The 115,343-nt window shown below is 55.1% G+C and carries 99 protein-coding genes, 5 pseudogenes and 1 riboswitch (2 of these 105 only partly in view); of the genes and pseudogenes, 76 read left to right on the top strand and 28 right to left on the bottom strand.

Annotated elements, in window-relative coordinates; translation table 11 throughout:
• The 12 genes and pseudogenes from ACFQDL_RS31115 to ACFQDL_RS31170 form a co-directional block, all read left to right on the top strand.
• Window positions 1-302 carry the 3' portion of a hypothetical protein gene (locus ACFQDL_RS31115; RefSeq protein WP_379913651.1) on the top strand. It extends 202 nt beyond the left edge of the window, so only the last 302 of its 504 coding nucleotides appear in the window; its start codon lies beyond the left edge, outside the window; the stop codon is at window positions 300-302.
• A gap of 154 nt (window positions 303-456) precedes the next feature.
• Complete coding sequence (gene sppA, locus ACFQDL_RS31120; RefSeq protein ID WP_379913653.1) at window positions 457-1,416, top strand: signal peptide peptidase SppA; 960 nt, start codon at window positions 457-459, stop codon at window positions 1,414-1,416.
• 14 nt (window positions 1,417-1,430) lie between these two features.
• Entirely contained in the window at window positions 1,431-2,303 is an 873-nt protein-coding gene (locus ACFQDL_RS31125; RefSeq protein ID WP_379913655.1) for a DsbA family protein, read from the top strand.
• Window positions 2,304-2,479: 176 nt separating this feature from the next.
• The gene (locus tag ACFQDL_RS31130; protein ID WP_379913657.1) at window positions 2,480-3,157 is read left to right on the top strand and encodes a hypothetical protein; all 678 of its coding nucleotides are present in this window, start codon (window positions 2,480-2,482) and stop codon (window positions 3,155-3,157) included.
• A 168-nt stretch (window positions 3,158-3,325) separates the two neighbouring features.
• Entirely contained in the window at window positions 3,326-3,640 is a 315-nt protein-coding gene (locus tag ACFQDL_RS31135) for an HU family DNA-binding protein (RefSeq protein ID WP_379914214.1), read from the top strand.
• Between the two features lie 242 nt (window positions 3,641-3,882).
• Window positions 3,883-4,239 (top strand): hypothetical protein, encoded by a 357-nt coding sequence (locus ACFQDL_RS31140; protein WP_379913659.1) that lies wholly within the window; start codon window positions 3,883-3,885, stop codon window positions 4,237-4,239.
• 85 nt (window positions 4,240-4,324) lie between these two features.
• Window positions 4,325-4,599: pseudogene (locus ACFQDL_RS31145) on the top strand (HU family DNA-binding protein).
• A gap of 1,358 nt (window positions 4,600-5,957) precedes the next feature.
• On the top strand, window positions 5,958-6,935 hold the full coding sequence (locus ACFQDL_RS31150) for a hypothetical protein (RefSeq protein WP_379913661.1): 978 nt from the start codon (window positions 5,958-5,960) through the stop codon (window positions 6,933-6,935).
• Window positions 6,936-6,976: 41 nt separating this feature from the next.
• Window positions 6,977-7,939 (top strand): endonuclease, encoded by a 963-nt coding sequence (locus ACFQDL_RS31155; RefSeq protein ID WP_379913663.1) that lies wholly within the window; start codon window positions 6,977-6,979, stop codon window positions 7,937-7,939.
• 164 nt (window positions 7,940-8,103) lie between these two features.
• Window positions 8,104-8,889 (top strand): ParA family protein, encoded by a 786-nt coding sequence (locus tag ACFQDL_RS31160; RefSeq protein WP_379913665.1) that lies wholly within the window; start codon window positions 8,104-8,106, stop codon window positions 8,887-8,889.
• Window positions 8,890-8,892: 3 nt separating this feature from the next.
• On the top strand, window positions 8,893-10,068 hold the full coding sequence (locus ACFQDL_RS31165; protein WP_379913667.1) for a ParB/RepB/Spo0J family partition protein: 1,176 nt from the start codon (window positions 8,893-8,895) through the stop codon (window positions 10,066-10,068).
• Window positions 10,069-10,119: 51 nt separating this feature from the next.
• Window positions 10,120-10,392 carry a helix-turn-helix domain-containing protein gene (locus ACFQDL_RS31170; protein WP_379914192.1) on the top strand — a complete coding sequence of 91 codons (273 nt, stop codon included), beginning with the start codon at window positions 10,120-10,122 and terminating at the stop codon, window positions 10,390-10,392.
• A gap of 80 nt (window positions 10,393-10,472) precedes the next feature.
• Here the strand turns inward: ACFQDL_RS31170 and ACFQDL_RS31175 are convergent, their stop codons facing one another.
• Window positions 10,473-11,147 carry a TRM11 family methyltransferase gene (locus ACFQDL_RS31175; protein WP_379913668.1) on the bottom strand — a complete coding sequence of 225 codons (675 nt, stop codon included), beginning with the start codon at window positions 11,145-11,147 and terminating at the stop codon, window positions 10,473-10,475.
• A gap of 735 nt (window positions 11,148-11,882) precedes the next feature.
• Between ACFQDL_RS31175 and ACFQDL_RS31180 the strand changes: the two genes are divergently transcribed.
• The 6 genes from ACFQDL_RS31180 to ACFQDL_RS31205 all read left to right on the top strand — a co-directional run bounded on the left by ACFQDL_RS31180 (window position 11,883) and on the right by ACFQDL_RS31205 (window position 15,154).
• Window positions 11,883-12,791 carry a ParB/RepB/Spo0J family partition protein gene (locus tag ACFQDL_RS31180; RefSeq protein ID WP_379913670.1) on the top strand — a complete coding sequence of 303 codons (909 nt, stop codon included), beginning with the start codon at window positions 11,883-11,885 and terminating at the stop codon, window positions 12,789-12,791.
• Entirely contained in the window at window positions 12,788-12,997 is a 210-nt protein-coding gene (locus ACFQDL_RS31185; protein ID WP_379913672.1) for a hypothetical protein, read from the top strand. The genes ACFQDL_RS31180 and ACFQDL_RS31185 overlap by 4 nt, the downstream gene beginning before the upstream one ends.
• 155 nt (window positions 12,998-13,152) lie before the next feature.
• Window positions 13,153-13,596: a hypothetical protein gene (locus ACFQDL_RS31190; protein WP_379913674.1), complete on the top strand. Its 444-nt coding sequence runs from the start codon at window positions 13,153-13,155 to the stop codon at window positions 13,594-13,596.
• On the top strand, window positions 13,589-13,957 hold the full coding sequence (locus ACFQDL_RS31195; protein ID WP_379913676.1) for a hypothetical protein: 369 nt from the start codon (window positions 13,589-13,591) through the stop codon (window positions 13,955-13,957). Before ACFQDL_RS31190 ends, ACFQDL_RS31195 begins: the two co-directional genes overlap by 8 nt.
• 104 nt (window positions 13,958-14,061) lie before the next feature.
• Window positions 14,062-14,469 carry an H-NS histone family protein gene (locus ACFQDL_RS31200; RefSeq protein ID WP_379913678.1) on the top strand — a complete coding sequence of 136 codons (408 nt, stop codon included), beginning with the start codon at window positions 14,062-14,064 and terminating at the stop codon, window positions 14,467-14,469.
• A 130-nt stretch (window positions 14,470-14,599) separates the two neighbouring features.
• Window positions 14,600-15,154, top strand: coding sequence for a hypothetical protein (locus ACFQDL_RS31205; protein WP_379913680.1), 555 nt, complete (start codon window positions 14,600-14,602; stop codon window positions 15,152-15,154).
• Window positions 15,155-15,246: 92 nt separating this feature from the next.
• On the opposite strand, the pseudogene ACFQDL_RS31210 reads toward ACFQDL_RS31205, so the two are convergent.
• Window positions 15,247-15,411: pseudogene (locus tag ACFQDL_RS31210) on the bottom strand (IS1595 family transposase); the annotation flags it as partial.
• Window positions 15,412-15,510: 99 nt separating this feature from the next.
• Between ACFQDL_RS31210 and ACFQDL_RS31215 the strand changes: the two are divergent.
• The 4 genes from ACFQDL_RS31215 to ACFQDL_RS33135 all read left to right on the top strand — a co-directional run bounded on the left by ACFQDL_RS31215 (window position 15,511) and on the right by ACFQDL_RS33135 (window position 17,159).
• Window positions 15,511-15,858: a hypothetical protein gene (locus tag ACFQDL_RS31215; RefSeq protein WP_379913682.1), complete on the top strand. Its 348-nt coding sequence runs from the start codon at window positions 15,511-15,513 to the stop codon at window positions 15,856-15,858.
• 173 nt (window positions 15,859-16,031) lie between these two features.
• A complete protein-coding gene (locus ACFQDL_RS31220) occupies window positions 16,032-16,265 on the top strand; it encodes a hypothetical protein (RefSeq protein WP_379913684.1) in 234 nt (77 codons plus the stop codon).
• Window positions 16,266-16,313: 48 nt separating this feature from the next.
• Complete coding sequence (locus ACFQDL_RS31225; protein ID WP_379913686.1) at window positions 16,314-16,940, top strand: tyrosine-type recombinase/integrase; 627 nt, start codon at window positions 16,314-16,316, stop codon at window positions 16,938-16,940.
• Window positions 16,941-16,946: 6 nt separating this feature from the next.
• Window positions 16,947-17,159, top strand: a complete 213-nt coding sequence (locus tag ACFQDL_RS33135; RefSeq protein WP_465264023.1) for a ribosome modulation factor — start codon at window positions 16,947-16,949, stop codon at window positions 17,157-17,159.
• A gap of 147 nt (window positions 17,160-17,306) precedes the next feature.
• Here ACFQDL_RS33135 and ACFQDL_RS31230 read toward each other — a convergent pair whose 3' ends face one another.
• On the bottom strand, window positions 17,307-18,179 hold the full coding sequence (locus tag ACFQDL_RS31230; protein WP_379913688.1) for a restriction endonuclease: 873 nt from the start codon (window positions 18,177-18,179) through the stop codon (window positions 17,307-17,309).
• A gap of 525 nt (window positions 18,180-18,704) precedes the next feature.
• Here ACFQDL_RS31230 and ACFQDL_RS31235 point away from each other — a divergent pair.
• From ACFQDL_RS31235 to ACFQDL_RS31245, 3 genes are read left to right on the top strand one after another with little or no spacing between them, the layout of a single operon-like run.
• Entirely contained in the window at window positions 18,705-19,955 is a 1,251-nt protein-coding gene (locus ACFQDL_RS31235) for a tyrosine-type recombinase/integrase (protein ID WP_379913690.1), read from the top strand.
• A complete protein-coding gene (locus ACFQDL_RS31240; RefSeq protein WP_379913692.1) occupies window positions 19,952-20,917 on the top strand; it encodes a tyrosine-type recombinase/integrase in 966 nt (321 codons plus the stop codon). Before ACFQDL_RS31235 ends, ACFQDL_RS31240 begins: the two co-directional genes overlap by 4 nt.
• Entirely contained in the window at window positions 20,910-21,746 is an 837-nt protein-coding gene (locus tag ACFQDL_RS31245; protein WP_379913693.1) for a tyrosine-type recombinase/integrase, read from the top strand. The genes ACFQDL_RS31240 and ACFQDL_RS31245 overlap by 8 nt, the downstream gene beginning before the upstream one ends.
• Before the next feature lie 60 nt (window positions 21,747-21,806).
• On the opposite strand, the gene ACFQDL_RS31250 is transcribed toward ACFQDL_RS31245, so the two are convergent.
• Complete coding sequence (locus ACFQDL_RS31250; RefSeq protein ID WP_379913695.1) at window positions 21,807-22,754, bottom strand: IS30 family transposase; 948 nt, start codon at window positions 22,752-22,754, stop codon at window positions 21,807-21,809.
• A 467-nt stretch (window positions 22,755-23,221) separates the two neighbouring features.
• Here ACFQDL_RS31250 and ACFQDL_RS31255 point away from each other — a divergent pair, with 467 nt between their 5' ends.
• From ACFQDL_RS31255 to ACFQDL_RS31270, 4 genes are read left to right on the top strand one after another with little or no spacing between them, the layout of a single operon-like run.
• Window positions 23,222-23,509: a hypothetical protein gene (locus tag ACFQDL_RS31255; protein ID WP_379913697.1), complete on the top strand. Its 288-nt coding sequence runs from the start codon at window positions 23,222-23,224 to the stop codon at window positions 23,507-23,509.
• Between the two features lie 35 nt (window positions 23,510-23,544).
• Complete coding sequence (locus tag ACFQDL_RS31260; RefSeq protein ID WP_379913699.1) at window positions 23,545-25,692, top strand: hypothetical protein; 2,148 nt, start codon at window positions 23,545-23,547, stop codon at window positions 25,690-25,692.
• On the top strand, window positions 25,656-28,670 hold the full coding sequence (locus tag ACFQDL_RS31265) for a hypothetical protein (protein WP_379913701.1): 3,015 nt from the start codon (window positions 25,656-25,658) through the stop codon (window positions 28,668-28,670). The genes ACFQDL_RS31260 and ACFQDL_RS31265 overlap by 37 nt, the downstream gene beginning before the upstream one ends.
• Window positions 28,667-32,410 (top strand): hypothetical protein, encoded by a 3,744-nt coding sequence (locus ACFQDL_RS31270; protein WP_379913703.1) that lies wholly within the window; start codon window positions 28,667-28,669, stop codon window positions 32,408-32,410. Before ACFQDL_RS31265 ends, ACFQDL_RS31270 begins: the two co-directional genes overlap by 4 nt.
• 1,002 nt (window positions 32,411-33,412) lie before the next feature.
• On the opposite strand, the gene ACFQDL_RS31275 is transcribed toward ACFQDL_RS31270, so the two are convergent.
• On the bottom strand, window positions 33,413-37,117 hold the full coding sequence (locus ACFQDL_RS31275) for an SIR2 family protein (protein WP_379913705.1): 3,705 nt from the start codon (window positions 37,115-37,117) through the stop codon (window positions 33,413-33,415).
• A gap of 788 nt (window positions 37,118-37,905) precedes the next feature.
• Between ACFQDL_RS31275 and ACFQDL_RS31280 the strand changes: the two genes are divergently transcribed.
• From ACFQDL_RS31280 to ACFQDL_RS31300, 5 genes are all read left to right on the top strand, one after another.
• The gene (locus ACFQDL_RS31280) at window positions 37,906-39,672 is read left to right on the top strand and encodes a hypothetical protein (RefSeq protein ID WP_379913707.1); all 1,767 of its coding nucleotides are present in this window, start codon (window positions 37,906-37,908) and stop codon (window positions 39,670-39,672) included.
• A gap of 97 nt (window positions 39,673-39,769) precedes the next feature.
• Window positions 39,770-40,408 carry a hypothetical protein gene (locus tag ACFQDL_RS31285; protein WP_379913709.1) on the top strand — a complete coding sequence of 213 codons (639 nt, stop codon included), beginning with the start codon at window positions 39,770-39,772 and terminating at the stop codon, window positions 40,406-40,408.
• A 105-nt stretch (window positions 40,409-40,513) separates the two neighbouring features.
• The gene (locus tag ACFQDL_RS31290; protein WP_379913711.1) at window positions 40,514-41,257 is read left to right on the top strand and encodes a hypothetical protein; all 744 of its coding nucleotides are present in this window, start codon (window positions 40,514-40,516) and stop codon (window positions 41,255-41,257) included.
• Window positions 41,258-41,353: 96 nt separating this feature from the next.
• Window positions 41,354-42,073: a hypothetical protein gene (locus ACFQDL_RS31295; RefSeq protein WP_379913713.1), complete on the top strand. Its 720-nt coding sequence runs from the start codon at window positions 41,354-41,356 to the stop codon at window positions 42,071-42,073.
• A gap of 902 nt (window positions 42,074-42,975) precedes the next feature.
• Window positions 42,976-44,775, top strand: coding sequence for an ATP-dependent nuclease (locus ACFQDL_RS31300; RefSeq protein WP_379913715.1), 1,800 nt, complete (start codon window positions 42,976-42,978; stop codon window positions 44,773-44,775).
• Window positions 44,776-44,958: 183 nt separating this feature from the next.
• On the opposite strand, the gene ACFQDL_RS31305 is transcribed toward ACFQDL_RS31300, so the two are convergent.
• The 8 genes from ACFQDL_RS31305 to ACFQDL_RS31340 all read right to left on the bottom strand — a co-directional run bounded on the left by ACFQDL_RS31305 (window position 44,959) and on the right by ACFQDL_RS31340 (window position 56,109).
• Window positions 44,959-48,063, bottom strand: coding sequence for a type III restriction-modification system endonuclease (locus tag ACFQDL_RS31305; protein WP_379913717.1), 3,105 nt, complete (start codon window positions 48,061-48,063; stop codon window positions 44,959-44,961).
• A gap of 116 nt (window positions 48,064-48,179) precedes the next feature.
• Window positions 48,180-49,685 carry an ATP-binding protein gene (locus ACFQDL_RS31310; protein ID WP_379914194.1) on the bottom strand — a complete coding sequence of 502 codons (1,506 nt, stop codon included), beginning with the start codon at window positions 49,683-49,685 and terminating at the stop codon, window positions 48,180-48,182.
• A complete protein-coding gene (locus ACFQDL_RS31315; protein WP_379913719.1) occupies window positions 49,667-49,837 on the bottom strand; it encodes a hypothetical protein in 171 nt (56 codons plus the stop codon). The genes ACFQDL_RS31310 and ACFQDL_RS31315 overlap by 19 nt, the downstream gene beginning before the upstream one ends.
• Window positions 49,838-49,846: 9 nt before the next feature.
• Window positions 49,847-50,842: a DNA methyltransferase gene (locus ACFQDL_RS31320; RefSeq protein ID WP_379913721.1), complete on the bottom strand. Its 996-nt coding sequence runs from the start codon at window positions 50,840-50,842 to the stop codon at window positions 49,847-49,849.
• The gene (locus ACFQDL_RS31325) at window positions 50,839-51,711 is read right to left on the bottom strand and encodes a site-specific DNA-methyltransferase (protein WP_379913723.1); all 873 of its coding nucleotides are present in this window, start codon (window positions 51,709-51,711) and stop codon (window positions 50,839-50,841) included. The genes ACFQDL_RS31320 and ACFQDL_RS31325 overlap by 4 nt, the downstream gene beginning before the upstream one ends.
• A gap of 16 nt (window positions 51,712-51,727) precedes the next feature.
• Window positions 51,728-52,507 (bottom strand): DUF4391 domain-containing protein, encoded by a 780-nt coding sequence (locus ACFQDL_RS31330; protein ID WP_379913725.1) that lies wholly within the window; start codon window positions 52,505-52,507, stop codon window positions 51,728-51,730.
• On the bottom strand, window positions 52,504-55,818 hold the full coding sequence (locus ACFQDL_RS31335) for a helicase-related protein (RefSeq protein ID WP_379913727.1): 3,315 nt from the start codon (window positions 55,816-55,818) through the stop codon (window positions 52,504-52,506). The genes ACFQDL_RS31330 and ACFQDL_RS31335 overlap by 4 nt, the downstream gene beginning before the upstream one ends.
• A gap of 93 nt (window positions 55,819-55,911) precedes the next feature.
• Window positions 55,912-56,109, bottom strand: coding sequence for a FitA-like ribbon-helix-helix domain-containing protein (locus tag ACFQDL_RS31340; protein WP_379913729.1), 198 nt, complete (start codon window positions 56,107-56,109; stop codon window positions 55,912-55,914).
• Between the two features lie 278 nt (window positions 56,110-56,387).
• Between ACFQDL_RS31340 and ACFQDL_RS31345 the strand changes: the two genes are divergently transcribed.
• The 3 genes from ACFQDL_RS31345 to ACFQDL_RS31355 are packed head-to-tail and all read left to right on the top strand — an operon-like array spanning window position 56,388 to window position 58,035.
• Window positions 56,388-57,338 (top strand): IS1595 family transposase, encoded by a 951-nt coding sequence (locus ACFQDL_RS31345; protein WP_379913731.1) that lies wholly within the window; start codon window positions 56,388-56,390, stop codon window positions 57,336-57,338.
• A 12-nt stretch (window positions 57,339-57,350) separates the two neighbouring features.
• Complete coding sequence (locus tag ACFQDL_RS31350; protein ID WP_379913733.1) at window positions 57,351-57,752, top strand: hypothetical protein; 402 nt, start codon at window positions 57,351-57,353, stop codon at window positions 57,750-57,752.
• 52 nt (window positions 57,753-57,804) lie between these two features.
• The gene (locus ACFQDL_RS31355; RefSeq protein ID WP_379913735.1) at window positions 57,805-58,035 is read left to right on the top strand and encodes a hypothetical protein; all 231 of its coding nucleotides are present in this window, start codon (window positions 57,805-57,807) and stop codon (window positions 58,033-58,035) included.
• Between the two features lie 30 nt (window positions 58,036-58,065).
• Here ACFQDL_RS31355 and ACFQDL_RS31360 read toward each other — a convergent pair whose 3' ends face one another.
• From ACFQDL_RS31360 to ACFQDL_RS31375, 4 genes are read right to left on the bottom strand one after another with little or no spacing between them, the layout of a single operon-like run.
• The gene (locus tag ACFQDL_RS31360; protein ID WP_379913737.1) at window positions 58,066-60,015 is read right to left on the bottom strand and encodes a hypothetical protein; all 1,950 of its coding nucleotides are present in this window, start codon (window positions 60,013-60,015) and stop codon (window positions 58,066-58,068) included.
• On the bottom strand, window positions 60,012-60,455 hold the full coding sequence (locus tag ACFQDL_RS31365; protein WP_379913738.1) for a hypothetical protein: 444 nt from the start codon (window positions 60,453-60,455) through the stop codon (window positions 60,012-60,014). The genes ACFQDL_RS31360 and ACFQDL_RS31365 overlap by 4 nt, the downstream gene beginning before the upstream one ends.
• A gap of 43 nt (window positions 60,456-60,498) precedes the next feature.
• A complete protein-coding gene (locus ACFQDL_RS31370) occupies window positions 60,499-61,308 on the bottom strand; it encodes a PKD domain-containing protein (protein WP_379913740.1) in 810 nt (269 codons plus the stop codon).
• Entirely contained in the window at window positions 61,287-63,092 is a 1,806-nt protein-coding gene (locus ACFQDL_RS31375; protein WP_379913742.1) for a TolB family protein, read from the bottom strand. The genes ACFQDL_RS31370 and ACFQDL_RS31375 overlap by 22 nt, the downstream gene beginning before the upstream one ends.
• A gap of 587 nt (window positions 63,093-63,679) precedes the next feature.
• Between ACFQDL_RS31375 and ACFQDL_RS31380 the strand changes: the two genes are divergently transcribed.
• The gene (locus tag ACFQDL_RS31380; protein WP_465264024.1) at window positions 63,680-64,159 is read left to right on the top strand and encodes a recombinase family protein; all 480 of its coding nucleotides are present in this window, start codon (window positions 63,680-63,682) and stop codon (window positions 64,157-64,159) included.
• 180 nt (window positions 64,160-64,339) lie between these two features.
• On the top strand, window positions 64,340-65,311 hold the full coding sequence (locus ACFQDL_RS31385) for a Vgb family protein (protein WP_379913744.1): 972 nt from the start codon (window positions 64,340-64,342) through the stop codon (window positions 65,309-65,311).
• Window positions 65,312-65,504: 193 nt separating this feature from the next.
• Here the strand turns inward: ACFQDL_RS31385 and ACFQDL_RS31390 are convergent, their stop codons facing one another.
• From ACFQDL_RS31390 to ACFQDL_RS31405, 4 genes are all read right to left on the bottom strand, one after another.
• Entirely contained in the window at window positions 65,505-66,389 is an 885-nt protein-coding gene (locus tag ACFQDL_RS31390; RefSeq protein WP_379913746.1) for a MurR/RpiR family transcriptional regulator, read from the bottom strand.
• An 18-nt stretch (window positions 66,390-66,407) separates the two neighbouring features.
• Window positions 66,408-66,719, bottom strand: coding sequence for a hypothetical protein (locus ACFQDL_RS31395; RefSeq protein WP_379913748.1), 312 nt, complete (start codon window positions 66,717-66,719; stop codon window positions 66,408-66,410).
• On the bottom strand, window positions 66,665-67,045 hold the full coding sequence (locus ACFQDL_RS31400) for a beta/alpha barrel domain-containing protein (protein WP_379913750.1): 381 nt from the start codon (window positions 67,043-67,045) through the stop codon (window positions 66,665-66,667). The genes ACFQDL_RS31395 and ACFQDL_RS31400 overlap by 55 nt, the downstream gene beginning before the upstream one ends.
• A gap of 62 nt (window positions 67,046-67,107) precedes the next feature.
• Window positions 67,108-67,494 (bottom strand): RidA family protein, encoded by a 387-nt coding sequence (locus ACFQDL_RS31405; protein WP_379913752.1) that lies wholly within the window; start codon window positions 67,492-67,494, stop codon window positions 67,108-67,110.
• A 170-nt stretch (window positions 67,495-67,664) separates the two neighbouring features.
• On the opposite strand from ACFQDL_RS31405, the gene ACFQDL_RS31410 reads away from it, so the two are divergent.
• The 7 genes and pseudogenes from ACFQDL_RS31410 to ACFQDL_RS31440 all read left to right on the top strand — a co-directional run bounded on the left by ACFQDL_RS31410 (window position 67,665) and on the right by ACFQDL_RS31440 (window position 74,650).
• Entirely contained in the window at window positions 67,665-68,198 is a 534-nt protein-coding gene (locus tag ACFQDL_RS31410; RefSeq protein ID WP_379913754.1) for a TRAP transporter small permease, read from the top strand.
• An 84-nt stretch (window positions 68,199-68,282) separates the two neighbouring features.
• The gene (locus ACFQDL_RS31415) at window positions 68,283-69,560 is read left to right on the top strand and encodes a TRAP transporter large permease (protein WP_379913756.1); all 1,278 of its coding nucleotides are present in this window, start codon (window positions 68,283-68,285) and stop codon (window positions 69,558-69,560) included.
• Window positions 69,561-69,615: 55 nt separating this feature from the next.
• Window positions 69,616-70,668: a TRAP transporter substrate-binding protein DctP gene (gene dctP, locus ACFQDL_RS31420; protein WP_379913758.1), complete on the top strand. Its 1,053-nt coding sequence runs from the start codon at window positions 69,616-69,618 to the stop codon at window positions 70,666-70,668.
• Between the two features lie 181 nt (window positions 70,669-70,849).
• Window positions 70,850-71,647: pseudogene (locus ACFQDL_RS31425) on the top strand (M81 family metallopeptidase); the annotation flags it as partial.
• 34 nt (window positions 71,648-71,681) lie between these two features.
• Window positions 71,682-72,311, top strand: coding sequence for an MlrC C-terminal domain-containing protein (locus ACFQDL_RS31430; RefSeq protein WP_379913760.1), 630 nt, complete (start codon window positions 71,682-71,684; stop codon window positions 72,309-72,311).
• Between the two features lie 184 nt (window positions 72,312-72,495).
• The gene (locus ACFQDL_RS31435; protein ID WP_379913762.1) at window positions 72,496-73,557 is read left to right on the top strand and encodes a D-TA family PLP-dependent enzyme; all 1,062 of its coding nucleotides are present in this window, start codon (window positions 72,496-72,498) and stop codon (window positions 73,555-73,557) included.
• Window positions 73,558-73,576: 19 nt separating this feature from the next.
• The gene (locus ACFQDL_RS31440) at window positions 73,577-74,650 is read left to right on the top strand and encodes a sugar kinase (protein WP_379913764.1); all 1,074 of its coding nucleotides are present in this window, start codon (window positions 73,577-73,579) and stop codon (window positions 74,648-74,650) included.
• A 346-nt stretch (window positions 74,651-74,996) separates the two neighbouring features.
• On the opposite strand, the gene ACFQDL_RS31445 is transcribed toward ACFQDL_RS31440, so the two are convergent.
• Both ACFQDL_RS31445 and ACFQDL_RS31450 read right to left on the bottom strand, forming a co-directional pair.
• Window positions 74,997-75,749 carry an RES family NAD+ phosphorylase gene (locus ACFQDL_RS31445; protein WP_379913766.1) on the bottom strand — a complete coding sequence of 251 codons (753 nt, stop codon included), beginning with the start codon at window positions 75,747-75,749 and terminating at the stop codon, window positions 74,997-74,999.
• Window positions 75,746-76,102 (bottom strand): antitoxin Xre/MbcA/ParS toxin-binding domain-containing protein, encoded by a 357-nt coding sequence (locus ACFQDL_RS31450; protein WP_379913768.1) that lies wholly within the window; start codon window positions 76,100-76,102, stop codon window positions 75,746-75,748. Before ACFQDL_RS31450 ends, ACFQDL_RS31445 begins: the two co-directional genes overlap by 4 nt.
• A 456-nt stretch (window positions 76,103-76,558) precedes the next feature.
• On the opposite strand from ACFQDL_RS31450, the gene ACFQDL_RS31455 reads away from it, so the two are divergent.
• Entirely contained in the window at window positions 76,559-76,846 is a 288-nt protein-coding gene (locus ACFQDL_RS31455; protein WP_379913770.1) for a hypothetical protein, read from the top strand.
• Between the two features lie 405 nt (window positions 76,847-77,251).
• Here the strand turns inward: ACFQDL_RS31455 and ACFQDL_RS31460 are convergent, their stop codons facing one another.
• The 3 genes from ACFQDL_RS31460 to ACFQDL_RS31470 all read right to left on the bottom strand — a co-directional run bounded on the left by ACFQDL_RS31460 (window position 77,252) and on the right by ACFQDL_RS31470 (window position 80,790).
• Window positions 77,252-77,542 carry a hypothetical protein gene (locus tag ACFQDL_RS31460; protein ID WP_379913772.1) on the bottom strand — a complete coding sequence of 97 codons (291 nt, stop codon included), beginning with the start codon at window positions 77,540-77,542 and terminating at the stop codon, window positions 77,252-77,254.
• A gap of 77 nt (window positions 77,543-77,619) precedes the next feature.
• Entirely contained in the window at window positions 77,620-79,830 is a 2,211-nt protein-coding gene (locus ACFQDL_RS31465; RefSeq protein WP_379913774.1) for a DNA topoisomerase III, read from the bottom strand.
• 297 nt (window positions 79,831-80,127) lie between these two features.
• Window positions 80,128-80,790 carry a hypothetical protein gene (locus tag ACFQDL_RS31470; protein ID WP_379913776.1) on the bottom strand — a complete coding sequence of 221 codons (663 nt, stop codon included), beginning with the start codon at window positions 80,788-80,790 and terminating at the stop codon, window positions 80,128-80,130.
• Window positions 80,791-80,954: 164 nt separating this feature from the next.
• On the opposite strand from ACFQDL_RS31470, the gene mobH reads away from it, so the two are divergent.
• The 23 genes and pseudogenes from mobH to ACFQDL_RS33140 all read left to right on the top strand — a co-directional run bounded on the left by mobH (window position 80,955) and on the right by ACFQDL_RS33140 (window position 105,600).
• Complete coding sequence (gene mobH / locus ACFQDL_RS31475; protein WP_379913778.1) at window positions 80,955-83,765, top strand: MobH family relaxase; 2,811 nt, start codon at window positions 80,955-80,957, stop codon at window positions 83,763-83,765.
• A gap of 127 nt (window positions 83,766-83,892) precedes the next feature.
• Window positions 83,893-85,785, top strand: a complete 1,893-nt coding sequence (gene traD, locus ACFQDL_RS31480; RefSeq protein WP_379913780.1) for a conjugative transfer system coupling protein TraD — start codon at window positions 83,893-83,895, stop codon at window positions 85,783-85,785.
• Between the two features lie 55 nt (window positions 85,786-85,840).
• The gene (locus tag ACFQDL_RS31485) at window positions 85,841-86,392 is read left to right on the top strand and encodes a hypothetical protein (protein ID WP_379913782.1); all 552 of its coding nucleotides are present in this window, start codon (window positions 85,841-85,843) and stop codon (window positions 86,390-86,392) included.
• On the top strand, window positions 86,349-86,978 hold the full coding sequence (locus ACFQDL_RS31490; protein WP_379913784.1) for an IncC plasmid conjugative DNA transfer DtrJ family protein: 630 nt from the start codon (window positions 86,349-86,351) through the stop codon (window positions 86,976-86,978). Before ACFQDL_RS31485 ends, ACFQDL_RS31490 begins: the two co-directional genes overlap by 44 nt.
• Window positions 86,979-87,420: 442 nt before the next feature.
• The gene (gene traL, locus ACFQDL_RS31495; RefSeq protein ID WP_379913786.1) at window positions 87,421-87,702 is read left to right on the top strand and encodes a type IV conjugative transfer system protein TraL; all 282 of its coding nucleotides are present in this window, start codon (window positions 87,421-87,423) and stop codon (window positions 87,700-87,702) included.
• The gene (locus tag ACFQDL_RS31500) at window positions 87,699-88,316 is read left to right on the top strand and encodes a TraE/TraK family type IV conjugative transfer system protein (protein ID WP_379913788.1); all 618 of its coding nucleotides are present in this window, start codon (window positions 87,699-87,701) and stop codon (window positions 88,314-88,316) included. The genes traL and ACFQDL_RS31500 overlap by 4 nt, the downstream gene beginning before the upstream one ends.
• A complete protein-coding gene (locus ACFQDL_RS31505; protein WP_379913790.1) occupies window positions 88,313-89,251 on the top strand; it encodes a TraK domain-containing protein in 939 nt (312 codons plus the stop codon). The genes ACFQDL_RS31500 and ACFQDL_RS31505 overlap by 4 nt, the downstream gene beginning before the upstream one ends.
• Entirely contained in the window at window positions 89,248-90,579 is a 1,332-nt protein-coding gene (locus ACFQDL_RS31510) for a TraB/VirB10 family protein (protein WP_379913792.1), read from the top strand. The genes ACFQDL_RS31505 and ACFQDL_RS31510 overlap by 4 nt, the downstream gene beginning before the upstream one ends.
• Window positions 90,580-90,590: 11 nt before the next feature.
• Entirely contained in the window at window positions 90,591-91,142 is a 552-nt protein-coding gene (gene traV / locus ACFQDL_RS31515; RefSeq protein ID WP_379913794.1) for a type IV conjugative transfer system lipoprotein TraV, read from the top strand.
• 23 nt (window positions 91,143-91,165) lie between these two features.
• Window positions 91,166-91,543, top strand: coding sequence for a TraA family conjugative transfer protein (gene traA, locus ACFQDL_RS31520; RefSeq protein ID WP_379913796.1), 378 nt, complete (start codon window positions 91,166-91,168; stop codon window positions 91,541-91,543).
• Between the two features lie 90 nt (window positions 91,544-91,633).
• Entirely contained in the window at window positions 91,634-91,861 is a 228-nt protein-coding gene (locus ACFQDL_RS31525) for a hypothetical protein (protein WP_379913798.1), read from the top strand.
• 192 nt (window positions 91,862-92,053) lie between these two features.
• Window positions 92,054-96,253, top strand: coding sequence for an Ig-like domain-containing protein (locus ACFQDL_RS31530; RefSeq protein WP_379913800.1), 4,200 nt, complete (start codon window positions 92,054-92,056; stop codon window positions 96,251-96,253).
• Window positions 96,250-97,680, top strand: a complete 1,431-nt coding sequence (locus ACFQDL_RS31535; protein WP_379913802.1) for a hypothetical protein — start codon at window positions 96,250-96,252, stop codon at window positions 97,678-97,680. The genes ACFQDL_RS31530 and ACFQDL_RS31535 overlap by 4 nt, the downstream gene beginning before the upstream one ends.
• A 67-nt stretch (window positions 97,681-97,747) precedes the next feature.
• Window positions 97,748-98,596 carry a hypothetical protein gene (locus ACFQDL_RS31540; protein ID WP_379913803.1) on the top strand — a complete coding sequence of 283 codons (849 nt, stop codon included), beginning with the start codon at window positions 97,748-97,750 and terminating at the stop codon, window positions 98,594-98,596.
• 91 nt (window positions 98,597-98,687) lie between these two features.
• Window positions 98,688-99,395, top strand: coding sequence for a DsbC family protein (locus tag ACFQDL_RS31545; protein ID WP_379913805.1), 708 nt, complete (start codon window positions 98,688-98,690; stop codon window positions 99,393-99,395).
• 3 nt (window positions 99,396-99,398) lie between these two features.
• A complete protein-coding gene (traC, locus tag ACFQDL_RS31550) occupies window positions 99,399-101,846 on the top strand; it encodes a type IV secretion system protein TraC (protein WP_379913807.1) in 2,448 nt (815 codons plus the stop codon).
• Between the two features lie 14 nt (window positions 101,847-101,860).
• Window positions 101,861-102,178, top strand: a complete 318-nt coding sequence (locus ACFQDL_RS31555; RefSeq protein ID WP_379913809.1) for a hypothetical protein — start codon at window positions 101,861-101,863, stop codon at window positions 102,176-102,178.
• Window positions 102,175-102,690, top strand: a complete 516-nt coding sequence (gene lepB, locus ACFQDL_RS31560; protein ID WP_379913811.1) for a signal peptidase I — start codon at window positions 102,175-102,177, stop codon at window positions 102,688-102,690. Before ACFQDL_RS31555 ends, lepB begins: the two co-directional genes overlap by 4 nt.
• Entirely contained in the window at window positions 102,653-103,378 is a 726-nt protein-coding gene (locus tag ACFQDL_RS31565) for a TrbC family F-type conjugative pilus assembly protein (protein WP_379913813.1), read from the top strand. Before lepB ends, ACFQDL_RS31565 begins: the two co-directional genes overlap by 38 nt.
• Window positions 103,351-103,911: a hypothetical protein gene (locus tag ACFQDL_RS31570; RefSeq protein WP_379913815.1), complete on the top strand. Its 561-nt coding sequence runs from the start codon at window positions 103,351-103,353 to the stop codon at window positions 103,909-103,911. Before ACFQDL_RS31565 ends, ACFQDL_RS31570 begins: the two co-directional genes overlap by 28 nt.
• The gene (locus tag ACFQDL_RS31575) at window positions 103,908-104,594 is read left to right on the top strand and encodes an EAL domain-containing protein (RefSeq protein ID WP_379913817.1); all 687 of its coding nucleotides are present in this window, start codon (window positions 103,908-103,910) and stop codon (window positions 104,592-104,594) included. Before ACFQDL_RS31570 ends, ACFQDL_RS31575 begins: the two co-directional genes overlap by 4 nt.
• A 2-nt stretch (window positions 104,595-104,596) precedes the next feature.
• Window positions 104,597-105,370, top strand: a pseudogene (locus tag ACFQDL_RS31580) (TraU family protein); the annotation flags it as partial.
• Between the two features lie 8 nt (window positions 105,371-105,378).
• The gene (locus tag ACFQDL_RS33140; RefSeq protein WP_465264025.1) at window positions 105,379-105,600 is read left to right on the top strand and encodes a TraU family protein; all 222 of its coding nucleotides are present in this window, start codon (window positions 105,379-105,381) and stop codon (window positions 105,598-105,600) included.
• Window positions 105,601-107,010: 1,410 nt separating this feature from the next.
• Here the strand turns inward: ACFQDL_RS33140 and ACFQDL_RS31585 are convergent.
• Both ACFQDL_RS31585 and ACFQDL_RS31590 read right to left on the bottom strand, forming a co-directional pair.
• Window positions 107,011-107,229 (bottom strand): toxin-antitoxin system HicB family antitoxin, encoded by a 219-nt coding sequence (locus tag ACFQDL_RS31585; protein ID WP_379913819.1) that lies wholly within the window; start codon window positions 107,227-107,229, stop codon window positions 107,011-107,013.
• A 180-nt stretch (window positions 107,230-107,409) separates the two neighbouring features.
• Entirely contained in the window at window positions 107,410-107,631 is a 222-nt protein-coding gene (locus ACFQDL_RS31590; RefSeq protein WP_379913821.1) for a toxin HicA, read from the bottom strand.
• A 397-nt stretch (window positions 107,632-108,028) separates the two neighbouring features.
• On the opposite strand from ACFQDL_RS31590, the gene ACFQDL_RS31595 reads away from it, so the two are divergent.
• The 6 genes and pseudogenes from ACFQDL_RS31595 to ACFQDL_RS31620 form a co-directional block, all read left to right on the top strand.
• Window positions 108,029-108,676 (top strand): IS1/IS1595 family N-terminal zinc-binding domain-containing protein, encoded by a 648-nt coding sequence (locus ACFQDL_RS31595; RefSeq protein WP_379913823.1) that lies wholly within the window; start codon window positions 108,029-108,031, stop codon window positions 108,674-108,676.
• Between the two features lie 38 nt (window positions 108,677-108,714).
• Window positions 108,715-108,822, top strand: a pseudogene (locus ACFQDL_RS33145) (IS1595 family transposase); the annotation flags it as partial.
• 155 nt (window positions 108,823-108,977) lie between these two features.
• The gene (locus tag ACFQDL_RS31605; RefSeq protein ID WP_379913827.1) at window positions 108,978-109,268 is read left to right on the top strand and encodes a hypothetical protein; all 291 of its coding nucleotides are present in this window, start codon (window positions 108,978-108,980) and stop codon (window positions 109,266-109,268) included.
• Between the two features lie 63 nt (window positions 109,269-109,331).
• Window positions 109,332-109,406: riboswitch (cyclic di-GMP riboswitch) on the top strand.
• A 391-nt stretch (window positions 109,407-109,797) separates the two neighbouring features.
• Window positions 109,798-111,273, top strand: coding sequence for a CHASE domain-containing protein (locus tag ACFQDL_RS31610; protein ID WP_379913829.1), 1,476 nt, complete (start codon window positions 109,798-109,800; stop codon window positions 111,271-111,273).
• The gene (locus ACFQDL_RS31615; RefSeq protein ID WP_379913831.1) at window positions 111,267-112,958 is read left to right on the top strand and encodes an ATP-binding protein; all 1,692 of its coding nucleotides are present in this window, start codon (window positions 111,267-111,269) and stop codon (window positions 112,956-112,958) included. Before ACFQDL_RS31610 ends, ACFQDL_RS31615 begins: the two co-directional genes overlap by 7 nt.
• Window positions 112,959-113,073: 115 nt before the next feature.
• On the top strand, window positions 113,074-115,343 hold the 5' portion of the coding sequence (locus ACFQDL_RS31620; protein ID WP_379913833.1) for a response regulator. It continues 811 nt past the right edge of the window; only the first 2,270 of its 3,081 coding nucleotides appear in the window; its start codon is at window positions 113,074-113,076; the stop codon falls past the right edge of the window.

The raw sequence follows: 115,343 nt of genomic DNA on the forward strand, positions 1-115,343 counted from the left end.
AGCTGCGTGGGAATTTGGCGTCTTACCTGTTCGAGTATGACGGTGCGTTCCGATATTCATCAACTCCGGATTACATGCGGTCACTGGGGCTCGAAAAGTGTGGTGACAACGCGCTCCCAGTACGGGTTATGGATGCTCTGCATCTGGAGCAGGTGCTTTATCAGGTAATTGCCAGGGCCAAGCACTTGCTTGGTGCGTTGGATTCCAAACTTGTCACATCAGAGCACACTACAGTCTTCAAGGATCAGTACGCGCCAGGGCGCTTTAAGTTGAGAGCCTCGGGAGGTGGCAAGGCTTACTGATCCATCAAAGGAATCACAGATGTTTACGGAGTCGATTATCAACGATTCCATCGGCAGATTAGAAAACTTCGTGTGCCCCCTTCCAAGATGACCAATGATGAGTGGCGCGAATGTATTCAGTCTGCTTCAAGAAATGTCATGAGGAATAAGTCTGATGTCTGAGCAAACGAACGGTATTCCTTGGGAAAGGGAGTTGTTGCGGGACTATATGTTCACTCTTCATAAGGAGCAAGTGAAGGACAGGCGTTACCGGATAGCCTTGAAGATTCTGAGGGCTGTGGCCCTGATCTTGATGATAGTGGCCGTATTGAGCCTTGGGGCTGGCTCGTCTGGTATGCCGTGGGATATTGGTGACGCGCAAGGGACTCATACCGCCTATATCAACATTCGCGGAGAGATCGCGGTTGGCACGGTAGCTGATGCAGACCACCTAATTCCGTCGATCCAGGCGGCGTTTGAGAATGACAATGCTAAGGCAGTGGTGCTCCGTATCGATAGTCCTGGCGGTAGCCCTGTCCAATCAGGGAGAGTGTATGAAGAGATCCGTGCTCAAAAAGCGCTTCACCCAGATAAGAAAGTGTACGCGGTGATCGGTGACATCGGCGCGTCAGGTGGATACTACATCGCGGCGGCTGCCGATGAGATATATGCGGATCAGGCCAGCCTTGTTGGGTCCATTGGCGTGATCTCTTCAGGGTTTGGATTCACTGGTTTGATGGAAAAACTGGGCATCGAGCGTCGAGCCATTACGGCAGGTGACAATAAGGCCCTGCTGGATCCGTTCTCTCCTCTCAACAAGCAAACCCGAGAGTTCTGGGAGTCTGTGTTGGCAAAGACCCATCAGCAATTCATCCAGCGTGTAAAAGAAGGCCGTGGCGACCGACTGAAAAATGATCCGCGTATTTTCTCCGGGCTTATCTGGAATGGCGAACAGGCTCTGGAAATAGGCTTGATCGACGGCCTGGGCAGCATGAACTCGCTGGCGCGGGATGTGATTGGGGAAACCAACCTGGTGGACTACAGCCCTTCCCGAGACTTGCTACAGAAGCTGACACAACGGGCCAAAGTTGCCGTATCCGCTTTTACCCAGGAAGCCTCGATCCGCGTGTACTGAAGGAACAACGTAGCATGAGAAAAAGACAGAAGAAGACCAAGGCGAATGGCCCGATGATCTTGATGGGGGCAGCGCTTATCGGTGTGCTGGGCATTGCTAGCGCCGGGATGTTCTACACGACCAAAGCCGTTTCTGCCCTTCAGGCCGAGGTAACTGAGCTCCGAGTCGAAGTTAGCGAGGCAGCGCAGAATCAAACGGCTCCGGAAGACTTCCAGTACGCAGTGGCGCGGAGCTTGGAAACACTCGCGCAGAAGAAACTGAAAGAGCAGATCGATGCCAAATATGAAGAGTATGCGGCTGCCGCCGAGCCGGTACCGGGAGGAAAGAGCATCTACGGCAATGTTAATGCCCGGTTTACCCTGGTGGAGTTCTCTGATCTGGAGTGTCCGTTCTGCAAACGGTTCCACGATACCCCGAAACAAATTGTTGATGCCAGCAAGGGGAATGTGAATTGGCAGTGGAAACACCTGCCCCTGTCATTTCACAACCCGGCGGCTAATCAGCAGGCATTGGCAGCAGAGTGTGTCCGAGAGCAACAGGGCAACCAAGGCTTTTGGGTGTTCCTTGCGGAAGTGTTCAAGCATACACGCGGCAACGGCCAAGGCGTTCCAGCGCTGGTAGAGATCATTGAAGGGGTTGGTGCTGACGTTTCCGAAGTCCGGGAGTGCATGGCCGAGGGGCGCTATAACGACAAGATTGAAGCTGATACTCAACAGGCGGTAAGCCATGGCATTAATGGTACACCTGCCACATTCGTTATAGACAACACGACGGGGAAGACCCAGCTCTTGACTGGAGCACAACCCGCCCAAGCCATTATGGCCGCGATCCGCAAGATGATGGCGGAGCAAGAAGCGCAAGCCGCAGCAGGGGCTACTGGGGAATGAAGGCCGTCGCAAAGCTGGCAAGCATGGGATGATTTCCCAGTTGGGTTTAAAGCATCAGGTGGATGCCTGGTATGCGGATGACGCAAAACTATAGCTTGCGCGTGATTGGAGTACTCCAGTTGTCGCACCAGAACAAATCAACTTCTCATATCCCACAACCGAGAGGAACTTATTGTATGGCTAAAAACATCGACTTTTTCTTTGGGGAATACTACAGCGAGGAAGGTGCCTCGATCCCCCTGCGCAAGATGGAAAACCTGAGCGATAAGGTGGAACCTGCATTCTTCACCCGCCAGTTGAATCGCTTTCTGGCTGAGCATGACGGCCATTTAAGGGTTTCGGATGGCACATCTCACCCTCCATTCTGGAAGTTCATCGACAGCATCCAGCCTTCATCAGTGGGCTACATCGAGATTTATGCTCGCACAGACATCAACAACAACGTGGATGCAACACTGGCCTGCGACATCGTATTGGACAATGGCATTGTGTCTGTGGTCCCGCATTGGTGCGCGTACAAGGACATCCGAGCGGATGAGATTGTCAAGACTCTTCTCGTCCCGCTTTATCTGAAGGGCCTGAATGTCCGCACCTACCTACGCTGGGATGACGGTAAAACCGAGACGTTGTCCAGCGGCATGGATTGGGGGTATGAGGAAGCGCTGAAGGCAGTATTCAAGCTCTCCAAGTACCCCTCAGCAGGCGTCCCGATGTTTGACGACGACCGAAGGCGGTTCCGCTACAACATCAGAGAGCTGAAGCTCGCCAACGAAGTAGGCAAAGAAAACCTGAGCGGCGAAGCGGCTTGGGAGAGTCTGCGTAAGCGTCGTGAAGCCTCGGCTGAAGCCGGATAATCCAATACCTCGAATAAGACTTTGTAGAGAAAGTAGCCGAACAAACTGATGTCAGCTTGGCGTGAGCCGATCGAGTCATCAAGGCAATGACCGACGCCGTGACCAAGGAGCTTGCAAGCGGTGGCAGCGTTGCGCTGACGGGCTTCGGCGTTTTCCAGGTACAGGACGGTGCTGCGTACAGACCGGAACCCGCAGGGCGGAGAAACCATCAAGATAGCTGCGGTCAAAAAACAGCTTCAAAGCGGGTTAGGGCCTGAAAGGCGCAGTGAGCGACAAGTAAATCTTTCACATGTGAAAGAAAAAGATCCTCTGCCTTCTCGCAGGCTTGTTGCTAAGGCGGAGGGAGAACATTACTACGTCCCCTTCCTTCTAACCATGCTCGGCTTGATCTGCGGCTTAGGGCAGGAGTGGAGATGGCGCGACAGCATCAAAACGACCACCCTCATAACATTAGTCATCATGATTGCCGGGGTCTATGCGTAAATATTATGGGGGCTTTGACGTGGTTACGCTAGTAACCTACACAATCACTGGAGCGCTGATTCTGGCTATGTGGTGGTGCATAGGGGGCCATAGATCGAACTCGCCCCTTTCAGTTGGTGGGACGACACCTGGCAAGGCTTGCCGCAACAAAGTGGTTCCAGCGTACCATGATATTCCTGCTCATAGCTGGCTCTACCGGGATCACAGTTTATGCCAATTGTTTGTAGCGTTGAGGAGACATCATGCAAATCAGCGACGATATTACAAAGCTGTTCGACAGCTTTGGAGATGCAGAGGTCGTCACCAGAGACATGCTTGTCAGTCAGGCAGACTTGATCCGGGATATCAGTGAAAAGTGCAAGGGCACCGGACTGTTTCGGGAAAGTAAGGAGCGATTCGAGGAATTCGTCGAGGCCATTGAAGTTGACGAGAATGTGGATGACCGGCTGACACATGCATGGACATGGCTTATGGACCGAATCGTTAAGGCCCCTACCCGCCTCCACATGGATGGAGCTCTCATATTGACTATGCCACTGGTGGAGCGTTACTTACCACCTCCGGAATCATCCCAGGAGCCCACAAACCATCGTGGTTGATAGGAAAGCAGATCGACATACTCGCTGCTTCGAGAGTTCCGCGAAGGCGGGGCAATGCAACGTTGAAACAAAGTAGGAAAATAGCATGAACAAAAGCGAACTGATCGTGAAGGTAGCTGAGGCGGCAGACATCAGCAAGGCGAAGGCCGAAGCCGCTATTAACGCCGTCGTTGCGACTATTACGGAAGAACTCAAGGCTGGTGACACGGTGGCTTTGACCGGATTCGGGACCTTCCAAGTCAAGGAGCGAAGCGCGCGCATGGGGCGAAACCCACAGACCGGCAAGACCATCAATATCGCCGCTGCGAAGCTCCTGGATTCAAGGCCGGAAAGGGGCTGAAGGACGCCGTGAACAGGTAGAAATCTTTCACATGTGAAAGAAGTGGCCGGGAGTCCCCGGCCTCAGTCATCTGCACCCGGACGATACAGAAAGAGAAGATCTTACCCAGCCTGCCGGAGGTGTGGCGACTCGATCCGGCAGCCGCATTCCCCATGAGTGTAGGAAGAACAGCGGTGTGGCGATGTCAGAGGAGGTCCACTGCTCGCGTGGTCCTCGCCAGCGCGGAAGTACCGTGGGGGCATAAAAATCTTTCACATGTGAAAGATTGCCTCCCCGCTCGTGCAGGGGTGGAACCCTAGATCGTTGTCTGGAAAGAGGCTAGATACGTCCTGTCCCGTAGGCGCGGCGGATTCGCGGCGGATTCTAAGAGCAATGTGGCATTGTTGGGGGACTGGAATTTTTCACATGTGAAAGAAATGGTCGGGAGTACCCGGTCGCAGTTATCTGCACCAGGACGATACAGGCAGAGAGGATCTTACCCGGCCTGCCGAAGATGTGACGACTGGATCTGGCAGCTGCATTCCCCACGAGTGTAGGGAGAACAGCAGATTGGCGATGTCAGAGGAGGTCCACTGCTCGCGTGGTCCTCGCCAGCGCGGAAGTACCGTGGGGGCACAAAAATCTTTCACATGTGAAAGATTGCCTCCCTGCTCGTGCAGGGGTGGAACCCTAGATCGTCATCTGGAAAGAGGCTAGATACGTCCTGTCCCGCAAGCGCGGCGGATGCCAAGAGAGCAGTGAGCTTGTTGAGGGCTGAAATCTTTCACATGTGGAAGATTGGTGCTCCCCGCAGGACGGAGGGGATCGATAGTTTCACGATGGTAGAGGGCCTCTACTCTCGTGTTCACCGCAAGCGCTGAGTACAGCTGAGGCGATAAAAATCTTTCACATGTGAAAGATTTCCTTCCCCTTTCATGCAGGGGTGAATTCTAGATCGTTATCTGGAAAGAGGCTAGATACGTCCTATCCCGCAAACGCGGCGGATGCCAAGAGAGCAGTGAGCTTGTTGGGGGCTGAAATCTTTCACATATGAAAGATTGGTGCTCCCCGCAGGACGGAGGGGATCGATAGTTTCGCGATGATATAGGGCCACCACTCTCGTATTCCCCGCAAACGCGGAATACACCTGAGGCGATAAGAATCTTTCACATGTGAAAGAAAACTGGCGGTTACTTTCTTTTATGGGGGCATAAAGTGATGCTTTAAGCTGAGGGGGAAGAGAAAGAAATGGCAAACACAACAGGGAGAGGCCAACTGATTGAGTCCATTAATATAAAGTCGGCAACTCGAAGCGGGATTTCATCCGAAACGTTGAAGTACGAACCGAAGGCTGTCAAAGAGACGGCCTGCCAAGCTCTTATGCTGGGGAGGGCCTGACGTGGAAGCAATTATCGAAGAATACGTTCAATCGGTACGAACATTGCGAAAAGAAACTGAGACCTGGGAAGCAGAAAAACGTCATTATCTGGGGCGGCTCGACACGATCACCCAGGAGCATGAAGCTCGGGGCTGGTGGGATAAGTTCAGGTCATCATGGTCGTACCGTGAACATGTGGACGAGTTGACAGACAGCATCATGGCCGCGAACCGGGCCATGGAGCTAGCAAGGCAGAAGCACGTCTCGAAGCAGCAGGAAGTTCTAACACGGTTGCTCGATGCGGCAATCGAGGCAAGCCCTCGAAAGAGGGAAATTGTGGAGTTTGAGCGAGTCTATCGAGCCGTCAAAGAGATTCACGAAGGCAACGAGAAGCTTGTTTGCCTGGGTAAGAGGGCTTTAAGGGAGATAGGCGAGGCTGATTCTGCCGTATCATCTGCTCAAGCAATGGAGGTGTTCGACCTCGCATCAGATAACAAGGGTATTTCGACCCTGTCTTCGATATCGAGTATCTCCGCAAGCAGTGAGATGGGAGACGCCAAAAGAGCAGTGGAGACCTTCGCCCGTGCAGTAAAGGCGCATAGGGATAGGGTGGAAGCACTGAGCCATGACACGAGCCCGGAAATAATCGACCTTGGGCTGGATATGCTCGATTTGAACGGGCGTTTTGATATTGGCAGCATTGTGTCTCTTATAAGCCTGTCTTCTGCAGACTCGGCCCTGGGTGAAGCGAAGGAACAGGTTCATCACTTACTTGGGCCAATACGGGACGCGACCAGAGCTACGGCGGAGAAATGTCAGAGAGATCTGGAGGCGTTACGAGCAGCCAAGCTGGAGGTGCTCCTAGTGGCTCAACAGGCTATTGAAGATGCTGGGGTGGCTGTGGCCGCAAACAAATTGCTGTGGAGAGTGGTGGAAAACCATGAGATGGCAATGTCTGCCTCAGATGATCGGATAGTGGTGCGTCAGCCTCTTCCTTGACTAGATAGAGTGGCAACTGGTGAGACCGTAACGGAGGACATATGAAGAAACTATGGAGCTTGCTGCTGGTGCTACTGCTTGTAGACCCGGCACTGGCGGACATCGACAGCTTCCGAGAAGCGAAAGTGCTGCTCAAGAAGGAAGTCTACTTCGACCAGACTAGGGCAGGTGAAGGCACGTTCTATTGTGGGTGTGATTGGCTATGGGTAGGTGAATCGGGGGGCAGGGTGGATTTGGCCTCCTGCGGATATGAAGTTCGCGCCCAAGAGAACCGTGCTGGCAGAACCGAGTGGGAACACGTTGTTCCTGCGTGGCTCATGGGGCACCAGAGACAGTGCTGGCAGCATGGTGGCAGGAAGAACTGCGCGGAGAATGATCCATTATTCCGGATAATGGAGGCCGACCCTCACAATCTCGTCGTAAGCATCGGGGAAGCGAACGCTGACCGCTCAAATTACCGATTCGGTATGCTACCAGAAGCGACGTCGGCCTACGGTAAATGTGACCTCAAGGTCGATTTCAAGAGCCGGGTTGTGGAGCCTCGGGATGAAGTAAAGGGGCAAGTCGCTCGCATCTATTTCTATATCCATGACCGGTACAACCTCCGGATGAGCCGTCAGCAGCAGCAGCTCATGATGGCCTGGGATCGACAGCACCCTGTGATGGACTGGGAACGGGAACGAGACACTCGCATCGCAAGGCTCGTCGGTCACCACAATCCTTTCGTAACTGGCGAAAAGGCGTGGACATTGGGCCACAAGAACAGTGCTATCGGGCTCCAGGTAGCAAGCTATACTGCCACGCCCGCCCGTGCTCAGGCTGCTAGTAGCGATGACTCGTCCAGAAATCTCGCTCTGATCAGAGGAAATAAGAGAAGCCGAGTGTATCACTTGCCGGAAGGATGCCCGAGCTATAGCAGGGTCAGTGAAAGGAATGTGGAGGAGTTCAGATCTGAGGACGAGGCGAGGGAAGCCGGTTATCGGAAGGCTGGCAATTGCCTATAAATCGATGGCTCTAACAGCACAAGGCGGCCAGGTGGCCGCTTTTTTGTATCAAAATTTGTTGTGTTAGAACTAAAAAACTATATTGTAGTATCATTATATGGGCGTTAGAATCTTTCACATGTGAAACAAGCGGGGCTTCCCGTGCGACATAGACGAGGGGATGTATGGCAAAAGTGATTAGCTTCGCCAACCAGAAAGGTGGCGTAGGCAAAAGCACTCTTTGTATCCAAACAGCCTTTTATCTTTCCCTTAAACGGAAGAAAAAAGTGCTTGTCGTGGATATGGATGGTCAGGGGAACACGTCAAGCCGGTTAGCCCCGAGGAAGACGCACGATGATGGTTCCTTCGAACCGATTCTAGCTGGCACCAAAACGGCGGAGCTGTTTGGGCACACGATGGACGGCATAGAAGTCATCAACTGTCCATCAGGCATGGATTTGATCCACACACCCAAAAACGACCCGGCGCTCTTCGAAATGGAGGCTGTTCCGCTGGATCAGGCGATGAATCCAGCCAGAAATCTGAAAGAGCTGGTTGAAGAGTACGATTACGTGCTGATCGACTGTCCGCCAAGCCTTGGGCGAAAGCTGGTGGCGGCGCTTGTGATGTCAACCCATGTGGTATGTCCCGTCAAGCTCTCTGGCTTTGCCGTGGATGGTGTGGAAGGTTTGCTCAATACCATCATCGGCATCCGGGAAGGCTACAACACGCAGCTGAACATCCTGGGGATCATCATTAATGACATGGATCGCTCAGTGAACCACGACCGTTCACTGAAAGAGCTGGAAAACTCAGTTCCAGAAATCTTGTTCAAGAACAAGATCATGCACCGCCCACCTCTTGACTCCGCAATTACTGAGGGTATTCCAGTGTGGAAGCTTCGTTACGGCCACGTGGCGGCCAAAGAGGTCGAAGCGGTGTTGAAAGAACTGTTGGCTAAAGTGGGGTAACGCATGGCTATTGGTAATTTGCAGGGTCTATCAGATCTGGCTAAAGCCGCTACTGGCAAGAAAGGTAAAGAGGTCCTCACCGTTAGCCTGGATGAAGTTGAATCCAAAGAGCAGGTTCGGAAGAGGTTCAGAAACATCGAGGAACTGGCCGATAGCATGAAGGCTGAAGGTCAGCAGAGCCCGATTATCGTATATCCAAGAAACCAACAGGGTAAGTACATTATCCAGAAAGGCGAACGTCGCTGGAGGGCTTTGCGTCTTGCTGGCATAGAGACCATCGACATTCTTGTGAATGACAAGATTCAGACCGACCTGGATGAAACTGCCGGTGAACTGATTGAAAACATTCAGCGGGATGCCTTGGCTCCATTGGAAGTCGCCAATGCCTTGAAGAAATTCGCAGATGAGGGCTGGAAGCAGTACGAGATAGCCCAGCGAATTGGCAAGAATCCCGTCTTTGTATCGACGCACCTTTCGTTGCTGAAGATGCCTGACTGTGTTCGGGAGCTGTATGACCAGGAGGTGTGCAGTGACACTGAAACGCTCAACAACCTACGCTTGCTGTTCGACCTCAATGAGGAAAGGTGCCGAGCTGTTTGCGCCGTTGCCTTGGATGAAGGCATCACCCGCAAGCAAAGCCGTGACCTTTTGAATGACGCCAGACGTATCATAGAGGAGATGGAAAACGCTGCTAAAGAATCAAGTGGCGCAGCTTTAGGTGGTGAAGATGGGGCTGGAGATGCAGCGGGAAATCCTGAGCTGGATGGTTTGGGAGAAGAGTGCGATCTTGAACCGGAAAGCAACCAGAGCCGTTCTGGCCAAAGCCCTGGTAACGATTCCGGTGGTAAGGTCGAAGAGACCGAAGCGGGCAGTGATAGCAAAGAAGATTCTAGCGAAGACACCAAGCGTCAGAAGGCTTCGAAGAAGAATTCCGAGCCGGGTCACCGAGACGCCTTGCCGCCCATTCAGGGAGACCGGGATTGGAAGTTTACTCAGCCTCATGAACTGATCGTTGTCGTTAATGTGGCAACAGATAAAGAAGTAAAGCGTGGTATCCTTTTACTGGACCGAGTATGCAAGGATCCGAAAGAAGTCTGGGTGAAAGTCGCTGAGGGCGACAAGGAGAGATCTGTCAAAGTCCTGACCTCAGACATAGAGCTCGTGAGCATGGAAGCATAACAACAGATTCATCCTCCGGTCCCTGGACGGGGCCGGTGTCTGAAGGTGAACATGAAGATATCCAACGACATGAAGCGGAAGTTTGATCTAATCAATGTGTTATCACGGTCAGAAAAGCCCAGCCTACATGATCTGCATCAGGCGACCAAAATCCCTGAGTCCACGATAAAGCGCCAACTGTCAGCTATCCGCTCAGAGTTTGGAATGAAGGTCTTGTTTATTCGGGACACTGGTGGTGAACGAGGAGCCACTGGCTATTACATCCTGACGGACTGGGGAATTATCGATAGAGACGCCTTTTTCAAACACTACATGATGCTCTAACTTCCACTCCTAGAGGGCTTGAGCCGCTTCAACGACAAACAGGGGTGCAAGGCACCCCTGACTCTCCCTCCTCGATGTAATCAAGATGCTTTCGCAACGGGCACGCTAGCTTTTTCTTCACCGGTAGCCATAGATTTTTGCGTCTGCTCAGCGTAGTAAGCGACTCCCGAAGGTTGCCGGGAAATAGTGTTGAGCGCCACGATGCTCATCAAGGCGGGCGAGACCTGGCGCGATTCAAAATAATGCATGAGCTGGAGCATACAGCCTTTGACCATTAATCGGTCGATGTCTTCAAGGTACAACTTCGCCTCAGCTATTCCCTCAGGGCCTCGGGATTCGAGCAGTCGTTCAAGCCATACGATGGTATTGATGCCGGTCCCGCAGCACGGCTCATAGAAGTGGAGACCGTCTTGTTGTGGCTCATCGAACGTCATCAGTGCCATCAGGCGAGCTACTTCAGGAGGGGTGGGATAAAACTGCGTACCCTGCTTATAGAAACCTGACTCACTCAGGACGTACCCCAGAATGTCGCTGGTGGGATCCGCATTCATCGCCGCAGAAAGCAAGTGGGATATCTCACAAGCAGTTTGGCCGAGTTCATTCGGCATCTCCTCTGAAGGAGGATATAACCCTGTTTGTTGGAACGCCCAATGATCAATGAATTGAGTAATGAATCGAGATACGCCCAACCGGTAGCGTGAAGTCTCGATTAGATCAAGGGCTTGCTTTGTAAGGTCTCGCGCATAGGGTGTCATGAATGGTTCCTTATCTGTCCCGTGAAAACAAAGAACCCCGCTTGGCGGGGTTCGGGATCTGTCTTAATAGGCAGCAGGGCGAAGCAGGGATGCTTTGATGAATCCGGGAGTATCAGGCATCTCCCGAGCTACGAATTGCTGGCGCTTTTGCAAAGGCCAAGTCATGAATTCGACAAGCGCGACACGCATTCTGATAAGATGCTGAGTACGCATACCATTTGTCTCCTTGATGTGTGGTATGTGGGGAGGGCCGCACCGTTCTTCGACCTTCGTTGCGGCCCTCTCTTTTTATATTACAGTATCATATTATAATATCAATATCGCTAATACTGATCCTATGATGTTTGTGCCGATACCGAAGATGAGGCTAGAACGTCTTTGTATGGACTTGGCCAAGGCATTACTGGTCTTGGTCTAAAAGCCATCCCCCATCTCCTGAGCCCTAAAATCTTTCACATGTGAAAGATCTGGCCCTGAGCCTCTCGTGTGTTTGAAGGAAGGCCATTCGCAATAATTAAGGTGTATTTGCCCAAAATGGGCGCCAGTGCCTGGCCAGTAAGTGAACGAAGTGAGGCAAAATACTTTGTGCTGACGGAGCAGAGTGCCAAATCTTTCACATGTGAAAGATTTGGCGCTGGTGGAGCTGATAGTTAATATGCCGCCCTATTTACAGTATCAAAATATGGTGCTATAAAATGCGACAGGAATGGACCAAACGTCAAAGGAGCGTCCGCGATGGCACAGGCAAACTCATTGAAATCTTTGAATCGAGAGTCGTCCGATGTCTCGAAGAGCGATCTTTTCTCAGTGGCACCACACTTGCTGCTGGAAGAAGAGGGCTTCAACACCCGTGGTGCGTTCTGCGAAGACTACTATGAGCGTCCCGACATCAAAGCGGGGATTCGTGCGCTGGCGGATGCATATCGGCGCGGTGACTATGTGCCTCCAATTATCGTCAAGGTGCGTGATGGCAAGGTGTATGTCCGTGAGGGCCATCGGCGCCGTAGGGCCATTCTCCTGGCGATCTCAGAGGGTGCAGAGATCCGCAAGATCCAGGTTCTGGAACACAAGGGTGACGAGGCTGAGCAAACGCTTCTGATCGCCACCAGTAACGATGGCTTGCCACTGACGCCGCTCGAAAAGGCCGTCATTTATGGGCGTCTTGCCAACTGGGGGTGGAGTGACCAGGAAGTCGCAGAGCGGGTTGGCCGCACTGCTGAGCACGTCCGTCAGGTACGGGCGCTGTTGGATCTACCGCTGGACCTGAAGAGGATGATCCAGGCAGGCGAGGTCGCCGCGACTTATGCCGCAGAATTGTTTCGGGAGCACGGAGAACAGGCGGTACAGGTGCTGAAAGACGCTCAGTCTGAGAATGGCGACGACAGGGCTAGGAAAGTCACCCGCAAAAACGTCGAGAAGAAGCAGAGCCCAAAGATCGCCAAGAAAGTCGTTGCAGCAATGCACAAGAGTGTGAGCTCGATCACCAGACGTCTGGATACCCTTCGGGGAGATGGCGATACTTTCACCCTGACCCTCACCCGAGAGGATGTTGAAGAGCTTCAGGCGCTGCGCGAGAAGCTCGCAGAGATTGAAGGTGGTGGTGAGGAAGCCTCTACTGAGGAACAACGGGAGTTGGCCCTGTGAGCGATGCGAAGCAGGATAAGAATCAGCTCGCGGAAAGCATGGCCGTCTTCCTGAACAAGCATGGAGCTGAAGAAGCGGGCAAATTGCTTTGTCGGTTTCTGTTGACCGTGGCCCACGCCTCAAACCCGTCTGAAATTCAGTTCACCGACAAAATGGGACAGGTGCAAATCCGGGCCTTGGCTATATCGAATAAGACACTGCACTGAAGACATAGAACAGAGAGGGGAGATTAGTCCATTAGTCCGCTCTGGTTTCTGATGATCACAGCTGTCGCTATGATTGGTAGCGGGGAAATGTGGCTCGCTGATAAGGCGTTGTGATCAAGCACCAAATACACCTACCCCGAGGAAGTAAAGTACCGATGACGACTGCTATAACAATACTGTTTAGCCTGGCCTTTCTTATCTGGGTGGCATGGCCTGTCGGTAGCATGTTTATGCAGGACAAGGCGTTACGCGATTTCTATGGGGAAGGTAATTACTCCAGTGTCGCCGCAGGCTTGAGGCCCATGGGAAGCATGATTGGTATTGGTTACATCGAAGAGTTGAGAGCCAGCCTTGATAGCGAGGCTGAATATCAGTGTCGCGGTGTCACGAAGCTGGATGGAACTCCTCCCAGCATGTCCTTCCCTGACGACAGTGAACCGGTATGTTGCTTGTTAGCGGATGACCAAATGATGATCCCTTACAAGATTGACGGTGACTCCCTGCATCTGATCTGCGGCGAGTGGCCGGTGACGGAGGAAGTGATATTGTCGCCAATTCCAGACCGGTTGAAACAGGCAGCAGGTAGAAAAGATGCCTAAGCTCAGTGATCACTTCCGATTGAAGAAGCCTTGCCAGAACTGCCCGTTCCGGATTGAGGGGGCAATTGAGCTTGCCCCTGGAAGACTGGAAGGGATCGTCAAGGACATCGTTGAGAACGACATGACTACTTTCCATTGCCACAAGACCGTGCATTCGAAGAATGGTGGTGAATGGGATGAAGAGGGCAACTATGTCGCTTCAGGACAAGAGGCAATGTGTGCCGGTGCTGCCGCATATCTCATGAAGGTTGGGAGGCCGACAGTTGCTATGCGTATGGCTTTCGCTGTTGGCGATGCCACGGTCAATGACTGGGACGAAGCTCAGTTTATGATCATTGATCCATGGGAAGGGGAAAGCTAACTGAGAGAGTGTAGAAGGCAACAAGAACTATTTTATGCTTTCATGGGATACAATAGCATATTAAGATTGCACAATAGATATTGTGGTTATTGAGGAAGGTTGTGATGATGGAAAAGACTAATTTTACAGCAACTTTGCTGCGTAAGAACTCGTTACGCAAGGCGTGTCAAGAATTGAGCGTCTCTGATCTTGCGAAGGCTATTCAAGATCTGGAAGAGATCAAGGAAGAAAAAGCTGAAGCAGAGGAGGCCAGAAAAGCTGTAGAGCAAGAGCGCCTAGAGGCCATCCGCAAGATTCAAGAGCAGCTGGCGGAGCTTGGTTTGTCTCCAGAGGACATTGAGAAAGTTGGCGCCGGCAAAGGTCGGGTTCGTGGAAGCGTAGCACCGAAGTACCGACTGATTGATGCTGACGGGACTCCGCACGAATGGTCCGGTCGTGGCCGTACACCGAAAGTCTTCCAAGAACGGATCGATAAAGGGGCTAAGAAAGAAGACTTCCTCATTCAGGAGTGATTTGTTCCGGAACGGTCCGTTCCTTTCAAACTGTTGGAGCAGGGTACCTCTGGCCCTGTTTCAACTATCCAAGATCCGGATACCCATTACTTCCTACCACAAGAATTTACTTCAAAGAAGGTAATTCTGCATGTCAGAACGAACTTTGAGCTATCTGGCAGGTATCTTACTGTTTATCGGATTCGCTGTTGCGGTACGTTTCTTTATTAACGGATCATGGGCGTATGGAGTCGCCTCGATAATAGCGGGGGTTATTTGCGGCGTTGGAATATTGCGCGGACCATCACCAGAAATTGCGGTTGCAGCCATCACTGCTCTTACAGGTTTGGGGGCCGTAGGTGTGATGACTGACGACATCCCCAAAAGAATGCATAGCTCTCTTGAAGCGCAAGAAGTTGCATTTAATCTGATTAATAGCATTGACACTTGCCTAAATATGAAGCCAGGGTATGACTATTTGCGAGGGCAAGCCATCCAGATCTGCGCAGTGAAAAGTAAGATAGATCAGATGAGCATGGTGATCGCTGCCCGTAAGGCACTTAACTTTGGGCCAGAGCTTACGCTCCTGGATGGAGTGATCACGACAGCGAAAACGTCTGGGGAGCCGGTATGCCAGGTCATATACCGTCAGATTCAGCCCCAGTGCTCTGTTTTGCCAAAAGTAAATACTCAAGCCTCAGAGTAGCACTGGATTGATGAACAAGTGAATACACCACCTGCCAGTAAGGTATATGTACTTTACGCATATAAGAACTGCTGGTGCAAAGTCCTAGCTGATTACCCAAAAACCTCAGCCATCTTTAGCAGCCGGTACGGCATCGGCGGTGTTCGCGCAGCGTGACGGCCAAGCTTGGGCAACAGGGCTCGCAGACCAAACCGGTTGGTGAACCGGTAGCAATACTCCGCCAGATGCCGGGGCAGATACTTGGCACCGATCGAGTGACGACGGCGACTCGTCTGGGCGAAGTCCGTACCTTCTGCGGCGTGCTGGCCTATACCGGCTGCCATCTCACCGAAGCCCTGGAGCTGACTAACCTTCGAATGGTCGATCTCAAACGCCAGTCGCTGACCTTTAAAAGTCTCCGCAAACGCAAGCCGAAGGATTTCCGGACGGTGCCCGTGCCGCCCAAACTAATCGAAGCTCTCGACCAGGTGGACAACGTTGGGGAACGGCTCGGCCGAGGGCGGTACCGGTTACTCTGGCCTTGGAGCAGGGCCAAGGCCTGGTGCAAGGTGCGTGAGGTGATGCAGATGGCCGATATTGAAGGACCGCAGGCCATGCCGAAGGGCTTGCGACATGGCTTCGGGGTAATCGCCGCCGAGAACGATATCCCGATCACGTTCACATCGATACAGATCACGACTAAGACGGTGAATCGCTATAACTAAGTGTGATTCACGGCGCCCGGCCCGAAGGGCACCATCAGACCCCAAATAGCCCCGAACGGGGCGTTTTTTGGCTTGTCGTGAATCAAAATATATATAGTTTGATTCAAAGGGCGTCGTCGGCCCTTGCCATGCCCGGTGAGGCCGATTCCAATGAACGGAAAGAGGAGTGAGCGATGAAGGACTTTCGAAAGGAACGCATCGGCGTCGCTAACGCCGCCCGCCTGCTTGGCGTGAGTGTTAATGAGCTTAAAGACGCCATCCGGAATGAGGGGCGCTTGAGAGGCGTCATCATGCCCAAGCCCATAATCTGTGGAGCCGGAGCTGGACATTATCAATTTTACGCGGGTGACATCATGGATTGCGCTGCGCAGTTGAAAATGAAAACACCAAGGGCAATGCCCAATTGATCCAATCGAGCCTGAGCTATTACACCACATTGCAGGATACGCGGAAGCATGCGCGAAATTGCCCCCGAAATGCGGCTGTACAGCCCTGACGGTGATCGTCTCTACCTGACGGCGGCGGAGCGAAAGGCGTTCATCGCCGCAGCGGGCGCTGAATCCCCCGAGGATCGCCTGTTTTGCTATGTCCTGCATGATACCGGGTGCAGGCCCTCCGAGGCCCTGGCATTGACCGCTGATCGCGTGCGCGTGGAAACCGCCTCTATCACCTTCCGGTCCCTGAAAAAGCGCTCTACGGACAAGCAGGGGCGCGCCAAGCAGCCACAGTACCGAAACGTGCCGGTACCGGAGCGCCTGATCGATCAGTTAGACCTGGTTTTTGACGTGCGCCGGGTGCAGGGCACCGCCGCCGGCAGCGCCCGCTTGTGGTCGATGAGTCGCCCGACCGCCTACCGGCTGATCAAGCGGGTCATGGATCGGGCCGGGATCGAGGGTAAGCAGGCGACGGGGAAAGGGCTGCGGCACGGGTACGGTGTCGCGATGGTGACGGCCGCCCGACCATTGCCGATTCATGTGTTGGCTAAAGCGATGGGGCATAGCTCGACCAAGACAACGGAAATCTATTTGCAGGTGATCGGGCAAGAGGAGCGAGAGCTGTTTGCCGGGGCCTGGGGAGAGTGATCAGCAATGTACAGGGATGATGACGAATATCGCCAAGAAGAACTGCGGCGTTGTTGGTATGCAGCAGAGGCGACAGGCTATCGGGCGGGGCTCGATGGTCGGGAGCGTCGCGAAAACCCCCACGGAGCACGAACAATCGAGTCTGATGCCTGGGAGCAAGGGTGGAGTAGTGGCAGATACGAGATCGAAGGCGATCCGGTCTATCACCCGGTCGAGTGAGCACTGTCGCCTCCCGTTGGTCGTTGACTCCCGAAGCCTGGAAGGCAATAAAGGGGGAAACTCGCATGCACGGTTCTTAGGAGGGCTGTGGCTGGTAACAGTCACAGCCTATCCGATCCGAATTCTGCGTTCACCCCAACTGAAACTCTAGTTCCGGATACCTCGACACTGTGGAAACCGAGAACAACCCCAGAACTCCTGTCCCACATTCGCTCCCTGGCGGGCTCTACGCTTCACCATAGGGGATGAACAACGTGGGCACAGAACAATCTCAGAGTGAATCTCAGACGGTTTCAGAGCGTCTTCTGGTACAGACTGTGCTGCTTTTCGGAGCATCGTGTCGAGCTTGGCTCCGTCGATCAGGCTGATCCTCTTGCCGTTCGCAAATGCCCTTGCTTCTTCTGTGAAGTCGCCGGAGGTCACGACGAAACCACCTTTGGCGCCGGCCGCGGTCATGACACCGTACAACTCGCGCACCACCGACACACCGACACTGCGAGCCCTCCAGTGTTTGCACTGAACGAGGAATGTCTGGCCGTCCTTCTTCAGGTGTACATCGACACCACCGTCCGGGCCTTGCTCGCCACCATCGACCACACTGTAGCCTGCCTGCCGGAAGGCCTGACCGACAAGCAGTTCAAACTGCTGCCAGCTCATATTTTCTGTGCCGTGGTGGCTCTCAGCCGGCTTGCTAACGTTGTTCTGGCCCGCGGGAGTAACGAGATACTGCTTAGCTAGACGGCGACCGCTGAAAGCTTTGACGGCGGAAATCAGGGCGCCAAATAGAAAGGCCATGGGGATTGCGTACTGCAGTACGTTTAGCAGTGGCTGGAACAAGATGTCCGCCATGTTGGTCGGCAGTGCGCTGCCGGGCTTTGTCGCTACCTGTACGGGGCGGTCGGCGAAATGGTGAAGGACCAGGTAACTGATCAGCGCCGATGCAAGGCTGGCCCAGCTCGGCAGCCTGGATGCTATATGGACCAGGTCGTTGATGACCGAGGCGCGGCGGTTCCTTGCCATATTTCGATCCTCTTAATGCTGACAGGTGTAGTAGTTCGGGCGCCCAATATCGGAAGGCGAGCGCGTTAGTCCCGCCTTCCTCCGCCAGGCCGACCGGCTCTTTCGTGCGCACGAAATGCCATAACCTTGAAGGAAATCGGATAGCTCAGTCGGTAGAGCAGGGGATTGAAAATCCCCGTGTCAGTGATTCGATTCCACGGCTTGGGAGCTGGGATCCGATATGCACCTGTACGTGGCGGGTGCCTTACCTCCTAACTCCAACAGTTGGGGTTATGAGTCAAGGAGTCAGCCACTTACAGGCACATCAGGCTCCGGTGCCCAAGCCGTGGAGTAGGCAGCTTTGTGCCGCTATGTAAAGCTTTACATAGCGGCACCTATGTATAGTGCGCAACTATGTAGAGCTCGAGCACGTCGTGTAGGCAGAGACCGCGTGCTTGCTGGCCCGGGGCGAGCTAGAGTGCTGCTGAACTTCACATAGTTTTTCTGATTTCCTGAAGAGGTCACCCACCACTTCAGGAGATCGTGATGAACTCGACACGTCTGCACAGTAAAACAACAGAGTTGCTGCTTGAGACGCCGTTAGCGCCGTATGTTCCTGCGTTTACCCAGTATCTGGCCGAACACCGCTATTCCTCCCATTCCAGCGCCTGCTACGTTCGCGCCATTGCTCACTTTGGCCGCTGGATGCGCCAGTCTGGGCTCGATATACAGCACATCGACGAAGAGGCAGTCCGGCAGTTTCTAGATGAGCACTTGCCTTGCTGTCACTGTGCCAGACCGGTGCACCGAACACGCACTGACTTGAGCGCAGCGCTGGGACATCTGTTGGCTGTACTCCGTGGCGAGGCAGTCATTGCCGCGCCACAGCCAGAGATGACACCCGTAGACGAGGAGCTTCGCCGCTTCGACAACCACATGAACTACGTCCGTGGGCTTGCCCCGAAGACGCGAACCTTGTACCTGCGAACGGTACGCCGTCTGCTTCTGGAGCAGTTTGGGCGTCAGCCTGTTGTCATTTTATCGATCGCGCCCGAGGCGTTGCGCCGGTTTATTGCCAACCAGCGCACGCTGTATTGCACGTCGGCCAGCGCCGCCACACTGTTGTCGGCATTGCGCTGCTATTTCTACTTCCGCATCGCCTGTGGCGACCCTGTAGATGGATTACTCGGCGTGGCCGCCTATCCAGCGCACTGGCAGATGGCGTCATTACCGAAGGGGTTGTGCCGCTCCGAAGTCGAACGTCTGGTAAAGGCCCTCGGCGGGAACTATCCGTCCGCACGCCGGGCCGATGCCATGGTGCGCTGCGCCTTGGATCTTGGCATGCGTTGCGGCGAGATAGCCAGTCTCAGATTGGATGATATCGATTGGCGTGCCGGCACCCTGACGCTGCGCAGAACCAAGGGCTGTCGCGCGGCCATACTGCCTTTGCCTGATGCTACAGGCCGCGCCATTGTCGACTATCTGATGCTGGAGCGCCCACAGACCACCAGTCGGGCGGTATTCGTGCGTCGCATCGCACCGATGGACCGCCCCCTCGGCTCCGATTGTGTGCGCAAGACGATTCGCCAAGCCTATGGGCGTGCCGGCCTGCCCTATACCCGGTCGCACCTTTTGCGACACACCATGGCCAGCCGTTTGCTGGAGGGTGGCAGCTCGCTCAAGGAGGTGGCCGATGTCTTGCGCCATCGCTCGCTGAACACCACGTTGATCTACGCCAAGCTCGATAGCCGGAACTTGTTGGCTGTCGCCCTGCCATGGCCGGGGAACGCACTATGAGCACTTCAGTCCCCCTGCAAGATTACGCCGAGCGCTATCTCGTCGAGCGTCACCAGCTCGGGTATGGACTTGGCAACAGGTATGCCATCAGAAGCTTTGCGCGCTATGTCGATGGCCTCGATCATGAGGGGCCGCTCACCGTCGAGCTTATGGTCTCCTGGGCGCAGTGCGCCAAGACCAACAGCGATAACCCCACCACTTGGGCCCGGCGGCTAAAGGCGTTGCGTCCCTTTGTCCGCTGGTTAAAACAGTACGAACCACGCCACGACGTTCCAGACGACACGCTTTTCGGGAGAGTCGATCGACGACTGGCTCCACACATCTACAGCGAACAGGAGATTATTGACTTGCTGATGGCCGCGCGCCGTCTTCACCCTGTTCTGCGCGGAGCAACCTACGAGACCCTGTTCGGCCTGCTGGCTGCCACCGGGCTGCGTGTATCCGAGGCGGTACACCTGATGGACGCGGATGTCGATCTGAAGGCGGGCTTGCTGTTTGTGCGGCAAACGAAGTTCGCCAAGTCCCGCCAAGTGCCCTTGCATCCAAGCACAACCAAGGCATTGAGACGGTACAGGGAGCTGCGCAACCGCCAGGTCGAAGTTGCCGAGGAGATGCCGTTCTTTGTCGGTACCCGGGGCCAACGTCGGGGGTATACTCTGGGCCTGCGCCAGGTCCGGCGGGTCTTTATAACGCTGCGGGAGCAGCTGGGCTGGATCAACCGTGGTGCTCACGCCGCTCCCCGCATCCACGATCTGCGGCATACCTTCGTCGTTCGTCGCATCCTGCTCTGGCAGGCGCAGGGCGTGGATGTCGATCAGGCCATGCTGTCATTGTCCACCTATGTCGGTCACGCGAAGATCACCAACACCTACTGGTACCTGACTGGCGTGCCAGATCTGATGGCAGTGGCAGCCGCCCAGTTCGAGGCCATTGCTTCAAGACTGGAGGTGCATCATGGTTAAAGCTGCGCTTGTAAGCCCTCCATCGTTTTCCTCCTTGGTACAGCAGTTCTTCACTGAGTATCTGGTCTCGCAGCGTGCTATGAGCCCCCATACCGTTGCTTCATACCGCGATACCTTCATGCTGTTTCTGGCGTTCGCGCACAGACGGCTCGGTAAGCCGCCGACTGATCTGAGCTTTGCCGATTTTGAACCCGACCTGATTCTGGCGTTTCTGGATCACCTGGAGTGGCAACGTCATAACTCAGTGCGTACTCGCAACCTGAGGTTGACTGCTTTGCGCTCCTTCCTGAAGTTCGCGGCACGTCGCGACCTCTCCTCACTACACCATATCGAGCGTGCGCTGGGGGTGCCGATGAAGCGCTTCGAACGCCCTATGCTGGGATATCTCTCGCGCGAGGAGATGCTGGCGGTAATTGGCGAGCCGGGGAGCAGTTGGACGGCGCAACGGGATCACCTATTGCTGGTCATGCTCTACAACACCGGTGCACGGGTTTCGGAAATCATTGCCGTGCACATTGCCGATGTAGTGTTGGGCGTTTCCGCCTGTGTTCATCTACACGGCAAGGGCCGCAAGCAGCGTAGCGTACCGTTGTGGAAATCGACCGCTCAGGAGATTCGAGCCTGGCTACAACGCAACCCGGCATTGGTCGCAGATGCGCCCTTGCTGCCCAATCGAGACGGGCAAACGATGACTCGCACCAACGTCAACCAGCGTCTGGCGCTTGCGGTAGCTCGCGCTTGCGCAGCATTTCCCACGCTCGCGAAACGCCACATTTCCCCCATTCCATTCGTCACGCCACTGCAATGCATATGCTGCAGTCCGGGGTAGCCCTCAGTGTGATTGCTCTTTGGTTAGGTCGCGAATTCAACTCCGAAGTGCGACACCCGCCTATGCAGCCTGAAGGTATTCCTGAAAGACCACTTCAGGCTGCCTGAACTCGAGGCATTTTCTGGGCCTCTGGTTTAATCGCTTCTCTGCCCGCCTGACATCGTCGTCAGAGATCGTCCGTAGATCCGTTCCCTTCGGGATGTACTGGCGAAGCAGGCCGTTAAAGTTCTCATTCAGCCCTCGCTCCCATGAGGAATAGGGATGGGCAAAGTAGACGTCCGTATCCAGCGCCTTGGCAATGTCCCGATGCTCAACGAACTCGGCGCCATTATCCGCCGTGATCGTATGCACATGAGCCGCATAGGGCTTGAGCATGTTGATGATGGCATCCCGCACATCAGCGGCCCGTTTGGTCTCGACCTTGCGCACCAGATACATTCGGCTTTTGCGCTCCACCAGGGTGACCAGCGCGCCAGTACCGGGCTTGCCCAATACCGTATCGACTTCCCAGTCGCCGAAGCGCTCCCGCGTATCCACGATGGCCGGTCGCTCGTCGATTGAGCGGGGCTCCGGGATGACCGAGCGTTTGCTGTTCTTACCTCGGCGATACCGCTTATGTCCCTGACGCAACGCCTTGTAGAGCTTGCCGCCACGCGCTTTGTCGGCCGCCACATGGCGGTAGATCCACTCATGGCTGACCGGCATCCCAATACGGCTGCCAATGCCGCTGATCTGTTCCGGACTCCACTGCCAGGACAGCGCCAGCTCCACATACAACACGGTCTGCTCCGGCACCCTGTACTTGGGCGTCCTGGCTCGGCGTGCGACTGTTGCAGCCTGAGCCAGTTCGGGCTCGTAGACCCCGTTGCGTCCATTACGTCTAAGTTCCCGATACACCGTGGAACGATGGACCTCTACTGCTTTGGCGATCGCTGCTGGCGAACATCCTTGCGCAAGGAGAGCCGATATCTGGTATCGTTTCCCCTCAGTCAACTGCTGATAGCTCATGGTGATACTGCATCTACTTTGGCGAGCTGAAGCGTATCACTGTCAGCAGTTGGCTACCTCTCGCCGTTCAACCATGAGTGTCGCACTTATTATCTGAATCCCCGGGTCATGAAAGTGCGGCCACCACGCATCAATATATCGAAGCGGACCTGGCAATGAAGGACAGGGCTCTGTCTCGACTTCAAGACCCCGGTACCAAACTCCAGCATTACCGCCCGCCAGATGCCCTGATGCAGTTTCTTCAGGCGCTATAACTATGTAAAGAACTCGTCAGCCCAGAACCCCGCTATATCTGGGCTGATGGGTGTCCAAGCACCACAACTATACATAGTTTCAAACTATACATAGGTGCCCAAAGCGGACATTGCCGCCAGTTGCTTTGACTCTCCAAATTCCTCGAAAGCGGACATTGGAAAGAACAGTGTTTCCCAGCCCTGAACATGCAACTCTAGGAACTAGTTCAGTAGATGGCAACCAATCTTCAAAATGGTCATTTTATGAACAGCTATGGCGTGGTCGGTGAAAGGGATGTCGGCCTCAAATTCTATCCTCGAAATACACCCCTAGCATTAATCTCTCAAAACGACATCACTGTCACCCCTATTGAAGTTGAGTGTACTACAGCTGATGCAGGACCAGCCGGCTTGCCGTTTTTACTCAGGTTTACTAGTGCTGAATCGAGAAAAGCGACTGTGGAAAGCTCAGGCATAGATAATTCTGCGGTTCCACGAAAGATGCTTATGTGGCAATCTTGAAATGAAGTTTTTGATATGGAATTGGTGCTCTGACCATGTGTCCTGCTGAAAAAGACTCCAGTCCTCGATCTACCGGACCAGCAGGCAGCCAGTTCGAGACGAAAGTCGGAACGCATTATGCGCTCGCCTTGCTGGCGAACACTGAACCGCTCGGACTGCCGGGCGCGATCGTCGATCGGCTTGAGTTCCAGAGGTCCAGCCAGGGACATCCGCTTGATGACGTCATAGTGTGGGGCGTGACGCCTCAGGGCGAGGAACGATGTCTTGAGATCCAAGTTAAACGATCAATAGCGTTCACGGAGAAAGACGCCAATTTCCAGTCCGTCGTTGACGGGATTGTCAGGGCGAGAAAGATTGCGCCGGATCGACGCTTTGCAGTTGCAATTGAGCGGACGACTGGTGTGATCGAGAATGGCGTGCAGGAAGCGCTGGAATTGGCGCAGCAAACGATCGACGCTGCGTCGTTCCTGAAGCTTCTGGAGACGCCTAGGCGCAGCAACAAAGATATGCGGGCGTTCGTGGCTGCATTCAGAGCGCTCCTCGCGGCGAAGGACGAAACAGGGGACGACATTCTCTATGACATCCTTCGGTCATTTTCGGTGCTGACTTTCGACTATGCACGTCCGAACTCTAGGGCGGAGCATCAGGACCGACTGCGTGCGCGGCATTTGGCGTCCGAGAAAAGCGGCGCCGATCTCTATGACCCGTTATTCGGGCTCGTTCTTCGCACCGACGCTATTGGCGGTGAATTGAACCGGGACGAATTGATTCGAAAGCTGAACGACCTCGGCGTAAGAGTCGGCGCGGCACCAGGGCTTGCCGTCGCGCGTCGCCATATTGAGGAACTGAGTCGCCACGCACTCGAAGACATCGGTCTCACGGTTAATGATTGTCGGCTCGCGCGGGAAAAGCCCCGGCGCGAATTGGAGGCGCTGCTTAAAGCGGCGGAGACTCAAGACGGCGTGGTTGAAATATCGGGACCCAGCGGCGTCGGTAAATCCGGCTTGCTGAGAACTGCGATCGAGGCGCGCGAGGCGGTGTCGCGCATTTTGGTGTTGGCGCCGGACCGGACACCGCCTGGCGGCTGGCCAGCTATGCGCGCCCTATTTGGTGTTGAGGCTACGGCTGACGAATTTCTTAGCGATCTCGCTTGCGACGGCGGTGGCTATCTCTGCATTGACGGCCTCGACCGGTTTCGCGACAGCGCTCAACGAAAGACAGTGATTGACCTCTTGCGGGCGGCGCTGCGTTGTCCGGGCGTGTCGGTGCTGTTCACCGCGCAGCCCGGATGGGAGGAGGAGAGCGCCCTCTGGCTTGGCGAAGAGGTGCTCGCGCAATTGTCTGCGCGGGCACGCATGATTGTAGATGGTCTCGACAATGACGAAGCCGAAGCGCTCGCCAAGGCGGCCCCGCAGCTCGCGCCCTTGCTGAGGCCGGACCACCCGGCGAAATCGCTCGCCCGCAATCTGCTGAAACTGCGGCTGTTGGTCAGCACGCGTCTCAATACGGCGGAGGCGATCAGCGAGGCCGCCTTGGCGAGAGACTGGCAGTCGTCCGGCGCGGGGACGGGTGAACGAACGAAAGGCGAGATACATTCCCGCAAGCGGGTGCTCAACGCTGTCGCCAATGGCCTCATCGACAATGCTGGGCTTGTTAATGTCTCCGGACAGGATGCGCAGGCCGTTGCAGAATTGATCGCGGACGAGGTGCTCGTCGAGATTCATCCGGATCGGGTCCGATTCCGGCATGATCTGTTTACAGACTGGGCGGTTGCCTGCGTGCTTTCGAATGATCCCGTCGTGATCGACAGGCTGGCGCTGGACGCGCCTCCGCCCTTCTGGATGGCGCGCGGATTTGAACTGGCCTCCCGGATGTTCGCCGAAAGCGGCGAGGACGAGGCGTGGCCGAAATTGCTCGTGCGCCTGGAGGCGGAGGGCGTCGCCCCCGGATGGGCGGGGCTGGCCCTGTTGGCGCTTGTCCGGTCCGAATACGCGAATGCTCTGCTCGGGCGATACGACGCTTGTCTGCTAGAAGATGACGGGCGCCGCGCGGCGCGGTTGATCAGACGCTTTGTCGCGTTGCATACGCAGTCGGCGACCCCCTGTTCAAGGAGGTCCTACCGGAAGGGATCGCCGCGCCGGAAGGGATGGCCATTCCGAAAGGGCCGGAATGGATGCGCCTGATCTTGTGGTGTTTGCAGCGGTTTGGCCAGTTGGGAGCGACAGCGTTGTCGGCTGCGGTCGATCTTTTCCAGAATTGGCTTGTTCTTGCAGCATTCGGCGAAAAGACCTTGACGCCGATCTTGCTCGATCGCTACGCCGATATCCTGGTTGCGGCTATTGAACGGAGGGACAGTCCCTTTCCGCGAAATGGAGAACCTCTTCCGGAAATCAAATACGCCGTGACGCGCGATGCGCTTGATACTGCCCGGCTCCATCTTGCGCTATGGGCGATGACCTCTCCCGGCGCCGCGGAACGATATTTGATCGCTGTCAAGGAATCGAAGCGACCGGAAGAGGCGATGAGTCGGATCCTTGAATTTCCCGGACGGTTGCCGGGTGCAGCGCCTGCGGAATTCTCGGCCGCCTTTCTGCGCGCGCTCGAAGACGATGAGGAGGAAGGCGAATTTCGTATGGGGCCAGCGTGCCGCCGCTCCTATGCCGTGTCGCGTGTTGACAGTCCTTTCGTGCGCGGCCGATGCGGTATTGGCGTGTTCACGGAAATCCTTGAAGCGGCGCCCGCCACGGGCGTGGCGTTCATCAGAGCCCTGACCGAGAGCGCCTGTGCGCGGGAGGAGAGCGACCTGGGGTTTTCGGTTCAGTTCCTGGGAGAGACGCGTAGCATTGAGGCGCTGTTCAGCTATGGATGGTCGCGCGGGAGCGCGCCGTCGGCCATGCTGACCAAGGCACTGGCGGCGATGGAGCACTGGGCGCATAGGAGACTTGACGGGGGCGAGACGCTTGATGCTGTGATCGGAGACATCATCGCCGAGAGGCCGATCGTTGGCGCGCTTTGGCTTCTGATTGTCGATCTTGTCCTGTCTCATTCATCCCTGAACGGAGCGGTTCTCCGAGAAGTCCTGTTGTCTCTGGAAACGCTGGCGCTCGACGCCGGCCGCGCCAATGTTGACGCGATCGATCGAATGGGCGGGGGATTTCTGGGACGCGCCTGGCGGGCGGGACCGGCAGCCGATCAAGCTGTCGAGGAAGATTTGGCTGGTCGCGTGTCGCGCAGCGTCGCGCTGCATGACGTCATACCTCAGATTGTCTTCAATCTGTCCAAGGAAGAACTAGGCACGCTGCAGGCACAGTTCAATGCAGCGGTGAGCCGGCTTGGGCCGTGGACGGACGAAGTGGTCGACTGGGCGTCGCCGCAGTTCATGGCGTCCCATGCGCTCCGCCTCACCGCCCGGGACAATTATGAACTCGTCACGGAAAAGGACGCGGCGGGCAAGGAACGCAAGGGATGGATTTATAAATGGCCTCCCGGACAGAAAAAATGGCTTGAAGAGGGATCGGCGAAAGCGAATGCGGAGCATTTGACGTTCTCCCGGTCGCTGGCGGTCCGCGCTGCGATGGACGACGAAACCAAAATCGTCAATGTAAGCGCCACCGATGCGGAAGTGATTCTGGACGAGACCGCTGCGGTCGCCCCAGGCGAAGATGAGGCGTCGCATGATCCGAACGATCCCTGGCTTGCACGGGTTTCCGCCGCGGCGTTTCTCGCCCGAGTTGGGTCTCAGGAAGAAGTAGCGCGGCGTCGGCAAGAGATTACATCGATCTTCGGACAGGCGCTGCAATCTTATCAGGATCGGTCGAGAGCCCTGCCGCGCGATGATATCATGTACGACGCTTACGCGATGGCGATCGCCGGGCGTCTTTACCTTGCGGCTACTTCCGGAGGTGAAGAGGATGCGGAGGATCTCCTCCAGACGGTGGCCGCATTTCCGGCAAGCGCCGCGCCTGCTTTCCTGCGCCATGGCGGCGCAGTCCAGAAGATTGATGAATTGCTTTTGATCTCGCTTAGCCGCATCGCACTCCTCGCCTGCATGATCCCACGGCGCGCGCATTATGGCGAGGACGAAGCGGCTTACGGCAAACGCCGCACCGAGTTGGAGTCCCGTCTTGCCTCACGGATCGAAGCGGAACGGCAATGGCGGAAAGGTGGCGCGGAGCCGGACTGGCCAACGCCTCCGCCACGGCGACCACGGCGTCGGAAATTAACCCTGACAATAGGAGGAACAGGTGGTGCTGAAAAACGCGTCCCGCGCGAACCGGAGTGGTCGGACTATTATTATGATGAAAGAACAGGGACGGCCTGGTTGCGGATTCTCGCACGCCTTGGCCCAAGCGCCGGATCGACGTCGAAGGCGGTGATGCGCGCCAATCGCGACTGGCTTCTGGAGACGAACAGGCCGGTGGAGGACACAGAAGACGGCGGCTACATCGAGCGCGTCTGGACGCGCGGCTTGATGGACTATGCAGCGGCGCATGCCCGTCACTGGTCGGAAGACATTTGCCAGGAGCTGGTTTTCGACGTGCTCAAAGCCTTTTCCGATGAAGCTTTCATCGACGCTGCGGCGGCGTTCATCGTGCAGAGCGATCTTCATCTTATTGAAGGTAATGCGGCGGATCGAGCCTATCTGTTGTCGGTGCGCGAGGCTTTATGGCCACGTCTCAAGGAGACATGGCATTGGCGCAGCCATTTGTGGTCGTCGAGAGACGGCATGGAGATTCACCTAAAAGAGCTTGTCAGCGCATTTTTCATGCGGTTGAGCTACGGGTTTGGCGATGGGCAGTCTTATACAAAGGGTTTGTCCGACCCTGAACTGTCACTGTTCTTACCGCTGCTTTCGGAGATCGCTGGCGAGGCGCCATCATGCCCGACTATTACCTATCTGTATCTGAATGTCCTCGAATGCCTGGATCCATCGACGGCTGAGGGGCCGCTCGCCATTACGGCGGAACGATGGGCGAAAGAAGCGAACAATCGTTTCTGGAACGAGCTTGGCGTCGGGCGCCGGGTCCTCAACATCGGACAAAAGGCGGCGATTCTGTCAGATATATCAGCATGGAATGCTGTTTGTGAGGCGCTCATGGCCTCGGGCGTGACTGTAGGGGCCGAGTTTATAGAGCGCCTTCACGGGGAGGCGAGCCGATGAGCCCGGGAGCTTCGAAGACTTTGCCGGAAGTGGCAAATAGCGACGCCAACTCACACGACAATAGAGCCGGGACTTTGGCGCCCTCCCGGACCCGAGCAAGGCTGTCGGAGATCACAGACGAAGGTTTATTTGAACGTGTGGCTGCCGGCGTTCTTAGAATTGCGGAGCCTGTTTTTCACGGGATCGTGGAGACAGGCACAAATGCTCGTGGACAAACAATAGCCGATCCTGCGGACGGGATCCTGTATACGACGGCGCAAGATGGTGAAGGGCTGGCGGTCATCGCCCATCACACCATCACGCGAAAAGCCGGTCTACGATCGAAGTGGCTGGGTCCGACTGACGGCGACGTGGTGAAAGCGATCCGGTTATTCGAATCTGCTTTGACGCGGGTCGGAGAGCGAAAACGCATCTTAATTCTGACCTGTTCAGTCGAACCAGACAGCGCTCTTGTCACGGACATCGAAGCAGTGGCGGCCGATCACGAGCTGACGATCCAAATCTGGCCGGGAAGCCGGCTCGCCCATGTCCTTGATGTTCAATCAGATGGTCAGTGGCTGCGTTACCAAAGTCTCGGCATGCCGCAGCAGCGATTGTCGCCCGACCTGTTGAAGAAGATCGCCGCTCAGACAATCGAGGACGCGCGGCCGCTCGGTGATTCCGCTGAATATGTCCCTCGGAAATTATCCGAACAACTGGATGATCGCTTCGCCGGCAATGATAATTTAGTTTTTGTTCAGGGACGATCTGGAACGGGAAAATCGGTGCTTTGTTATGATTGGGCGAAGCGTGTCGAGGCCAGAGACGGTGTCTGTTTGATCCTCAATGAGGAAGTATTGGCGGCGTCAAGCTCCCTGGAGGAAGCGCTTGCGCGCGTACTGAAGGCGTATGCGCCGGGGCTGAGCGAGACGAGTTTTCAGAATGCTGTGACGGAGGTATCGGGGGCACCAGGAGTTTTTCTTTGGGTTGAAGACGTCAATCGAGCGAGCGCGCCAATAGATCTGATCCGAAAACTGTTTCGATGGATGGCCTCGGCTTCCGGCCGGGACGCTGACATAAGCCAGCGACTCAATCCGCGCCTCAAGATTTTGTGCCCGGTGTGGCCGGAGCATATTCAGGCCATGACGCGAGATGAACGGGCGAAAATTGACAGGGCGTCGTTATACGTCGCGGACTACAGCTGGGACGAGGCGACGGAAGCCGTCCTGAGGCGCGCCCAGACCCAAACGATCACACTCACGCGGTTGCAGGCTTTTGAAGCGGCGAGAGCACTCAATTTTGACCCCTTGCTCATTGGGCTTGCGACAGATTGGAAAAGGCTCGATCCGTCGAGCATCATTGGCATTTATGTTGACGATGCTTTGGCGCGATTATCGGCAGATGGCCAGTACAGAAAGTCAGAATACAGGCAATGCTTGTTGCTGTTGAGTGCGCACATGCTTACGGGACGTGACTTATCACCTGCCTTTGATGACGCCATGGAGGTGATGCGGCGGAATGGACAGGAGGAACGATTTCGGCGATTGATTCACGACGGAGCCGTCATCAGCATTGACGGCAGCGATCGGCTACGATTTCGTCATGACCGTGTTCGCGATTTTATCTTGGTTGAACATGTGGTCGCGCTCATCAGAGACAGCGACGAAATTCCGGAAATCCTGAAAGACCCGTTTTTGGCGGAAGTCATCGGCGCAGCCGTATTTTCTCAAGCCGCAAGCGCCGACATTGAAACGCTCTGCGATGCCATTTCTCCGCTGGCTGTCTTCCATGCTTTCGCAAGGGCCGTGCGTGCCAAAAGCGATCTCAGGCCGCAGATTTTCAGGCTTTGCGAGAAGCAGTTGGCGTCCTCCGAATTTCTAACGGGGCCGAAGAGCCAGATGTACGCTACTCAGTCCGTACTCGCCCAGTTGGACGGAACCGATGTTCGGTGTTTGTTGGAGGCGGCGGGAGAGCATAGTTTCTTCCAGCAAGAAGGGCTGGCGCGAAACGGATGCGTCAAATCGGCGGCGGCGTTCTGCTATCACCATGATCCATATATGGCCTCGCAGCAGCGAGATGCGCTCCTGTCTCATTTACGCAGTACGGCGGGCGAAGCCTGGGTATGCGACGTTGGAAGTTATCTGACCGAGTTTGATGGATCCGAAAAGCTCGAGCAGGGAGCGCTCTACCTTGCGGGAGAAATCGGCGAAGCCGAACTTATCGCTCCCCTTAAAAGGCGATGGGCCGCGCATGTCTCCGCCGGACGCTCTCTGACAGCTGGCATGCTCCACGCGGCCATTCGGTGCGCCGTTGGGCGGGACGATGCGTTTGTGGAGGAAATTGTTCGGGCCTGGGCAAGCTTGCCAGAGAAGGATGACGAGAGGGAGCACTCGAACCCGCGATATGATGTCTCTCATTACGCTCTTGGCGGCGCTGTACGGCGGGATCCTTCCGATCGGATCATTGGCTATCTTCTGAAATTGCCACAACGATTATCTGAACTCAAAAGCCCTGTGGCGTCGATTCTGCAGAATGCAGATCATCCGGAAGCTGTTAAATATATTGCAAGGGTGGTTGCTGAAGTGGATCATCGCTGCGAAGGCACGGATAAGCTCAATCCATGGGGGATGAGCTTCGCTGACCAATGGGGTCGAATACGCGATCAGGGCATCAAACAGATGAGCGAGCGCTCTCGTGCTGCGTTGAAGACCGAATGGGAAAACCAAGACAATGACATTTGGGTGCGGCGCCGGTCGTTCGATCTCTGGAGTGCGAGACTCAATCGAGAGGACCTGAAGGAACTCGCATCATCTCCACCAGTAGGACTGGAGGATCGCACATTGCGCGCGCGTTTAATGAATCGAGACGCAAGCGCAAAGACCGAATTGGGGCAGATGATCCTCAAAGAGGCGAACGACTGGTATTGGCTTCAATACGCCCGGTATGTCGGCACGAACGGTTTGGAGGACGTTATCCGCGAGCTCTTTGCGCGGCGGCGGAAGTTTTATGAGGAGGAGCCTGAAGGTTATTTTCGTGCTGACGATATTTTGCCCGAACTAATTGGCGACCGTGATGATGAATTTGCCCTGCGTACAATTCTGGAGAATTGGGACCAGGTCCAATTCAAAAAGAACTATGTGATCGCGCTGCTTTATCTCGCAAAACCGGAAAGTCTTGCGGCTGCAAATGTGGCGATCGAGCAGTCGCATGAGCCTGAGAAGATCTTGGAATTTTTTGATCGTCGTATCGGCGTCAAAATGTACAATCGACCGGGTATCAAGAGACGAGAGCAAATCGAAGCGATCCTCCCATATTTCCAGCACCTTTCTGACCTTGAAAAGTGGAGCTTGTGGGAAGCGTGCAATGATCGTGGATGGTTTGAATGGCGGCGCGAGCGCCTCGATCCGTTATTCTCATTCCCGGAAGATCGAGATTTTGCGAGAATCGATGAGGTAGAAGATTTCCTATGGTTGGATAGAAGGCTAGCCCAAGATCGACGCTCCAGAAGTGAGGCGCACTTTTGGGCTGAGAGCAGGATTAAAGCTGGAATAACAACGAACGAACTTGTGCTCCGCGCGGCACGATACGCGGATGATAAACGTACCAGCGATGCTTATCGGTTTGTCTGCGACGTCATAGCTGAGCATGGGAAGCGTAGCGACTGTGAGTTTCTGGACAACGATTGGGCGCGGACTGACGAGGGTTTGCGAATAGAAAGGGAAAGTGCAGAGTTCTCTGTTAACTTGAGAACATTTGAATGAGATGGATTAGATGTAGTAATTCAGACCAAATCTGCTGGGAGATTTTGTTCGAAGTCCCAGCAGTGGACTATGTGCACCTTGTTTATTTTCATCCATTTTGCCATTTATCTAACGGGGGATATTGCAATTGGAGAGAATATTCCAATACCACTCCGTGCAGGTCAGTTAGAATCCTTAACAAAGATATTCCTAATCGAGCGACGGGCATTTGACGAAACTTGCCTCGAAACACAACTAGAATCACGTAAATTTCTGAATAAGCGAACATCTTTCAGAGCTTTTTACCTTAACAGATTGTAGTCTCGATATCGGTGGGTGGAGTTGGTGTTGATGTCCGCTTTCGAGAGGATCTGTCGCAGGGGTCCAGATTGGCTAATGACCGCTTCGTGCCGCTATGTAAAGCTTTACATAGCGGCACCTATGTATAGTTCCGAACTATGTCAAGTTTGTACGCGTGCCACTGAGAGAAGCCGCGTATTTTCTGGCTTAGGGCGAAATAGATCAATTCTGAACTCGACATAGTTCTTCTGATTTACTGAAGAACTCTCGAAGATCGTGATAAACGTGATGCATCTTCACCATCAGGCAACAGAATCATTTCTTGAGGGCCAGCTGGCCTCCTATCTTGCTGCTGATCTGATCATTAAGGTCAAGACTATGGTCAAGGCTCATGAGCCCAACACGAAGATCCAGCGTATTTGCCGACCTGTCTCTCTATTTCAGTTCATTCAGGCGCTGTGACTATGTATAGAGCTGGTCAGCCGAGAGCCGCGTTAACCATGAGCTGACGGCCCTCAGAGCGCCTCAGCTATACATAGTTCAGAACTATACATAGGTGCCGGTTGATGACCCTCCTGAGTCAGGAAGTATCTTTTTCTTGTGAGCTTAGTACTATGGTTCTTGAACCGAATAACGTATCTATTCATACCATCCTTAAGTGGCCCAATTAATTCAGTTAAGTGATGGAATTCGGTGTCAGAGCAACAATTCGTGACCAGGAGGTCAGCTTCGCTCGACGAGCTCGATGAGACGCAGGTAACGAGGATCCGAGGTTAGCGCGGGATTCGTCTCGGCGATTACGGCCAGCACCTTCGGCAACTCGTATGGTAGTCTTGTGAGGATCTGAGGTGTAATTGTATTCATCAGATCGAGGGTTGCTTCGGGGAAGCGCGTCGTTGTGATCGGTTCTTCGTCGTTGATCTCTCGGGTAAACCGATAGAGCGGATGGTCGTTCGTCTCCACAGGGACCAAAAACTTCTTCACGGCTTGGTACACGAATGGAAAGCTGTCGCCCGTGTCATCGAGAAGGCCAATCCAAGCTCTCATCGACGCTGAGGTGCGATACCTACGTTCTCTCGGCCAGACGTCGTTGATGAACGGGACGATAAGCTCGGTCCAGCCATTCTCGTTTTTTTGGCCAACCCTACCGAGCCAGAAAATGAACCGGTTTCGGGACTCATCCGACATGGACCGTAGCACCGTTCGCATCTCTCGTTTGGTCAAGCCGTCGGGCTGTTCAGGGTGGAAGACACGCATGAAGCCGAGCCACTGCGCCGCAACTTCCGATACGTCATGATCCCAAGAAATTCCTTCGATCCACGGGAATAGGTCAACCAGCAGGGGCTTGATGACCTCGGCCAAAGGCGGTCTCGGGGCTCTTCCTCCATGAAGGAAACCGTTCCATGCCGGTTCCGAGGCTGGATGATCGAAGAGCAACATCGGGATGAGGCGACCCTGGGTCCAAGTGGGATCGACGTACATGAGCCAGTTAAGCTTACTCATCGTTATCGACACAGCGTGGTCCGAGCCCTCGCCAGGGGCTGCGAAGAGGCGTTCAACTCGGCTCTTGATATACTCAGGTATCAGTGAATCTGCTTCTTGGGTCTCTCCAGGCACAGCTTGAAACAGCGCATTCGCGCACATTCCCAGAGGGCCAATGATAGCATGCCCGTACGTCCGCCTAGACCGTTCGATGACCTCGCCGCCTTGGCGAACCTCACCGAAACCACTCTCTGCGGCGTCAGCGCCGCCGCTCAGAATGCCATCAACGACATGGTCGTAGACCGCCCAACCAAGGGCATCGTCGAACTCAAGGACTGCGACCAGATTCTGTTCCAGCCAGCGTCCCAGGGGATGCCGCAGTTCCGCGATAACGTCGTACGGCAGTCGGGTCAGCCTGTGGAGGAAAACACGCCTCAGCCGAGGTGGGATGACCTCCGGCAGATCATTGATCAAAGACGACCAGAATGCCTGCGGATACTCATCTGCTTTCCCGACGACGGTCAACGCAGACAGCGCTTTGCGCGGGTTGGCCTTCACCAAGCCCGTGAAGGGGCGCTTCTCGGTGAAGCTGCCGAAGTCACGCTTTAGGTCATCCTTAGCCCGTGCAACGATCTCGTTCACGGGAAGGTCTAGCACCGCGTCTGGCGTCTCGTCCGTGCCGACCCAACCAACTTGGGAACCTCGCTGGATCACCGTCGAAGTTGCCCATCCATCGCTCCAGCGCGGGATGCCTTCGATGATAGCAGCAAGCCGAGCACTATTGTCCGCTGAAAGGACGCAGCCCTGTAGTTCAAGGTACCTGCCGCATCGTGCAGCGAACTTATCCCGTATGCCGGGATAGTCTTCATCTGGCCAATGGGAGAGTTGGTCAGGACCGGCCAGAATGCGCTCCGTCAGTCGATCACGGTGCTCCGGCGAAAATTCAGCCCACCTGTCCACAAGCAGAAACATAAGCTCACGGGCGACGTTAAAGTCCCAAAAAGATTCCTGATCGAACGACTGCACGGTCTCGGCAACATGATCAGCATTGAAGACTTGATCTTTAGCGAGTGCATACAGCTTTAATTTGCGGAAGAAGTACCTGTCCGTTTCCGGCCAAGTTGTGGCGTGGGCATTAGCCAACTCTGGTCGAAGATCAGAGAGCCGATCGAATAGTCGGACAAATAACTCCATGACTTCCGCCGCCTTCTCAACGAGTTGTCTGCCATCAGACTCGCGCTCTGGATAACAAGTCGGTGTTGGAAAGTAGAACCTCTCTACATCCGCTAACAGGCCGGAGGCAACGGTAAGCTGGTCTTCCAGAATGCCAAACACTTGGGGCAATACCTTATCTTGCGCGTTTAGGTCCTCACTGTGCCTCTCAAGAAACTTTATCTCGAACTGACCGATATCACTGAGGCGAATGTCATCCCAGTCTGCCGTCGGCGGCTTGGATCTGCCGAGGCCAAGCGGAGGGCTGATTACGACCCTTGGTTTGGAGACGTGTCGAAAGTAGCGAAGAACGCTGGCCGTCCAACCCTCGATAGCAATCCTTTTCTTGAGGTCAAACCAGTAGCCGTCCCACTGCCGGTTACGAGGGCAGCGATGGTGCTCCACGATCAAATTCCAGACATGACGGGCCCGTTCATGCGCGTTGTCCAAGCGTGAGATTTGCCAGTCAATGTGCTGGAGAAGGCGAGGGTGCAGCCCGTTCTGGCGAATAGCCCACCACGCCAACACCGGGCTGTCGATAGACTTTCCTATCCAGTTGATAAGGTGCCCCAGTCTGACCGGGGTCGCCTCGAAGCCATCAATTTGCATTCTATTGAGGCTGTGAAACTCGTACGGGTTGTCATCACCAGCACGCCATACGAGCAGGTTATCATTGCTGACGCCTTGCCGATGATCCTCGTTCGTGATGGTTTTAAGATCGTCATCAAGCCCGTATGCAAGTTTCGGATCGAAAGTATCGGCGTCTTCTCCGTAGCCACGGCTCTGCTTCGCAGACCGAACGTTCGCGTCAAGTACACATATCCATTCCGGGTGGGGAGCCGGATCAGTTTCCGAGAAAAGCCTCGCCCCTTGAACGGTCCGGAGCACGTGAGCGACCTGACCTCGCTCATGGGGAGCCATGTTTTTCGGGTCCTGCTGGCTGGCCGCTATGACAGATTCCCGCCATTGACGGGGATCGTCAGCGCGCTGTGCCCAGGCTTCCATCGTTCTCCAAAGACCGGGGTGATCCGCATAAGCTATGGCTGTCACGCCCCGATCACGCCACTTGGCTTCAATGTCCTCGGGCAACCCGCGATCAAATGCGTAGAGGCGAGAGCGATCATACTGCCCATCGTGGTTAAGCCCTTGAAGCAGATATTTGATAGGCGGGTCTTCGGCCTTATAGCCAACAAGAACCACGGTGTAGCGTTTCAGCAGGTTTCTGATGAAATTAGTCGCCCATCCTTCAGAGAGATAGGCACGTCCGAAGTCGGCGCTGCTTAACACGTAGGGATGATACACAGAACCAGCATCTGCCAATCTACCATGCAGGTAGGTGATGCCCTCTATCGTTGTTCCGAAGGTGAGGTCAGGAAATGATGGTGGAACGTGCAAAATCGTTTCTTCGGTGCGCGCTCCTGCCTCAAATAGACGGTCGAAATTCGTTGTGACGATCTGTGGCACGCCACTCTGGTTCGAGGAGATACGTTTGATCAGACTGTGCTCTCGGCCAACTTCATCGGCTTCAGTGGGAGCGCCTAGCCGTTCAGTGACCAGGGCGTTGACTTCTTCCTTGCCGTACTCTTGATGGAGCAAGTTGAAGATCTGATCCAACGGCATGTTTGCACCCGACGGGTCATCCAGCCAGGGCTGGAAAGCGGACATGATCTCGGAATCTTCGGGAGGATCGAAGAATTCGATTACATGTTGGGTGAGGCCAATGAAGTCGGGCATGCCCGAGGGCGATGAAACACCAGCTCCGCACAGGAAAACGACACGACCAGCGTCGCAGCGATCCAGAAGGATGTCAGGTATGGTCGGTCCGTCGGAATGAAATCTCATGGCCTAATATTATCAACAGCTGCCCAGGTGGACATAGAATTAAATTGTAGAAATATCAGATGTTCGCTTTAACGAACAGAAGCGCAGCATCGCCGATTGGCGGGGAAGGGCTACTATGGGCCGCATTCGACATGCAGCGGTGTTCGGAATTCGGGGTTAGAGTACCAATTCGTAGGTGTGGGTCCGCGCTGTGTCAATGTGACCTTCTTGGTTGCCTCGATTAGAACTCGGGTGGCAGGTCGCGTACCAACTCGAAGCGAAGAGTAAATTGGCGGTGTCGGTATAAGCGGAAAAAACAGAAGTTCGAATCTTGGGTAATGGAAGTCTGGTGGCTAAGTGCCCAAAGGGGACATTGCCCATCTCAAGCGAATGCGATCGATAGATCTACCATCAACTATGCGGCTCTTCGCTTGAACGCTGGCAATCGCCTCGAATTTGTATAAGAATCAGACGAATAGATGACCTGATGCAGCCTTTCTCAACATACTTTTTGATTCGGATTGTTGAGAATAGCTATACCTTATAGAAGGAGTAGAAGCTCAATGGATGGAATTTTATCTTTGGTTATCAGGTATTTATATATGGTATAGACAGTCCGTCAAAGATTAGAAGGTACACCTTCTAGTAAGTATTATGAGGTCTAAGACCTCATTAACAGATGTTAGCAAGGAGGCAGGATAGTGCCAGAAAGACTCAGATTGACTAAGAATGCACAATTTTACAGAGTCAATGAGCCTGTAGAGGATGAATTGGTTAGAAATATCCTCGACACTGCCTCTAATAATATGACTCCCGATAGTGGATTTGTAATTGATCAATTTAGGCAGGAACGGAATGTAAGTGAACTAAATTTAAGCTTTGTCTATTCAGCCAGGGTATTTCCTTCCAGTCGGCCAGTTTACTTCTTGGACGATGATTTCGAAGACAAGATTTATGCATTCATATTGATCATTGAGATTGGCGACTACCTTGCTGTTCTAAAGAAGAGCTGTGCCAACATATTCGATCTGATGGATGAAAACTTTACGCTTGTCGGCAGTAAGGAGTTTTCATCGTCATTCTCTGATGATGATGTAGAATTTCAGAGGTTGGCGCTTAGAAATATGACGGTTTCAGATCGCGCAATGAGATCTAGATCGTATGAGGCGGCTGACTTAAAAGGATTGCTTTCTACTCATTCAGCAGGTAGGTCAATTCCCTATTACTTTAAGCTCCGACAAGGAGCCAAGACCAGATCTATATCAGGAACTGGTCGGGTTGTTGAATCGTCTAGTAGAGAAACAATCGAAAATATCGCTGCATGGGCTTCCGAGCAGATCAATCTAATAGAATCTCCTAGCAATACAAACTTCTTAGATGCTTTCGCAAGTAAAGTGGAGCTAAATGAAGTCCTAACGATTTGCTCGCCTAATGCCATCCTTATAGAGAGCTCTTCTTTGTTTGACCGTCTGAAAAAGGACGGTGTCGAAGTAAAATATAAAACAAAGAAGAGGAAAGTTATCAGCGTTTCTAATCGCGTCTACAAAAAACTAGAGTCTTCACTAGAGAAAGTGTACGAGATAGATTCAGATTTAAACATCATCGATGTTAATGACGGTTCTCGGATTCGAGTCAACAAAAAAAGCCTGACTTTATATGCAAAATATCTTGCAAAGTTCCGTGTGTCTGAAAACGGGAAGTTAATAACCCTTCAAAAGTATATTGTTAAGCATGGATTCTATAGCGTTACTTTTGACGACCCGAAATACATGTACTTTATGGGGGCGTGTTTCGAAGATTCTTCTGGCATTTCCGAGATCGACAACATCATCGAGATTCTTCAACCAATAGAATTAATGCCTGTCGTCAAATCGGAGAAAGGCAGTTTTACGGTAGAAAGCGAAAATTTCACAGGAGATTCGATGTTTGATGCCGTTGAAAAAATTTATGCCGACGATGATTTTATATTCTGTGACGATCTAGGTGATGAGTGGGCTGACCATATAACCTTTAATAAGGAGAACTCAAACATATGCTTTATTCACTCAAAACATGGTGATCCAAGCACATCAGCCAGCAACTTACATGATGTCGTAGGCCAGGGGATTAAGAATCTTGGAAACATGTATTTTAATGCGAATACTATGTTGTCGAAATTAGATAAAACGCTTAAGAAAGATTACAAGTCAGGAAAAGGTGTTCAGACAAAAATACCGAGGATACGAAAGGGTAATATCGATGCTTTTGAAGGATATCTGGCGAACTTGCTTAAGGATTACAAGCTCAATCGTAGCTGCGTCTTATGCTGTTCGTTCCTTTCGATTTCAGGTGTTACAGAGGAGTTTAATAAAATAAAAGAAGGTAAGCCTGTAAGAGGTAATGTTGTCCAGCTATTATGGATTATTTCTTCCTTCGCGCATGCGGTCAAAGATATGAACGCAAGGCCAATAATATACTGCGCTGAGTAATATTGCTAATAAGGCGCTGCTGTCGGACAAATTTTTCGCTGCGCTGCAAATTTGCCGCAGAGCGCGGCGTTAGTCATCAAAGGAGGCGCAGAATCAAATGATCGAATGGGGCTATTCGACGACTTTCCCGAACGAAAGAGCAGCAAAACTATTGGCGCCATCAACCATTGGGACAATTGCGAATCGGATAGCAGCAGAAATGGAGATCACGTGCTGTCACTTCCAAACCTGCCATGACCATTCGGATTTCGGACGCGTGGTTTACTGCATCCGCGTTTCTGAAGATTTGTTCGATCTTTTCTTCAATTCCCCGCATGGTTACCGAGGAGCGTACTACCGCAGTCGAGGTGAAGGGATAAACGCAAACGCTGTTTTCATTAGTACCCTTGCACCAAAGCTAATTGCGAGGTCGGCGCCCGGAGCATCGATGGAGGAGCTTACTCGAATTCGCGAATCGCTATCGTCGTTATCAGCCAAGTCTTGGCTTGCGGAGAATGCCCTTGGTCTTTGCCCTGAATGCGAGGGTGAGTGGGGGAATCCTACAGATTTCTGCGCCGACATCATCAATGGTCGGTGGGAACACGGTGATTCAGGGCCTCAATGCAGTGGGCGCAAAGCTCCACAGCTAACGAAAATTCGTATCTTTGGAGCCTTCCTCGATGATCGCAACAATGAGTTTATCCCTCGCCGCAAACGAAACCGAGCGCAGGATATTCACTCATTTGGATGGTCATGAAGACTAACACTACGCTGCAACCGACCAGCCAAAAGCTGCGCTTTTGCCTGTCGGCTGATCTTCGACGTTCTTTGTAAGGCTAGGCTTAAGTCTCAGGGTATATTTATGACATTAAATCTAAGTAGACTTCCAAAAATTTCAGCTCTTAATTTTACAGATCAGCTGATGTCTTCGTTAGTAATACAGACTGAAACCGTGATTGGAGAAGAAATAAATAGGTTTTTGCAGAATGGTCCTGAGACCATAGAGATTGAAATCGCAAAAGAAGAAGGGATCTTTCAGTATATTGATTATTATTGCGGTCTTACCGATCAAGATGTCATGCTTAACGAAGCCTTTACAGAATATTTTCCAAGCTTAAGCCGTCGCTCAGCATTTCAAACAATATATGGAGTTTATGAAGTTGAACTACAGGCTCTTTGTCAAGCGTATCAAAGCGAACTGGGTGGAAAAAAGTTTGATAATTTCGATGGGTCAGGAGTTGTTAAAGTTCATAATTTCATAAAGAAATACTTCCCAAATCTTGAGCATAATCCAGAATGGAAACTCGTGGACAAGCTTCGAATTCTTAGGAATAACTGTGTCCATAACAACGGATGCGTTTATAAGAAAAACAAAGAAATAAAAGAAATTGCAGACCTTATCGAAAATAACCCCAATCTTTTTCATCACAACGGACCAAAATTTCTTGATCAGCATGGTAATGAAGAATTTTACAATGACGGCTCTCCACGGAGAGCTGGCAGATTCATGATTTTTGAAAAGGGCAGCTTAAAATTTGTGGTTGATACATTTAAAGCTTATGTTGAAGTGCTCAATCATGAATATTTGTCCCATAAAAACACATAACAAGTTGTAGCACTTCAGCCGCTATGCGGCTCGGAGCTCTACAAGCTACGCTTGTTTAGGCTAGTGTGTAAAACGTTGTATTCCAGGGAGGTTAAAATGGCTTGCAAAGGTTGTGATAGGGACATCAAGCTCATTAAGGCACATGCTATTCCTGAAGCATTCTTTGTGGGGTTGCGTAATGAGCAAGATCCACCACGCGTGATCACTGATACCGCAGGCGTGTTTCCAAAAAGGGCCCCAATCGGCATATACGATAACGGAATTTTGTGCAGAGACTGTGAAGATATGTTCCAGAAAGTAGATGATTACGGTCAAAAGCTTTTACTTCAGGACGAAGAAAATCATGTAGAACTCAAGCACAATGGACGTGTTGACGGGTATAAAGTAGAACAGGTAGATTATAAGTTGTTAAAATTATTTGTTCTAAGTGTTTTGTGGCGTGCATCGGTTTCCACACAGCCATTCTACGCAAAAGTTGCTCTCGGTCCATACGAAGAAGAGATTAAGAAACTAATATGGAGCTCTGATGCTGGAAAAAATGATCAATTTAGCTTCGTAGTTTCAAAGTTTAGGGGCGCGGGTGTAGGAAGGACAATTCTAGATCCACACAGGGAAAGATGGGAAGGTATAAACTATTATCGTTTATATATGTATGGGTATGTATTTTATATAAAGGTAGATAAGAGGCCAACTCCAAAATTATTTCGTGACTTTGTGTTGTTTGATGGAGAACCGCTGATAATAATTGGTCGTGATATTCATAATTCTAAAGAATATCCAGTAATGCTGTCTGTAGTTAAAAAATCGAGAAGCTGAAATATAATAAGAGTAAGCACGTGCCCCAAAAGCCTACGGCTTTTCGGTCGGGTGTTACATGCGTTCTGTCCGGTTTGTGCCGTGAACGACCGTCTCGGTTGCGTGCGCCGGACGGCGATTAGTAGTGATGTCAGTTTTGAGGTTACAGCTGACAAACGCGCTCTCGTAAACGGTCGTTTATGAGAACACCCCCCGACAGCCTTGAAAAGATCCCGTCTGTGACCTTCAAGGGGTGCCACATAGCGCTGATAAACAGTGCCATTTAGCGATCAAAGTGTCATTTTCAGAAGACGATTGCACCAACTGACTGGGCGTAATGCCCGGTGTGCACTCGGCTTCTGACAGCCTACTATCAGGAGTCGCCTGCACGAATCTCCATTATGCTCAACACACCTGTGCACGAAAGTGAGGTCAGGGAATGTGTCTTTTCAGAAGGTGACTGCGCCGGTTTCCTGGCTGAAACCACCGGTGTGCACAGGGCTACTGACATCATAAGTGTTCTGCAGGGACAGCAGAGGGTGGCATCTGAGCAACGGACTGAAATCAGCTATGGCATAATGAATAGGAAGAACCAGCGGATTATGAGTTTGCAGGGTACATCGGAACCTAGGAAAAACAAGGGAGGGGTAGCGTAAGCTAGGTGAATAAAAAGCATTTTAGTAACAGTAACTTAGCGTAGTTTTAGGTAAGTGTCCCAAGATTGTGAGTGTACCGGTACTGTACCGCCAGATGCTGGTTACGGTACTATTTGGGTGTGCCAAACACTGCCGTTCGTACCTTGAGAGTCGACAAGCTGTCTTCAGAGGGGGCGCAAAGGCGCTTCAAACATCAAATTGGCAGTAGATGAGGGAGTTTGCCTCTCTCACATCGCAGGGATTCATAAGTCAAAGGAAGGAACCGCCATGCATCGTGTTAGCTGCATTCATATTGAAAATTTCAGAGCCTGCCGCAAAGTCACCCTTCCACTGGACAGCTATACCCCACTGGTTGGGCAGAACAATGCAGGGAAATCAACTATATTGGAAGCCATCCGCTGGGTATTGAAACCGAGCGCTCTAAAACAGACTGACTTTAAGAGTCCTAATGAACCTGTAGTGGTTGCAGCCTGTGTAGATGGTATCGATGCGGATGTGTTGGGGCTGATTCCTCACGAAAGACATCGTCAGGCTATTGAACCTTACTGCCGTGAGGGGCGACTGTGGATTCGGGTAACATCAACTGGTACCAGTGCCAAGTCCACCACACAGGAAGTTTGGCAAGTCGAGGAGTGTCCCCAGGAAGGCGTTCCCGAATATTGGCGAACTTATCCTTCCGGTCTTCCTCAGGCGGTTACGGCTCTGTTGCCTGAGCCGCTTCATGTTTTGGCTATGCACGATATTGGCGAAGATTTAGGCAAAGCAAAGTCTGGAACGACGATCAAGGGGCTGTTGGATGAAATCATGAAGCCGTTACTGGCGGCTCATGATGAGTTGACGACAGCGCTCGACACCATTCGCAGTGTGCTGACAACGGATGGCGATCAACGCTCAGAGCACCTCAAACAATTTGATTCAAGTGCCACAGGTGCCCTAGAGCATTTCTTTCCAGGTTTGGCTCTAGACTTGGATTTGCAGGTTGTAGACGTCAAGGAATTCTTCAAGGCGGGGGACTTGCATGTCACAGATACGGTTAGCGGTGACCGACGACGTTTCGACCAGATGGGTACCGGAGCTCAACGTGCGATACAGATGGCACTAATCCGATACTTGGCTGATGTTCGTCGTGCCGAGGATGACTTGCTTTCTCGCCGCCTGCTGTTGATTGATGAGCCAGAACTATACTTGCACCCGCAAGGCGTGCGGCGGCTGCGGGAAGCTCTGAATACACTTTCGACTTCAGGTTTTCAGGTGGTGCTCTCCACCCACTCGCCACTGATGCTGAACCGTGATAACGCAGCCAATACGGTTATTGTGGGCAACACGGCAGACGATGGTGTGACAGCCCGCAAACCGCTTCGCCAGGCCGTCCATGAGGCTATAGAAGGAGCCGAGAGTCAGTCGCAAACCCTGTTTGAACTGGGCAATCTGGTCGATATCTATTTTGCAGATCGGGTTGTGCTTTGCGAGGGAAAAACGGACAGGAGACTGCTGCCGCTGGCTTACGAAAGGCTATACCAGCGTTCACCAGACCTGGACCACATTACTTTTGTATCGGTTGGAGGGTGTAATAATTTCGCCAAGGCTTTGTCAGTGTTGAGAGCTATGGATATTAGAGCCTGTGCTATAGCTGATCTAGACTTTGCCTACAACCATGCTAGAAGGGCTGAATTATTGGAGCGTGATGGGGGTGACCTGATCGCCGCCAAGGCCGTTCTGAATCGATTGCAGCAGGAGCATGGTTTCACACTGGGTGGTAATGGATTGCCTCAAAAATGCAGCCAATGGATGGCATCGGACATTTGGGCCTGCTTTGCAGCAGACGAGGAAGGCGGGAGTATTGCTCAAAGCAGCCATGAAGCCTTGAAACATTCTCACGTCTGGGCCTGGCCACAAGGTTGTATTGAACAGGTGACGGGAGCGGATGACAAAGGTGAAGACGCCATTATTGAACAGGAGCAGAAGTTGCGCACGATGACAGTATCTGAGATTGAAACACAGATGCCTGTTTTTAAAGAGTGCTTTGACTGGATTAAGAACTTGCAAGCTACTTCTCAGTATCAGTGAGACCAGAGAGAATGTGGCTTTATGTAGATTATATTACTTGTTGTAACAAAGAATAAATAGCATGGCTTTCCGGTTGTGGACAGAGTTTCTCCTTGCAACATACCGCACCACATTAATAGAAGAGAATAACCGGAAGCGATAGGGCCAGGCGGATCAGCCGCCTCTGGCCCTGAAAGTACCGGCTCAAACTTGCGCTGTTTGGCCCACTAGGTCCATCAGCTTGGCGTAGTCGGTGACAACGTCATATTTCACCTTGTCGTGGGTGATCTGCTGACTGATCTCATCGAAGAATTTTCTCGCACATTCGATTTTTGTTTTCTCGATCTCGCGCAGTTTCAATGACGACATTGTGCCTTTGGTTTCGGCCACGAAGTAGATGTGGCGCACGCTGCCGTTTCGGAATGAGATCGCCCAGTCCGGGTTGTAATCGCCAACCGGGGTTGGGATCAGGAAGCCGCGTGGAAGTTTTGCGTAGACCACGACTTCGTTACTGGTATCCAGCTCTTTGACGAATTCACGCTCCACCGCTGAATCGGTGATTGCGTAGTCGTATACATGGTTCTTCAGCTTGGTAGAAGCGCGTGAGAAGTCCTGGCCGGTCTGGTTTGCCATGAATATATCGACATCATAGCGTTCGTCTACTTCGTCATAGGCCAGGCGCTCAATGACCATGGCAGCTTTTTGCTCGGTAATCAGTCGGCTGGCTTCCGCTATGAAGTGCTCCGGGTTTTGCTGGAACTGCTTGAAAACAGCTGGCTGAATCCCTCGAAGTATCGCTGCAGCCGTTTTCCGGGTCAGCTGGGTGTTTTCTGCCACCTTGCCCAACAGGTCGTATTGGACCAGTGAGTGAATGGAGTCACCGTACTCCGTAGCGGTGTCTTCAACCTTGAAGCCTTCTCCCTTGCGAAGCTGTTCGTCAGTCAGCCCGTCTTGTTGGATGCCCTTGCGCACTGTGTATTGCAGGGGCGTTACCCGCAGCTCTGCATCCAGCGCACCGGTGCATTTGCGGATCAGTTCGTCAGAATCAAAGTCGACCTTGTATACCGCTTTGCGATTGATCCGCTCCCAGAGTGCCCGAAATTCCTGCTTGTCGAAGTTAGCATTGAGCGGATTGGTTTTCGGCTTTCGGCCGTCATCCACTTTGGGCAACTGAGCATCGCTGAAGACGCTATCGATCAGCTCGAATATTTGATCAGCATAGGGTTGAAGATCGTCCGGAAACGCTGACAGGGTACCATCTTCCTTGGCCTGGTGGTAAAGGTCGGCAATATGATCCGCGTCGTCGGTGTAATCGTTCTTCAGCAGGTAGCGGTAGATCTGCTTGGCCATGACGGCAGTGACTTCAACATCGCCGTCTTTAGTATTCAGTACCTTGCCGGTGAAGAAGTCTTCATTGGCCTGGCGTGGGCGCACGGTTAATGTCTCGGTAATTTCCTGCTGAAGGCCTGCCACAAAGTCCTTGTAGCTCTCGCTGGCGATTACCGTCAGTACGTTGATGTCATGTACCACGGCAGGGTGGTCCATGCGATCACCATGCTTGTCCACTGCCAGGCGCAGGCCACGGCCGACTTCCTGGCGGCGTGAAATGGTGTTGTCACTGTGCTTGAGCATGCACATGACGAACACATTGGGGTTATCCCAGCCTTCACGCAGTGCTGAGTGGGAGAAGATAAAGCGCGTTGGCTCCTCGAATGACAGCAGGCGTTCCTTGTTCTTCAGGATCAGGTCATAGGCATCCACATCATCCGAATCAACCGCTTTGGCGCCCACTTTCGGGTCTTTGAGCCGGTTGGTCTTCTTGTCGATGGAGAAGTAGCCGTTATGGGTTTTATCGGCTTCAATCCGGTCCAGGTGCTTGCGGTACGCTTCGTTATCGATTGCCAGTTCAGAAAGGTACTCATCCTTCAGCAGTTGGTACTCTTCCTCGAAGATACGCGCATACTCGCCGTTCTCATCGTCCTGGTCGTAGTCACGGTATTTGACCACTTCGTCGATGAAGAACAGCGACAGCACCTTGATTCCCTGAGCGAAGAGCTGCTTTTCCCGGTCCAGGTGGGCCTTGATAGTCTCGCGGATCTGGATACGGCGTACATCTCGCTCGGAGACATCTCCGTTGGCTTCACCGGCCTTCAACACAATGCCATTGGTAAATTCAACGATATCGTTGTTATAGTCGATCTGGCTGATCGTGAAGCCATCTCGGTACTGGTCCAATTCACCGGATTCAACGAACAAGTCGTCACGGAACTCCAAGCGGCGCAGTTGTCGCTTGATCTCGCCGGACTTCAGTTTCACTTCAAGCTCGATGCGAGCCACCGGAGCCTTCTTTGATATATCGATCCCTTCCAGGTACAGATAGGCGTTGGTTCCGGCCAGCCCGCGAGTCTGGATGCCCCGTACCGCAATCTTTTTCACCAGCTTCTGGTTGTAGGCATCCAGGGCGTCCAATCGGTGTATGCGGTTATGCTGGGTTTTGTGGGTGGCCGAGTAGCGCAGGATCATCAGCGGGTTGAACCGGGGCAGAGCCTCTTGAGTGGCCTTGCCCTCCATCTTTTGAGGTTCATCCAGAATCAAGATCGGTCGGTTGGCCGAGATCACGTCAATCGGTTTGCGTGACTGGAAATCATCCAGTTCGTCATAAATACGTCTGTTGTCTGCACCACGCGCATTGAATGCCTGGATGTTCATCACCATCACGTTGACTCCGGCATCCGACGAGAAACTTTCCAGCTCATGCAGGCGCTTGGAGTTGTAGATGAAGAAACGGGCCTTCTTGCCGTAGCCCTCGGTGAAGTGGTCGGCGGTGATCTGCAGCGACTTGTACACGCCTTCACGGATAGCGACAGAAGGCACCATGATGATGAACTTGCTCCAGCCATAGCGCTTGTTCATCTCAAAAATGGTCTTGATGTAGCAATAGGTCTTGCCGGTACCGGTTTCCATCTCAACATCGAGATGCAGCCTTGTCGCTGCCAGTGCCTGTTTTCTGTAATCCGCCTTGACCGGAACCCGGTTGCCTTTGTTGTCGAAGGTGGTGAAGTCGGTCAATGCCTGAGAGACAGGCAGGTTCTGGTGGCGTTGTACTTTCTGGATGTTTTCCAGCACCTGTGCTTCGTTCAGGGCAAGGTCCGTGTTCTTGAAACCCTCTTCGTAGGCGCTCGCCTGTTTCTTACTGCCCGGGTCAATGCGATAGGTAATGCCATCCTGTTTGGGTTGTCCGGCAAAGCAGTCCACCACGGACTCAACAGCATTGGTCTGGTAGGCCTGGGTTTTGAATTTGAGCTTCATGGCATTCCTTTCTGCAGTCTTTCTGCATTTCTTTCTGCAAAATCTCACTCTATATTTTTGCAGAAAGATGTAACTGTTTGTTATCTATGATATTTTTTGTTCTGTTGCTGTCTTTTTCATTCTGCAAGCGTCCATAGAGGCTTGCCACGGGAGCCCGCATTATGAATGCGCCCATGGCGTCGAAGCTTGGTCAGCAAGTTACCGATTTTGTTACGCTTTTGCTCTGTCGACAGCCCGTCACTAAGCTTATCCATCAACAGCTTGTCAATCTCGTCTCTGCCGGCCTGTCCAAACTTTTGCAGATAGTCCGTCAGTAGCTTGGCGTAGAACTCATCATCCTGGGCGCGGGTGCGGATGTAGTCGGCCTTGTCTGACGTTGCCTTGGCTACTTTCGCTGAGACGTACAGGTTTGGCTTGCGGCCCTCGATCAGTCCGGTGCGCCGTAGCCGGGTAACGGCCTCATCAGGAATCGGCAGTTTTTTCTGCACGCGGTCCAGTGCCAGAATATCGGCCAGCGGGAGGTCTGTTTTCTGGATCAGCAAGCGGCTGTATGCAGGATCAACCACGCCCCCGTAGATGGTCAATTTCACTGCCCCTGGTTCACTCAGGTCATAGTCTGGCATGGGAAAATAGCGTTTGGCCTGGCGTGCATACATGTCGTGTATGCCGTACCCCATGGTGTCGATCATGTTGAGCTCTGCCATGGCCTGAGCCAGGAAGGGGTTCCTGTAACGGCGCGGAACCCGGTTGCCTTCCATGTAATCACTGGGTTCACCTTCAAAAAAGATGCCCTCGTTCTCGAAGATCAATCGGTCGGGCTGCTCAACCACGATAACACGGGCATTACGGGTGTAGTCCTGATGCGCAATGCAGTTATGCAGGGCCTCCAGTACTATCTTCTGGTCGTACTTGGATAATTCGATAGGAAGCAGCTCATCCTGTGGCAGCAGACGCAACTGGATGTTGCGAATACGCTGATAAAGTTGCGAAGTGTTCAGCAGCAGAGGCGGAGAGAAGTGCTCATAGGCCCGCTCTGGCCCTTCCAGCTTCCAGGTCATCTGGGCTGGATGGGGTGAAAGCTTCCAGGCCGACTCAGCTTTACCCAATAACAAAAGGGCGGCGCGGGTGATTTGGCCGTTTTGAGTGATACGGGCGCGATCCAGGAAGACGGTTAGCGGCCAGCTCTCTACTTCTTCCGCAGTGAAGCGGTTGGCGTATTTCTGTGCAAAGGCTTCCCGAGCCTTGCGCAGTGCCGCCGGATCAAGATCATCCAGAGTTGCATTCGGTACCAGCTGGGCACTCCAGTCCTCAGCGATGGTTTGCTGACGGATCTCATCCTGCTTATCGAGTCCCAGGGATGTGAGACTCTCTCCCGCTCGGGCGTAGTAGTGTCCCTTCCAGGCGATAGGGATACCACATGGGGCTGCCGGTATTTCAAACAGCACCACACGGCCTGCCGGGTCTTGCAGGACGTGGATGTTGCGAAAGGTCACACTGGGCTCGGTGCATTGGGCGATCTGTTGTTTCAGCCCGTGCAGGCGTTCAGAAGCCTCGCGGTAGCGGGTGCCTGCGATACTGCGTGTCTTGTTGTTAACGCCAAATATCAGCCAGGCACTTTCCAGCCCCTCAGGTTGGCTTCGTTACTCAGCGCCGAAAAGTACTCACCAATCTTGTCGGTTTTGTAATCTTCATCAGCCTGCTTGAACTCCACCACCTCGTTTTCCCAGGTGCTGATCAGTTGCTCCAGCAGGGCGCTTAGCTCGGTTGGCTGCATGCGCTGACCTCAGATCGCTTTGACTTCTGTCGTGGGTGAAAGCTGACGGAAGATCTGCTCGACATTGATCTTCACCGCATCCGACTCGAAGCCGTTATCACGGAACACCACGCGCAGCGGCTCGGACCTGGCCAGCTCTTTGACCAATTCTTCGCTGACACCCTGATCGAAGCAGGCCACCAGTGCATTTTCATCCACAAAGAAGACGGTCTTGCCCTGAATCGTTTCACGGCGGATCGGCAGCGTCAGGTCTACGCCCCAGTCAACCAGTACCTGGAACAGCAGGTCTTCTGCCGTGCGGTCCGGTTTGACGTTATCGACAGCGTCCCATAGGTCCTCTTGTGATACTTGGTCGGGGCGGTAATAAATATCTTTCATATTCGATTCGTCTAGTTTGAGAACCCGAAAGCCCGGATACTTACCCTCATATTCCTGAAGCTCATTAATAACATTCACCAAGCGCAACCGGCCCATATCGAATATGGTTTTCATTTTTGACTCAGGAATGCGGAGCGGTTCGGCGATCTGCACGCCAATAAACCGCCTGTTTCCGCCGTCCGTGCGATTTTGTTCAAGTACGGCATGCGCGGTAGGGGCACTGCCACTGAAAAAATCCATTACAATGGCGTTTTCATCGGGCTTTGTAGCCAGTTGCACGATCCGCTGAAGCAATGCTACAGGCTTAACTGAGTTAAGAACGTTTTCTGTATTCTCAAAAGGTACATATTTGAGCAGAGTCTTCTTGGCATCTTGTGTGTGACCAACATCTTCATAGAACCAAAGTGTCTGAGGTGTACGGCCAGACGAAACTTCTGATAGAAATTTCTTCACAGCAGGTGAATTATTACCATCTTTTCCCCACCATATCCTGTTATCAGCATCGAGAGCTAAAAACTTCTCTTTGCTGATACGCCAATATGTGCCGGTAGGTGGGCCATCTATCTTCCGCCCTGACGGAGAGACGATAGGATATATTCCAGCGTCGTAAGGATTACGAGCAGTCATATTTTCGGCTTTCCATGCCCCCTGGTGTCGTTATCAGGGTTTTTATACCTGGCTTCCATTTCCTCTGTTCTTGGAAGTGCATTAGGAAACCAAGCCTCTCTGTTCTTGGCAAAGACCAGAATAAAATCGTGATCCTCAGAAAACCACTTTGCTGAATTTTTAGGAGCATATACTTTTTGCCAAACAATAGTGGCTATGAAATTTGATTCCCCAAAAACTTCATTGCCCAATTTACGAAGATTATCTACTTCATTATCATCAATGGAGATGAAAACCACGCCGTCATCGGCCAGCAAGTTTTTAGCAAGGCGCAGCCTTGGGTAAAGCATTGATAGCCAGTCTGAATGAAAACGGCCGTTTGCCTCCGTGTTAGCAACTAAACGGCTGCCCTCTGCATCTCGCTGCCCAGAAGCATCCAGATATTCACCAGTCTCTTTTGAGTAATCATCGTCGTAGATGAAGTCCCGGCCGGTATTGTAGGGAGGATCGATGTAAATGAGCTTTACCCGTCCGAGGAAAGATTCCTGAAGCACCTTAAGGACTTCAAGATTGTCGCCTTCAATCAGCAAGTTATTGGCGTTGTCAAAATCTATACTTTCATCCCGTGCAGGGCATAGCGTTTTCAAACAGGCCTTATTCGCTGTAACCAAAGCCTCCCGCTTACCCGGCCAGTCCAGCCGATACCGCTCCTGCGGCCCTTCTACAATGTGATCACTGAGTTCTTGCTTTAACTGGTCAAAATCGACGGCCAGACGCAGTTCGCCGGTGGTTTCATCCCGAGCTTCCGTTACGCAGCCGGGAAACAGGTCGCGGATCTTGGCGATATTGTCCTGACTCAGGTCAGGGCTGTGCATCTTCAATTTTTCCATGATGATTCTCTAAAACTCAGTGGTTCACAGTTGCGGGCTGCCTGGCCTGCAGCCGCGCCAGTTGCTGTTTGGCTTCGCGTAGCTCGCAGTTGATGGCGACGCGCTTGTTAAACTGTTTTTCGCGCTTCAATCGCGATTGAATTCGGTCGATCTCTTTCTGTTTGGCGTCAATGGCTTCCGCCAAAGCGATCCGCTGTTCTAACGAAGGTGCTGACCGTTCGGTGCTTGGTTTGATGTCCCTCTGGCCGGAAATGTCATACCTTGCGGCCGTATCCGTCACACCTTCGTGTGACGGTGGTACGGTCTGTACGCTGTTGCTTGCATCGACCAACGGGGTCAGCAGCTGCTCATAGAGCACCGATAAATTTAGCGCCATGGGCAGCGGTTCACGCTGCGTCTCTTCCGGTTGCCAATCGCTCTCGAAGTAGCGCCCCACCACCCAACGGTTACTGTCCGTTTCATGGGGGCGCTTGTAGGCAGCGGCCAGCTTGATTTGGTCGCGGTAGGATAACTCAAACAGGATCGGAAAGGGGATCGCCTTGTCGATGGCCTGAAGCACCTTGTGATCAAGCCCTGAGGTTTTCAGCTTGACCTGAAACACCTGGATCTCGCTGACCGCTTCAGTCGCCGGGATGTTGATGGTTTCCGGGGCCAGCTTGTAGGCCCAGGTTATCTGATCAACGTCCTGTACGAACAGATCTTTGAGTGCCGTTTTGGCATCCGCATGGTCGTAGATCTTGCGTTTGGGGATAGCGCGGCCAAAGGCAGCGGCTTTGGGCCAGGCAAAGAGCTTCATGCCGTGGCGCCTTTGCTGATGTGTTCGTTGACGCTCTCCGTGGTTTTCTCAACGACTCTCTCGACTACTAAGAAGGCAATCAGCTCGAAGTCATCCAGCCCTTTGATGGTAGTGGTCAGTGCAGTGGTACGGCCCCCGCTGAACAGGCTGTCGATATCATTTTCTTCCTTCACTTCGATCATGGAACGAATCGCTTCACTCAACAGATCGGAGTAGGCGTCCATCTGGCGGCCATCCTGGGTGCGCCCGTTGAAGGTGCGGCATACGGCCTGAACGGGCTCTGACTTGCCTTTGCAACTGGACCGGATCAGATCCAGCAGGCGCTTGACCTCGGTATGATCCGCGACAATCTCGCCATCTTCTGCGATATACACCAAATAATAGGGGTGCAATCGGTTCTGCTGGTTGACGTTGACACTGTCGTGGATGTTTCTCAGTGCGAAGATAACGCCAGGCTGTAAACCCCTGTCCGGTTGTGCGGGTACTACTGCGTGCATGCCCAAAGGCACAGAATCCAGCTCGCCATGCTCCTTGACGTAGTTGAGCAGGTCCATGCGAAAGTCATTCAGCCCCAGGTCGGTAATGGAGATACCGGCTTTAACGTCCTCCAGTTCAATAACCTCGTCCTGCAGCCGCTTGAGCTGTTCCTTGCGGTAGGCGATATCGCTGGATTTGGCGGTTAGCACGTTATCGTCACCTGTAGCGGTGATATCAGTGATCACCATGCGGTTTTCGACGCGCTCCTTGAGGTTGATGTATTCATCCAAGGTGATATCGGGCCAATAGTTGACCAGCTGGATCTGGCTGTTGGGTGAGCCGATACGGTCGATACGGCCAAAGCGCTGGATGATGCGCACCGGGTTCCAGTGGATGTCATAGTTGATCAGGTAATCGCAGTCCTGCAGGTTCTGGCCTTCAGAGATGCAGTCTGTGCCAATCAATATGTCCAGCTCCGCCGTTTCGTTGGGTAAGGCAATAGCCTTTTCCTTTGAGCGAGGCGAAAACAGCGTCAACAGACTCTGGAAGTCATAGGTCTTCTTCAGCGTAGATTTTGGGGCGTCTGAGCCTGTCACCTTGCCCACGTTGAGATTCAGTTGACGTGCCAGTGAAGCGAGGTTGTCGTAGAGGTAATGGGCGGTATCCGCAAATGCTGTAAAGATCAGCACCTTGCGATTATCGGGGTTAATCGGCTGTTCGACCTTCTGGCGGATCTGCTGCAGGAGGTGCTGCAGTTTGGCATCGTCTTCCGGTGTGACCTTGTTGATCGTTTCGAGCAGAGCGTTAATCAGCTCAAGGTCGGTTGAGAGTTCGTGCCGCCATGAGGGCAAGTCCATATCGGCCAGGCTGATTTTGATCTTTTTGCCAACGGTGAAATCGTTGAGACCGGACAGGTCTTCGTCGTCCGGGTCGAAGGTGCTGAAGTCAGCCAGGTCATCAATTATGTCGCTTCTGAGCCCGCTGCGTTCAAAGGCATTGATTGCCTCCAGGGTGCGCAGGATGTTGCTCTGCAGGACGCCCAGGGTCTTTCTGAAGGCGAAAATGGAGCTCTCCAGCCGCTTGAGCAGGTTGGTGGTCATCAAGGCCTGCAGGCTGCGTTCACGGTCCGCTTGTCGCAACTTGCCTCTGCCGCCTTCCACCTGGGTGTCGTACATCTCCTCGTACTTGCGCAACCGGCTTGGCAGTATGTAGCTAATCGGCGCGTAGACAGCCAGTTTGAGCAACGACAGTTGGCCGAAAATCGTGTTGAGGTCTGAAACATCGTCCCGATTGGTGATCGGGCAATGAAACGACAGAGGCTTGCGGCGTTCCGGGAATGGGCCGATATCGCTGGTGTCGTAGAAGGTTTGAATATGCTTGCGTGACCGGGCAATGGTCACAGCGTCCAGCAGCTCGAAAAAGTCGAAGTCCAGGGCCTTCAGAATGGATGCCGCGGTCCGCTCTTCAGGCGGCAGGACGGACCATTCGTTGAAGACCTTTTGCGCCCTGCGGAAGATCTCTTCCACGCTGGTGTGGACTTTGAGGTGCTGCCCAAGTGCATCAGAGTCGCCTTCATACGCCAGAGCCAGCTGGTTGCGCAGATCGGTAAAACGGTTATTGACGGGGGTGGCCGACAGCATCAGTACCTTGGTTTTGACACCAGCCTGAATCACCTTGCGCATCAGCTTCTGATAGCGGGTTTCCCGGTCACGGTAGACATCGTTGTTGCGGAAGTTGTGAGACTCGTCGATGACCACCAGGTCGTAGTTGCCCCAGTTCACTCGGTTAAGCGGGATGCCGAAGGATTCGCCAGAGGTGCGCGACAGATCGGTATGGCAAAGTACGTCATAGTTGAACCGGTCTTTGGCGAAAATGTTGGTGGTCAGGTTGCTGTTGTAGTTACGCCAGTTGTCCGCCAGCTTTTTGGGGCAGAGTACCAACACGGCTCGGTTGCGCAGCTCGTAGTACTTGATGACGGCGAGGGCAGTGAACGTCTTACCCAGGCCCACGCTGTCGGCCAGGATGCAGCCATTGTGGGTTTCCAGCTTGTTGATGATGCCGGTAGCGGCGTCTTTCTGGTAGTTGAACAGCTTGTTCCACACCAGGGTGTCGCGATACCCGGTGAGGTCTTTGGGCAGCACATCTTCGTCAACGTCTTCCAGGAAGTCACGGAAGATGTTGTAGAGCATGGTGAAGTAGATGCGCTCCGGCGAATTTTCCTGGTACACCGACTCGATATGGTCGCAAATGGTGGCCGTTACATCCTGAACCTTGTCCGGATCTGACCAGATCTGGTCGAACAGTTGCAGGTACATTTTGGCGTGTGCCGGGTTATCCATTCGATTCACGAAGTTGGATACGGCGTCACTCTGCTGGTAGCCCAGGTCTACAGCGGTGAAGCCGTTGACCGGCATGTAGGCGGTGCCTTCACCCTGGTGCTCGACATGCACGAAGGGCTGCATGGGAGCCTTGGTCTTGTTGGAACGGAAGCTGGCCTTTTGGCGTATCCATGCGGCGCACTCCCGTGCGACAGCCCGTTGCGTGAGCTTGTTGCGTAGCTGGATCTCGAACTCGGTGCCGTAGAGCCCGGTTTCCCGTTGTGTCTTGGGGATAAAAAACTCGCGGCGTTCCTTCTTCATACGATCTGTCACTTCGTTCGGCACGAAGGTGGGAGCGGTGAAGATGAAATCCAGGCTGTCGATATTGGAAAGCTCGGATTTCAGGGCCTCAAAGGCATAGATTGAAAAACAGGAGGCCGCAATTTTCAGCCTGGAGCCCGGTGTGACTCTTTCCTTCAGGTCGTCACCGAGCAGACGGTTGATGTTGTCGATCATCTCCAAAATCGGCCCTCCTATGGGCACGCCAGCCTGGCTTCACACGTCAACAGGGGAAGTCGCCAATTTCCTGGCGATCAGGTATGCACGGTGTTATCGGTCCTTGTTCGCCTTGTTGTCGCTGCCTCGAGCATCTGCCTCTGTAGCAACCGAGCTGGAGCTGTCGTTTTGCACAGCGCCTGCCAGGATTGCTCGGACCTCTGCTTCCATACTGCGTCCGTTGAGCGCAGCTTTGACACGCAGAGCACGATGAACCTCGTCCGGCAGGTTCCGGACGGTCAGCATTGCCATGATGAGTGTCCTTCAATGCATACAATGCATGCAGTTTATGGTGGCAGCTCGGGGTATGCAATAAAGATGACATCTGAGCACTACGGCCGTGATTCAACGAACGTCGCGATGACCCACGGTTAGGCCAAGTGGGAATCGGGTGGTTCAGTGGCCGGCCGATTCTCGTCTATTGACTGCTTGGGATAAAAAAGTACCTGATTACCCATGATGCTCAGTCATAGCTATACTGTATATGTGTACAGCATGTGTGCATATACAGAACCAGCGGAGGCGGCATCATGGCTAAGAACCAGGTTCAGTTTCAGAAAGGCTACAGCCTGTTCGAGTTCATGCAGGACTATGGCACCGAGGAGCAGTGCGAACAGGCGCTGCTGGCCTGGCGTTACCCCCAGGGCTTCGTCTGTCGCGAGTGTGGCAACAAGACGTATTGCCGGCTGAAAAGCCGCCCGAGAGTGTTGCAATGCAACCGCTGCCGGTATCAGACGACCTTGACCGGCAACACCTTGTTCGCGAGTACCAAGCTGCCGCTGACCAAGTGGTTCCTGGCCCTGCACCTGCTGATCCAAAGCAAGACTGGCATCTCGGCGATGGAACTGAAGCGCCAACTCGGAGTGAACTACGACACGGCTTGGATGATGAAACACAAGCTGCTCCAGGCAATGAAGGAAGCTGACGATCGCCATCCCATCAGCGGCATCATCCAGCTGGATGATGTCTACTGGGGAGGCGAGCGACGTGGAGGCAAGCGCGGTCGCGGCGCGGCCGACAAGACGCCCTTCGTCGCCGCCGTGGCCCTGAACGACAAGGGCCATCCGATCTACATGAGAATGACTGTGGTTGACGGCTTCCGGTCGCAGCCGATCGGCCAGTGGGCACAGCGTCATTTGGCTTCCGGCGGTATCGTCTTGTCGGATGGGTTGGCGTGTTTCAAGGCCACGCAGGAGGCCGGCTGCGAACACCTCGGGTTTGTCGTCGGCGGCAAGCTGGAACTCCTGAATCATAAAGCCTTCAACTGGGTTAATACCATGATCAGCAATGTAAAAAACTCGCTACGAGGCAGCTGCCACTCGATCGGTGCCAAGCATCTTCCCCGGCATCTGGCGGAGTACTGCTACCGGTTCAATAACCGCTTTGATCTGCGTGCCCTGTTACCCAAGCTTGGCCGTCACGCTGTGCGAACACCGCCGATGCCATACCGGCTGTTAAAGATGGCTGAGGTTTTTGGGTAATCAGGAAACTGTTTGAATGCGAACACCACGGCGTTGCGGCAAAAGGTCGATAATCGGAATTATGTTGATTATTCCGAGCTCGGAATAAGCGGCACGCTGACGGCCTGTCTGGACAGCGGCGGCCGGCTCCCGAAGGGGCAGAGGCCACCGGAGCGCTCTGCCAAACCTGTGGCGGCCGGTACCGACTATGCCTGGGAGCGTTTCGGTAATGGCTGGGCTGATGTTGATGGAGACTGCCAGAACTCGCGCCAAGAGGCGCTGATTGCGCAGTCTACGGCACCGGTGCGGTTCGCAAAATCGGATCAGTGTCAGTACATCGCTCGATTCCTGCGGGTGGTGACAACCTATAAGCTGACACTCAGCGAGCAGGAGGCGCGGGACTACCAGGGCATCAGATCACAATGGTGCAGCTAGCGCCTGCTACACTCAACACGCTGAAACCAATTGACCAAAAGGATGTGGTCTTATGAAGAACAGTACCCTGGAAGAGGCTGTCATGGAGCCGTATGTCTCTTTTGTGCAGAGTTCCGATCATAGTGCTCAAGATTTCCGCACCAACCACACCGCTCGGAAAAAGCTTCAAGGCTTCATATTGCTACAGATAGCCTCCAGAGGAGGCCGCGGCGTCAACTTGGACAAAGAAATTGAATTTGTCCTGGACTACGTAGAGCGGGCCGGCCGCACGGTCACCAATTAACTGCTGGCACGAAGCTGATTCGCATATAAATTATTTCAGCACAAAGGTGCCGTCATACTGCTGTCCATCAGGCATTTCGATCGTAATCTCATACGTGCCCTCTGCCAGATCACTTGTCTTCAGGTTATAAATCCACTGACCATCACCGGAATCTCTGAATTGAAAGCCGCTGTCAGCAGATTCACCTGCATCTAGATCCAGCACTTCTAGATCTAACGGAGGTTCACCCTGACGGGTAAGCACAATGATCTCTGGTGCAGTCACATCAGAGCCTGTCAAGACCGTTCCCTGACACGAGAGTATCAGCTTCAGAGGCAGTACCCGTCCCTTTTTAAAGGCTTTATCCGGTGACTCAGGAATCCCACCGCTAGGCGCGAGCGCCGCCAACGGTGACTGGAATCCACCGACGGCTACACTCACTGTCACTAAGACCTCATCAGGGGCGGAGTCCTCTTGCCCGTCATTGACCACAAGAGAGATGGTCGTCGAACCCAGTGGGAGCGAAATGGTTGGTCCAACACCACTGGCGTTGCTGGTATCCCAGGACCAGTCATAGCTGAGTGGGTCTCCATCTGAATCGGAAGAACCCGAGCCATCCAGAGTCACCGCTGTGTCCGTTACGCTGGCGCACTCAACCGACTGATCCATCCCTGCATCGGCTATTGGAGACTGGTTCGTAGGGCCCCGGTCGTGAACGAAGACGTCGTCCCTGCCGTTGGTGTCGCCCGCTACCAGGTTGCTGGCGAAAGAACGAAAAGCCACGAAACGGTCGTCGGAGCTGATAGTGGGCTGAAAACTGGAACCATTCCCCTGAACACCGGCGCTGTTGACGCTCACCCGTTCGGTGTTGCCGGTGTTGCGGTCGTGAACGAAGATATCAACGAAGATGGAGGTGTCACCCGCCACCAGGTTGCTGGCGAAAGATTGATAGGAGACGAATCGCCCGTCGGCGCTTATTGCCGGAGAAGAGCTATGGTTATTCCCCTCAGCTCCGGCGCTGTCGACGCTCACCCGCGAGGTTGTGCCGGTGGTGCGGTCGTGGACGAAGACGTCGTCCCTGCCGTTGGTGTCGCCTGCCACCAGGTTGCTGGCGGAAGAGTGAAAAGTCACGAAACGGTCGTCGGCGCTGATCGCCTGAGTACGGTTAAAGCTGAATCCATTCCCCTGAACGCCGGCGCTGTCGACGCTGATCCGCTCGGTGGTACCGTTGTCACGGTCATGGACGAAGACGTCAAAAGTCCCATTGGTGTCGCCCGCTACTAAGTTGTTTGCAGTGGAGCTAAAGGCCACGAAACGCCCATCGGAGCTGATCCCCGGCTGAAAGCTATGGCCATTGCCCTGCGTACCAACGGTGTCAACGCTGACCCGAGTCGTCTCCCCGCTGTCACGATCGTGGACGAAGATATCAAAAGCCCCGTTAGTGTCTCCCGCCACCAGTGTGCTGCCGTTAGAGGCAAAGGCCACGAAGCGTCCGTCAGCACTGATCGCCGGATCAACATTAAAACCGCCAACCTGATTGCCGGAGCTGTCGACGCTGACCCGCTCGGTGGTGCCAGTGTCACGGTCATGGATGAAGACATCAAAAGTCCCGTTGGTATCGCCCGTAACCAAATTGCTCGCGTTTGAGACAAAGGCCACGAAGCGTCCGTTGAAGCTAATCGCCGGAGAAGAGCTATCGCCGCCAGCCGCCTCATTGCCAGCACTGTCGACGCTTACCCGTTCGGTGGTGCCCGTGTCTCGGTCGTGGACGAACACGTCTATTGTCCCGTTGGTGTCGCCCGCCACCAGGTTGTTAGAGCGGGAGCTAAAGGCCACGGAACGTCCATCGGCGCTGATCATCGGAGCAATGCTGTTGCCATTGCCCTGCGTTCCGGCGCTGTCGACGCTCACCCGCTCGGTGGTGCCTGCATAAAGTGCTCCGGACATGCACAAAAATAGGCCTAAGGCGAGGTTGACCAAGCTGCGGATACGTATATTCATGGCGTTACCTCCCTTTCACTGACCAACCCAAAGGACACAGTAGTGCCGAACGCATCGGTTCCGTCGCCGTGAAACAGGAGCGGCAGTTCCGCGAGCGCCTCGTCTGTGGGTATCCAAGTATTCACCGTCCAATTAATATTGGCGGTAGTACTGACGGCGAGGCTGTCCAGGGTGAGGGGCTGTGACTCTGGTTCCATAACCAGGAGATCGGTTGGTATGGGGAAAAGCGTGATTGCCGAAAGATCGGTATCGCCCTGGTTGCTGAGCATGACATCAAAGGTCACGGCATAGGACCCATCGGATTGTGCCTGGGTGGAGACCCAGGTGTGGCTGGCCGTGACTAACACGTCGGCCTTTGCTGGCAGCGCCCAGGTACCGGCTAAAAGGCCGGCAAGAGCCGTGCAGCAGAGCCAGGAGTGGCATTGATAGACGTTAATCATGATGACCTCCTTGAGGGGAAACGAAAGGTTCCCGTCTCCATAATTACGGCAGCGTAGAGTCATAGCTTTGCCCATCATCTACCGGGACATCCTTCCGATCATGCGGCACTCCGACAGTGACCGCACCGGTGCAACTCTCAAAGCCGTCGTCGGCGACGAAGCTGATCACATAAACCCGGCCGTTCTCCTGACTGCCGTCGCTGAGGCCCGTACGCTCGGCTCGGATGAGGACGGAGTCGGCCGGGTCGGCGATCTGGATCACCGCATCGGGGCTCGAATCGCCATCGCCACCGGCGTTCACGGGTTCGTCTTGCGTCACGGCGGTGATCTGCAACGTCTCGTCGTTGTTGTCCACATCGGTAACCCCCGCAATATTTACTGGTATCAGCTTATGGTTGGGTGGCCATAGTGTGCAGTCGTCATTGTTCTTTATCTTCGATTCCGGGCACACCGCCCGCGCCAAGTGACAGCTCGGCGGATCGTTGATGTTTTGCACATGGATAGTCACCGAATCCGGAGCGGAGGACTTCGGATTGACGGGGTCATCGTCAGTCACGACCAGTGTAAACGTCAGAGTATCGCCGCCGGCACTCACAAAGGGCGCGGTGAAGGTCGGGGTCGGCGAGGTATTGTTGTCGAGCGCCACCGGCCCCGCCCAGTCGAAGCTTAGAGTGTCGCCGCCGTCGGGATCGCTGCTGGCGGTGCCGTCGAGCGCGACCAGCGTTGCCTCGTCCACGGTCTGATCCGGCCCCGCGTTCGCAATCGGTGCGCTGTTCTCTACCACGGTGACGTCGACCGTGTCGGGCGCGCTGAACTCTTTGCCATCGTCGACTACCAGGTCGAAGCTGAGCACGGTGCCGACCCCCAGGGGGCGGTGAAGGTGGGGCTCACCACCGAATCACTGGGCTGGAGCGTGACCGCAGGGCCGGCAATCTGCGTCCAGGCGTAGCCGAGGGGTGTGTCGCCCTCCGGGTCAAAGCTGTTGCTGCCGTCCAGGGTGGCCACTGCCCCCTCCTTGATGGTGCTGTCGTCGCCGGCGTCGGCGTCCGGCGGGTTGTTCACGCTTACCACCGTGATGTCCACGGTGTCGGGATCGCTGAAGTTCCCGGCCCCGTCGTCGACGATTAGCTCAAAAGTCAGGGTGGTGTTGATGCTGACGTAGGGGGCGTCGAAGCTCGGGTTCACCACCGACGGGTCGGACAAGGAGACCGAATCGCCGGCAACCTGACTCCAGCTATAGTTCGTGGCGTAGGCGCTGGCGCTGCCGTCCAGCGTCACAAGAGTGCCCTCATCAACGGCCTGATCGGGGCCAGCATCAGCGATCGGGTCGCGGCCGTGGACGAAGACGTCAAAAGCGCCGTTGGTGTCGCTTGCCACCAGGTTGCTGGCCCCCGAGCTGAATGCCACGAAGCGCCCGTCGGCGCTGATCGCCGGGTTACTGCTGGAGCCATTGGCCTCAACGCCGGCGCTGTCGACGCTCACTCGCGAGGTCGTGCCGGTGAGGCGGTCATGGACGAAGACGTCATTTGTGCTGTTGGTGTCTCCGGTCACCAAGTTGCTGGCGCGAGAGGGGAAGGTCGTGAAACGGCCGTCAGCGCTAATGTCCGATTGGGTGAAGCTATCGCCATTCCCCTCAACGCCGGCGCTGTCGACGCTCATCCGTGAGGTAGTGCCGGTGACACGGTCGTGGACAAATACGTCATAACGACCATTAGTATCTCCCGCGACTAGGTTGCTGGCGCGAGAATTAAACGCCACGAAGCGTCCGTCGGCGCTAATCGCCGGATTATCGCTATCGCTATTGCCCTCAATGCCAGCGCTGTCGACGCTCACCCGAGTGGTGGCGCCAGTGTCGCGGTCGTGGACAAAGACGTCAGGACGACCGTTAGTGTCGCCCGTCACCAGGTTACTGGCCCCGGATCCGAAAGCCACAAAGCGCCCGTCGGCGCTGATCGCCGGACGGGCGCTACCGCCTGCCGCCTGATTGCCGGAGCTGTCGACACTCACCCGAGTGGTGGCGCCAGTAACACGGTCGTGGACGAAGACGTCAAGAGGGTTGGTGTCGCCCGCCACCAGGTTGCTGGCGAAAGAGTGAAAGACCACGAAGTGCCCGTCGGCGCTAATCGCCGGCTCAAAGCTAGAGCCATTCGCCTGGTTGCCGGCGCTGTCGATGCTCACCCGAAAGGTGGCGCCGATGTCGCGGTCATGAACGAAGATGTCCTCTTCACCGTTAGTGTCGCCCGCCACCAGGTTGTTGGCCCCGGAGACGAAAGCCACGAAGCGCCCGTCGGCGCTAATAGCCGGAATATCTCTAGCGCTATCTCCATTGCCTTCAACGCCGGAGCTGTTGACGCTCACCCGAGAGGTGGCGCCGGTGGCGCGGTCGTGGACGAAGACGTCACCAGTGCCATTGGTGTCGCCCGCCACCAAGTTGCTGGCACCAGAGCGAAAGGCCACGAAGCGCCCGTCGGCGCTGATCGCCGGAACATTGCTAAAGTTATTGCCCTCAACGCCGGCGCTGTTGACGCTTACCCGTTCGGTGATACCGGCCAATGCAAATGTTGAAATCAACACCCAGCCAAAGAAAGCCGCTGCGACCTTTCGCGAAAAAAGAAGTAATGCTTTTCTTATAATCATGAGGGTTCCTCCCCAACCTCAATACCGGGAAAGGAACGTGCCCCACTCGATACCATTGGCCCTGTCATGGAACGTGAGTCTTGTCCTCCAATGCAAGATGACGATTTTGCATCTGCTCAGCATGATCCATGCAATTTGCAGGCAATAATGAATAATCGGTGACAATCCAGTCAGTTATAGGGGATATAAGAGAGTAATGCGGCGCACTAACGTAAGATTGGCTTAACACCGAAATACTGCACTGCACAAAAAATGTTTTTATTACAGTAGGTTATGGAAGGTATCGGGTTGTTGTAAAATAGATACGGGATTTATCTGGATCTTTACATTTGTAAACCACATTCTTAAGGCGACTGCACCAGTTCATCGGGTTGGCCGCCATGTGTGCAGAGGACTTCTGAACGATGCCGGTCAGTAGATCTCTTGACCGAACATGCGAGCAGACCGGAACCGCTCCGCACCAAATCTCTGTCTTGTCCGGAAAACGATCGTTAGACGGCCATGCCGACAGTGTCCAACAATAGGCTTGTTTAATGAGTTTTCGGACAATAAGATAAACGGACGGATTAACGGACAAAGGACGACCAATGGCGCTGATCGGCTATGCGCGAGTATCGACAGCGGAGCAGGACACTGCCTTGCAAACAGATGCGCTTCGCAAGGCGAGTTGTGAGCGGATCTTCGACGACACCGTTTCTGGGGCTAAAGCTGACCGCCCCGGACTGACGGCTGCCTTGGAGTTTCTGCGCGACGGGGATGTGTTGGTTGTGTGGCGGCTGGATCGGCTGGGACGTTCCCTGCCGCATCTGATCGAGGTAATCAGTGCACTGGAGGCCCGTGGCGTCGGGTTCCGATCGCTGACCGAAAACATCGACACCACCACACCGGGCGGTCGACTCATCTTTCATGTGTTTGGCGCATTGGGCCAGTTCGAACGTGACCTGATCCGCGACCGCACTAAGGCGGGGTTGGCGGCTGCCGCCGCCCGTGGTCGTAAAGGGGGCGCAAGCCCGTCGTCAACGATGAGAAGTTACAACTGGCGCGGGAGCACATCGCCAAAGGCCTGAACGTCCGCGAGGCTGCCGCGCGCCTCAAGATTGGGAAGACTGCCCTATACGCCGCATTGAAGGCGAGTAAGTCGGGGTGAGCGCAGGATTCAGATAAGCAGCCGGCATTGGAGAAGGGCAGATCTGGCCGCTCTAGTGGCTACACTGAAGTGAGTCTCTACAGCGAGGAGGGAGCCGAAGATGAAAGCACTAGCTTCACTGTGTGGGATTCTCTGCACATGTATGAGTGTCACGCTATATGGCACACCTCTTAAAGGTGGTGACATGTTGGTGGCAGATCCGCACTACGACGCCATCGTCAAGGTCGACCCACTTACCGGGAACAGAGAATTCTTCTCGGGAGGAGTGGTTGGCAGCGGGCCAAGCTTTGAAGGGGTAGTCGGAATCACTCTGGACCGGTTCGGCAATGTCTTTGTGACTGATGAGGTTGCCAATGCAGTCTTTGCGATTGACCCGACTACGGGCGACCGACAGATCTTGTCATCAGATGATTTGGCCGTAGGCACGGGACCTGCTCTTGCTCGCCCCTTTCATATTGATACTGCGTCGACTGGCGATCTTCTCATGAGTGACTTCGGGCGGGACGCTGTTATGAAGGTGAATCAAACTACAGGAAACAGAAGCATCCTGTCGGACCTTACCCACGGAAATGGCCCCCTCTTTCTGGCTCCGGAAGGGCTGGCAGTTGGCCGAGATGACTCAATATACGTTGGGGATTTTGCCGCCGTTATTAAGGTTGATCCGGACACCGGTGATAGGACTGTCATATCGTCGACAAACGAGCCGGCATTTGGTCTGGTGGGGAGCGGGCCTTCCTTCAACTCGGCACTGCCAGGAGTGTTTGTTGATCAGCATGATGACCTTTATGTCATCAACCCGGAAAAAGGCCTCTTCCATGTTGACACCAGCACCGGCGATCGTACCTTGGTGTCAGGTCAAGGCGTGGGGGCTGGGCCAGTGTTCTCTTCCCCCGAGACGTGTTCGGGGATGCTGCCGGTCGCCTATTGGTTGTTGATATTGGGCTTGACGCGGTTGTCAGTGTTGACCCGTCGACCGGTGACAGAAGCATCATTTCCAATGCTAATAACGGCGGTGGAGATAACTTTCAGATTCCGCTATCAGTTGAGGCTTTCCGGGCCATTGTTCCGGTGAGGCTTCACCATGACTGAGATGTTGCGCTAATGCCGGCGTGGCGATAATCCCTGTTTCGTTAAATCTGCTGCCCACGCGTAGTGCTATCGACTTCTGAAATTCCGTGCAATCGCCTTCTGAAAAATGACAACTTCCTCGCCGCCAATGACCTCGGAGAAATCGTGTTTGTAGTCGAGAGCGCCATTATTACAATTCAGTCTCCCAGCGGCTGGCTGTCCTCGTGGTCGCGGTACGAAACCAGCTGGTGCTTGATGCGGCGCACGTTCTCCAGCGCCGGGGCGCCGATGGCGACGGCGAGTTCCGAGGCCAGCACGTCGATCACCGACAGCAGCGCATAGCGCGAGGCCGTCGGCTGGTTGACGAACTGCTTCTCCTCCGGCACGTCGACGGGGAGCAGGATGTCGATATGCTCGCTCAGCGGCGAGCCGGGCCGGGTGATGCCGACGGTCGTCGCTTCGTAGTGTCGCGCGATCTCGCAGGCGTTGGTCAGGTCCGGCACCCGGCCGCTGGTCGAGATCGCGATCAGCACGTCGCCTTTTTTCAGCGTCGCCGCGACCATCTGCAGCATCTGGCTGTCCTGGTAGGCGTTGACCGCCAAACCGAGGCGGAACAGCCGGTGCTCGGTATCCTGGGCGACGATGGTGGAGCCGCCGCCGCAGCCGAAGACCGCGATGCGGCGCGCGTTTTGGATCGCGCTGACCGCGGTTTGGATCCGTTCGCTGTCGAACAGGCCCAGCTGGATCTCCAGCGCCTGCTGGGCACGGCGCACCACCTGTTCGGCGGCTTCCGAGTGGTTGCCCGACGACGTCTGGCCGGTCAGGAAGCGCTCGCCGACGGCGCGGGCCTGCGCCAGGTGGACCTTGAACTCCCGCAGGCTCTTGAAACCCAGCTTGCGGCAGAAGCGCGTCACCGTCGGTGTGCTGGTGCCGGACCATTCGGCGAGCTCGGTGGTGCTGGCGTGAACCGCGCGGTCGACATCCGAGAGGATCAGCTCGGCCAGGCGCTGGTCCGCCTTGCTCATGGACGGCTTGTTCTCCTTGAGCGTCGAGACGATATCGGGGGCTACGGGCGGCGACATGGTCGGCGTATCCTTTGGTTAATACAAATGACTGCCGGCCTGGCACACCGTCGCGATCGAGGCGAAGTGCCGGGCCGCGGCTTCCAGCGCTTCGCGAGGGCGTTCGGAGCGGAACAGCGCCGAGCCCAGGCCGACGCCGGCGATCCCGGCATCCAGGTAATCGGCCAGGTTGCCCGAATCGACGCCGCCGGTGGGCACCAGGCCGGTGCCGGCGGGCAGAACGCTTTTCAGGGCGCCCAGGTAGGGCAGGCCCAGCGAGTCGGCAGGGAAGATCTTCAGCAGATCGGCGCCGGCCGCCGGGCGGAAAAGCAGTCGGTCGGAGTATAACACCCCGGTATCGAAACCATACCCCTGGCCTTGGTCTGCCGGATCACGTCGGGGCTGCAGTTCGGCGAGATGATCAGTTCACCACCGGCCTCAAGGACGTCGTCCACGTCCCGAGGCGTCAGGACGGTGCCGGCGCCCAGCACCAGCCGGTCGCCATGGTGGCAGCGGATGGCGGCGATGCTGTCGAGGGCACCGGGGCTGTTCAACGGAACTTCCAGTATGGTGAAACCGCAATCGAGCAACAGTCCGCTCACCGCGACGGCGTCGTCCTGACGCAAGCCGCGCAGGATCGCGATCAGCGGCATCTGTTTCAGGGCTTGTAGCAGCATGCTAAGTTCCTCTTGGGAAGCCGGTGCCGCCGACGGCGGCACCGGGCTCGAAATGGCCGCGCTTACTTCGGATCCTTGTAGGCGATGACGTCGATTTCGACCTTAGCATCGACGACCAGCGGTGACTCGACGGTGGAGCGGGCCGGCGGGTGTCCCTGGAAGTACTCCTTGAACACGCCATTGAAACTCCAGAAGTCACGGGCATCGTCGAGCCAGGCGTTGACCTTGACGACATCTTCGAGACCGTAGCCGGCGTCCTCGAGGATCGCCTTGACGTTCTCGATGGCCTTGCGGGTCTGGGTCACGATGCCGCCTTCCACGACCTCACCGTTCTCCATCGCCACCTGTCCCGACACGAACAGGAAGCCGCCGGCCCTGGTGGCTTTCGAAAACGGCAGCTCCTGGCTGCCGGCGCCCTTGCCGGCGAGGTTGAAACGTTCGATGGGCATGTTGAGCTCTCCTCTTATGCGTGAAGACAATCTTCAGACGAGATATGAAGATAATCTTCTTTATTTGAAATTTCCAGTTGATTTTTACTGCATGCAGGTGCATATTTTTAACCGTTAATGAAGATTATGTTCATAAGCGGACTGATAACGATAATAGAGGAGGTCATCCAATGGGCATGATTCGTCGGCTGGGAACCCAGCTAAGCGGCAGGATCAACCTGCTGAATCAGTGGGTCGTCGGTCTGCTGATGGCGGCCCTGTTGATCGACGTCTGGATCGGCGTGCTCGACCGCTACCTGCTGCACTGGCAGATAAGCTGGGTCGAGGAACTGGCCCGTTACATCATGATCTGGGCCATTTTGCTGGCGGTACCCTGCTGCAGCGCCGCGCGGGAGCACATCGGCCTGACGACCGTCACGTCCAAGCTGCCGCGCCACCTGCGCCGCCACCTCGGCATCCTGGTGGACCTGCTCTGCGTACTCTTCTTCGGCTATATCGCCTTTGCCGGCGCCGGCCTGGTCATGAAGGGACTACAACAACTGTCGACCGTGTTCGGGCTGCCGATGGCTTATCCCTATGCGGCGATCCCGGTGGCCTTCGGGCTGGCGGCATTCCAGAGCCTGTTCGCGCTGCTGCGATGGTTCGAGCCGGGTTACGACACCGAGTTTACCGAGTCCGAGCTCGAGAAGGCATCTGCGCAGTAAAGCCTCTCGACCGATACAAAACCGATGGGCCTGTTCGCCAGGCCGTTCACTGGACTAACAACAAGAAACCCTGGGAGTGATTCGATGTTAATCGCCCTGATTCTGGTCGTACTTCTGATAATCGGCACGCCGGTCGGCGTGGCCCTGGGGATCGCCGGTCTGGCCGGCCTCCTCGACATCGGCGGCATGCATTTCGCGTCGCTGGCGCCGTCGAAGGTCTTCAACGGCCTCAATATCTTCCCGTTCTTGGCGATGCCGTTCTTCATCCTCGCCGGCGAAATCATGAACCACACCGGCATCACCTCGCGCCTGGTGCTGTTCGCCGAGGCCCTGGTCGGGCATTTCCGCGGCGGCCTGGCGCACTCCAACATGGTGGCGTCGGTGTTCTTCTCCGGTATTACCGGCGCCGCCACCGCCGATGCCGCCGCCTTCGGCCGTACCCTGGTGCCGGCGATGGTGGCGCAGGGATACACCCGCTCCTACGCCTGCGCCGTCACGGCCGCGGGCTCCATCATCGGCCCGACCATCCCGCCGTCCGGCCTGATGGTGGTGTACGGCTCGCTGATGGGCGTGTCGATCGGCGGCCTGTTCGCCACCGGTATCCTGCCCGGGCTGCTGATCTGCCTGGTCTGCATGGCGATCATCGCCGCGATGGGGCGGCGCAAGAACCTGCCGAAGGCGGCCGAGGGCCCCTCTCTGCGCCTGATCCTCAGCCACTTCCGCGGCTCGATTCTGGCTCTGCTGATGCCGCTGATCATCCTTGGCGGTATCGTCAGCGGTATCGTGACCCCGACCGAAGCGGCCTCGGTTGCGGTAGCCTACGCGCTCTTCATCGGTGCGGTGATCTACCGCAACCTGAGCCTGAAGGCGCTGTTCCGGATGCTGATCCGCACCGCGCAGATCTCGGCGGTGATCTACCTGATCATCGGCGCTGCCTCCATCTTCGGCTGGTGGCTGAGCTTCAACCAGATTCCGCAGGCGATCGCGACCTTCTTCAGCGGCCTGTCGGACAACCCGGACGTCATCCTGCTGATGATTATCGGCCTGCTGCTCGTCGTTGGCATGATCATGGACATCAACGCCATGCTGATCATCCTGGCGCCGGTGCTGGTGCCGCTGACCGAGCAGATCGGCATGGACCCGCTGCACGCCGGCATCATCTTCGTGCTGGCGCTGAACATTTCGCTGATGACGCCGCCGGTCGGGGCTTGCCTCTTCGTGCTGTCCTCAGTGACCGGCGAGAAGCTGGAACGCATCTCGGTGGACCTGACGCCGTTCCTGATCGGGCAACTGGTGCTGCTGCTGGTGCTCGCGTTCTTCCCCGAGGTCACGCTCTTTATCCCGAGGCTGCTGGGGTACTGACCCCGGCAACCTGAAACCCTGACGTTACCACCCTCAAGACCCAAGAGAGACGACAATGAAAAAAATACTTAAGTCCGTAGCCACCACCACTTTTATCGCCTCGCTGGCGGCGGCTGTGCCGATGACGGCCCAGGCGGAGAAGGTGCTGCGTTTCGCGCATGACAACAAGGCCGACATGTTCGAGAACCCGGCGCACGCCTTCACCGGCGTGTTCAAGAACATCGTCGAGGCGGCCAGCAACGGCGAGATCAAGGTCGAGGTCTACCCCAGCAACCAGCTCGGCTCCGCCAAGGAGCACATCCAGATGGTCCGCGACGGCCAGATCCAGGGTACGCTGGCTTCGGTCGGCGCCCTGGCCGGCTACTACCCGCGTATCGGCGTGCTGGACGTGCCCTTCGCGTTCAACAGCAATGCCGCCACCTACGACGTCTTCGACGGTGGCTTCGGCAAGGCGCTGGCCGGCGACATCGAAGGCTCCCTGGGCGACGTCAAGGTGTTGGGCTTCCCCGATACCGGCGGTTTTCTCGGTGACCAACTCCAAGCAGGCGATCGAAACCCTGGAGGACTTCAAGGGCATCCGCATCCGCACCATGACGCTGCCGACCCACCAGAAGATCATCCAGTCGCTGGGGGCGAAGCCTATCCGCTGGCCTGGGGCGAGGTCTACTCGTCGCTGCAGACCGGCGTCATCGACGGCCAGATGAACCCGGTGCCGACCGTCACCTTCGCCAAGTTCGATGAGGTGCAGCAGTACCTGACCCTGACCAACCACCTGTTCGCGCCCTATACGCTGCTGCTGAACAAGGCTTTCTACGACAGTCTCAGCGACGAAGAGCGCGGCATCATCCACTTCGCGGCCCAGTCCGGCATCGTCGCCGGCCGCGGCGTCGCCCGCGTCATCGAAGCGTCCGACCGCGGCCTGGCCGGCCTGAAGGAGAAGATGGAGGTCAACGCCCTGTCGCCCGAAGAACGCGTCCGTTTCCGTGACGCCACCCAGCCGGTACTGATCGAAACGATTCGCGAAGCCCAGGACGACGCAGGCGACAAGCTGCTGGACATGTTCCTGAGCGAGTCCCAGAAAGCGAACGAGCAGCAGTACCTGAAGTGATCCCCTGGCGGTGCAAGGATGCACCCGCTCCAACGGCTAACGCGAGCTTTTGACAAGCAAGGGTTTCGCAAAACGCCGCCCGGCTTCCAGAGGCGGTGATGCCGCAAGCACGGAAGCCCGATCCATTACTGGGTAAATCGCCCCGGCCGTACGGCCGGGGCACCCAATACCGAGGTGTGATATGAAAGTATTCGTGGCCTCGCTGGCGACCGAGACCAATACGTTCTCGCCGGTGTTCACCGATATGTCTTCGTTCAAGGAGAGCTTCTACGCGGGGCCCGGCGAACATCCGGACACTCCGACGCTGTGCAGCGGGCCCTTCATCGCCTGCCGCGAGCAGATACCGGCGCAGGGCTGGGAACTGGTCGAAGGCACCGCGACCTGGGCCGAGCCGGGTGGGCTGGTCAATCGCCGCACCTACGAGCAGCTGCGCGATGAAATCCTCGATCAACTGAAGGCCGCGATGCCCGTCGACGGCGTGATTCTGGGACTGCACGGTGCTATGGTCGCCGACGGCTACGACGATTGCGAAGGCGATCTGCTGGAGCGGGTGCGTGCCATCGTTGGCCCCGAAGCCACCGTTGCCGCCGAGTTCGACCCGCACAGCCACCTGACGGCCAGGCGGGTGGCCAACGCCGACCTGTTGGTGGCGTTCAAGGAGTTCCCCCATACCGACTTCGTCGACCGGGCCCGCGACCTGGTGAGCTTGGCGATCCGCCGCATGCGCGGCGAGATCGACACCACCAAGTCGGTGTTCGACTGCCGCATGATCGAGGTGCTGCCGACCAGTCTCGAACCGATGCGCGGTTTCGTCGACAAGCTGGCGCGGCTCGAGCAGGAGCCGGGCATCCTGTCGATCTCGGTCATCCACGGCTTCATGGCGGGCGACGTGCCGGAGATGGGCACCCGGGTGCTGGTGATCACCGACGGCGACCAGGCCCGCGGTGATGCGCTGGCCGAGGAGCTCGGCATGGAACTGTTCTCGTTCCGCGGCAGGACCCGCCCCCTACGTCATGCCGGAAGAGGCGGTTCGCGAGGCGCTCGCGTCCGAACACCAGCCGGTGGTCATCGCCGATGTCTGGGACAACCCGGGCGGCGGGGTGGCCGGCGACGCCACCCTCGTGCTGCGCAAGATGCTCGAGATGGGCGTGACCGATTTCGCGCTCGGGACCATCTGGGACCCCGTGGCGGTGCGTTTCTGCATGGCGGCCGGCGAAGGTGCCCGCATCCAGTTGCGCTTCGGCGGCAAGGCCGGTGACAATGCGGGGGCACCGATGGACGCCCGCGTCGAGATCCGCCGGATCGTGCCCGGCGCGATGCAGAGTTTCGGCGACAGCCGGGTGCCGCTCGGCGACAGTGTCTGGATCCGCCTCGAGGGCACCGAGGTCGACGTGATCCTCAACAGCGTGCGTTCCCAGTCGTTCTCGCCGGACCTGTTCAGCAATCTCGGCGTCGACCCGAGCGCCAAGCCCATACTGCTGATCAAGTCGACCAACCACTTTTACGATGCCTTCGCGCGGATCAGCGACCATATCATCTACTGCGATGCCGGTGCGCCTTATCCGAGTAATCCCCGGACCAACGCCTACCGCAAGCTCACGCGGGCGATCTGGCCGATCGTGGAAGATCCCCACGCGCTGTAGAGAAAGCAGAGTAGAGTGCTGGTGAACGTAGTAAACCGCACCAGACATTCGGGTGCGGTTCGCAGGCTCACCGGCATTCTACAGGCTGCGCCAATCCCGTTCGCACCGGGGAAGTGCCCTTCGGGTACGGCGCCCCTGCGCGAACTCATCGGGCGAATTCACGCCGGAAACAGGAGAAAAACCGATGCTGTACCCGGAACTGGACACCCCCTGCGTCGTGATCGACGAGGCGAAGGTGGACGCGAATATCGAAGCGTTTCAGCGCTATTGCGATCTGCACGGCATTCAGGTGCGTCCCCATATCAAGACCCACAAGTTGCCCTACCTGGCGCAAAAGCAGCTCGACGTTGGTGCGAAAGGGATCACCTGCCAGAAGATCGGCGAGGCCAAGGTGTTCGCCGACGCCGGCTTCGACGACATCCTGATCAGTTACAACATCGTCGGTGCCGCCAAGCTCGAACGACTGCGCGCCCTGGCGGCAAGGGTGCGGTCCCCGGCGGTGGTAGCCGACAGTGCGGCGGTGCTGGACGGTTTGTCCGCGGCCTTCGCCGACAGCGGCCTGTCGCTGGACGTGCTGGTCGAGTGCGATACCGGCGCCGGCCGTTGCGGCGTTCAGAGTCCCGAGCAAGCCGCGGAGCTGGCGGCCCGGGTACAGCAGTTGCCCGGCCTAAGGCTGCGCGGGCTGATGACCTATCCCGCGGCCTACAACGAGGCCCGGGTGCAGCAGTGGTTCAGCGAAGCCACGGCGCTTTGCGAGGCGCGCGGAATCGAACTGGAGGTGTTCAGCAGCGGCGGCACGCCCAGCATGTGGCACGCCCACGAGGCGCCGGTCGTCAACGAGTACCGCATCGGCACCTACGTCTACCAGGACCGGTCGCAGGTGGCGGCGGGCGCCTGTGGCGAGGACGACTGCGCCCTTGCGGTGCTGACCACGGTGATCAGCGTCCCGGCACCGGGCCGGGTCATCGTCGACGCCGGCAGCAAGGCACTGACGTCCGACCTGCTGGGGCAGGACGGCTACGGCCAGGTGGTCGGATACCCCGCCGCCCGGGTCAGGAGCCTGAGCGAAGAGCACGGCATCCTGGATTTCGGCGCCTGTGCGTCGTTGCCGGTCGTCGGCGACCGGCTGCTGATCGTGCCGAACCACGCCTGCCCGGTGTCGAACCTGTTCGACGAAGTGCATTTCTGCCGCGATGGCAAGCTCAGCCACAGCCGTCAGGTGGACGCGCGGGGCAAGGTCCGCTAGACGCCGGAGGAGAGTGATCATGCCATACGATATCGTTGCACTCGGAGAGACCCTGCTGCGCCTGACGCCGCCGCATCTGCAGCGCTTGGGCCAGAATGCGCAGTTCGACCTGCACGTCGGCGGCTGCGAGGGCAATACGCTCAGCGCCATGGCGCGCCTGGGTCTCAACTGTGCCTGGCTGTCACGCCTGCCAAACCATGAAATGGGCGACCTGGTACGTCAGTTCCTGCGTCAGCACGGGGTCGACGTCAGCCATGTCTGCGACGGTGGCGACGATCGCCTCGGCATCTATTTCTACGAGCCGGGCAGGGCGCCGCATCGCAGCCAAGTGATCTACGACCGGGCCGACTCCGCGATGGCGCGGATGCAGCCCGAGGAGCTGCCGGAAGCGCTATTCCGGCCCGGCGCCGCCCGGCTGTTCCATACCTCGGGCATCACCCTGGGTCTGTCGGACTTGGCGCGCGCCACGGCCGAACGGGCGCTGGAACTGGCCCGAGGCGCCGGCATTCCGTGCAGCCTGGACGTCAACTACCGGCAGCGGCTGTGGACGCCGGAGGCGGCGCGGGCGTGCCTGGATCCGCTGCTGCCACGGCTCGACCTGCTGTTGATCGCCGAACGGGACATCGCGACGCTCTGGCCGGAGCTGGCGGCGGAGAGTTTCGAGGACAGCCTGCGAAGGCTGCAGTCGCTGGCGCCCGATACGGTGCTGGTGATGACCCGCGGCAGCGCCGGTGCCGCACTGCTGACGCCGGACGGCGCGCTGCACTGCGTGCCCGCGTTCAAAGCCATCGAAGTGGAGCGGCTGGGCGGCGGCGATGCCTTTGCCGCCGGTTTCCTCAGCGCCTGGCTGGAAGGTGAGCCGCACCAAAAGGCGCTGCAACGGGGGCTGCCGTCGCGGCATTCAAATATGCGACGCCCGGCGATATCGCTTGGATTGACCGTAGGCAGTTGGAGAGACTGCTGGCCGAGCCCAAGGGGGCCGGAATTCGTCGATGAGCAATGGGCGAATAATCCTGTTCTATTAAATAGGTGCGACCAAATCGCCCAGCATTACCGATATCGACGGGGAGGTGACAGCAATCAATTGGTGTGACATTGGCCACGGTGAATACCGTATCAGCGTGTGGCGGAAGTATGACCGCAGCCTGGGACTCTTAAGCTGATCTTCTCTCTCCCTCACGTGAAAGCTTCAGTCCCAGCCTGCCGCGGGCAGATCGGAAACTCTCTCAAGTTCTTGGGGGCGCTGTCAGCGGTTGGCTGGCGCGCAAGGACGGCAAAAATCTCCAAGGCCATGGCTTCGACTTCCTCGTCGATAGGTACACTCGCCGTGGCGAACTGGGGGCGCTGAAGACACTGCCGGATGCGGTACCTAACGGCGTTGCTTCGGAAGGCCGGAAACACGTCTAAGCCGATACCGAGGTGGCGCCGCCTGTCGGGATTCAGACGGCGGGTCGGGGCAGCTGGCCGCTCACCAGCAGTGCGTCGAGTGCTATGTCCCGGTCGAAATCGGACTGCATGTGTGAGCCCGTTGTGAGGCTGACCAACGCTTCCGAGACGTAGACCGTGAAGTTGAACATCGGTCGGGGGAGGCCCGCTATCGCGAGTGGCTCCAGAATTGCTACATTCGTCTCAGGCGTGGCCGCGCGGGCAGACCAGTAGCGCAGCGCCTGGATGTCCCGCTCCCGGGCCCAGCTGCCGATCGCCTGCGTCAGGCTGTAATCGCTCGGGTGCCGCAAACGCTGCTGCGTTTCGTCGTCATCGAGACCTGCGAGATTAAGGCCCGCTGAGGCGTGGTAGTCGAACGCGAAAAGCATGTGTTGGGTCTTGAGGGACACCGGCGGCTGTTCCATGTCATGGTAGAAACTGAAACGGTAGAAGGCCACTTCCATCTGAAGCGCGGCGTAGGTCTCCGACGCATAAAGGATGCCGTGTTCATGCTTGCGACCAAACCGGCTGCCGTAGGGGAGCGGCGGATAGCGAAAGGGCGTCTTAAGCAGGTAGTGATAATCCTCGGTGTTCTCGGGATAAGGGGGCTTGGTCCCTTCCAGGATCTCTTCGAGCACCTCATGCTCTTCAAGCGAGCCGACAAGGGGGCGGGTCACCGAACGTTCCTGATCTTCGGCGTACCGGTACAACTCACCCTCCAGGGGCTCGATCACGGCCTGTAGCGAGTTCTCGATGGTGTCGATCATACCTTGCCCCGGTAGGCATCCAGGTACTCGACGACATGCACAAGTCCCTGCAGCGAGAACAGCAGCTCCCGGGGCGGGCGCCCGAATGTGCGGTTGCCGGTGCCCAGCCAGTGCTTGACACCGTCGTCACTCCCCATCAGCACGTGTGCCGACCGGTAGACGCGGATCAGCAGGACGGCCAACTGGCCAGCAGGACTCAGTGGGTCGATGCCGGTGCGCTGGATCGTTGTCCGGTCCCGACCGAGAATGCGGCCGAGCTCCTCATGCGTGAGGCCCAGCAGTGGACGTGTGTTGAGTACCGCGGTACCTAAGACCACGGCGGGATCAGGGCGATGGGCAGCTGCTAGAGACATAGCGCACCTCCTTTAGATGTGTTTATATGCACACTATATATTATTAGCAGTGTATTTGCACGACTTGAGAGGTGAATCAGCTTCAGCAGTGCTTGGCCTTGCGGGTGGCCAGTGCTGCCTGCAGTCCTCGCAAGTGCCAGTGCAGGGCTGCCGCCTGACAACATCGGGTTGGTGGCGGCCGCAACTGCTACGGCATCCTGGATAGTTTTGGCGGCGGGGTACTTCTCTAGCAACTCCTTGCTGGAACGCTCCGGTGATGGAAATCGACCGCAGAAGGCCGCCTCTGAGTGATGATCGCAAAATTATGCGCAATCATAAACTCATTATAAATCAAGTATTTATATGCGTATAATGCGTATAATGCGGATTCTGTTAAATGGAGACGCCCGGGGCTAGCAGGGCGGGCGCCGCGGTAACTTGTTAAAATGCCCAGATCGTTCAATCTTGGATCCCAATATGCTCAAGAAGCCGCTGTCGACCAAGCTGGTCAGCGAGTCCGTCCTCGAGGCCCTAGTCGACAGTGGTGCCATTCATACCGTCTACATCGTCGAAGACAATGCCGGCGACTTCCATGTCGTTACCAGGGCCGACAGCTACGAATATCAGATCCAGAAAAAACGCGGCGGGCTGAGATCATTCCGAGACCTCCGGCGTGCGGCGGAGCTGGTGCGCGTAATGGGCGTGTCGCGGATCCGTCTCCATCTGAACGAGCACAAGCCCACGGTCCGGAGCGTCACGGCATGACAAAAGGCGTGCGGGATATTCTGGCCGGCGGGGTGCGGCTGAAGGTCGGCTGCGGCGTTGGGGGCTGATTCGCGAGGGTTCATTGGTGAGAATTGATCGCCGGTATTTGAGCGGGGGCGCGCTTCGCTGATGCTGTATCGCCAGGAGCATTCTGGGGCGTGAGAGGCCGCAGCTGTGCGATCAAAGTGGGTAGAAGGGGTGTTCACCTCAGTTGAATCGGATTTTTGGCGTGCGCAGAGCTCAGGGCACCTCTGCCGGCAACGCCCGCCTGTGGTCCATGCGCCCCCGACTGCCTAGCGCCGGATAGGCGGCGAATGCAGAGTTCGGATAGGCTGTGACTTTTACCAGCCACAGCCCTCAAGCCCTCAAGCCCTCAAGCCCTCAAGCCCTCAAGCCCTCAAGCCATCAAGTGATCATTGGCTGTGCTGGCTTTATGCTCCACTGACGATTAGCACTACGGAGTTTATGTTTCCTAAAGAACCTCAAATAACCACGCTCTATCAGTTCATTCAGAAGCTCATTGAGCTCATTAATATCGAGGTTCACATTCTTGCGTACCTCATTTAAGTCCATTTCGTCTATAAGGCCGCCATTAGAATGGGACGTCAGTTTTGCGAGTAGTCGAAGCCCCTCCATAGACAGTCTTTCATCCATAAAGAGTTTATTCTCTACAATTGTTAGTTCTATCGTTGCCATTAATTATTACTCCTGGCTACTTGAAGGGGCACGATTCACTGGACGGATAAACATCGCCGAGGATGATTATGCATACCTCATTCCGTAGCTTGTTTACGCTTTGGCTTCACTGGCTTCGTACCCTTGCAGTCGGGATAGTTTGAGCACCCCCAGAACGATGAAGCTTTCTTTCCATCTTTCGGCTTTCCTTTGCGTTTGAGCATCGGTGAATCACACTCAGGGCACTTCGGGGCATTTTTAGGCGGGGTATTCGCCTTGTCTGGGTCAAGCGGTTTGCCACGGCTATCGCGGAAGGTTTTCTTGCAAGCATCATTCTGGCATCCCCAAAAGAACCCTTTAGATCCCCTGATACGCTTCATCATTCCACCGCAGGTAAAGCAATCGTGTACTGGCGGCTTGGCGCCAGAGAATGCCGTCGCGAGAGGGCCATTCTCTTGGGTCAGCCCAGTAGCATTACCCTTGAGCTGCTCCACTAGGGTGCAGATCCACTGGGAAATTTGCCTCATGAACAATGTCATGTTCCCGCTCCCGGTAGCAATCTTCTCCAGCTCCTGCTCCCAGGCGGCAGTCATGCCTGGTGACTTTATGGCCGGGGGCAGCACGGCTACAAGTGCATGGGCCTTCTCTGTTGCAGTCAGAAGCTTCTTCTGTCTTTTGAAGTAGCCCTTCTCGACGGCCCCCTGGATAATGCCTGCACGGGTTGCTGGCGTGCCCAGGCCCGCCGTGTCCTTCAGGATCTGTCGAAACTTCTGCTCCGTCACGAAGCGAGCAATATTCTCCATAGCCGATAACAACGATGCCTCAGTAAAGTGCGCCGGAGGGCGCGTCATCTTGTCCTCAAGGGTCGAACTTCTGATGAGGGCAGGCTCACCTTGGTTCATACTGGGCAGCGTATCCTGCTCAACTGCAGGCTCATCCTGCTCGTCGTCACCAACTGGAGAGCTTTCGTTGTCGGAGTTGAACAGTACCTTCCAGCCTTGTTTGACAGGCACCTTGCCGGTGGCCGTAAACAGGTGGTTGCCGCTCTTGACCTCGATATCTGTCCGGTTGAATTCGAAGGCGCTGTAAAACTGAGCGATGTAGAACCGCCGGATGGCGTCGTAGAGGTTGAACTCGACCTCAGACATGGCGCTGATGTTCGTCTTGGCTGGGGTCGGAACAATGGCGTGGTGCGCCGTGACCTTCTTATCGTTAAATGCTCGGGAAGTACGATTCGAATCTGCCCCGGCAACCAAACCTGAAACGCTCTGATCAGACAGGATAAGAGCCTGAAGGATGTCAGGAATCTCCTGTCGCTGGGATTCCGGCAAGTAGCGGCAGTCGGTACGAGGGTAGGTAGTCGCTTTGTGCGTTTCGTACAGTGACTGTGTAGCATCTAGCACCTGCTGCGCGGTGTATCCCCAGCGTTTGCTTGCATACTGCTGAAGTGAGGTCAGATCAAATGGTAAAGGCGCAGACTCTTTGCCTGCCTTGGTCTCGGACTTAGAGATGACAGCCTGCATACCTTTCACCTGGGCGGCGACTTGCTCGGCATAGGCTTTGTTGATGCAGCGGCCTTGGTCATCGCTGCACTCCTCGGGAGAGATCCAGTGCGCCTTGAATTGTCCGTTCTGAACAGAAACCCCAACAGTTAGCGTCCAGAAGGGGGAGGGCTTGAAGTTCTCAATCTCATTGTCGCGCTGGCAGACCAAGGCTACCGTGGGAGTGATAACCCGGCCCACATGGAGTGTCTGATCAAAGCCTACTTGCCTGGCCAGTACCGTGTAGAGGCGGCTGACATTCATGCCGATCAGCCAGTCCGCCCGCTGGCGAGCCAAGGCTGCGTAATAGAGAGGCATTGTGTCCTTGCCGTCTCGGATATTAGAGAGCGCCTTGCGAATGCTGGACTCATCGAGAGCAGTCAGGCAGATCCGCTTTACCGGCCCGGAGTACCTCACTCTATCCATCAGTGAACGGGCAATGGCTTCGCCTTCGCGGTCAAAGTCCGTCGCGATGAAGACTGTCGAAGCCTTCTTCAGTAGGCTTTCAATGACTCTGTACTGTTTGAACGAAGACTCGCGCACCTTTTGCTTCCACGACTCCGGAGCGATAGGCAAGGTGTCGAGAGACCATGATTTGTATCGCTCGTCATAATCTTCGGGCATGAACATTTCGAGAAGGTGTCCGTAGGCCCATGTGATTGTCCTGTTGTTACCATCGTGAAGACAGCCTTCGCCACGCTTGGTAACCCCCATGACGGCAGCCAGATCTTTCGCCTGAGACGGCTTCTCGCAAAGATAGAGTTCCATTACAACTCCCTTTTTTGTTGAGGCTCGATATCAAGCAATGGGATAGATGAGGTGGGCACTGTGCCGTTTAGGTCGGCCAAGTGCTTCGGCCAGGAGCGCTCGGGTGCGAGGAGAAACGACCAAGGATTAACTAGAGGAGCAATTTCTCCGTAGTCGCGAGCAAGGTTTTCAAGGATGCCACTGATGACGCAAAGGGCATCGTGCGGCGCCCCCGAGAACCGGCCTCTTCCAACATGATGAGCAAGGCGTCACACAGCTCAGATTTTCTGCTCAGCGCCTCCTCGCTAGACACTGGGGTTACTCGCTGAGCGCTTCGCATGGGTTCACCTGAGATTTCGGACGGATGCTGACGCGAACAATGTCACGTTGTGTTGGCGATACGCTTGAACCGGTGCAGAATCCCGTCCATGCGTCGAGATAGCCTGCATAATCATATGTCGGTATGTTGCAGGAGCCCTGGACTGGAACCGGGATGCTGTCGGCGCCACCACTTTTCGTTACGAACAGCCAGTCTGCCTCATCCATCCCTTTTCCGCCGTCGCAAAAGCGCTCCCAGCGGGATAGCTCGTAGAGGGAGTGGCCAGTACGCTCACGACGGGCATTCTTGTACGCGGTCTTGTCAGCTTGCTTTGCCTGATCGGCGACTTTCATGGCGTCGAATTGCCTCATGGCTTCGACAACGGTGTGAGGTTGATAAAGGCTTTCGGTACTCGCGTCCGGGATGGAGGCTTTCGTTCCGTTCGATTGGAGGGTGCCCTGGCCCAGTACATGAATGTATGCCGGTTGCCTGATAGCGGCCCCACCTCTGCCCATGTTGTCCCAAGAGAGCGTCAGGTCGCGGCTGACACGCTCGTGTTTGTTCTTTATCAGGGTTCTCTCAGGTTCTGGACTCTTCTCAGGAGGGCTTGAGCAACCGGCGATCAGAGCAGCGCCTATAAATAGGAAAGGTATGCGCGTCATTGGAAAGCTCCAGTTCAGTCAAAAAAGTCGCTGTAAGTTTACGGCGTCTTTTGTTGACCACAGGGGGCTCTATTTGCCCTTTTTGGACGGATACACGGTTTAGGGTGGAAGACAGAATCTGGGAGGATTAACCATCTTTACATAGATTGGTTGGTCGAATTTGAATGCTAAATGCCCTGAGTCGATTGTTTGCCAGGACTGCTCCGATAGAGCAGACCAAGCTTCAAGAGGTGGATAGCTATGAAGAGGAGATCCCACGCTATCCTCCTTTTGCTAAAGGCTTGCCTGTTGCCCCCGTCGATAAGGTTGTGGCAACGCAGGATGAGCTGGTGGAACGGATCCGGAACGCCCTTGGCTTTAACCGGGAGCAGCATAACGAGCTGATTCTCCCGGTCATCCAACGTTACGCAGAGTTTGTGCATCTGCTACCCGCCTCAGAAGCGCACCATCACAGAGGGGCGGGCGGATTATTCCGTCATGGGCTGGAGGTTGCCTTCTGGGCCGCCCAAGCGTCTGAGGCGGTCATTTTTTCAATGGAAGGCTCTCCCCGCGAGCGGAGAAACAATGAGCCCCGCTGGCGCCTGGCAAGCTGCTTCTCTGGCTTGTTGCATGACGTGGGAAAGCCACTGTCTGATGTCTCAGTAACTGACAAAGATGGCTCTGTCACTTGGAACCCTTATGCGAACACTCTGTATGGGTGGGCAACACACCACAAAGTAGAGCGGTATTTCTTGCGCTGGCGAGACAATCGTCACAAGCGGCATGAGCAGTTCTCCCTGCTGACAATCGAGCGAATTATTCCGCCCAACGTGCTCCAGTTTCTGTCAGAAGCTGGCCCTGAGATCCTGGAGGCCATGCTGGAGGCTATTGCCGGAACCAGTACCAATCAGCCGGTTACCAGGCTCATGCTCAAGGCGGACCAGGAGAGTGTCTCAAGAGACCTGAAACAAAGCCGTTTAGACGTGGACGAGTTCTCCTACGGAGTACCTGTCGAACGGTATGTGTTTGATGCTATCCGCCGTTTGGTCAAGACCGGGAAGTGGAAGGTAAATGAGCCAGGGGCGCGGGTTTGGCATGTTCATCAGGGCGTGTTTATCACTTGGCGGCAGCTGGGCGACCTTTACGAGATGATCACGAAGGACAAGATCCCTGGTATTCCCCGAGATCCGGACACGCTGGCGGACATTCTCATCGAGCGAGGATTTGCAATCCCGAATGCTGTCTCGGGCAGTAACGGCGAATCGGCACACTACCGATACTGGGAGGTATGTCCCGAAATGCTTCAGGAAGGTCGCCCTCCCGGCTCTGTAAAGCTGCTGGGTCTCCGTCTGGAGTCTCATGAGCTGGTATTCACCACCGAACCTCCAGCACCGGTAAAGGCGGTGATAGTCGGCGAGAGGGAAGAGCCTGCTATCGAATTCGAAGACATTGACGACAGCAGTGCTGGTACAGGCGGGGTGGACACAGAGGATGAACAGGCCGACGTGGCAAACAGTGCCGGTAACGACGACGGAGCCGATCCGGCTGAACCGAGTCGCGATCTGGCAGACGCCTATGACTTGGTAGCGAGCGTCCCCGAGATAGGCGCTGGTGGAGCGGCTCCCCTGGATGGGTTGATGACCGGGGACGGCGTGGACTTTCCATTTGAAGCATTTGGTATGGAGCAGCCAGCAGAGGAGCCGTTGCCAGAATCCGCACCAGACCAAAGCGATCACGCCGCTGTGACCGAGCCCCTAGATTGCGCAGAAGAAACACCTCCCGCTCCCCACGAAGGAAAGAGTGATGGCTGTGAGCTCGTATCTGCGCCAGCGCCAGAGGCCTCACCGCTCGCAGGTGTGGCATCAGCGCAACCAACTACCGCAGTTGCCGACCAGAGCAATATGTTCGGTGGTGCTGCCTCGCGTGAGCTGGACATCAGTAGCTTGTTCCCCGGCCAGAAGAAGAAAGGTAAGAAGAAAGGGGCTTTGGCAGAAGTGGGACATAGGGACGCTGCCTTAAGTGAAGATGTGCCCCATCGTTCCCCTGTTGGAGAACCCTCGCCTCTTTCCAAACAGCCCTCCGAGCCCAAGCCCTTAGAAGCTAAGGGAGTGAATCCTCCTGCTCCAGTAGCAGCGACTTCGGGATCAGACAAACCGTCAGCCAGAGACAAGCTCGCTACCAGGCTTAAGGCTCTTACCCCAGAATCCGAATCGCTCCTCAGCAAAGCTATTTTTCCCGTTTTGGATGGGGAGGCGCTTCTGGGAGAGGTGCTGTGCCTATTCCAAGGCCAGGCGGCGATTCTCTATCCGGAAGGGGCTGATTCTATAGGGGATTCGTCCAACGTACTTGCGCGTCTCTGGGATGATGGCTTGATTGCCGGTGATCCAGTTCTGCCAAGCCGAAAGATCCAGACATTCAAGGGGCTCAAGGGGCTTGTGCTAGCTCCCGAGATTTCCGGCCTTGTTACCGATGCGCTGAATGAGGCCGAAGGGAGTAGAGAAGGGCTTCAGAGCATGTTTGAGCGCGAACCACAGCGCAGCAAGAAGAATGCACCAAAGAAGCCAGAAAAAACCAAGGTTGCCACGACGAATCGACCAGCGCAGAACAAAGGAGATCGCGGTGCGCCCGAACCGCCGAGAAGGCGTCCAGAGAAAGCGGCAAGTCAGGAACCGGACAAGGTAGGTGATAAGGAACCGAAGCAGAATAGCACTCGCGCTCGACCTCCTGAGCAAGTCGTTGCTGAGCCCAAAACGAACCTGAAGGTTGGGGCCAAAAAAATGGTGGTCATCCCGGAAATCGAAGAGAGCGACTTGTTGCCGAAAGGCAAGGGGCGAATGACCGCCGACTTTGACGACATCAAGCCGGAACAGATAACACCCAAAGCAGCAATTGAGCTTTTGAAACAGATGATGATTAAGCGTGAAGGCAAGTGGATTGTCAGCGCGGTATCCAGGAGGGTGACTTTCTGGTCACCAGTGCCAAGTCATTTGATCTAATTGCTGGGGAATACCGAGAAATAAGCAGACGCTCTTTACGGGCATGCCTTATTCGCGGGCAGGGAGAACCTCCCATGGTATATAGACAGAGCAAGTTGTACCTGCTGGTCAAGGAGAACAGTCAAGCATGAAATATGATCCCCTCGATTATGAAATGCCATGGCGGCCGAACTATGAAATGCAGGCCGTGATGGGGTGGGTGGCGGCAAGCACCGCTGCTTTGGCCGTGAATCAATACAGCACCATGCCTCCAGAGCCTTTTTACTGGATGACAGGTATCTGTGGTGTGATGGTGATGGCACAACTGCCTAAGGCCATACGGCTGCATAATCTAAAGAAGCACCTTCGTGGCCGAGAACTGGAGTTTATATCCCTGAAGGAACTTCAGAAGATCATGAAGGGACACCCTGAAGAGATGTGGATTGGCACCGGGTTCGATTGGGAGAGCAGGCATACACAGCGCGTTTTTGAAATCATGAAGCGGGATTGGTCGAGCATTGTGAGTTTAGAAACGAACGGAGACAAGCTTGCCCGGATGGTTGAAAAGAGGGCTGGCAAGAAGATTGCCAGAAAATTAGGCATAAAGGAAAAAAGGGACCCGATGGGCGCGCCGTGGATTCATGGAGTCGAACCTAAAGAAAAGATTTTGATGCAGCCAATGAAACACACGGAAGGGCATACCCTGATTGCAGGCACTACCGGTGCCGGTAAAACCCGTATGTTTGACATCCTGATCTCGCAAGCGATTCTACGGGGCGAGTCGGTCATTATCATTGATCCGAAAGGCGATAAGGAGATGCGCGATAATGCGAGACGGGCTTGCGAGGCGATAGGTGAGCCTGAACGGTTTGTCTCTTTCCATCCGGCGTTCCCTGAAGAGTCCGTTCGGATTGACCCGTTGAGAAACTTCACTCGTGTGACCGAGATTGCGAGTCGGTTGGCCGCGCTGATACCCTCGGAAGCAGGTGCGGACCCGTTTAAGAGTTTCGCGTGGCAAGCTTTGAACAACATTGCCCAAGGGCTCGTTATGACCTACCAACGTCCGAATTTGACGTTACTACGTCGATTCTTGGAAGGTGGTGCGGCTGGACTGGTGATCAAGGCCGTAGAAGCCTATGCGGAGCAGGTAAAGCCTGATTGGGAGGCCGAATTTGAGCCGTACCGCGAGAAGGCGAAGAACGGCCACAAGGAAAAGATCGCCTTTGCCATGCTCCGTTTTTACTACGACTTCATTCAGCCGGAGCATCCCAGTTCCGAGCTGGAGGGACTCCTAAGCATGTACCAGCATGACGCTACCCACTTCTCAAAGATGGTGGCAAACCTGCTCCCCATCATGAATATGCTGACCTCCGGTGAGTTGGGCAAAATGCTTTCACCGGATCCTAGCGATCTCAATGACACCCGTGGCATCACTGACACGGCGAAGATTATCAATAACGGTCAGGTAGCCTATATCGGCCTGGATTCACTGACCGACAGTATGGTCGGTAGTGCCATCGGTTCGGTTCTTCTGTCAGACCTGACAGCTGTTGCCGGGGATCGCTATAACTTCGGCGTCAATAACCGGGTCGTCAACATCTTCGTGGACGAGGCCGCGGAGGTCATCAATGACCCATTCATTCAGCTCCTGAACAAAGGTCGCGGCGCGAAACTTCGTCTCTTCGTTGCAACGCAGACTTTTGCTGATTTCGCCGCTCGATTGGGTAGTAAAGACAAAGCAAGCCAAGTGCTCGGCAACATCAACAACACCTTTGCTCTTCGCATCGAGGATAAGGAGACCCAGGAGTACATCACCGATAAGTTACCCAAGACGCGGGTGAAGTATGTCATGCGGACGCAAGGCCAAAACACACATGGCGACGAACCGATAATGCACGGCGGTAATCAAGGTGAACGTCTTATGGAAGAAGAGGCGGATATGTTTTCTCCGCAGTTGCTGGGAATGCTTCCCAACCTCGAATTCATAGCCAAAATTTCTGGTGGGAAGCTGGTCAAGGGACGGCTGCCCATCTTGAGCTAGACAGGCGCCAGAACACATCAGTGGCTACCAGTTAGGAAGATATGAGGTGACGCAGATGACAATGCAGCATCCTTATGCTCGGGTGATGGTCGGTCTCAGGGCCAGAGGCAAAAAGAATATTGAGCTAATGACTCTTTTACAGTTTGATTGGCCCGTTTCTAGAATAGTGTTGGAGAAAATTAGCGACTACATATCTGATCAGATATATGCTGACGAGGAGCCGGTGATATATGAAATCATCGAGGGAGCGCTGATCAGATATAGCGAAGCTGTTCATTTCAGGAATGGTGGCAAGGTAGACGATACAGTTCGCTTTGGCATCTTCCTTGATGGTCTTATAACCGAAACCGCACGATGCATGGAAATCGAAATTCAGGATAGTACAGGTGCATCCTGGCATGTGGGAAGCGGAATTAGGTTTAGTGATTGGTATGCAAAGCACTCAAATTCAAGCGAGATTAGAATCCTACCGAAGCTACACGAGAACGAAAGCAGTTTGAGAACGGTTCTGTACGAGCTAATTACAAGTGAGCGGATCCGCAACATATTGAGGAGGGTCAATTATGAAGAAGCCGTTGTGGCTGGTCGTTTGGCTGCTGGTCATTGAGTTGGTTGTGATCTTGTTGCTGGTGCCAGGGGACTGGACGGACAAGGCTATCGAGAAAGAAAGTCGCTTCGTGGAGTCCAATCTTGGTTCGGGCGCTCGCTACTGGATCCGCAGAAAAGCCGATGATTGGTATCACCTGACGATGATCGACTCGGGCTTTTATGAAGGAATGTACTTTACGCTCATCCCTACGGAACACGAGCGGGCTAGATCCAGAGGAATGCAGAACATGGGATCCTGGTGGTTTCAGTGGGTAGAGGGGCGTATGGAGGCACTTGCCAATGTTGTGTACCAGTTCTTCACCCGTAGTGCGTTGTTCCTTTTATGGGCGCCGTACATGCTGATCTTACTGGCTCCGGCGTTGTATGACGGAGCGATGACCTGGAAAATAAAGCGGACAAACTTCGATTATGCTTCTCCAGTGATTCACCGCTACAGTATTCGGCTTACGACCTACCTGATTTTGGGGCTAGGGATAGCGTTCTTCGCACCCATAGCACTCAACCCGGTCATAATCCCGGTGGTCATGATGGTTTGCTGTGTTCTGATCGGTTTGACAATGGGCAATCTTCAAAAGCGCGTCTGATGCATGGGGGCTGTTGAAGGCCCCCAAATCTTTCACATGTGAAAGATTCCACCGCCACCAGAGTAGTTAATCCCTCAGACTTGGCGACGGAACGCGCCTCGTTTGAGCCCTGACCTGGTAACAAGCAGTGTCTCTAGCTGCACGGAGAGTTGTGTATGGAGCGAAAGGACAACGATGCGGTAGGAGTGGGTGAGATCGGAATCGTCTGGCGTGTGTTCTTCCTGGTTGGCTTGCTAGCGGGCATGGGAGTCTCTGGATTCAGCATTCTCGACCTGCTGAGCACATCTCAGTAGCTGTCAAGTTCTCACCAGTGTCCACGGTGCGGTCTCAGGCCGCATTTTTTTTGCTAGATGGCTGTAATTGCCCAAAAAGGGCGAGAGCACATGTCAGCCAACCTCCTTGGTTATCAGAAAATAACGCCAGAAACCGTAAGGGGAGGTTTATGAAGCCTGTAAGAATTCCACGGCGAGTTGACGAGCCACCACATCTTCTGATGTGGAGCGCGGACGAACTCGCTCCAATGTTGATAGGTCTCGTAGTTGGGGTGGTCCTCGGAAAAGCCTTCATTTGCACCGCCATTGGCCTTGTCGTCACGAACCTCTACCGAAAGTTCCGGGACAACCATCCGGACGGTTATTTGCTCCACATGTTGTACTGGACAGGCATACCCATCACGAAATCGAAGATATTCAAGAACCCATTTATTCGGAGGTACTTTCCATGAACCTCAAGACGTATTTGAAAACCTGGGAGGGTATCCAGAACGAGAATAGGTGGAGCAGAGTGTTTATCGCAGGGCTAGTGGCGATTGTACTGGTCCTGTCCACCTTGCTATTTAGCAAAAAAACCATTGTCACTATCCAACCTTTCACCCTTCATGATGAAGCCTGGGTTACTGCTGATGATGCTTCTGTTGGCTACAAGGAAGCTTGGGGATTTGCTTTAGCACAGCTGTTTGGAAACGTTACTCCGGCCAGCGTGGGTTTTATCAAAGATCGCATCGATAGATTACTGTCTCCGGCTATCTACAACGATGTGATCAACGTTTTAGAGGTGCAATCCCAGCAAATAATAAATGACAGAGTGAGTATCAGATTTGAGCCTAGGTTTGTTGAGTATGAGCAGAAAACAGGAAAGGTCTTTGTATACGGGTATTCATTCACCAAAGGTATGTCGAATGAGGCAGAAGTTCGCAATGACAGGACATACGAGTTCGAACTAGAGATTTCTAACTATGTGCCGGTGATTGAGTATATGGATACCTATGAAGGTCGTCCGCATACAACGGAGGTACTTGAGAGGTTGCAACGCAGAGAGGAGCGCCGGAGCACACAATGATGATCAAAAGAACAGTATTGGCTCTGGCGGTTACAGTGGCCACATCAGCGACAGCAAGCGCAGAAGATTCGATACCTGTTGTCCCGGCAAGCATAATGAAAAACGCCGCACACGAAGCTAGAAAAGTGGCAATAGAAGAAGATCAGAAAAGGCCACCTAGCTCCAGCTTTTCAGGTGCTCAAGTTTCGCAGGACTCTGTGTTGACCATGGTGCCAGGGGTTAATCAAATCATTCCAGTTGCTATCGGTCACCCTAATCGCATTGTAACGCCATTCGGTAACCCCGAAGTGTTGTCAACATCGCTTACCGGTGGTCAGCAAGAGGGCGAATGCGGCGAGGTGTGTATCAAGGATAACGTCGTATATGTGGCGACGGATAAAGAACACCCCGTCACTATGTTCATTACCGAGAAGGGTAGTGAAGCTCAGGCGCTGAGCTTGACCATGGTGCCACGAAAGATCCCACCCCGCGAAGTATTCCTGAAAATGGAAGGTCAGATCATGGCTGCAGGCCTGTATGCAAGCCCGAAAGCAAAGCGGTGGGAGCAAAGTCAGCCCTATGTCGAGACCATTCGATCCGTTTTCCGGAAGCTGGCGTTGGGAGAAATACCCCAAGGATACACCATGACCGAGATACCCAATAATGTCGCGCCGCCCAGCTGCGAGCCTCCAGGCATACAGGTGACATTTAAAGGCGGGCAGATGCTGATGGGGCATAGCCTCTCAGTGTTTGTCGGTATTGCGGAGAACGTTTCTGGTGATGCTCGTGAGTTCCAAGAAGCAACCTGCGGAAACTGGGATGTGGCAGCCGTCACTACATGGCCGTTGAAAGTGCTGGAGCCAGGTCAGAAAACGGAAGTTTATGTGGCTCGTAAGCAAATCAGAAGTAAAGCACCGACTTCCAAGCGCCCATCATTGTTGGGAGGTATGAAATGATTCAAGGATTTTGGGAGAACCTTAGCCCTAAATCGAAAAGGATTGTCGCCGTTGGATTGGGTGTTGTGGTCATTATCTCCATCGTTTCGATGTTCTCGGGGCAAGAAACGAAGGAGCGGAAAACATCTAGGGAAGAGAGCATCCGGCATATTCTCACCGATACAAATACTCGTGAGGTCGGTATTGATGCGCTCTCTGCCGACCTGAAGCTGGTGGCCAGGGAAAATGAAACACTTAAACGGGATCTTGAGAGGTTCAAGGACGAAGTTGCTCGTAACACGGGGGCTGCCTTTCAAAATGACGCTCTCAGTCGTGATGTGGCGAGAATGCAGGAAGAGCTAAAGAAGCTGAAAGAGCAAAACCGAGAGCTATCTCAGAAGATAAAGAGCGGAGCCTCCATTTCAAGTCAGGATGGTGATACTAGCAATAACGGACGGCAAGGTGGAGCGGACAGTGATCGCGTAAATGGTGTAAATCGGGTGAATGAAGCGGATCTATCCTATTCCAATCCAGAGGATCTCTTCAAAAATGCGCCCGTCCCTGCCGTTGACGAGGAGGCTGATCAAGACGGCAGAACAAAACGAGGGCAACCATCTAAACCAAAGAGCTTGGTGATCACCAGCTATTCATCGTCTAGCGAAGAGTCGGATGAAGACGCTGATGTGGTAACCGAGCAAGATGACATTTACATGCCCGCAGGATCCATCATAACAGGAGTGCTGATTACCGGTATGGATGCGCCGACGGCACAAGGAGCTCGACAGGATCCATTCCCGGCCACTTTGCGAATTCAGAAAGAAGCCATTCTCCCCAATCGGTTCCGTGCAGATATTCGAGAGTGTTTCCTCATTGTTTCCGGATATGGTGACTTGAGCTCAGAGAGGGCCTACCTGCGCGGTGAAACACTGTCTTGCGTGAAGGACAACGGCGAAGTCATCGAAGCGCCGTTCGACTCCTATGCCGTAGGTGAAGATGGCAAGGCCGGTGTACGTGGCCGTCTTGTATCTAAACAGGGCCAGATAATCGCCAAATCGTTAATGGCTGGTTTCCTCAGTGGTGCTGCGGAAGCGTTCGATGTTGACGCTGTACCGACGCTCAACCTCGATAACACCGGGCAGACACAGTTCCAGAAAACAGAGTTCTCTAACACGTTGGCCCAAGGCGCGGCAGCAAAGGGGGCGAGTAGCGCATTGGATCGTATCGCTCAGTTCTACATCCAGATGGCGGAGGGGATCTTCCCGGTAATTGAAATTGATGCTGGGCGCCAAGTCGAAATCATAGTGACCAAGGGCTCCTCACTGCGGGTTCGGGGCTCAAAAGCCGAATAAAAGGGTAGAAAATGCTGAATTTTACCAAAAAGGGAAGAAACGCAGGCGTGGGTTCTCGCCGCCCTTCAGTACCATTTATGAGGATGTTGATGGTTGGCGGCCTGCTGACAACTGTCACCGGCTGTTCATCCCTCAACATCGGCAACAGTGAGTACGCATGTCCCGGTATGCCAAGCGGCGTCCAGTGCATGTCAGCTCGGGATGTTTATGCAGCCACAAATGATGGGCAAGTGCCAAGACCCATGAGCCCTGAAGAGATTGAGGCGACAGCAGACAGCACTCCCGACAAAACAGGGCAGAGGGCTTCGCCTTCCAGCCCGTTGAAGAGTTCGGGCGACGAAGTGATCAACAACTATGTTGCACCGCGTCTCCCTAACAAGCCTGTCCCCATTAGAACACCGGCTCAGGTTATGCGGATATGGATTGCGCCTTGGGAGGACACCAATGGAGACCTCATTGTGACTGGCTATATCTATACCGAAATTGAGCCTCGCCGTTGGGTTATTGGTGACAGCACCCCGGAGAGTGAGCCTGTTATCAGGCCGCTGCAATCAGTGAAGTAACTGCAAGAAAAGGAGTGTTCTATATGAACATTGCACAGTCCGCTCGTACTTTGAGCACCTCGCCTGCGATCATTATGCTGGGTCTGTTGGCGCTGTCGTTTCTCATCTCTAACACTGCGTATGCAGGTGGTGGTGGCGCTGAATTCGATGATGTCTGGGCTACCCTCCGCGAATGGACGGAAGGTACTCTGGGCCGGATCGTTGCTGGCTCCACCATCCTGGTAGGCATTATTGGTGGCATCGCCCGTCAGTCGATGATGGCATTTGCCACGGGTATTGCTGGTGGAATGGGTCTCTACAATACCCCTACCATTGTTGAAACCATCATGTCCGCAACTCTGGAGAAAGTGGCCACTGTTGCGCCGACAGTCATTCAGTTGAGCAACGGATTGGGTGGCTAACCAGCCTTCCGATTGCAGTTGATGCCTGGCCCCCGGCTGCTGCGTGTGGAGCAGTTCGGGGGCGTTTATGTGTAAATTGTAAGGATATTTATGAAAATACGACTGGAGCAGGACCAAATTGATCTCATCTCAACGGCTCTTCTGACACATCGTTGGAAGGTTGAGAAGCAAATCAAAGAGCTTGAGGTTAAGCCTGACAAACTGAACGATTTGGACTACCAAAACCTCGACCGGTACCGCGAAGAGTTTAGGGAGTGTGCGACAGTGATGGACAAACTCGCAGTCAAGCACGACGGTGCTGAAGTAACCTTTCTCTAAAGATGATGCAGCAAGGGCCTAGCATAGTCTCTATGTCCTGCGAGCGGATATTCCCGGACCGTCTCCTTATTCTTGGTCATCTGAGATGTTTCTTGCCTTTGCGCCCCAAAAGGGCAAATAGACGCCCGTGGGTTGAGGTGGCTCTTCGGTAACCTTGACGGTGGATTGATCCACCTTGCAAGGGAGAAACCGATGAAAACACTGAAGCGCAGAGCACTGGCGATAGCCGGAGCGCTGGCGTTGCTGTCTGGGGGAGCGGCCCATGCCGATCTTCTAGAGTATTCCTTCACGGGAGCAGACGGCAGCCAGCGCACTCTACAGCCAAGCGCAAAATATGCGAACCCCACCGGAACAATGACCTTCGCCCTGAGTGCGGGTGTAGATCGGAAGGTTCAGATTTCCATTCTAGACACCTCTGGTGCGGTAATCAGCAGTACGGGCAGTGAGCTCTTGGGGCCGAACGACCGGATACTTGTGGGTGGTCAAGAGTATTATGGAACGTCCCTGTCACTCGACGCCCCTCCAGAGGGTGATTATCAGCTCAAGGCTGAGATCGTCAGTAATGAAGGCACAACAGTTCAGTCTGACATCTATTCTGTGACCTTTGATGTCACGCCTCCGTCAGTCGGCGAATTTCGGCATGACGCATCTCTTATCGCTACTGATCCCGCTACAGGCGCACCGGTCATTGGTGGTCCGTACTACAAGTACAGTGAGCTCTCCGGGATATCAGATGACTCGCCCATGGATGAAGTGGTCTTCTGGACCATTGATGAGCAGGGGAACAAGGGACCTGAGTTTAGGGCTGGTCTCAGCAACGGAGTAGCAACCGTGCCGGATAACACCGTCTTTGCTGGCCGCGATGAGCAGCGATACTCGCTGATGGTACGAGTGGTGGATAGAGCGGGAAACGCCACCATAGCAAGCCACGATGTCCTCTGGGATAACCATGCTACACCTAGGGGTGAACCGGAGATCCTAGCTGTTTACGACCCCATCACTGTCGGCGCCAACAAGTATATGGGGCGTGATGAATTAGCCGGTTTCACTGCGTACACGCCGAACATGGTGGTTCGCACGAATCCAACAAAAGTGCTTGTCCGTTTTCCGAAACAGAATCACGTTACGGAAACGCCATTTGGGTTAGGCATCCCCAGACACTGCAACCCCAATCACTGCATAGGTCGAGATGTGCTGTTCACCGACAGCAGTTTCGTGTACTCGCTCTCCTACAATAACCTGAATCTCGACTCCTTCGGGAGCTTTCGTACAAAAGTCAGGAGTAGCGACCACCTCTCCAATGCTTGGGTAAAGGACCTATATTTGACAGTTGATGACTCGACACCTATCGCACCCGTTATTACCCAGGTACGTTGGTGGGATGACGCAACGCAAGAGTGGAAGGGGACCAACCGATACCTTGGTCTGGAAGAGAAAGACACACACTTCACAAAGGCCCTGGTTAAGGTTCAACCTCGCTCCTACCGTCAAAAGATCCGTGTGCAGAATTCGACTACCAAGGTTTTTACCTACGCATACGTGGAACCTGGCGATACCGAAGTCGAGGTCGAGTTTGACTCCCTACCCTATCAGTATTATATGGAGCGCAATGGAGACTACTATCGGAATAACATGTATGTCCTTTCCTTCAGTGAAGGATTGACGACGATGACGCTGACGGACTCTGGACTTAAAGAAGAACCCGTCACGCTCGTTTCTGATCTGAAATGGGTCACGACTGACAGTGACTTCTCCCCTCCGACCATGACCGATCTGGTGATCGACGAGTCCACCCGTGAAATCCGCGTTGGGACGTATGACACCAGTGAGCTGGTTGTGCGAGGTACTGCATTGTTTCCGAACTGGCGTATCAAGTCAGAAAGCTCAACGCTTTCTATTTCGTCTTCTGCTGGAGTCACTACCCAACTGCCGCTGAAGCGTGAGGAAGTCCAAAATAACTGGACGCGGACATTTGTCTATGACGCCAGTGGCCTGCCTGATGGACGCTATACCTCCTTAACCACGGTCTTGCGTGACACATTCAACAACGAGACGGTGCTAACTCAGCCGGTCGATTACCTTCTGGATCTTGTTCCTCCCGATATAACCGTCTCTGTGGCGAATGGACAGAGCATCGAGTCGCTCGATGAGATCCTCATCACCATCAATGACAATCATGATGATCAGCCCGGTATCACATCCTTGCGCTTGTCGGGTGGGCCTGCGAACGAGAATGTGCAGCTGGCCGCACGGGCGATGAGGGGCGGGCGCTACGGCCTTGAGTATCCAGTCATGTTTCCTTCGTTGCAGGAGGGAGAGTCATACTTGCTCACGGTCGAGGCCACTGACAGCCAAGGCAATACGGCCCAGGTAGTTGTGGACTTTGAATACAAGCCCCGTCAGGTGACACTGGCGGACGGCATGGACGGCAAGCTGATGGTGCCTGCGGTGACGCAGGAGTTCCAGCGCCAGGGCGGTGGGGAGATCATCCAGACCGAGCCGCTCACGCTGTCGGACGGGGCCGTGGTCTCCGGTACCTATGATGTATTCGCGACCTTGCGCTCGGATGCGGAGGTGCCGCTGGTGGTCAACGGCATCCGCATCGAACCGGGCCAGACCATGAGCGTCATGAGCCAGCACAACTTTGCCAGCTCGGGCGGGCGCATCAACCTGCCGCTGCGGCCTGCGGTGGCCGGGGTCGAGGGCTCCTCGAACCTGCTGGTGATGACTTCGGCACCGAACTCTCCGGTGCTGGTGCTGGACGTGAACACCTGGGTCGGCAAAGCCAAATTGTCCGCCGAGAAGTGGGCGGTGCGCCAGGTCATCGATCCGGTGAGCATTACGGCCTCGCCGGAGGCCGGAGTGGTCTGCCGCCTGACCAGTGACGAGACCGCTGCCCGTGCAGCGGACCCGGTGCGCGACCCGGTGTGTCTGCTGGAGTGGGAGCAGACCCCGGATGAAGCGGAGCAGGTGGAGGCCGAGGCCGGAGGCCTGAAGCTGACCTCCCTGCAAGGGCAGGCGGTGGCGCTGGGCGAGCAGCCGGTGAGCTACAGCCTGTACCTGTTCAGCGGCGATGGCCGCAAGATCCGTGTCGGCGGTGGTGGTGACATCCTGACGGTGAGTTCGGCGTTCGGTGCCGTGGCGTACCAGCCGCTGGGTGAGCTGGCCGAGGTGTACCGGGTGATCCAGGACTTCGATGTGCGGATGAAGCAGACCCTGGGGCCAGCCTGCACCCTGACCCTGGATGCTCTCCAGGCGCAGGACGCGGCGCAGAACCGCCAGATCGGCAGCCGCAGTAATACCTGTCTGTTCGAGTGGATCGAGATCCCGGACGGGATGCAGCAGGATCCGTACTCGGAGAGCCCGAACCTGTTCGGTGCCCTGCGCGAGAAGCAGACGCACATGCTGCGCTGGCGCGTGAGCATCTTCACCCGCAACGGCACCCGCGTCACGCTGGCGACCGAGAGCCATGCCATCGAGGCGGTGGATCCCCCGGCGCCGGAGATCGGCATTCTGTCGGAATACCACTATGCCGACGATCTGTACATGGTGCCGATGGCAGGCGGCTATCTGGGAGACGCCATCATCGAGGGCGAGCTGACGCCGATGGACGTGCGGATGAGCCGCGACGGCGAGGAAACCACCCACGAGACCTTCCAGCCGGGGCATGGCGTCAGCCACAAGGTGTTCCGGCGCATGGTGACCGAGGCGGCGGACCTGTGGGATGAGACGGTGTTCAACATCGCGGCGGCCTACAACATCCTGCCGGAGGTTGGCACCGAGCAGCGGGTCCGGGCCGTGGCGGTACCGGGTTACGACATCGCACCGCAGATCGACGTGGACGTGAGCGAGGCGCTGGACACGGCACCGCTGCCGGTCACGGTGCGTATCGGCAACCGGCTGATGCCGGAGGCGGCCTACGACGCGGCCACGATGGGCGAATGGCAGCTCCGGCTGGTGCGGGAGGAGCGGTTCGACGAAGTGGTGCCGATGACCGACTACGTGGATGCGCCGACCGGCGAGGTGCAGTTCAACCTGGACCTGAGCGGTATCGAACGGGCCGTGCGCCTGGTGGCTCAGGCCCGCCTGAAGAGCCCGATCGAAGGCTACGAACGGGTCGAGAGCAGCCAGCGGATGTTCCTGACGGTGCTACGCGGTGGCGCGATTGACGCCAGCGTGGAAGGTCGCCGCCTGTCGGGCGCGGCGCCGTTCTCGACGGTGTTGCAGCTGGCGCTGGAGAACCGGGCGGATACCGCTGCGACCGGAGACGTGATCTGGGAGGTCAGCGCCGATGGCGGCAGCAGCTGGGAGAGCCATCAGTCGAGCGACCGTAATCGGTTCCGTTGGTACAAGACCTACGAGAAGGGGAGTACCTGGTACGAGCGAAGGTGATCAACGTGAACTCGGGGGCGGAGTCGTACACCGAGACGCTGGAGGTGATCGCCTACGACGCGCCGCAGGTGACCATCGACGGGGCGCGGACCCTGTTCGTGGGCACCGAGGCCCGCTATACGGCGACGGCGACGGGGCCGGATGGGACGCCGCTGGAGGGCGCGGTCATCAAGTGGACACAGGACCGGGGCGAGACCTTCTTCCACGAAGGGCCGACCCTGACCCTGAGCAGCGATACCGCGCAGCGGTTCAGCTTCGAGGCCTGGGTGCGCGATGCGACCGCCCCGGATGACGACCGCTATGCGTACACCCGCGAGCGGGCGTATGCGGACTTTCGTCCGGTGAAGGGGCCGCGTGTGTTCATGACCGGGCCACGGGTGATCGAGACCGGCAAGGCGTACGACTACCAGGTGCGCCTGAGCCCGCCGTACAAGGGCATGGACGTGGAGCTGGCGGGTTACTTCACGCTGCCGAACGGCGAGGCCGTGGACGGCGAGACGCTGCGCTACAGCCCGACCGAAGCCGACCTGGCGGCGGGCAGTATGGCGCTGGGCTACACGGCCTGGGTGAAGGGCTACCGCGATGCCGGTACCGAGGCGAAGCAGGACATCCGGGCGCGGGTCTGGGAATACGTGTGGCCCGACTTCAACCTGCACCTGCGCAGCAGCGCGAGCATGGCGCCAGCGGAGGTGACGGCACGGGTGCGCGAGATCGCGTTCCGGGGCCAGCTGGACGCGCCGCAGTACCGCTGGGAGTTGCCGGAAGGAAACGGGTTCACGGTGACCGAGGACCGCTGGGACGACATGCGGGGGCTCCAGATCACGGCGCCGGGGACCTACCCGGTGCGGGTGACGATCAGCGATGCCCGAGGCAATGTGGCCGTGGTCGAAGGGACACTGGAGATCGGTGAGGCCCCGCCGTATGAGGTGGCGATCACCTACAGTGCGTCGAATGACTACAGCCGGGAGCCGCTGGAGCTGCGGCTGCGCCCGTATGTGACGGGCGGGCACCCGCGAGACCGGGTGGTGGAGCGCCTCTACCAGGTGGATGGCGAGGCGGTCGAGAGCAGCGGTTACAGCGCCCGGACGGTGCTGGAGCAGGGCCGCCATGAGGTAAGCCTGACCATCCGCTCGCAGATGGGCAAGGAGGTCACCAAGACGATGACGGTGGACGTGGCGGAGAACCAGCCCCCGGTGTGCTCGATCCGCGTGGATGACGGCTACAGTTCCTGGCGGCTGTATGCGGAGTGCGAGGACGTGGACGGCGACATGGATGCCTTCGAGTGGAAGGTGAACGGTGAGCAGGTATCGGTGCGGTCGAACCGCCTGACGCTGCTGAAGGGCAGCTACGACGACGCGCTGCCGCAGGTGGAGCTCGTCGGTTACGACGATGCGGGCGACCCGTCATCGAGCGTGACGGCCCAGTAACCCGAGCACAGAGGCCCTGTCTACACCGGGCCTTTTTCTTTCACATGTGAAAGATTTTGAGGAAGACATGGAAGAACTCAAGCAAGCTCTGATCGAGCTGGTGTCGATATTGAGCGTGCCAGCAATCGCATCAGTCTGGTTATGGGCCGCGAACGAGCTGTACTACCGAGCATTTGGTCGCTACAAGTACAGGGCCATACTGACCACAGGAATTATCGGAACACCTGTGCATGAAACCGCACATGCCGTAACAGCAATACTGTTTGGCATGAAAGTAACAGAGATCGCTTTCTTCAAGCCGGATCCGGTCTCACAGACGCTTGGCTATGTGACTTACCAATACAATCCATCTTACTTCATTCACCGCCTCGGAATGCTGTTTACAGGCCTTGCTCCCCTGTTTGCTGGGGCATACTTAGTCTATTGGTTCTTCAGCGTCACGCACCTGCCAAACCTCCATGGCTTCTTTGTTCTGTCAGATCAAAGGATGCTGGCTGAAATAGGAACGTTAAGAGCTCTCGGACAGTGGGCCTTCACAATGGTGGAATGCATCACATCCTGGGATGCTGTGCTGGCAATCCTGGGGGCGATGATGGTGGGGCTCCATGCAACGCCCAGTGTAGCGGATCTCAAAGGCTGCCTCAGAGGTGCCCTGGCGGTACTGGTTGTTCTTCTAACCTATTGGGGAGTCCTGAAGTTGCTACCGTCCCCACCGGAGCTGCTCATTGTGAAGTCCGTTCAATGGCTCAATCATCTTGGCACTGCAATACTGCAAATGGCTTTACTGTCTGTGCTCGGGGCTGTTGCCCTATCTGCCGTAGGCTTCGCCACGAACCGAATCATTCTGAAGAAGAAGCGTCTGAATGCTGCTCGTTTCAGACTCGAAAGCGGAGAAAAATCGGGAGAACCGCTGTAATTGTCCAAATTGGGCTAATGTAGAGGCGTCTCTCCGTTGCGCCCACCAATAAACTGTCCTCTGTTTGGTAATCCGCCCTGTGAGGACAGTCATGCACCAGAAGATCTTAAAGGCCGTCGTTATCACCGTGCTATCGGTGTCAGGAGGCACGTCAGCTCAAGCCATTGAACTCGACCTATCTGACCCTCAGAAAAATAAGTTGGACGCGGTTGTAGACCTTCCCATCAAAAGCCTGAAGGCTGTGGAAGCGAATGGCGAGATCCTCTTCATGTCCGAGAACGGGCGGTTCGTCCTGAGGGGACAGCTGTACGACATCTGGTACAAGGATACTGTAGATACCATCCGCCAGATGGAGGACGCGGCCACACGGATTCACTTTGATCGGATGGGGGCCAACCTGGATGACTACAACACCCTCACGATAGGTGATGGCGACAAACAAGTTGTTGCCTTTGTCGATCCCCAATGCTCGATCTGCCACAAACTGATGAAAGACTCAGAAAGTATGGCAAGTGACTATACCTTCAAGTTCGTCGTGGTTCCTGCCCTAGGCGACAGGTCAGATGAATTGTCCCGGAAAGTGTATTGCGCCGCCGACCGTCATGACGCCCTCGATGCCTACATGCAAAATGCGCTCGAAACCCTGCCCCAAAAGCGAAGCTGCGACACCAAACAATACGATCTAACCCTGATGATGGCTCATCTACTGGACATTAAAGGGGTTCCGTTTGTGGTAGCACCTGATGGACGGTATAGCGAAGGCCGCCCTCAAGACCTGAAAATGTGGTTGGAGGGCTAATAGGTGAACCTTGTCTCCATCAAAAAGAAAATCAACAAAAAACTCATCCCTGAGGAGCTTAGAGCTGCGGGAGTCATACCGGTATTGGCATATTCTGAAGAAGAATATGCCTTTCTGATGGACGATAGGAGCATTGGGTTTGGCTTCCTATGTCAGCCCCTGAATTCATCGACTGAAAAGATCCAAGAGCGAGCTGTGGGAATGCTCAATCAAGAGTTTCCCGCAAAGTCTACAATGCAGTTCATCCTGTTCCGCTCACCGGATATTACCCAAGATCTATACCGAATGATCGAGTTGAGGGATGGTTATCAGCATGATCTGCTTTCCTCCGTCATTCGGGAGCGCGTTGAGTTCTTGAAACACCATACAGGTGAAAAGATCATCGGTAAAAATGAGCGAGGCTACTATGACAGCGGCCAGATCCAAGACACGAAGCTGATTGTCACTGTCAAGGTACCGACCAAGGACACAAAGCCCAGTGACTCGGAAATGCAGGCTCTGCAAGATCTCCGTGGCAAGGTGGAGTCGTCACTACAGACGGTCGGATTGCGCCCAGTCCCTATGACTGCGGTGAGCTATATCCGTGTCATGGGCACCATGCTCAACTGGGGAGACGACGCTTCCTGGCGAACGAACTCATCGAGCTGGGATACAGACCGACCAATTTGCGAGCAGGTCTTTGACTATGGCACTGACATTGCTTTGACCAAGGACAGTCTTCAGCTGGGCGACCAGTACGTCAAACTTCTGTCTGCCAAGAAACTGCCAGACGTATTCTACTTCGGTGACGCTATCACCTACATCGGTGATATCAGTGGTGGTAACTCGAACATTAAAGAGAACTACATGATAGTCACCAATATCTTCTTTCCTGACCCGGAAAATATGAAGAGCACCTTGGACCGTAAACGGCAGTTTGCGGTGAACCAAGCATACGGTCCGATGCTCAAGTTCGTGCCGGTCCTGGCGGACAAGAAGGAGGGTTTCGATGTTCTTTACGACTCGATGAAGGAAGGACAGAAACCGATCAAGATCAGCTATTCCATGGTGATCTTCGCCCCTACTAAAGAGCGGGCTGATGCGGCGGCCATGTCAGCGCGAAACATCTGGCGCGAAACGCGTTTTGACCTGATGGAAGACAAGTTTGTACTGTTGCCCATGCTGATCAACAACCTTCCGCTCTGTACGGATAGGGAATCCATTCAAGACCTATTCCGACATAAAACAATGACGACGGAGCAGGCGGCTGTCCTGCTCCCAATCTTCTCGGAGTGGAAAGGGACCGGTACCTATCACGCTTCGCTTATTTCGCGAAACGGGCAGCTCATGAGTTTGTCTCTTCACGACAGCAACACCAACAAAAACCTGGTGATAGCGGCGGAGTCAGGTTCAGGTAAGTCATTCCTGACCAACGAACTCATCTTCTCCTACTTGTCCGAGGGCGCCCAGGTTTGGGTTATCGACGCGGGTAAGTCCTACCAGAAGCTGTCCGAGTTGCTAATGGGAGACTTCGTTCACTTTGAAGAAGGTACGGGCGTTTGTCTGAATCCGTTCGAGCTGATCCAGAACTATGAGGACGAGGAAGACGCCATCGTAAGCCTGGTTAGTGCCATGGCGTCAGCGAAGGGCAATCTCAGCGAATGGCAAGTATCGGCTCTCAAGCAAGTTATGACGGATGTTTGGGAAGAGAAAGGCCGAGACACGAAGGTGGACGACGTTGCCTCTCGTTGCTTGGAGGACCATCAAGATCAGCGCCTGAAGGATGTGGGCATGCAGCTATACCCGTTTACCTCCAAGGGGAGTTATGGCAAATACTTCGCTCATGACAACAACGTCTCTTTCCAGAACCAGTTCACGGTGCTCGAACTTGACGAACTGCAAGGTCGAAAGCATCTCCGTCAGGTTGTTCTATTGCAGCTCATCTACCAGATCCAGCAGGAAGTATTTCTGGGTGAGCGTAACCGCAAGAAAGTGGTGATCGTCGACGAAGCCTGGGATCTCCTGAAGGAAGGCGAGGTGTCGGTTTTCATGGAGCACGCCTACAGAAAATTCCGGAAATACGGTGGCTCCGTTGTCATCGCAACACAGTCTATCAACGATCTCTATGAGAATACTGTTGGCCGTGCAATTGCTGAAAACTCGGCCAGCATGTACCTCCTGGGTCAGACGGAAGAAACCGTGGAGTCAGTTAAGCGCAGTGGTCGTCTTACGCTTTCCGAAGGCGGATTCAACGTTCTGAAGACCGTACATACAGTACAAGGCATCTACTCCGAGATCTTCATCAAATCCAAGACGGGAATGGGAGTTGGTCGCCTCATTGTAGGCGATTTTCAGAAGCTCTTGTACTCAACCGACCCCCGTGATGTCGATGCAATCGATCAGTACGTGAAGCGCGGGCTGAGTATTCCCGATGCCATCCGTGCGGTCATGCAGGACCGGGCTCGTACATAGCAGAGGGGTTCTCAATGGAAATCAAGACAATCGCTTTAGCAGCAACTATCGGCACACTTGGCGGTGCCGCAACCTCCCATTTCATGTTGGAAAGTCGTCACTCCAGCCTAGACAGCCGCTTACAGAAGTCGCCTCCTGTCGTTGTCGTGGACTTTGCGAAAATGGCGATGAACTATCCGGAAGGAGCCTCCACGGAGCAGGTGGAAGAGTTAATGATGCAGACCAATAACGCAGTGATAAAGCTGCGTGAAGCCGGCTATCTCGTGTTGGATGCTGGCGCGGTCGTGGCTGCTCCAGAAGACTTATATTTGCCAGAGGATCTAGGCCGATGAGGCTGGTGGTAAAAAAGGAGTCTTGGCCACGCTTTTGTGCCAAGGCAGGTATAGCGCTTACCATTATATGGGCGGCGGGCACGGCATTCGCTGACCGTTACCGGATCGGAATTGATAGTCAGGTGGTGAAATGCATTCCTGGGTACTCTGTATACCTGATAGATAAGAAAGACCTGGAGCTGAAGAGGGACGCTATCTATGTGTTCACAGCACGAGGATTACAGCCGGTCTATGAAGATGGGACCGAGATGGTGAAATACCTCAGAGGCATACCTGGCGACCACATAGCTATAAAATATCAGGGCAATATCTACGTGAACGACAAGTATGTCGGCTACGGTCTTTCCCATGCAGAAAAGATCGGGCAGCCTGAAGAATCATTTTTAGGAGAGGCAAAGCTGAAGCCTGGGAACTACTGGTTTATGGGAACAAGTGATCAGAGTTTCGATTCGAGATACTGGGGGACAGTGAAAGATGACCAAATCATTGGCCGTGCCTATCCGCTTTTTTAAGGCAGTTGCACTAACTGTATCGATATTCGCTACAGCGGGTCAGGCGCAGCCTCTGCCAACCCAGTCGCCATTGACTGATGAGGACCTGGCGTTTGTCCAGAAATCCAAGGAGCTTGCAGATAAAGCAAGCGCCATGGAAACTCCGGACTGGCTTCGTACTGACACAAGAAGGTTCACTGAGGCCCATAAGGAAGCGAGAGAGTTAGTAGCGCAACTTCAACAAACAGACCCGACAATGAAGCGGATGTCGGATCTGAAAATGGCCAAGCAGCGGTTCTCGAACCAACGAACTCTGATCTTTGTTTCCCATTCTCTGGGCGAACAGGGGTTGGACGATGTTCTTGAGGCAGCATCTAAAAATCCAGATACGTTGGTTGTTTTCAGGGGAATTCCTGCACAGGCCAATCTGGGAGAAGCAGTGCTCGATATCCAGCAGATGGCCGCTGAGCGCGACCCAGTACCCAATATTGTTATTAACCCAGTCTTATTCACTGAGTACAACGTGACTTCGGTGCCGACCATTGTTGTTAGAACAGGACAATCCACGCTCCCAGGCGAACTCCCCGAAGAGTTGGCCCGCGTCTCTGGCCTCTCTAACCCGGCTTGGATCGAGCGGCAGATCGAATCCGGTAGAGGGGGGATTTTGGGGCTCGCGGCCCAGTGGCAGAAATCAGCGAACCTGACCTGATTGAGCTGATGAAGCAACGGTTTGCGCAAATTGATTGGGAAGAGAAGAAGGAGGCGGCAATTCGAAATTTCTGGGAGCAGCAGAGCTTCCGGGAACTGCCTGAAGCGCACAAAGATAGAGTCCGTGAGATCGACCCTACCGTGTATATAGCCGAAGACATTACTGCACCTGATGGAACAGTGATTGCGAAGCAGGGAGATCTTATCAACCCGTTGGACGTGGCGCCTTTCACCCAAGCTGTTGTCGTTCTGGATCCGCTGGATGAAGACCAAGTAGTTCGAGTGAAGGACGCGCTCCCAGAGATAGGCAAGATTCCCGGGGTTACTCGGGTCACCTATATAGTAACCCGCTTGGACAGGGAGAAAGGCTGGGACTCTTACAGGAGTGTGACGGATGCCTTTGACGCGCCAGTATTCCTGCTTACACCGGATGTCGCTCAACGATTCGAGTTGGAGTATGTGCCGTCCATCATTACAGCCCAAAAAGGCCGCTTTGTAGTGACAGAGCTGGCGGATAGGAGAAATGAACCGTGATTATTCCGATGTTTCAGCCGGTCAAGTCAACTACCACCGGAGATATAGTGGGCGCTGAAGTACTAATCCGCTGGTTATTTGATGGCGTCTACTATTCGCCCAGTGATGTCCGTGTGGAGATTCGCTGGGGCGACATCGACAAGGCAATGATTCTGCTTCTAATTAAGAATATAGACGCCATAGATAAGCGGTACAATCAGATTATGGTTAATGTATCCGAAGACACCCTGAAATCTGATCATTTATTTCATAGCTGGTGCAAGCAGGTTCGCCGCTTCAACATGCTTAGCAGAACTGAGTTTATGGTTGAGGTAACTGAGGGCGTTTCGGACACCACAATACTGAGACGTTGGGATGCATTGAAGAAACTTGGCGCCTCGTTAGTTATGGATGATTACGGTCACCAAAACTCATCGTTAGATCGACTTGTTTCCTATCCTTGGGACGCTTGCAAGTTTGATGTGAAGCGTGTTGCTGGGACTGATCGTAAAGATGCAGAGGGTCTTCAGTTCTGTCGAGATAAAGGGATCCGCATCATTGGTGAACAGGTTGAGACTGAAAGGTTGGCGAGCCAGGCGGCGGTACTTGGTATCAAGCTCCAGCAAGGATATCTCCACGGTAGGGCGGAACTCCTTGATGGCTGGGTGACGCATGAAGTGAAAGAGGCGATTGCGGTGCCATGAAGATGCAGAAAATTCTATACGCACTGTATTTGAGTGTGGTCGCACTGGTGAGCTCGAACGCAAACGCCGATCCCGGCTGCCAAGACGCTCAAATCATTGGGCCGAGGATGATCACCGATATATGTTGGTCATGTATATTTCCCATCCGGATTGCCGGAGTACCGATATCGGACGGAGGCCGCATACCAGATGAGGCCGTGAGTAATCCCCTGTGCGCTTGTGAAGATAACCAAGGAGTGTTTCGCCCTGGAGTGACCACATCGATGTGGGAACCCGCTCGCTTGGTTGAATTTCAACGAGTACCGGGATGCTCCTCGGTCCTCAATGGTATGCGGTTCCCGTTTGACCGTACAAACCAAGGACACCATGGCGAGGCTGTCTACGATGGGGGAGATGGGTCGTTCACACACTACCACTACTACAGCTTTCCAGTCATGCAGATGCTGGACATGTTCGTAAAACAAAGCTGTAACCCGGATGGATACGTTGATCTTGATGTGATGTATCTGAGTGAGCTGGATCCGACCTGGAACAACGACGAGCTCGCATTTTTCACGAATCCTGAAGCCGCAGCCGTTGCCAACCCTGTAGCGACCTTGGCGTGTACTGCCGATGCGGTCTCAGCAACAGCTGGTAGGCCAATTAAGGAAATGTTTTGGTGTGCGGGAACTTGGGGCAATCTTTATCCGCTGAGTGGGAATCAGAACGGTGGTAAGGGTGTGCTGCGAGATACCAGCCTCCTGTCTGCAAGGGTTCTTGCTGCCTTGCATAGACGCGGGCTGGCATGGGGGACTATGGGGGGGATGCCATGTGTAGAGGCAGGATTGTTCCAACGTTACCCAAGACCCAGTACAAATTCACTATATTGCATCCCATCCCTGAGACCAATTCTGACCATGTTATTGGTGAGTCTACAATGACTTGGGGGCTATCTCGAACTATACCTGCGATTGGTCAGGACCCTATATATATGGTTTGGCGTTGGAATGACTGTTGTAACCATTAATAAAATTCACCTGAGACCATTTTTGTAATGACGGGACGTGAAGCGTCGGTCAATTGCATTTGGAGGTCTGTTCTCGTCATAGGCCGCTGCCGGCCCATCTAGCCCCTCTCGCGATGGCTGACATCTAGCGCGAGGCTGACGTGTCAAAAGCATCCTCCAAGCATCGCCCCAGAGGCTGCGAGCACGAGCGTCCCCAACTTCGGACCCTCAAAAATCTTTCACATGTGAAAGATTTTGGCCGCAGAAGCAGTCCTCCTTGGGGAGGGCTGGCAGCGGCTTGCTGGCATGGAACAGATAGCTGTGGAAGGAGAGGTTACCGAAAACGATTGAAGTCGCTGAACAAAAGAGGAAGCTAACGGCCGATCCGCCCCCGCTGTTGATGGCAGCGACATCTGGCGCGAGGCTGCCGCGTCAAATGCCTCCACGATGCAGCGTCCGAGCTGCTAGTCATCCGAGCGTTGCGCCTGACAAATCTTTCACATGTGAAAGATTGTGACCGCAGAAGCAGTACTTCTTGGAGGAGGGGAGGGTAGGCAGCGAGTTGCCAGGACGGTACAGATAGCTATGAGAGGAGAAGTCATCCACAACGATTGCAGTAGCTGAACGGCCGCAGCCGCTGGAGCTCCGGTATAGGGCACGGGTTATCCTGTTTCTTATACTTCCGAGCGTGCCCGCCACACTCTACTGCCAATTGGTGTCTGACAGGTCAGACACTACGATGTTTGTGTATCGTATAATTGCTGAAACGACACCCAAGCTTGGTGAAGGCTCTCCGGCAATAGACAACGTTTTTCATCGCTGTTGTAGGTAGTGCGGAATGCCAGAGCTCTATTGACGCTGTAGCCGCAGTAGCGCTTTGTCCGGCTGACCATGGTCGGGTGACGAGATCCAAGGGAAACTGCCTGAGGAGATCTGCTCATTGCCCAACCGTGACATTAGAGGCACTGCTCTCGTTTCGAATCGCAACAGCTGGGACGGGTCCGCACGCGGCGCGACCTTGCGGTAACTCAGAAATCTTTCACATGTGAAAGATTTGTGCTGCAGAGTCAAACGGGAGGCCTGTGCGGACCGGCAAGGTCGACATGGTGTTAGAACAACTCCGTTGGCGTTATCGGTGGTGGAGAGAACTATCAGAGGTAGGTAATGGCCTGTAGCAAAGGGACCAGTCGGGCCTTGCGACGGTGAAGCTTGAGCAACTGTTCCAAATAGTCTTGCCAGACAGTCGATTCACCCCGGGCCTGGTAGTCTTGCCTGACGGCTGCCAGCCATTCGACCGCAGTCCATTCGCGAAGATGCATGACCTTCGGTGCCAGAAGGTCCCATTCTCCAGCCTCCGCTAACGGCCATTTGGCAGCAAACGTTGCTTCTGTCAGCCGGTACTTTAAAGCCCCTCGGTTGAGGGGCTTCGTATCAGCAGTGGGAGCTGCCGTGCGATGAACTCGCCAGTTTAGAGTTGACCAGCCGGCTCAGCGAAATTTTCTGTTCCGCCGCCTCTATCGCCAGCCTTCGATGCATTTCAGGCGTCGTCCGCAGCATGAACTTGCCGGAGAAGTTTTTTAATGCCAGCGGTTCGGGTACCGGTTCGCCGTTTTTCTGCATGTCCTCCACGACATCCTCGATCAGATCCATGATCCCCTGCAGAGCCTCGTGTGGTGTCTCAGCCAAGTGCGAGAGGCTAGGGAACTCTGCACAGAGCCCTACGTATTCTTCGTCGTCGAGAGACCACACAACTCTGTAGGCGTATTTGGGTGCTACCGGTGTAGCCATAGTTCGTCCTCGTTGTCGGGTTTGACGGTGCAAAGCCAGCGATCACTCTGCATTCTGCAATTGGTCTATTGCGCTGAGTAATTGCTTGATCTGATAAACCTTTGCCTTTCCATTTTTGCCGGATTGCAGGTTGACTCTAGGGTCGCCAGGCCATGGTGTCTTGAAAATCGTATGGCTGCCACCGCTGCGTCTCGGCTCGCCAAAGTAGTGTGTAACTACCCGTACCGCATCTATGTACCTGATACCTTTGGGGTTGTCGCGCATCGACTGCACGAGGTCCTCTATTGAAGCGGAAGCCATGTAGTCCCCTCAGTCCTTAAAACAAGCATAGTATCAGTATTGATACTATTCAACCAGTAGTTGAATGGTGTTAGTTAGAGGTAGAAGCGGGCAGACCATCTCTCAGGCAGTCTGGACTCGATGTCTTTCTGCTGCGCGAGAATCGTTTAGGCACGCGGAGTTCTATGGAACAGAGATCTATGACTATCCCCCAACTTTCATTGGCGAGGTTGTCGACTGAAGGTGATCAACAAACGGCACCACTGACGGACCGGTAGGTGTCTACGAACGGGTCATGCTAATCGCAAGCGCGTTTAGGCAGCTTCAGCTAACGGCCATTTGCGGTCTCCCGTCCGATTGGTCAACTCCGTTTAGGGAACGTTTGCAGGCTCCGGAAGCGATTCCCGCCATCATCGAACACCTGGAACAGCAACTGCAATCCCAGCTCAGATGCCCCTACTGTGACCATGATCAGATCTACCGCTGGGGCACCCTCAAAGGCATACAACGCTACCGGTGCCGCAGTTGCCAGAAAACCTTTACCGCTCTCACGGGGACGCCGCTGGCGCACCTGCACAAGCGCGAGTTGCGGATGGAGTATGCGCAGTCGATGCTCAACTCCGAAGTGCTGCGTACCGCCGCAGCCCGCTGTCAGGTCCATTTGACGACCTCATTCCGCTGGCGCCACCGCTTTCTGAAACTGGCGGACTTCCTCAATGCCGACACACTCAACGACATCGTCGAGGCTGGTCAGACCCTGTTCCGCGAATCCTTCAAGGGAAAATGTAAGATCAGCCAGCGCACCGCGCGCAAACGCGGCAATGCCGGTAAAAAGGAGGCAAAGTGGGTGCCGGTACTGGTGGCGCGTGACCGCAGTGCCGGCGAAGCCGACTTTGTGCTCGACCACTTCACGCTGAAAAATGTCGAACAGCACCGGCTCCCACGATTGAGCCCGGATATGGTGCTCTGTACCGACGGTCAGCTGACCTTTGAGGCCTGGCCGCCAAGCATCACCTCGCGCGTCAGGTGATCAATGCCAGCGCCGGCGAACACCTGAAGGCACCTGCCTTTCACATCCAGGGCGTGAACAACTATCACCAGCGCCTCAAAGGCTGGATCCAGCGTTTCCATGGGGTCGCCACCAAATATCTACCGCATTATCTGGGCTGGTACCGCTGGTTTGATCAGCATCGAGCGAAACTGAACCAACCGTTTGATTTTATGGCAGATTTAATCACGATTGAAAATCGTCGAAATATATCCCGAACATAGCCCAGTACGGGCATAAACTGAAGCTGGCGAGCGGTCGAAGCGGGTTGGTACTGGACGCTGTGATCGAAGAGGGCAACTCGACCGACAGTGATCGCTTTATTCCGCTACTGGAACAACTGATCGATATCTACGCCTGTGCTTCCCAGGCAAGTGGCCGCAGACTGCGGCTACGCCAGCAAAGACAATGTGCAGCAGGCCAAAGACAAAAGCGTAAAGGATTTGTCCTTTCTCAAAAAGAAGAGGCTGAAGGTCGAGCAGGTGACGAAGATGGAGGCATATGTGTATCCATAAAGAGACGGTTGTTTTTTATAAAGAATCCATCTAATAGCACCAATGTCATCCTGCTATAGTGGTGGCTGAGTGGTACCGGCCAGCCATGTCCGGTATCTGCGGTACCATGTCTAAAGATCCTCTCTCGATAAAGGCAAAGCCCGAGTAATCGGGTGACGCAAAGTCTCGGATCCGAATCGGATGGCCGGACTACCGAAAGAGAGTGAACCTTCACGAGCCAAGGCCCGAGGATCTTTCGAACAGGGGGTTCGAAGGCATTGCGGACCAAAGCGGGTCTGTCCTAGCTGGGTTTCGACTGATACCTCGCTGCCTTTTAAAGCCATCCTGTTGAATGCTGGAGATAGTCGGACCTGCATGTTTCGCTGGGCACATGCTGGTGCAGAATGCCGTCGTTGGGAGACCTGTCGGAACAGACAGGCCGGCCTTGCCGGCTGCCAGTTGGGCGTCTGACGGGGCGGTCTGCTCAAGTTAACGCTACTGGGGTAATGCACGTCAACGGAACCCTTGGCGTACGATCCGAGGTCTGCGGCCACCCCGGGATGGGCGGCGGCGGGATGGCTCGGTCGCGCCCTCAGCAGGAGCAAAGCTATGGGTGTGTCGCAGCAATTCAATTTTTTAACCACTTTCTCCCCCGTATTGCGAAACAGGTCGACGCTGCTCAGGTCAGGCAGAGGCGCGCTGCTGACATTTCTGCCGCTGCTTCTGCTGACGGTATGGCTCTGGTGGAATGCGCTGTCGGATGTGACGCAATCTGCTCGCGAACGCTTCGAATTCAGAGTCAGCGAAGCCCAATTTGCCATTGAGCAACGCCTGTTGGCATACGAACAGGTCCTTCGCGGCGGTGTCGGCCTGTTCGCAGCCAGCGATCAAGTCACCCGGGATGAATGGCGCACTTATGTACGTAATCTCGATGTCGACACTAATTACCCCGGTATTCAAGGGTTTGGCTTCTCGAAGCGGGTCCTGCCGAGTCAGCGCGAGGCCCATATACAGTCTGTTCGCGCCGATGGTTTTCTGGACTATACGCTGTGGCCCGGTGAGGAACGCAGCGAATACACCGCCATCGTCTATCTTGAACCCTTTGACTGGCGCAACCAGCGGGCCTTCGGCTATGACATGTTCTCGGAGCCGGTGCGTCACGAGGCCATGGTGCGCGCTCGTGATACTGCTCTCCCGGCCATGTCGGGCCGGGTGACCCTGGTTCAGGAAACGGGGCAGGCTGTCCAGCACGGTTTTCTGATGTATCTTCCGGTCTATCCGAAGGGCGTGGTACCGGAGACGGTCGAGGCGCGCCGCGCCGCTCTGGTCGGCTATGTCTACAGTCCATTTCGAATGAGCGACCTGATGCGTGGCATTCTTGGGCGAAATGAGCTGCCCGACATACACCTTCAGGTATTCGATGGTGCTGAAATGTCCCCAGGTAATCTGATGTACGACAGCTTGGGTGAGGCAGGTGGGCACCAAAACGCTGCTTTCTCCAACAGCAAACAGTATGAAATCAATGGTCATAGCTGGACGTTACAGTTCAGCTCGCTACCGGCGTTCGATGCCACTATCGAGCAGCAAAGACCCCGCTTGTTGCTGATCAGCGGTCTGCTGGTCAGCGTGCTGTTTGCGGCAGTGGTATGGGCCTTGTCGCTGAATCGCCGGCATGCGCGGGATCTGGTCGCTACCAACAGCGGTCTGCAGGCCGAAATCGCCGAGCGTAAAAAGTTGTCGATGGAACTGGAGCGCGCCAAGAACGATGCCGAGGCGGCGAATCGGGCCAAGAGCGAGTTTCTGGCCAATGTCAGCCACGAGTTGCGCACCCCGCTTACGTTGATCCTGGCACCGCTGGAATCGCTGCTTGCCAGCGCAATGCAACAGCCGCACTGGCAGGCCCCGCTGGAGCGTATTCAGCGTAATGCGCTGCTGTTGTTGAACCGGGTTAGCGAGATACTCGATTTCGCCAAAGCCGAGTCCGGGAAATTCGAACTCTGCGAGGAATGGGTGGATCTCGGGACCTGGCTGGCGCCGTTGGCCGAAGACGCTGCCGTGGCAGCTGAGCGTAAGGGGGCATGCTGACCTTCGACCCCGACCCGGCCCTGGGTCGCGTTTGTATCGACAGCGGGCATTTCGAGAAAATTGCGATGAACCTTGTCAGCAATGCTCTGAAGTTCACGCCAGAGAAGGGTTCGATCCGGCTGGAATTGCGGCTGCTGGACGACAACTGGTTCGAGTTCGCGGTGGCCGACACCGGGCCGGGTATCGCCAAGGATCAGCAGGCGCGGCTGTTCCATCGTTTTCATCAGGTAAACGCCGCTTCTACCCGGCGGCATGGGGGGACGGGTATTGGACTGGCGCTGGTAAAGGAATTGACAGAATTGATGGGCGGCGAGGTCGGTTTGACGAGCGACCTGGGACAAGGCTCGCGCTTTTTCGTGCGGTTACCGCGCGGCACAGACCGCATTGTTCAACAATCGGACACGTCAAACGGTCATTCCGTACCTGATTATGCGACTCAAGACACCATGCTGCGACTGGCCCGGTTCCAGGAGGGCGGGCTGGAGGCACCCGCATTCTCCGGTACCCCCAAACAACGTCTGTCTGACCAGGCGGCGGTGGTCCTGGTCGTCGATGATACGCCGGATATGCGCGATTTTATTGCCGAAATGCTGGCCGGCGACTTCGAGGTATTGACGGCCAATGACGGTTTGCAGGCCTGGCAGCTACTCCAGCATCATCGCGTTGACATCGTGGTATCGGACGTCATGATGCCCGAGCTTGACGGTCTCGGCCTGACGAACTGTATCAAGGCCTCCACAACACTCGCCCACCTGCCTGTCATTCTGGTGACCGCACGCGGCGGCGCAGAGGCCAGTGTCTCAGGGTTGGAGTCCGGTGCTGACGACTATATCGCCAAGCCCTTCTCGCCCCAAGAACTGCAGGCGCGGGTGCACTCGGCCTTGCGGATGGCGCAAGTTCAAGCCCAGTTGCGTGAAAAATCCCGCGAAGCCGGTATGGCCATGCTGGCTACCGGCATACTGCACAATCTGGGTAATGCCTTGAATGGCGTAACAGTATCGTCCGGTCTCATTCAGGACCGGCTCCGCGATTCCAAGGCGACTAAGCTCCACAAAACTGTCCAGTTGCTACAACAGCATGTCGACGATCTGCCTGGCTTCCTCGCCAAAGATCCGGCAGGCAGGATGTTGCCCGACTACCTTGGCGAATTGAGTCGGCTGCTGGAGACCGAGCAGGCAGAACTGCTGAGCGAAGTGGCAGCGCTGAGAGGATGCACCGAATATGCGGCAGAAGTGGTGGCGGCTCATCAGCGCTTCGCTACGGCAGGTGGCGTTCAGGAGATGTTGTCCGCCAGGAGTCTGATGGACACCGCGCTCAAACTAGGACTGGCGGCATTTGATATAGAAGGTATTCAAATCGAACGACGCTACTACGACACGGATGACGTAGCGGCGGACAGACATAAGGTGCTGCAGATCCTCATCAACTTGCTGGTCAATGCCTGTCAGGCGCTGTTGGTGTCGGAGCATCCTGACAAGCGGATAATGGTTCGTACAGTACTGGAACAGGACGCTGTGGTATTCGAGGTGAGTGATAACGGTATTGGCATTGATTCGACTGCCCTGCAGCAACTGTTTGACCAAGGCTATACCACCAAAGGGGGGGCCATGGCTTTGGTCTGCATCTCAGTGCGACCTGGGCCCAAGAGATGCGCGGCTCTTTGCAATGCCATAGCGATGGCGTAGGCCTGGGGGCAACCTTCAGACTGGCGCTACCGATAGGTTCACCGACAACGTCTCGCGGCCAGGTGGCGGAGACAGGGCTGGAATGTCAGGAGCCTTGAGCGCGGAGGAAAAGGTTGTGGGAATCGAAAACGTAAGTGTTGACCAAAGTGGGCTAAACAGCCCACTGTCCGGAGAAAATCATTCTGGCAGTGCCAAACTGCCGCGAATTCTGGTAATCGACGACAACCTAACCGTCCTGGAGGCCTTTCATAAGATCCTTGCTGGCCATACCGACGCCAAGGGCGCATCGACAAGGCTGGAAGTGCTTGAGGAAACACTCTTTGGTTCGAGTGAGTCGGCGCGTATCGAGCTACCCAGGTTTGACGTAGATCTCGTGCAAAGGGGCGAGGACGGTCTGCAATCTGTGATAGAGGCTTGCGCCGATGCCAAGCCCTACGCCGTCGCCTTTGTCGATATGAGGATGCCCGGCGGCTGGGATGGTCTCATGACGATCGAAGAGCTGTGGCGCGTCGACCCGAACATCCAGATCGTTATCTGCACCGCCCATGCAGACTATTCTTGGGACCAAATTATCCACCGGCTGGGCCGTTCGGATCGTCTTCTCATTCTGCGCAAACCCTTCGAGCGAATTGAAGTGCTGCAGCTAGCCTGTGCGCTGGCCGACAAATGGTGCTTGCTGCGCGAAAATCAGGTTCGAATGGACCTGCTGGAACGTCGGGTGGAGGCGCGTACTGCTGAACTGAAGCGCCAACAATTGCTGGATCAACAGTTATTGGAAAATCTGGCTGAAGGGGTAATCGCCTGCGATACCTCAGGGCAATTAACGCTGCTGAACAAAACCGTCCGACAATGGCACGGACTTGAACAATATCCACCGGAACGTGATGTCCGAGTTGACCTCTACGAGGCGGACGGTGTAAAGCCTCTTGAGCCGCACCGCACCCCACTTGCTCGAGCGCTTTGCGGCGAGACGTTCCGCAGTATTGAAATCAATATCCTCGCGAAAGACCAGCCGCGCCGCTTGGTGCTCGCGAGCGGCGGCCCCGTTCTGGATGCAGAGGGTCGAACGCAGGGGGCTGTTGTCACGCTGCACGATGTCACCGAGCGAGAGCGGGTTGTACAGGAGCTGAAGGATACTTCGGAACGGCTGAGTGTCGCGAACTGCCGGATCGTGCGCGAACGAGAAAGGCTCGCCGAGAGAGTGGAGGAACGCACCGCGGAACTGAGCAAAGCCAACCAAGAGTTGGCTTTGGCGAAGCAGGAAGCCGATCAGGCCAATCGAGCGAAGTCTGCGTTTCTCGCGACAATGAGTCACGAAATCCGCACGCCGATGAACGGGGTCATCGGGATGCTCGAAGTGCTGGCCCGGAGCGAGTTGAATACTGAGCAACTCGACACGATCAGTACGATTCGCGATTCCGCTTTTTCATTGCTGGGGATCATCGACGACGTGCTCGACTTCTCAAAGATCGAGGCGGGGCAGTTGCAGCTGGAGCGCGTTGAGGTCGTAATACCGAGCCTGTTTGAAGGAGTTATCAGTTCCCTGGCTCCGCTTGCGAAGGACAAGAATGTCGACCTGTCCCTGTTTATCGACCCCGCCGTTCCCGAACGGCAGTGGTCCGATCCGACCCGATTGCGGCAGATACTGGTCAATCTGGTCGGTAATGCCATTAAATTCAGCAGCGGACGCGATGATACCCGGGGCCTGGTGCTGGTAAGTGTCAGAGCGGGTACTGATCCCCTAAAGCAGATGGAGATAACCGTCACCGATAATGGTATCGGAATGAGCGAAACGACACAGGAAAACCTTTTCAGGTACTTCAGCCAGGCCGAGGCCTCGACGACACGCCGTTTCGGGGGCTCCGGGTTGGGGCTCGCCATCTGTAACCGCCTAATCGATATCATGCAGGGTTCCATCAGCGTTGACAGTCGATTGGGGGAGGGAACGCGCTTCACTGTTTCATTATCGGTCGAGAGTGTTGCCGATGGAGTCGGCACGCGGTATGAGGACCTGACGGGCCTCGACGTCATATTGGTCTCGAAGAATGAGCCCGACGCCGAGGGTATTGTCGTATACCTTGAACAGGCCGGAGCCTCTGTCGAGCGAGTGACTGATCGGGTAGAGGCGGTGAAGCGCGCTGCGGAGCAACCCGTTCACGTCGTTATACATTGTATGGGTCATCACGTCACCACACCGGATCAACTGGAGAGCGACTTTGCGCAGAGGCCGGACCTTCTTCATCTGGTGATAACACGCCGTCGGCGCAAACCTAAAGTAGCTGAACTGGACAGGGTTGCTTTTCTGGAGACCATGGCATTACGTCGAGCGGCTTTGGTACGCGCCGTGGCCGCCTTGACGGGCAGGGCCTCGCCGGAAGTGGACTA

Source organism: Marinobacterium aestuariivivens (assembly GCF_042661465.1).
GTDB classification, from domain to species: Bacteria; Pseudomonadota; Gammaproteobacteria; order Pseudomonadales; family Balneatricaceae; genus Marinobacterium_A; species Marinobacterium_A aestuariivivens.

What these genes read in the sequence shown, in the direction of transcription:
- sppA (WP_379913653.1), top strand. Translation starts at nt 457, where the DNA reads ATGTCTGAGCAAACGAACGGTATTCCTTGGGAAAGGGAGTTGTTGCGG.
- ACFQDL_RS31125 (WP_379913655.1), top strand. Translation starts at nt 1,431, where the DNA reads ATGAGAAAAAGACAGAAGAAGACCAAGGCGAATGGCCCGATGATCTTG.
- ACFQDL_RS31130 (WP_379913657.1), top strand. Translation starts at nt 2,480, where the DNA reads ATGGCTAAAAACATCGACTTTTTCTTTGGGGAATACTACAGCGAGGAA.
- ACFQDL_RS31140 (WP_379913659.1), top strand. Translation starts at nt 3,883, where the DNA reads ATGCAAATCAGCGACGATATTACAAAGCTGTTCGACAGCTTTGGAGAT.
- ACFQDL_RS31155 (WP_379913663.1), top strand. Translation starts at nt 6,977, where the DNA reads ATGAAGAAACTATGGAGCTTGCTGCTGGTGCTACTGCTTGTAGACCCG.
- ACFQDL_RS31160 (WP_379913665.1), top strand. Translation starts at nt 8,104, where the DNA reads ATGGCAAAAGTGATTAGCTTCGCCAACCAGAAAGGTGGCGTAGGCAAA.
- ACFQDL_RS31165 (WP_379913667.1), top strand. Translation starts at nt 8,893, where the DNA reads ATGGCTATTGGTAATTTGCAGGGTCTATCAGATCTGGCTAAAGCCGCT.
- ACFQDL_RS31170 (WP_379914192.1), top strand. Translation starts at nt 10,120, where the DNA reads ATGAAGATATCCAACGACATGAAGCGGAAGTTTGATCTAATCAATGTG.
- ACFQDL_RS31175 (WP_379913668.1), bottom strand. Translation starts at nt 11,147, where the DNA reads ATGACACCCTATGCGCGAGACCTTACAAAGCAAGCCCTTGATCTAATC.
- ACFQDL_RS31180 (WP_379913670.1), top strand. Translation starts at nt 11,883, where the DNA reads ATGGCACAGGCAAACTCATTGAAATCTTTGAATCGAGAGTCGTCCGAT.
- ACFQDL_RS31190 (WP_379913674.1), top strand. Translation starts at nt 13,153, where the DNA reads ATGACGACTGCTATAACAATACTGTTTAGCCTGGCCTTTCTTATCTGG.
- ACFQDL_RS31195 (WP_379913676.1), top strand. Translation starts at nt 13,589, where the DNA reads ATGCCTAAGCTCAGTGATCACTTCCGATTGAAGAAGCCTTGCCAGAAC.
- ACFQDL_RS31200 (WP_379913678.1), top strand. Translation starts at nt 14,062, where the DNA reads ATGATGGAAAAGACTAATTTTACAGCAACTTTGCTGCGTAAGAACTCG.
- ACFQDL_RS31205 (WP_379913680.1), top strand. Translation starts at nt 14,600, where the DNA reads ATGTCAGAACGAACTTTGAGCTATCTGGCAGGTATCTTACTGTTTATC.
- ACFQDL_RS31215 (WP_379913682.1), top strand. Translation starts at nt 15,511, where the DNA reads ATGGTCGATCTCAAACGCCAGTCGCTGACCTTTAAAAGTCTCCGCAAA.
- ACFQDL_RS31220 (WP_379913684.1), top strand. Translation starts at nt 16,032, where the DNA reads ATGAAGGACTTTCGAAAGGAACGCATCGGCGTCGCTAACGCCGCCCGC.
- ACFQDL_RS31225 (WP_379913686.1), top strand. Translation starts at nt 16,314, where the DNA reads ATGCGCGAAATTGCCCCCGAAATGCGGCTGTACAGCCCTGACGGTGAT.
- ACFQDL_RS33135 (WP_465264023.1), top strand. Translation starts at nt 16,947, where the DNA reads ATGTACAGGGATGATGACGAATATCGCCAAGAAGAACTGCGGCGTTGT.
- ACFQDL_RS31230 (WP_379913688.1), bottom strand. Translation starts at nt 18,179, where the DNA reads ATGGCAAGGAACCGCCGCGCCTCGGTCATCAACGACCTGGTCCATATA.
- ACFQDL_RS31235 (WP_379913690.1), top strand. Translation starts at nt 18,705, where the DNA reads ATGAACTCGACACGTCTGCACAGTAAAACAACAGAGTTGCTGCTTGAG.
- ACFQDL_RS31240 (WP_379913692.1), top strand. Translation starts at nt 19,952, where the DNA reads ATGAGCACTTCAGTCCCCCTGCAAGATTACGCCGAGCGCTATCTCGTC.
- ACFQDL_RS31245 (WP_379913693.1), top strand. Translation starts at nt 20,910, where the DNA reads ATGGTTAAAGCTGCGCTTGTAAGCCCTCCATCGTTTTCCTCCTTGGTA.
- ACFQDL_RS31250 (WP_379913695.1), bottom strand. Translation starts at nt 22,754, where the DNA reads ATGAGCTATCAGCAGTTGACTGAGGGGAAACGATACCAGATATCGGCT.
- ACFQDL_RS31255 (WP_379913697.1), top strand. Translation starts at nt 23,222, where the DNA reads ATGGCAACCAATCTTCAAAATGGTCATTTTATGAACAGCTATGGCGTG.
- ACFQDL_RS31260 (WP_379913699.1), top strand. Translation starts at nt 23,545, where the DNA reads ATGTGTCCTGCTGAAAAAGACTCCAGTCCTCGATCTACCGGACCAGCA.
- ACFQDL_RS31265 (WP_379913701.1), top strand. Translation starts at nt 25,656, where the DNA reads ATGGCCATTCCGAAAGGGCCGGAATGGATGCGCCTGATCTTGTGGTGT.
- ACFQDL_RS31270 (WP_379913703.1), top strand. Translation starts at nt 28,667, where the DNA reads ATGAGCCCGGGAGCTTCGAAGACTTTGCCGGAAGTGGCAAATAGCGAC.
- ACFQDL_RS31275 (WP_379913705.1), bottom strand. Translation starts at nt 37,117, where the DNA reads ATGCCCGACTTCATTGGCCTCACCCAACATGTAATCGAATTCTTCGAT.
- ACFQDL_RS31285 (WP_379913709.1), top strand. Translation starts at nt 39,770, where the DNA reads ATGATCGAATGGGGCTATTCGACGACTTTCCCGAACGAAAGAGCAGCA.
- ACFQDL_RS31290 (WP_379913711.1), top strand. Translation starts at nt 40,514, where the DNA reads ATGACATTAAATCTAAGTAGACTTCCAAAAATTTCAGCTCTTAATTTT.
- ACFQDL_RS31295 (WP_379913713.1), top strand. Translation starts at nt 41,354, where the DNA reads ATGGCTTGCAAAGGTTGTGATAGGGACATCAAGCTCATTAAGGCACAT.
- ACFQDL_RS31300 (WP_379913715.1), top strand. Translation starts at nt 42,976, where the DNA reads ATGCATCGTGTTAGCTGCATTCATATTGAAAATTTCAGAGCCTGCCGC.
- ACFQDL_RS31305 (WP_379913717.1), bottom strand. Translation starts at nt 48,063, where the DNA reads ATGAAGCTCAAATTCAAAACCCAGGCCTACCAGACCAATGCTGTTGAG.
- ACFQDL_RS31315 (WP_379913719.1), bottom strand. Translation starts at nt 49,837, where the DNA reads ATGCAGCCAACCGAGCTAAGCGCCCTGCTGGAGCAACTGATCAGCACC.
- ACFQDL_RS31320 (WP_379913721.1), bottom strand. Translation starts at nt 50,842, where the DNA reads ATGACTGCTCGTAATCCTTACGACGCTGGAATATATCCTATCGTCTCT.
- ACFQDL_RS31325 (WP_379913723.1), bottom strand. Translation starts at nt 51,711, where the DNA reads ATGGAAAAATTGAAGATGCACAGCCCTGACCTGAGTCAGGACAATATC.
- ACFQDL_RS31330 (WP_379913725.1), bottom strand. Translation starts at nt 52,507, where the DNA reads ATGAAGCTCTTTGCCTGGCCCAAAGCCGCTGCCTTTGGCCGCGCTATC.
- ACFQDL_RS31335 (WP_379913727.1), bottom strand. Translation starts at nt 55,818, where the DNA reads ATGATCGACAACATCAACCGTCTGCTCGGTGACGACCTGAAGGAAAGA.
- ACFQDL_RS31340 (WP_379913729.1), bottom strand. Translation starts at nt 56,109, where the DNA reads ATGGCAATGCTGACCGTCCGGAACCTGCCGGACGAGGTTCATCGTGCT.
- ACFQDL_RS31345 (WP_379913731.1), top strand. Translation starts at nt 56,388, where the DNA reads ATGGCTAAGAACCAGGTTCAGTTTCAGAAAGGCTACAGCCTGTTCGAG.
- ACFQDL_RS31355 (WP_379913735.1), top strand. Translation starts at nt 57,805, where the DNA reads ATGAAGAACAGTACCCTGGAAGAGGCTGTCATGGAGCCGTATGTCTCT.
- ACFQDL_RS31360 (WP_379913737.1), bottom strand. Translation starts at nt 60,015, where the DNA reads ATGAATATACGTATCCGCAGCTTGGTCAACCTCGCCTTAGGCCTATTT.
- ACFQDL_RS31365 (WP_379913738.1), bottom strand. Translation starts at nt 60,455, where the DNA reads ATGATTAACGTCTATCAATGCCACTCCTGGCTCTGCTGCACGGCTCTT.
- ACFQDL_RS31375 (WP_379913742.1), bottom strand. Translation starts at nt 63,092, where the DNA reads ATGATTATAAGAAAAGCATTACTTCTTTTTTCGCGAAAGGTCGCAGCG.
- ACFQDL_RS31380 (WP_465264024.1), top strand. Translation starts at nt 63,680, where the DNA reads ATGGCGCTGATCGGCTATGCGCGAGTATCGACAGCGGAGCAGGACACT.
- ACFQDL_RS31385 (WP_379913744.1), top strand. Translation starts at nt 64,340, where the DNA reads ATGAAAGCACTAGCTTCACTGTGTGGGATTCTCTGCACATGTATGAGT.
- ACFQDL_RS31390 (WP_379913746.1), bottom strand. Translation starts at nt 66,389, where the DNA reads ATGTCGCCGCCCGTAGCCCCCGATATCGTCTCGACGCTCAAGGAGAAC.
- ACFQDL_RS31400 (WP_379913750.1), bottom strand. Translation starts at nt 67,045, where the DNA reads ATGCTGCTACAAGCCCTGAAACAGATGCCGCTGATCGCGATCCTGCGC.
- ACFQDL_RS31405 (WP_379913752.1), bottom strand. Translation starts at nt 67,494, where the DNA reads ATGCCCATCGAACGTTTCAACCTCGCCGGCAAGGGCGCCGGCAGCCAG.
- ACFQDL_RS31410 (WP_379913754.1), top strand. Translation starts at nt 67,665, where the DNA reads ATGGGCATGATTCGTCGGCTGGGAACCCAGCTAAGCGGCAGGATCAAC.
- ACFQDL_RS31415 (WP_379913756.1), top strand. Translation starts at nt 68,283, where the DNA reads ATGTTAATCGCCCTGATTCTGGTCGTACTTCTGATAATCGGCACGCCG.
- dctP (WP_379913758.1), top strand. Translation starts at nt 69,616, where the DNA reads ATGAAAAAAATACTTAAGTCCGTAGCCACCACCACTTTTATCGCCTCG.
- ACFQDL_RS31430 (WP_379913760.1), top strand. Translation starts at nt 71,682, where the DNA reads ATGCCGGAAGAGGCGGTTCGCGAGGCGCTCGCGTCCGAACACCAGCCG.
- ACFQDL_RS31435 (WP_379913762.1), top strand. Translation starts at nt 72,496, where the DNA reads ATGCTGTACCCGGAACTGGACACCCCCTGCGTCGTGATCGACGAGGCG.
- ACFQDL_RS31440 (WP_379913764.1), top strand. Translation starts at nt 73,577, where the DNA reads ATGCCATACGATATCGTTGCACTCGGAGAGACCCTGCTGCGCCTGACG.
- ACFQDL_RS31445 (WP_379913766.1), bottom strand. Translation starts at nt 75,749, where the DNA reads ATGATCGACACCATCGAGAACTCGCTACAGGCCGTGATCGAGCCCCTG.
- ACFQDL_RS31450 (WP_379913768.1), bottom strand. Translation starts at nt 76,102, where the DNA reads ATGTCTCTAGCAGCTGCCCATCGCCCTGATCCCGCCGTGGTCTTAGGT.
- ACFQDL_RS31455 (WP_379913770.1), top strand. Translation starts at nt 76,559, where the DNA reads ATGCTCAAGAAGCCGCTGTCGACCAAGCTGGTCAGCGAGTCCGTCCTC.
- ACFQDL_RS31460 (WP_379913772.1), bottom strand. Translation starts at nt 77,542, where the DNA reads ATGGCAACGATAGAACTAACAATTGTAGAGAATAAACTCTTTATGGAT.
- ACFQDL_RS31465 (WP_379913774.1), bottom strand. Translation starts at nt 79,830, where the DNA reads ATGGAACTCTATCTTTGCGAGAAGCCGTCTCAGGCGAAAGATCTGGCT.
- ACFQDL_RS31470 (WP_379913776.1), bottom strand. Translation starts at nt 80,790, where the DNA reads ATGACGCGCATACCTTTCCTATTTATAGGCGCTGCTCTGATCGCCGGT.
- mobH (WP_379913778.1), top strand. Translation starts at nt 80,955, where the DNA reads ATGCTAAATGCCCTGAGTCGATTGTTTGCCAGGACTGCTCCGATAGAG.
- traD (WP_379913780.1), top strand. Translation starts at nt 83,893, where the DNA reads ATGAAATATGATCCCCTCGATTATGAAATGCCATGGCGGCCGAACTAT.
- ACFQDL_RS31485 (WP_379913782.1), top strand. Translation starts at nt 85,841, where the DNA reads ATGACAATGCAGCATCCTTATGCTCGGGTGATGGTCGGTCTCAGGGCC.
- ACFQDL_RS31490 (WP_379913784.1), top strand. Translation starts at nt 86,349, where the DNA reads ATGAAGAAGCCGTTGTGGCTGGTCGTTTGGCTGCTGGTCATTGAGTTG.
- traL (WP_379913786.1), top strand. Translation starts at nt 87,421, where the DNA reads ATGAAGCCTGTAAGAATTCCACGGCGAGTTGACGAGCCACCACATCTT.
- ACFQDL_RS31500 (WP_379913788.1), top strand. Translation starts at nt 87,699, where the DNA reads ATGAACCTCAAGACGTATTTGAAAACCTGGGAGGGTATCCAGAACGAG.
- ACFQDL_RS31505 (WP_379913790.1), top strand. Translation starts at nt 88,313, where the DNA reads ATGATGATCAAAAGAACAGTATTGGCTCTGGCGGTTACAGTGGCCACA.
- ACFQDL_RS31510 (WP_379913792.1), top strand. Translation starts at nt 89,248, where the DNA reads ATGATTCAAGGATTTTGGGAGAACCTTAGCCCTAAATCGAAAAGGATT.
- traV (WP_379913794.1), top strand. Translation starts at nt 90,591, where the DNA reads ATGCTGAATTTTACCAAAAAGGGAAGAAACGCAGGCGTGGGTTCTCGC.
- traA (WP_379913796.1), top strand. Translation starts at nt 91,166, where the DNA reads ATGAACATTGCACAGTCCGCTCGTACTTTGAGCACCTCGCCTGCGATC.
- ACFQDL_RS31525 (WP_379913798.1), top strand. Translation starts at nt 91,634, where the DNA reads ATGAAAATACGACTGGAGCAGGACCAAATTGATCTCATCTCAACGGCT.
- ACFQDL_RS31530 (WP_379913800.1), top strand. Translation starts at nt 92,054, where the DNA reads ATGAAAACACTGAAGCGCAGAGCACTGGCGATAGCCGGAGCGCTGGCG.
- ACFQDL_RS31540 (WP_379913803.1), top strand. Translation starts at nt 97,748, where the DNA reads ATGGAAGAACTCAAGCAAGCTCTGATCGAGCTGGTGTCGATATTGAGC.
- ACFQDL_RS31545 (WP_379913805.1), top strand. Translation starts at nt 98,688, where the DNA reads ATGCACCAGAAGATCTTAAAGGCCGTCGTTATCACCGTGCTATCGGTG.
- ACFQDL_RS31555 (WP_379913809.1), top strand. Translation starts at nt 101,861, where the DNA reads ATGGAAATCAAGACAATCGCTTTAGCAGCAACTATCGGCACACTTGGC.
- lepB (WP_379913811.1), top strand. Translation starts at nt 102,175, where the DNA reads ATGAGGCTGGTGGTAAAAAAGGAGTCTTGGCCACGCTTTTGTGCCAAG.
- ACFQDL_RS31565 (WP_379913813.1), top strand. Translation starts at nt 102,653, where the DNA reads ATGACCAAATCATTGGCCGTGCCTATCCGCTTTTTTAAGGCAGTTGCA.
- ACFQDL_RS33140 (WP_465264025.1), top strand. Translation starts at nt 105,379, where the DNA reads ATGGGGGACTATGGGGGGGATGCCATGTGTAGAGGCAGGATTGTTCCA.
- ACFQDL_RS31585 (WP_379913819.1), bottom strand. Translation starts at nt 107,229, where the DNA reads ATGGATCTGATCGAGGATGTCGTGGAGGACATGCAGAAAAACGGCGAA.
- ACFQDL_RS31590 (WP_379913821.1), bottom strand. Translation starts at nt 107,631, where the DNA reads ATGCGCGACAACCCCAAAGGTATCAGGTACATAGATGCGGTACGGGTA.
- ACFQDL_RS31610 (WP_379913829.1), top strand. Translation starts at nt 109,798, where the DNA reads ATGGGTGTGTCGCAGCAATTCAATTTTTTAACCACTTTCTCCCCCGTA.
- ACFQDL_RS31615 (WP_379913831.1), top strand. Translation starts at nt 111,267, where the DNA reads ATGCTGACCTTCGACCCCGACCCGGCCCTGGGTCGCGTTTGTATCGAC.